This is a genomic window from Pseudomonas sp. NKUCC02_KPG, assembly GCF_019345465.1.
Classification (GTDB): Bacteria; Pseudomonadota; Gammaproteobacteria; order Pseudomonadales; family Pseudomonadaceae; genus Aquipseudomonas.
On sequence record NZ_JAHKRC010000007.1, the window covers coordinates 170987 to 281983 of the forward strand.

A 110997-nucleotide genomic window follows, 5' to 3' on the forward strand; every position below is an offset into this window, starting at 1 on the left:
AGGCCGTGTTCGACCCGAAGGGCATCATGAACCCAGGCAAGATTTTTGCGGTTTAAACCCTAGCGACTACACAATCAGCATCCATCAGCGGAGTCGGTCAATGAGCTATCAGCACCAGTATGTCGACGGTACCCGGATTCACTTTCCTATCGGTAAAGTGGTGTGCATCGGCCGCAACTATGCCGAACACGCCAAGGAACTGGACAACCCGATCCCGTCTGAACCCCTGCTTTTCATCAAGCCGGGCAGTTGTGTCGTACCGCTGGACGGTGGTTTCGCGATTCCAGCCGAACGCGGTTCAGTGCACTACGAAGCAGAAATTTCGGTGTTGATCGGCAAGCCTCTGTCGAATAACCCAAGTGCTGAAGAAGTGCTGGACGCCATCTCCGGTTTTGCCCCGGGCCTGGACTTGACCCTGCGCGACAAGCAGACCGAGCTCAAGGGCAAGGGTTTGCCCTGGGAAATCGCCAAGTCGTTCGACGGCGCCTGTGTACTGGCCCCGTTCGTACAGAGCAGCACCTTTCCTGATCTGGCCGATATCGGCATTCGCCTGACCATCAATGGTGAAGTGCGCCAGGATGGCAACAGCGCCCTGATGCTCAACCCGATTGTGCCGATGATCCAGCACATGGCTGCGTGCTTCTCGCTGCAAGCCGGTGACGTCATCATGACCGGCACTCCAGTAGGCGTTGGTCCGCTGAATGTGGGCGACGAGCTGGTACTGGAACTGACCGGCGCCAGCCGCTTCGAAAGCAGCGTGCGTTAAGCGTGCGTTGTAGGAGCGGGCTTGCTCGCGATGGTCTCACCACGGTTTGCCTGACAGACCGCAGCGACTCAATCGCGAGCAAGCCCGTTCCCACAGTGTCATGAAGTCCCGGACGCGGAGCGCCTAAAACGCTATTCTGTCGAGGATATTTCCTATACAGAATGTGAACTGCCGAATGCCTAACTGGAACCTCCTCATACAGCGCGTCCTTGAGTTGATGAAGCGCTATCCGGGGCTCATTGCGGCGTTCGGTTTTTGCTCGGGCGTGGGCAGTTTTATCCTGGTGGACCGTCAACAGGGCATGGCCCGCTGGATCGCCGTGATCCTGCTGGTGAGCTGGGTCTGGTTGATGCTGGAAAACAGTTTTACCCAGCTGTTCAGCCGGGTATTCAAACGCGAGATACCCCCGCCGCTGCTACGTTATGCGACCCAGATGATCCATCAGGAAAGTCTGTTTTTCGTGTTGCCGTTTTTCTTTATCACCACCACCTGGAACAGCGGGCAGCTTGTCTTTACCGGGCTTTTGGGTGTGTGTGCCCTGATCACCATCACGGACCCGCTGTATTACAAATGGCTGGCCCCCCGGCGCTGGCTGTTTTTGGCGATGCACACCCTCGCCCTGTTCGCGGCGATGCTGACGGCGCTGCCGATCATCCTCAACCTCACCACCTCCGAGAGCTACAAGCTGGCGCTGGGCACTGCTGTGCTGCTTTCAATCCCCAGCCTGGCCGTGAGCCTGCCGCTCAAGACCTGGCGCGGCTGGCTGGTGCTGCCGCTGATTGTCCTGGCCCTGGGCGGCACCGGCTGGCTGCTGCGCTCCTGGGTGCCGCCTGCCACGCTGTGGATGACCGAAGTGGCGGTCACCACACAACTGCAAGACCGCACGCCGGGCGAGAGCATTAAAGAAATCAGCGTCAGCGAGTTGCGTGGCCGTGGCCTGTACGCTTACACCTCGGTCAACGCGCCGCGGGGTTTGAACGAGCGGATTTACCATGTATGGCAACTCAACGGCCAGGAGGTCGACCGTATCGCGCTCAATATTCAGGGCGGGCGCAAAGAGGGCTACCGCGCCTGGACCCACAAGCAGAATTTCCCGCCCAACCCGGTGGGTCGCTGGCAAGTTCGGGTATTGACTGAAGATGGGCAATTGATCGGTGTTTTGCGCTTTCGGGTTAACCCAGATCAATCCGCGCCTGTGCCTGTTCAGGCAAACTGAAACACTTTTGCAGGATTGTGCTATTACATAAGGTCTGTGTTCAAACGTACTTAGCTGGGAGCTTAAGACTATTACGGCCATGGCGGGCAATGCCCAACTAGACACTTCCAGTAACCCGGCGCGGCTGTTGATCAGCGGCGACTGGACGCTTGCCCATTACCCCCGCCTCAAGCAACAGACCGAGCAACTGATGGGCAAGTACGACGCCCGGACCGCTATCAACCTGGATGACGTGACCAGTATCGATACGGCAGGTGCGTCACTACTGGTGGAGTTGCTGGGTGCCGAGCGGGTCGGCCAGTTGACCGACACGGCACAAAAACTCCCCGCCGCAGACCGCGCCTTGTTGCAGACGGTCTATTCCTCGATGCGCGACTTTTGTGTGCCGGTCAAAGCCGCCCCGCAGAACGTCGCCATCCTGTTGCTCAGCCGCATCGGCAGCGCGGTCTACAAGCTGTGGCAAGACACCCTGCAATTGCTCGGCTTTATCGGCCTGATCCTGCAAACCCTGGCGCGCAACCTGTTCAGGCCCAAGCAATGGCGCATCACGCCGGTAGTGGCACACATCGAGCAGATCGGCCTCAACGCTGCCCCGATTGTGATGCTGCTGACCTTTATGGTGGGCGCCGTGGTGGCATTTCTGGGGGCCACGGTGCTGGCCAGCTTTGGTGCGGGGATCTTCACCGTCGACCTGGTGGCGTTTTCCTTCCTGCGTGAGTTCGGCGTGCTGCTGACCGCCATCCTGCTGGCGGGCCGTACCGCCAGTGCCTTTACGGCGCAAATCGGCTCAATGAAAGCCAACGAAGAAATCGACGCAATCCGCACCCTGGGCCTCGATCCGATGGACTTGCTGGTGCTGCCACGGGTGCTGGCCCTGTTGATCGCCCTGCCGCTGCTGACCTTCCTGGCCATGATGTCGGGCATCCTCGGCGGCGCGGTGGTGTGCGTGGTGTCGCTGGGTATTTCCCCCGACATGTTTATTTCGCTGTTGCACTCCGATATCGGCGTTCAGAACTTTTTGGTGGGCATGGTCAAGGCACCGTTCTTTGCCTTTCTGATCGCTGCGGTGGGCTGCCTTGAAGGCTTTAAAGTCAGCGGCAGCGCCGAATCGGTCGGTGCCCACACCACGTCCAGCGTGGTGCAATCGATCTTTATCGTGATCGTCCTCGACGCCGTGGCCGCGTTGTTCTTCATGGAGATGGGCTGGTGAGTACTTCCCTGCGCAAGCCCGGCGAGGCGGTGATCGAGGTGCGTGATCTGTGCAACCGCTTTGGCAGCCAGAGCGTGCACGAACACCTCGACCTTGATGTGTACAAAGGCGAAATCCTGGGAGTGGTTGGCGGCTCCGGTACCGGTAAATCGGTACTGCTGCGCAGCATTGTCGGCTTGCGTCGACCCACTGAAGGCCAGGTGCGGGTGTTTGGTCAGGACTTGATGAGCCTGCAAGAGGCCGAGCGCTCGTTGATCGAGCGGCGCTTTGGTGTGTTGTTCCAGCGCGGCGCGTTGTTTTCGTCGCTGACCGTGACGGAAAACATTGCCCTGCCCCTGATTGAACACGCGGGCCTGAGCCGCCCTGACGCCGAGCACCTGGCGTGCGTCAAGCTGGCGCTGGCCGGGTTGCCGTTGTCGGCGGCCGATAAATACCCCTCTTCGTTGTCGGGGGGGATGGTCAAGCGCGCCGCGCTGGCACGGGCACTGGCACTGGACCCGGACATCCTGTTTCTTGATGAGCCCACCGCCGGGCTTGACCCGATAGGCGCGGCGGCGTTTGACCAACTGATTCTGACCCTGCGCGATGCGCTGGGCCTGAGCGTGTTTCTGGTCACCCATGACCTGGACACGCTGTACACCATCACGGACCGGGTGGCTGTGCTGTCGCAAAAACGGGTGCTGGTGGCGGCACCCATCCGCGAGGTCGAAGACTTCGACGACCCGTGGATTCACGAATATTTCCATGGCCCCCGTGGCCGCGCCGCATACGAAGCGGCAACCCAGCTTAAGGAGCAATGACATGGAAACCCGTGCCCATCATGTATTGATCGGCTTGTTCAGCGTCCTGGTCGTCGTCGGGGGCATGCTGTTCGGTCTGTGGCTGGCCAAGGCGAGCATGGACAGCACGTTCAAGGACTACGAAGTGGTGTTCAACGAAGCCGTCAGCGGCCTGTCCAAAGGCAGTTCGGTGCAATACAACGGCATCAAGGTGGGTGACGTCATTGAGTTGCGACTGGACGACAAGGATCCGCGCCGCGTGCTGGCACGCATCCGCCTGGCCGCCAGCACCCCGGTCAAGGTCGACACCAAGGCCAAGCTGGCCCTGACCGGCGTGACGGGCACCTCGATCATCCAGCTCAGTGGCGGCGACCCGAACAGCCCGGACCTCAAGGGCAAGAACGGCAAGCTGCCGGAAATCGTGGCCTCTCCGTCTCCGATTGCCCGCCTGCTCACCGACGGCTCCGACCTGATGGCCAACGTCAACATGCTGCTGCATAACGCCAACAGCCTGTTCTCGGAAGAGAACGTCAGCCGCGTCAGCAAGACCCTGGACAACCTTGAGCAAACCACCACGGCCATTGCCGGTCAGCGTGGCGACATCAGCCAGACGCTGAAACAGCTGGCCCAGGTTGGCAAGCAGGCCAGCGCCACGCTTGAGCAGACCACCGCGCTGATGCGCAATGCCAACGGCCTGCTGAGCACCGATGGCAAGCAGATGTTCAGCAGCGCAGAGCGCGCCATGAAGTCGCTGGAACAGAGCAGTGCGACCATCAACACGCTGATCGACAACAATGAGGACTCGCTCAATAGCGGCCTGCAGGGTCTGAATCAACTGGGCCCTGCGGTCAACGAGCTGCGCGAAACCCTCGGCACACTGCGCTCGATCTCGCGGCGCCTGGAAGCCAATCCAAGCGGTTACTTGCTGGGCCGCGAACAGAACAAGGAATTCACTCCATGAAGCGTACCTATCGCCTGGCAGGCTCCATCGTGCTTGCGACAAGCCTGAGTGTGCTCAGCGCCTGTTCGATACTGCCCAAGCCCGAGATGGTCGACGTGTACCGGCTGCCGGCTGCGCAAGCGCCCATGGCTGCGAGTCACAGCGCGCCGGTGAACTGGTCGTTGCGCCTCGACAAGCCGATGGCCAGTGGCGCCCTGAACAACCAGAACATCGCCGTGGTGCCCGAGGGCAACCTGATCAGCAACTACAAGGGCGCACGCTGGACTGACACCGCACCCGTGTTGATGCGCAATCGTCTGCTTGATGCCTTCTTGCAGGATGGCCGAATCCAGGGCCTGAGCACCGACGACAGTAACTTGCAGGCCGATTACGAGTTGGGTGGAGAGTTGCTGGCGTTCCAGACGCACTACAACGGCAAAAGCCCTGAAGTGCTGATCCAGTACAACGCCCGTCTGGTTCGCAGCAGCGATCAGCGTGTGATTGCCTCCAAACGGTTCGAAGCACGTCAGCCCCTGAGCAATCCATTGGTGCCGGGCGTTGTTGCAGGGTTTGGCCAGGCCAGTGATGTGCTGATGCCGCAAGTGGTGCAGTGGGTCATGCAGCAAGGGCAAGCGCAGCGCTGATTGCCCTTGCTTCAGATCATGTGGGAGCGGGCTTGCTCGCGACAGGAATGACGCGGTTTACCGGGTAAACCGCGCCGTCTCAATCGCGGGCAAGCCCGCTCCCACAGGGGTCATCAAACATGGGCTGGCGGCGGCTCTTTGTTCTCCTTGATCTTGTACGAGGCCACATACAGCGCTGGCAGGAACAGCAGCGTGAGTAAGGTGGCCGACAGGATGCCGCCAATCATGGCGTAAGCCATTGGTCCCCAGAACACGTCGCGGGCAATCGGGATCATCCCCAGGCTGGCCGCCGCCGCAGTCAGCAGGATCGGTCGGCGACGGTGCTGCGTGGCTTGCATCACGGCATGCCACGGGTCATAGCCGTCGCGCTCGTACTGGTCGATCTGGGTCACCAGAATCACCGAGTTGCGCACGATGATGCCCACCAGCGCCAAAATCCCCAGAATCGCCACAAAGCCCATCGGCGTCCCGGTGGGCACCAGCGCCAGCACCACCCCGATCAACCCCAGCGGCGCCACACTCACCACCAGGAACATCTTCTTCACGCTTTGCAGCTGGATCATCAGGAAAGTGGCCATCAGGAACAGCATCAACGGCACCACCTTGGCGATCGGGCCCTGGGCCTTGGCGCTTTGTTCTACCGTACCGCCGGTTTGCAAGGTGTAGCCCTGGGGCAGGCTTTCGGCAAACTTGTCGATCTCAGGCTTGAGTTGCGCCACCAGGTCGGTCGGTTGCATCGAGCCACGCACCGAGGCCTTGAGGGTCAGGGTGGGGATCCGGTCCCGGCTCCATATCAACGGTTGCTCCAGCTCGTAACTTACCGTGGCAAAGGCCAGGAGCGGAATCGAAGTGCCGCTGGGGGTGGTGATCTGCAGGTTGAGCAGGGTTTCAGGGGTGCCGCGCTCACTGCTGTTGGCCCGCCCGACGATGTTGACCAGGTAGATGTTGTCCTTGACCTGGCTGATGGCGGCACCGCTGACGATGCTGTTCATCACATGGGCCACGTCCTCGGACGACAGTCCGAACTGGCGGGCCTTGTCCTGAGCAATGTCGATGCGCAAGACCTTGCCGGGTTCGTTCCAGTTGAAAATGGTTTCGCCGACGTTGGGGTTGGCGTCGAGCACGGTGGCCAGGTCGATCGAATACTTGCGCACCAGGTCGATGTTTTTGCCGCTGACCCGGTACTGCAGCGGTTGCCCCACCGGAGGCCCCAGTTCCAGGGTATGGACGAAGCTGCCGACCCCCACGAACTCTTCGCGCAGACGCTTGTTGAGACGCTCCATCAAGGCGTCGCGGCTATCAAGTCCGGTACTGACGATGACCAGTTGGGCGTAGAAGGGGTTTTGCAGTTGCTGGTCCAGCGGCAGGTAGAAACGGATTGCACCTTCGCCGATGTACGAGCTCCAGCGCACGATATCCGGATCGCCCTTGAGTGACTCTTCAAACCGCTGGGTAACTTTGAGGGTTTCCTGAATCGAAGCGTTTTGCGGCAAGTTCAGGTCGACCAGGATTTCGGGGCGATCGGATGCCGGGAAAAACTGGTTCTGCACCAGCCCCATGCCGAACACCGACAGCACAAACATCAGCACCGTGGCGCCGATGGTCCACCAGCGATTACGCATGCACCACAGCAGGGCAGTGTTGAAAGCCCGGGCCAGGCGCCCGGGTTCTTCGGACTTGGGTTTAACCTTGGCACTCAGGATATGCACACCCAGCACTGGCGCGAACAGTACGGCCACCACCCACGACACCAGCATCGCCACGGCAATCACCGCGAACAGGGTGAAGGTGTATTCCCCCGCCGAGCTGTTGTTCAGACCGATGGGAACGAAACCTGCAACCGTCACCAGGGTGCCGGTCAACATCGGGAAGGCTGTGGAGTGATAGGCAAAGGTGGCGGCCTGCTCCTTGGTTTCCCCCAGTTCGAGGCGCGTGATCATCATCTCCACCGTGATCATCGCGTCATCCACCAGCAGGCCCAAGGCGATGATCAGTGCACCCAGCGACACCCGCTGCATGGCAATGCCGGTGAATTCCATAAACACGAACACCAGCGCCAGTACCAGCGGGATCGAGATCGCCACCACCAGGCCGGCTCGCAGGCCCAGGCTGATGAAACTCACCGCCAGCACGATGACCACGGCTTCAAACAGCGCACTGGTGAAGCCGCTCACGGCTTCTTCAACCACCTGCGCCTGATCGGACACCATGTGTACGCCCACCCCCACCGGCAACTCTGCGGTCAGTTCATCGATGCGCTCCTGCAGTTGCTTGCCGAACTCCTGAATGTTGCCGCCATCAATCATGGCGATTGCCAGACCAATGGCGGGCTTGCCGTTGTAATGAAACATGGGGGCCGCCGGGTCAACGTAGCCCCGGGTGATGTCGGCGATGTCGGCCAGGCGGTAAAAACGGTCGTTGACCCGCAGGTTCACCGCGGCCAGGTCTTCAACACTGTGGAACTGCCCCGAGGTACGCACCGACATGCGTTCGGGACCCGCTTCGATGACCCCCGCAGGGGTAACGGCGTTCTGGGCTTGCAGGCTTTCCAGTATTTGCTGTTGATCAAGGCCCAGCGCTGCCAGCTTGCGGGTCGAAAAATCCAGGTAGAAGGTTTCTTCCTGCTCGCCAATGGTCATCACCTTGCCGCGATTGGGTACATCGCGAATGCCGGTGCGAACCTGCTCCACGTAATCGCGCAGCTGGCGCATGGTGAAGCCGTCGCCGGTGAAGGCGAAGATGGTGCCGTAGACATCACCGAACTCATCGTCGAACCCCGGGCCTTGAATGCCCTGGGGGAAGTCGCCGCGAATGTCGCCGATTTTCTTGCGCACCTCGTACCAGATATTCGGGATGGCATCGGCCTTGGTAGTGTCCTTGAGGAACACAAACACCGTGGACTCGCCAGGGCGGGTATAGCTTTGCACGTAGTCGAGGGAGTCCAGCTCCTCGAGCTTTTTCTCGATGCGGTCGGTGATTTGCAACCGGGTTTCATCGACCGTGGCGCCGGGCCAGCGGGTCTGGATTACCATGGTTTTGATGGCAAAGGACGGGTCTTCGGCCCGGCCCAGATTGATGTACGAGAAAATCCCGGCGACCACCGCCACAAACATCAGATACCAGACAAATGACTGATGTTTCAGGGCCCACTCGGACAGGTTGAACTTCCCATTCATTGCGAGCTTTCCTTATCGAGTCTGACTTTCTGCCCAGGGGTAAGGCTATGCACGCCTGCACTGACCACCATGTCGCCGGTTTTGATGCCGCCAGATAACAACACGCTTTTTGCATCGCGCCGCAGAACCGTAACGTCACGGGGGCTGACGGTCTGGGTTGCGGCGTCGATGATCCACACGCGGGTGCGGCTGTCGGTTTCCTGCATGGCGGTCAGTGGCAGTTGAAAGTGCTCGGCGGTCGGGCTGCTGACGGTCACGCTGACCGAGCTGCCAAGTCGAAACGCCGCCGGGGTCGAGTCCAGTGTCAGGCGGGTGCGTCGTGTGCGGGTTGCACTGTCGGCCTGTGGAGCGATTTCGCGGATATGGGCGCTGGTGTTGATGTTCGGGTCGAGCTGGCCGGCAACGCGGAACTCGATGCCTTTGGGCAGCGCCTCGGCCAGCGGTCCCGGCAGGTCGATCACCGCCTCTTTGATTTCAGGTCGCGCCAGGGTGACGACTTCCTGGCCGATGCTTACCACTTGCCCGGCCTCGGCCTGCCATTGCGTGATCACGGCGTCATGGTCGGCGCGCAGGTTGCAGTAACCGAGCTGATCCTGGGCCTGATTCACCGCCGCCTGTGCCTGTTGCACCGAGGCCTGGGTGGTCTTGAGGTCGGCTTGTGCCGTGTCCAGTTGGGCCTGGGCGCCCACACCACGGTCGAACAGCTCTTGCTGGCGGCGGGCGTTGGCTTTGGCGTTGATCAATTGCGCTTGTACCTTGGCCAGGTCGCCCTGTGCCGAACGCAACTGATTTTGCTGATCGGTGGGGTCGAGGTTGGCCAGAATGTCGCCCTGTTTGACCACCGTTCCCACGTCGTAATAACGGCGCACGATGCGCCCCGGCACACGAAAGCCCAGGGTACTTTCGTAGCGGGCTTCGATATTGCCGGCAAAGCGTCCCAGATCTTGCGCCAGCTTTGGCTGTGCCACCACATACAGTGCGGGCCGAATGGGTTCGGGGGGCTGTTTTTCAGAGCATCCCGCCAGCAGTGCGGCAGCCAAGGGCATCATCCACAAACGCCTCATAGTTGAACTCCCTGGGCTGGAGTGGGGACGATTTCAACCTTCATGCCGGGGTGTAGCAATTGCCCGCCTGCGACCACGACTTTTTCTCCATCCTTGAGCCCTTCGCTGACGATGACGCTGCCGGTCAGGTAGCGCCCGACCTTGACCCGCTGCAGGCGCACGTTGTTTTGTTCGTCGGCGATCCATACGGCGGGCTCGCTGATGTCCTTGGTCAGGGCTGACCACGGCAACTCAATGCTGGGGCTGGAGGGCGGGGTCAGGTTGACGCTGACAATCGAACCCAGGTCCATGCCTTTGGGCAGTGCATCCAGTTGCACCTTTATTTGCAGCGTGCCGCTTTGTGCCGCCACGGTGGGGGTGATTTCGCGGATCTGGCCGTTGACCTTGATCGCCGGATTACTCAAGAGCGTGACCTGAACCGTGGGGTCCTTGGGCGGCTCGATAAACAGCGATTCGTACACGTTGAACACCGCATCCCTTGCACCATCGCGAGCCAGGGTGAATATCGGCATGGTGGCCTGCACCACTTGGCCTACCTCGGCCTGGCGCGCCGTAATAATGCCGGGCGCCTCGGCTTCAAGATTGCTGTAGCTCAATTGTTCACGGGCGTTGGCCAACTGCGCCTGGGCAGCAGTCAAGGCACTTTTGGCGCTGAGCTGGGCGGCGTTGGCAGCGTCGTATTCGCTTTGGCTGGTGTAGCCTTTTGGCAGCAGCTTTTGCTGGCGAATAAATGCAGCACGGGTTTGCACCACTTGTGCCTGTTGCGCATTGACGCTGGCCTGGGCGGTTTCGACCTGGATCTTCAGGTCCTTGGGGTCGAGGCGGGCGAGCACCTGATGAGCCTGGATGTGGTCCCCCACGTCCACCTTGCGCTCGATGATCTTGCCGCCCACGCGAAATGACAGCTGGGTTTCGATCCGGGCCTGAATATCACCGCTGAGTTGAATGGGCGCAGCGAACGCTCGAGTGCTCACCTGCTGCACATACACCCTTGGGGACAAAGGCTCCTTAGGGCCCTCTTTGCCGCACGCGGTGAGAAACGCCAACAGGCTCAAGCCCAAAATGCCCGTGTTCAGTGGACCTGCCATGCAAGCTCCTTTGCGTGATGCCGATTAACATGCGGATACGGGTGATAGCGTAGAACAGGGTTTTCAGTCTGTGGGACTCAATGTTCCGACAAATAAAAACGCCGACGCTATATAAGCCGTCGGCGTTTTCAGTGGAACGTGTGCTTGATCAGAACGCTGGCAGCACCGCGCCTTTGTATTTTTCAGCGATAAAGGCTTTTACTTCCGGGCTGGTCAGGGCTTTGGCCAGCTTCTGGATGGCCGGGCTGTCCTTGTTGTCCGGACGGGCTACCAGGAAGTTCACGTACGGTGAGTCAGCACCTTCGATGATCAGTGCGTCGGTGGCCGGGTTCAGGCCAGCTTCCAGCGCGTAGTTGGTGTTGATCATGTCCAGGTCGACCTGGTCCAGTACCCGTGGCAGCAGTGCCGACTCAAGCTCTTTGAACTTGAAGTTGTGCGGGTTCTTGGCGATGTCTTTTGGGGTGGACACAGCGTTGGTCGGGTCTTTGAGTTCGATCAGGCCGGCCTTTTGCAGCAGGATCAACGCACGACCGCTGTTGCTGCCTTCGTTAGGGATGGCGATGGTTGCGCCGTCTTTAAGCTCGGACAGGTGTTTGATTTTTTTCGAGTAGCCGCCAAACGGTTCAACGTGAACGCCGATCACGGTTTGCAGATTGGTGCCTTTGCCTTTATTAAAGCTTTCGAGGTAAGGCAGGGTCTGGAAGTAGTTGGCATCCAGGTGTTTCTCGGCAACCTGGACGTTAGGTTGCACGTAGTCGGTGAACACTTTGATTTCCAGATCCACGCCTTCTTTGGCGAGGGTCGGTTTGATCAGCTCAAGGATTTCGGCGTGGGGAACAGGGGTGGCAGCCACCACCAGTTTTTCGCCAGCCTGTGCCAGGCCTGCCGTCAGAGCAGCCGCCAATGCGGTAAACAACAGAACCTTTTTCATGCAATACCCTTAAGTGTGTGACCGTTCGCAGGACGGTTTTATTGGAAGACGAAACAGACAATACCGAGATTCTTTATTCCAGAACAATAACTTTTATTCAGCTTGTTATGCCTTTTTGTTCACTTGAGTTTTATTCAGCTCAAGGCCTGTGGGAGCAATTGCTTGATTGCCGCCAACTCCTGTCCTGTCGCCCCCTTGATAAACAGCTCAATCTGGCTCAGTGCGTCGGGCAGGTTCAGGTGCTCGGGCTGGATCTCGTCGCCGGTGCTGACCAACAGCGCAAAATGAATCACGTTTTCCAGCTCCCGGGTGTTGCCCGGCCAGCTATAGCGCTCAAGCACCCGCTGCGCGCCGTCGCTGATAAACGGTACGGGCAGGTTCAGGCGCTGGCTGTAGATGCCTAAAAAGTATTCGGCCAGCGACAGGATGTCACCGGGCCGTTCGCGCAAGGCGGGTAACTCCAGCCTTCCTTCGCTGAGGTAGTGATACAGCCGCTCGTGGAATTTGCCGGCACTGACCGCCTGCGCCAGATCGATGCTGGTGGCCGCCACCAGGCGCACGTCCACAGGGCTGGGTTGATGAGCGCCTACGCGAGTGACTTCGTGGGTTTCCAGAGCCGCCAGCAGCTTGATCTGAATCGCCAGGGGCAAGTCGCCAATTTCGTCCAGATACAGGGTGCCGCCATTGGCCGAGCCAAACCAGCCGGCGCGGCTGCTGGCCGAACTGTTGTGTGCTCCGGCGGCATAGCCGAACAGTTCGGCGTCTGCGTAGGTGGGGCTGATCGCGCCGCAGTTGACCGACACGAACAAGCCGGTGCGATCGCTGGCGCGGTGGATATGCCGGGCCAGCAGTTCCTTGCCGCTGCCGGTTTCGCCACGAATCAACACCGGTAGCGCACGGGGCGCCAACAGTTCCAGATCGTTGCGCAGTGTGCGTGAGCGAGGGTCGACAAACACCAGCGCCTTGGCGCGAATGCTCAGCGGGCTTTTTTCCGCGTCGGGAAAGGTCAGCAATGGCTGGCCAAAAGTTTCATGCAGGCTCATGACAGGCTCCCACCCGCAGCCGTTGGGTGGGCGCGGGCGTTTCAGAAATTCATGCTCGGCGCAGGGCACCGTGCTCGATGCGGGTTTGCAGGCGGTACAAAAAGGCGAAGCCTTGCTCCCAGCGCTGGTGTCCGGATTTGACGTTGATATGCCCCGCGCCGCTGATCACGCCAATTTCGGCGCCCCACTGGCGGGCGAACTCCATCGCCCGTGGCGCACTGACCGCCCCATCGTTATCCGAGGTGACAATCTGGCTGGGGAACGGCAAAGGCTGGCTCGGGATAGGGGCAAAGTTGCGCAAGGCGGGCGCACAGGCGGGACGTTCGACATCTGCCGGGGCCACCAGCAACGCGCCGCGCACTTGGCCAAGCAGGCTTTCTGGCGCACGCTCGGCCCAATGGGCTACCGTGATGCAACCCAGGCTGTGGGCAATCAGAATCACGGGGGTGCTGTCGGCGGCAATGGCTTCGGCCAAGGCAGCGATCCAGTCTTCGCGTCGAGGCGTGAGCCAGTCGGCCTGCTCCACCCGGGCACTGTTCGGTAAGCTGTTTTGCCAGTGGGTTTGCCAATGATCGTCGGACGAACCTTGCCAGCCCGGCACTATCAAATAGCGAATCGAATCGTTGCCCATGGGTCTGCGCCTCCAGCGGTATGTGTGTTACCGAGTCAGTATAGGGACGGTTTTTAGATTCGCTAAGGAATAAGAAGCTATTTGTTTATAACCAAAAATAAGATAGTGAGGGTTCTGCACCATGAAAAGCCTGGTCGACCATCTGAGCCAATATGCGGCCTATCACCGTGATCCGCACAATATCGCCACCCATTTCGTGGGTATTCCGCTGATTGTGATTGCCGTGGCGACGCTGCTATCGCGTCCGCAATGGGCAGGTATTTCCCCGGCGGTGCTGGTGATGCTGGCCAGCGCGGTGTTTTATCTGCGCCTTGAGCTGCGTCTGGGGGTGTTGATGACGGTGCTGCTGGGGTTGAGCGTCTGGCTGGGGCACACGCTGGCGGCGTTGAGCACCGCCGCCTGGCTGGGCTGGGGCGTGGGTTTATTTGTCGTGGGCTGGGTGTTCCAGTTTGTGGGGCATTACTACGAGGGGCGTAAACCGGCGTTTATCGATGACGTGACCGGGCTGATCGTGGGGCCGCTGTTTGTGGTGGTGGAGCTGGGTTTTCTGCTGGGCTGGCGCGAAGATTTGCGCCGCGCGATCGAACTGCGCAGAGCATAGGTAGTCGCTGCCAAAGGCTGCGAAGAGGGGCGCAGTCCGCCGTTTCCCTGAGATCCATGCAGATCCCCTCGCAGCCTTCGTACCTCGTCAGCGACTACCCGTCCGGGGTTACTTGAACGCCTGATGCAGCTGCGCCAGCGTTTCAAAGTGGTATTTGGGCGCAAACGAGTTCAGTTCTTCGAAACTCCCAAAGCCATAACCCACAGCCGCTGCGTCCATGCCGTTGTCGCGGGCACCGATCAAATCGTGCTTGCGGTCGCCGATCATCAGGGTCTGGGCGGGGTCCAGTCCTTGCTCGCTGATCAAGTGAGCAATCAGCTCGACCTTGTTGGTGCGGGTGCCATCCAGTTCACTGCCGTAAATCACGTTGAAGTACTTGGCGAAGTCAAAGTGACGGGCGATTTCACGGGCATACACATGGGGTTTTGACGTGGCGATAAACAGTTGGCGACCCTGTGCCACCAGCTCTTCAAGCAAGGGTGTGACGCCCTCGAATACGTGGTTTTCATACAACCCGGTCACGGCAAAACGCTCGCGGTAGAACCCCATCGCTTCCCACGCCTTTGCCTCGTCAAAGCCATAGGTGGCCATGAACTGCTGCAGCAGCGGCGGCCCGATAAAGTGCTCAAGCCGGGTGAGGTCAGGCTCGTCAATGCCCAGCTTGCCCAGGCCGAACTGGATCGAACGGGTGATGCCTTCCCGTGGGTCGGTCAGGGTGCCGTCAAGGTCGAACAATACGTTTTGGTAATGCATGCAGAGCTCCAGAATAGGTGACTTAAACGGGCTGGTCGTAGCCTTCGGCCAAATGCTGGTCCTTGAGCTTTACGTAATTGCCCGCGCTGTAGGTGAAGAAGGCTTTTTCTTTTTCTGTCAGTTCGCGCACCTGTTTGACCGGGCTGCCCACATACAGAAAACCGCTGGCCAGTCGCTTGCCCGGTGGCACCAGGCTGCCTGCACCAACGATCACGTCGTCTTCAATAATGGCGCCGTCCATCACGATGCTGCCCATGCCGATCAGGATCCGGTTTCCCACGTGACAGCCGTGCAGCATGACTTTGTGGGCGATGGTCACGTCATCGCCGATCAGCAGCGGGAAACCCTCGGGGTTGAACGGGCCTGCGTGGGTGATGTGGAGCACGCAGCCGTCTTGAACGCTGGTGCGTGCACCGATGCGGATGCGGTGCATGTCGCCGCGAATCACGGTCAGCGGCCAGATAGAACTGTCGTCGCCGATCTCGACGTCGCCGATCACCACTGCCGAGCGGTCAACAAAGGCGCGCTCGCCCAGGGTCGGTGTGTGCTGCTGGAACGGACGAATGGACACGAATAGCTTCCTTCTTTAGCAGTGATAGCGGGGCTGATTGCTGCGCAGTGCGTCGATTGTAATTAAGATGGCCCAATGTTTCTTCAAGCCAAGGTGCCAAACGTGAGCGAGAACAACCCTCTTTTGCAGCCCTACGACCTGCCGCCGTTCTCGGCGATCCGTCCTGAGCACGTACAACCGGCCATCGAACAGATCCTCGCCGACAACCGTGTCGGCATTCAAAACATCCTCAAAGATCAGGGCCAGAACCCGACATGGGCGGGTCTGGTGTTGGCGATGGATGAGCTGAATGACCGACTGGGCGCGGCCTGGAGCCCGGTCAGCCACCTTAACGCGGTGTGCAACAGCAGCGAACTGCGTGAAGCCTATGAGGCTTGCTTGCCTGCCTTGAGCGCCTATTCCACCGAGATGGGCCAGAACCGCGAACTGTTCCAGGCTTTCGAAGCGTTGGCCCACAGCCCGCAAGTGGCTGGTTTCGACCAGGCGCAAAAAACCATTCTTGAGCACTCGCTGCGTGACTTCCGCCTGTCGGGTATTGACCTGCCGGAGGCTGAGCAAAAGCGTTATGCCGAAGTCCAGAGCAAACTGTCGGAGCTGGGCAGCAAGTTCTCCAACCAGTTGCTGGACGCGACCCAGGCCTGGACCAAGCACATCACCGATGAAGCCGCACTGGCGGGCCTGACCGATTCGGCCAAGGCGCAAATGGCCGCTGCTGCACAGGCCAAAGGCCTGGATGGCTGGCTGATCAGTCTGGAGTTCCCGAGCTACTTCCCGGTCATGACCTACGCACAGGACCGCGCCCTGCGCGAAGAAGTCTATGCCGCGTATTGCACCCGGGCGTCAGATCAAGGCCCGAATGCCGGCAAGTTCGACAACGGCCCGGTCATGGAAGAAATCCTCGACCTGCGTCAGGAACTGGCAAAACTTTTGGGTTTTGGCAGCTTTGCAGAGCTGAGCCTGGCCACCAAAATGGCCGAGACACCGGATCAGGTGCTGACCTTCCTGCGCGATCTGGCCAAGCGCAGCAAGCCATTTGCCGCTCGCGACCTTGAGCAGCTGCAAGCCTACGCCGCCGAGCAAGGCACCCCGGAGCTTAAAAGCTGGGACACAGGCTTCTTCGGCGAAAAACTGCGCGAGCAGCGCTACAGCGTGTCGCAAGAGGCACTGCGTGCCTACTTCCCGATCGACAAGGTACTGGGCGGCCTGTTTGCCATTGTGCAGAAGTTGTACGGGATCGAGATTGCCGAGATCAAAGGCTTCGACACCTGGCACCCGGATGTTCGCCTGTTCGAAATCAAGGAAAACGGCCAGCACATCGGGCGCTTCTTCTTTGACCTCTATGCCCGTGCCAACAAGCGCGGCGGTGCCTGGATGGACGGCGCCCGCGACCGTCGTCGCACGGCAGCCGGCACGCTGCAAAGCCCGGTGGCGAACCTTGTGTGCAACTTCACCCCGGCGGTTGCGGGCAAGCCTGCGCTGTTGACCCACGATGAAGTGACCACCCTGTTCCACGAGTTCGGCCACGGCTTGCACCACATGCTGACCGAAATCGAACACGCGGGCGTATCGGGCATCAACGGCGTGGCCTGGGATGCGGTCGAGTTGCCGAGCCAGTTCATGGAAAACTGGTGCTGGGAGCCTGAAGGCCTGGCGCTGATTTCCAGCCATTACGAAACCGGCGAAGCATTGCCCAAAGACCTGCTGGACAAGATGCTCGCCGCCAAGAACTTCCAGTCCGGGCTGATGATGGTTCGCCAGCTGGAGTTCTCCCTGTTCGACTTCGAGCTGCACGCCACCCACGGTGACGGTCGCAGTGTGGCGCAGGTGCTGGACGGCATCCGCGACGAGGTTTCGGTCATGCGCCCACCGGCGTACAACCGCTTCCCCAACAGCTTTGCGCATATTTTTGCCGGTGGTTACGCAGCGGGTTACTACAGCTACAAGTGGGCTGAAGTGCTGTCGGCCGATGCGTTCTCGCGCTTTGAAGAAGAAGGCGTATTCAACCCGCACACGGGCAAGGCGTTCCGTCAGGCGATTCTGGCCCGTGGCGGTTCGAAGGCTCCAATGGAGCTGTTCAAGGACTTCCGTGGTCGTGAGCCGTCGATTGACGCGCTGTTGCGCCACAGCGGCCTGACTGAGGATTCGGCGGCATGAGTGATGCACCTGTGAATGTGACCAAAAAACGCTTTATCGCCGGGGCTGTCTGCCCGGCGTGCAGCGAGCCCGACAAGTTGATGATGTGGAACGAAGACGACGTGCCGCACCGCGAATGTGTGGCCTGCGGTTATTCGGATACGTTGAATGAGCAAGGTTTGTCGGTGCCCAAGGAATTGGGTACGCGGGTCAATGTTTCGGCGTTGAAAAAAGCACCGGACCCTAAAGTGCAGGCGGTGCAGTTTTTTCCGAATCCGAAGCTGAAAAAGCCTTAGATCCACTCTGAAACTGTGGGAGCGGGCTTGCTCGCGATGCAACCGACGCGGCTTATCTTGAAACCACGTTGCTGCCATCGCGAGCAAGCCCGCTCCCACAAGGGCAGTGGGCTTACGCCTTTTGCCATACCTTCGGCTTGAAGAACAGCGTCTCGCCGCGCGCCAGATTGGTCAGGCTGTCGTGGTCCTTGACCACTTCAACTTCGATCAACTCGCTTTGCCCTTCAACTTTCAGTGTCACCCGGGTGGTCGCGCCCAATGGGCGGATGTCGCGTACCTGCGCGGCATGGTGGTCTTCGATCTCGTGACGGGACAACGACACTTCGTGCGGACGGAACAGCAGGTGCTGATCTTCACCGATGTGCAGGCGGTTGGAGTCGCCCAGGAAGTGGTAAACAAAATCGCTGGCCGGGTTTTCGTAGACTTCGCCCGGTGAGCCGATCTGCTCGATCACGCCCTTGTTCATCACCACGATACGGTCGGCCACTTCCATGGCTTCTTCCTGGTCGTGGGTCACGAATACCGAGGTCAGGTTGATGTCTTCGTGCAGGCGCGCCAACCAGCGGCGCAGCTCTTTACGGACCTTGGCGTCCAGCGCGCCGAACGGTTCGTCCAGCAGCAGTACCTTGGGTTCTACGGCCAGTGCGCGGGCCAGGGCGATACGCTGGCGCTGACCGCCTGAGAGCTGCTCAGGGTAGCGATCCGACAACCAGTCCAGTTGCACCATGTTCAGCAGTTCGTGGACTTTTTCGGCGATGCGGGTTTCGCTCGGGCGTTCCTTTTTCGGCTTCATGCGCAGGCCGAAAGCGACGTTGTCGAACACCGTCATGTGGCGGAACAACGCGTAATGCTGGAACACAAAACCGACGTTACGATCACGCACGTCGTGCCCCGAGACGTCTTCACCGTGGAACACGATGTTGCCTTCGTCCGGGGTTTCCAGGCCGGCGATGATGCGCAGCAAGGTGGTTTTGCCGCAGCCCGACGGGCCGAGCAGGGCGACCAGTTCGCCGCTGTGGATATCCAGGTTGATGCTGTTCAGCGCCTTGAAGGCGTTGAAGTTCTTGCTGACGTTACGGACTTCGATCGACATGGTTTATTCCTCCGCGGCGCTGGCGCGCAGGCGGTTAATACGGGATTCGCTCCACTGCTTAAGCAGCAGGATGAAGAGCGCCATAATCAGCAACAGGGTCGCCACAGCGAAGGCGGCAACGTGGTTGTATTCGTTGTAGAGGATCTCGACGTGCAACGGCAGCGTGTTGGTCACCCCGCGAATGTGCCCGGAAACCACCGACACCGCACCGAACTCACCCATCGCCCGTGCAGTACACAGCACCACGCCGTAGATCAGGCCCCATTTGATATTGGGTACGGTCACGTGCCAGAACATTTGCCAGCCGTTGGCGCCCAGCAGGCGTGCGGCTTCTTCTTCCTGGGTGCCCTGCTCCTGCATCAGCGGGATCAGTTCACGGGCCACGAACGGTACGGTGACGAAGATGGTTGCCAGCACGATGCCCGGCAAGGCGAAGACGATCTGGATGTCGTGCTCTTGCAGCCACTTGCCGAAGAAGCCCTGGGCGCCAAACATCAGCACGTAGACCAGACCGGCGATCACCGGCGAGACCGAGAACGGAAGGTCGATCAGCGTGACCAGGATGCTCTTGCCGCGAAAGCTGTATTTGCTCACGCACCAGGCCGCGCTGACACCGAATACCACGTTCAGCGGAACGGAAATCACCACCGCAATGATGGTGAGCTTCAGGGCTGACAAGGCATCGGGTTCGATGATGGCGTCGACGAACGTGCCGATCCCCATTTTCAAGCCCTGGGACACCACGATCAGCAGCGGCAGCAGCAGGAACAGGATGAAAAACAACCAGCCGAAACCGATCAGCAGGCGCCGCGACGTCGGGCTCCCCCGACGGGCGGCGTTGGCTACGGATGAGGCACTTGGTGTTGAACTGGACATGGTCAGGCCTCCTTCACGGTTTTTCGATGCGGCGCTGAATCAAGTTGATGATCAGCAGCAAAATGAAGGAAACCACCAGCATCATCACGCCAATGGCCGTGGCACCGGTGTAGTCGTATTGGTCCAGCTTGACCATGATCAGCAACGGCAGGATTTCGGTTTTGAACGGCATGTTACCGGCGATGAAAATCACCGAGCCGTACTCACCGACACCCCGGGCAAACGCCAGGGCAAAGCCGGTCAGCCAGGCGGGCAGCAGGGCTGGCACCAGAATGTAGCGGAACACCTGCAGCGGCTTGGCGCCCAGGCAGGCAGCCGCTTCTTCGATTTCTCGCGGAATATCGGCCAGTACCGGCTGCACCGTACGCACCACAAACGGCAGGGTGACGAAGGTCAGTGCCAGGGTGATACCCATCGGGGTGTAGGCGATCTTGAAGCCCAGGTCGGTGGCGAACTGGCCAATCCAGCCGTTGGGAGCGTACAGGGCGGTCAGGGCGATACCGGCGACGGCGGTCGGCAGGGCAAACGGCAGGTCGATCATGGCGTCGATGACCTTGCGTCCCGGGAAGGTATAACGCACCAGCACCCAGGCCAGCACGGTGCCGATGATGCCGTTGATGATGGCCGCGACAAAGGCGGTACCAAAGCTCAGTTGCAGCGCAGCCAGCACCCGTGGAGCGGTGATGATGGCCCAGAACTGGTCCCAGGTCAGTTGAGCGGCATGCACGAACATCGCCGCCAGTGGAATGAGCACAATCAGGCTGAGGTACACCAAGGTGTAGCCCAGCGTCAGCCCGAAGCCGGGTATGACGGGGGAGATACGACGCGACATAAAAGTCCTTGGGTTAACGCACGAGGCCCGCAACCAATTGCGGGCCTGATGTTCTAGCTTTAAGCGTGGCCCGAAGGCCCGCCCCGCAGGTTATTGCGCCTGGTAAATCTGGTCGAACACGCCGCCGTCATTAAAGAATTTCGGCTGCGCAGTTTTCCAGCCACCGAAGTCTTTGTCGATAGTCACCAGTTCCAGTTTCGGAAATTGTTTGGCGTATTTGGCAGCAACGGCCGCGTCACGTGGACGGTAGAAGTTCTTCGCCGCGATTTCCTGGCCAGCCGGGCTGTAGAGGTGTTCCAGGTAGGCTTTGGCGATTTCGGAGTTGCCTTTTTTCTCGGCGTTTTTGTCGACTACAGCCACCGGTGGCTCAGCCAGAATCGACAGCGAAGGCACGACGATATCGAACTTGTCACCGCCACCGTCTTCCTTGAGTGCCAGGAACGCTTCGTTTTCCCAGGCCAGCAACACGTCACCCTGACCGTTGTTGACGAAGGTAATGGTCGAACCGCGTGCGCCGGTATCCAGCACGGGTACGTGTTTGAACAGCTCTTTTACGTATTCCTTGGCTTTTTCCTCGTTACCACCGTTGGCTTTAAGGCCGTAGGCGTATGCCGCAAGGAAGTTCCAGCGAGCGCCGCCGCTGGTTTTAGGGTTCGGGGTAATGACCGATACGCCTTCTTTGGTCAGGTCGCCCCAGTCCTTGATGCCTTTAGGGTTGCCCTTGCGTACCAGGAACACGATGGTCGAGGTGTACGGGGTGCTGGCGTCCGGCAGGCGGGTTTGCCAGTTTTCCGGCAGCGAGCCTTTGTTGATTTTGGCAATTTCGTCAATGTCACCGGCCAGGGCCAGGGTCACGACGTCGGCACGCAGGCCGTCGATCACGCCGCGAGCCTGTTTGCCCGAGCCGCCGTGGGATTGCTGGATTTTGACGTTGTCGCCGGGGTGGCTGGCTTTCCAGAAGTGGGTGAATTCGGTGTTGTAATCCTGGTACAGCTCGCGAGTCGGATCGTAGGAAACGTTGAGCAACTCATAATCTTTGGCTGCAGCGGAGCCAGCAAAAATGGCACTGGCCAGCGCGGCCAAAGCGTAACGGCGTAGGGACATAGGTGAGGCTCCAAAGCTTTTTCTAGTTTTTTTATGAGGCGCACTCGCGTGAATGCGCTTTCTATTGATCAGGCGTTTTTTTGACTCGGGTTTTGCAGACGGAATTTTTCTTTACGTTCGATCTGAACCACTTGAGCGTTGTGCACAGTGATTTCAACAGCACCAAAGCGCAGGTCTCGCAGCGCGCTCTGGATTTCCCGAAGGATGGTTGCTTCGTCCTGGCCGTCAACGCTACGCAGAGATGCGCTCATGGTGCTGCTCCTGAAAATATGGGTGCCGACAGGGATGCTGGCGTAGGGCAATAGTAGTGAGGCAGGGATATTCTTAAAAATACTATTTAAGAATGTTTATATAACTGAAAGCTCAAAACGGTCCCGTCGTAGTAGTCGCTGCCGAGGAACGAAGGCTGCGAGCTATTGATTTTTAAGCGCTCGCAGCCTTCGTGCCTCGGCAGCGACTACACTCCAACTGCCTTATAACGACAGGCTGTTTTATAAAGGTGGGAACTGTCACTGGACAGTCAGCGCGAGTGCGATCACCTTAGAGCGGCTGTCGTCTTTTCCTGCATAGTCTGGAGTCTTTATGTCGTTTACCCCTGAGTTGGTTGCCGAACTGGAAGTCCTTGCACTGTTTGACTTGGAAAGTACCCTTGAGGGCCTGAAGATCCATCAACACGCGGCACCCGAAAAAGTGGCTGCTGCACGTCGTTTGTATGACAAGAAGCTCATTGACCAACCCGATGGCGGTTACCTGACTAGCCTGGGCCGTGATGCTGCTCAGAGTGTTCAAGTACTGCTGACAATTCTTGTAGAGTCCAAAGAAATCGCCTGACGCCACGCCGCGCCCTCGGGATCTGAACGACCAATGATTCCGCGGGCACACTTCTTCGCGCAGTAAAATTCTGACCTCAAACACCCATTCCTCCTGAGTCTTTGATACGGCGGGCTGTAGACTCCCACTCCCTTTTGTCTTGTGGCGAGCCGGTCTGAGCGTGAAATGACGTGCCCTCCTGAAACACTCCCCATGCCGAGCGATGGAGTCGAGCGACAGACTCTCCTGCAACTTCGTGGGCGGTTTCTCACCGTCAATCAGGGTCGCATGGCCCGTGCAATGGAAGGCCTTGCACCCCATCAGCAATCGCTGCTGAGGCTGTTGGCGCTGTGTTTTCACGTGAATCACCCGCTGTTGCCCGGCTATGTTTCGGACTGCACCCCGGCCGGGGTGTCGGGCTATGAACCTGACGCCTCCACCCTTGGCGCAGCGCAGCAACTGATCCGGGACTTTTCCTGCAGCACGGGCCGCGCCTGCGCTTCAAAACCGATTCATGGGCTTTTTTTGATGGGCAGTCTAGGGACTTTGGCCCAGACCGATCAAAGCGATATGGACGTGTGGATTTGTCTGGGGCCGGACTTGAGCGACATGGCGGTGGCGGCGTTGCGCAAAAAATGTCGACGGCTGGAAGTCTGGGCGGCAAGCCTGGGGGTTGAAGCGCATTTTTTTCTGATTGATGCGCAGCGTTTCGCCCAGGGCGAATGTGACTCCCAACCGAGCAACGACGGGAGTGCAGAGCCTCGCAACAGGTTGTTGCTGGATGAGTTTTATCGCACCGCTATCTGGCTCGCGGGGCGTACGCCGATGTGGTGGTGGGTGCCGGCATATCAGGAGGCTCGCTACGCCGAATGTGCCCAAGGGCTATTGGCCAATGACGTTGTGGGTCACGATGAAACCATTGATCTCGGGCACCTGGCGCAGATTGCCCCCGCAGAACTGCTGGGCGCCGGGCTGTGGCAATTGTTCAAGGGCATTGAGTCGCCGTACAAGTCAGTGCTCAAGCTGTTGCTGGTCGAGGTGTATGCCAGCGAGCACCCACGGGTGAACTGTCTGAGTATGGGGTTCAAGAAGAGGGTGTACGCCGATCGGCTCGACCTTGATGAGCTGGACCCCTACGTGGTGGTGTACCGGCGAATCGAGCAGTACCTGCAGGGGCGCGGCGAGTTGCAGCGTCTGGAACTGGTTCGCCGCAGCCTGTACCTGAAGGTCGGCCACACGCTGAGCAGTGGCGCGACGGGTATGCAGTGGCAGCGGTTGCTGCTGCAGCGCCTGACCCGCGAGTGGGGCTGGGATGAGCAGCAATTGGCAATGCTCGACAATCGCTCGCAGTGGGGGGCGCAGCAGGTCAGTCATGAGCTGCGGGCTTTGGCCCGTGAGCTGAGTGTCAGCTACCGGTCCTTGTGCACGTTTGCCCGCGACGAGAGGCCATCAACCAAACTTAAGCGTTGAAGTCACTTGCGGCTTTTGGCTGGTATTCAACTTCAAGCAGTTCCAGTTTCAGGGTTTTGCCGCCTGGAGCTGGCCAGTTGATGTGTTGACCGACCTGCAAACCCAGCAGTGCGCTGCCGACAGGGGCCAGAATCGAAACCTTGCCTTCGTCGGCGTTGGCGTCTTTCGGGTACACCAATGTCAGGCGGTAGTCCTTGCCACTGCTTTCTTCGCGGCAGTGCACACGCGAATTCATGGTCACAACACCAGCAGGCACCTCTTCGTGGCCGACGATGGTTTCGGCGCGATCGAGTTCGGCTTGCAATGCCTCAATGCCAGGAGTCGTTTCTGGCAAGCTGTCGATGAGTTGCTCCAGACGCTGTACGTCCAGGCGAGTGAGGATGAGTGGGGTTGGGGTGCTCATGACCTGGCAGACTCCTTTTTTCTGCACGAAAAAGCAAAACCCCGCCGGAAAATGGCGGGGTTTTGACGAACCTCGTTAGTGCGAGGCGTACCCGGACACTACCACAGCAAAATAAATACACAAGCCATGCCAAATCCCGTAGTCGCTGCCGCAGGCGGGGAAGGGTTGCGCAGCAACCCGTTTACCCAAGCGCCCTGCAAATCCCTTCGCAGCCTTCGGCGGCGGCTACACGTTGCCGGGCCTGTTCACAAATGACCCGGCGCCGCTGGTCGTCTGCCGAACGCCATTCGCGAATATCTTCGACGTGCCGAAAACAGCCCAGGCAGACTTTGTGTTCATCCAGCCGGCAGGTGCTGATGCAGGGGGACGGCACTGCCGGACTGACGTTGCTGTAGAGCGGTTTTGCAGGTTTAACAGGAGCGGTCACTATCAGATCTCTTCAAATTCCAGCTCGGCGCCAGCGTGTTCCAGTGTCAGGCGTTGAACCATTTCGCTGAGCAGTTCGTCGGTTTTGTCGCACTTCCACGAGCTGCGCTTTTCATCGTAGTCGAAGTGGAAACCGCCGTTGGGAGCAGCCAGCCAGAGCTGTAGCACGGGTGCCTGACGGCTGAAGATCAGGGCTTTGCCATTCTCGAATTTGATCGTCAGGATTCCCGCGGAATTCTCCACATCTACATCCAGATCACAGTCGTCGAAGATGTCTTCCAGATTTTCCTGGGTGGCATCGACCAGATCGTGAAAACGGGCTTCAGTCAAACTCATGGTGGAACCTCGTAATATCTAGTCATGCTCGGAGCTCGCAAGATACGGGCGCTCCAGGCCGATTGCAAACCCCATGACAGCCTTGTGCCAACCACCACTGATCATCCAGACAGGGCGTTACGCTCGGCCGCTCTGCTGCATAGGCAAGCTGGTGGGTGCTCGGTATACTCGGGCGCAATTAATGCTTTTCAAAGGATTTCGCCATGAAGCGCCTGATCTCTTCTCTTGCTGCGCTCGTCGCGGTCGCCTGCCTTGTTTCTGCCTGTGGTCAAAAAGGACCGCTGTATCTGCCCGATGACAGCAAATCCCCTGAAGACCAAGCGAAGTCGTCGCAATCGCAATCGCACAAGCACCAATAAGGGAACACCATGGACGCTTTTAATTACCGGGACGGCGAGCTGTTCGCCGAAGGTGTTGCGCTGACGGCCATTGCCGAGCGTTTTGGCACGCCGACTTATGTTTACTCCCGGGCGCACATCGAAGCGCAATACAACGCTTACGCCGATGCTCTGGACGGCACGCCGCACCTGGTGTGTTTCGCCGTCAAGGCCAACTCCAACCTGGGTGTACTCAATGTCCTGGCGCGTTTGGGTGCCGGTTTTGACATCGTTTCCCGTGGCGAGCTGGAACGTGTGCTGGCTGCAGGTGGTTCGGCCGACAAGATCGTGTTTTCGGGTGTAGGCAAGACCCGTGACGACATGCGTCGCGCCCTGGAAGTGGGCGTGCACTGCTTCAACGTCGAGTCCACCGACGAGCTTGAGCGCCTGCAGGTCGTGGCCGCCGAAATGGGTGTTCGTGCGCCGATTTCCCTGCGCGTGAACCCGGACGTTGATGCGGGCACGCACCCGTACATCTCCACCGGCCTCAAGGAAAACAAGTTCGGTATCGCCATCGCTGACGCCGAGGATGTCTACATCCGCGCCGCGCAGTTGCCTAACCTGGAAGTGGTCGGCGTCGATTGCCATATCGGCTCGCAACTGACCACCCTCGAACCCTTTATCGATGCCCTGGACCGTTTGTTGGCCCTGATCGATCGCTTGGGCGATTGCGGCATTTACCTGCGTCACATCGACTTGGGTGGCGGCCTGGGCGTGCGCTATCGCGATGAAGAGCCACCTCTGGCTGGCGATTACATCAAGGCCGTGCGCGAACGCATCGATGGGCGCGATCTGGCGCTGGTGTTCGAACCGGGCCGCTTTATCGTGGCCAACGCGGGCGTGCTGTTGACTCAGGTCGAGTACCTCAAGCACACCGAGCACAAAGACTTTGCCATCGTCGATGCGGCGATGAACGACCTGATTCGTCCGGCGTTGTACCAGGCCTGGATGGACGTGACCGCGGTTCGCCCGCGTGACACCGAGGCTCGCAACTACGACATCGTCGGCCCGATCTGCGAAACCGGCGACTTCCTGGCCAAGGACCGCCAACTGGCACTGGCTGAAGGCGATTTGCTGGCGGTGCATTCGGCCGGTGCTTATGGCTTTGTCATGAGTTCGAACTACAACACCCGTGGCCGCGCCGCCGAAGTTCTGGTGGATGGCGATCAGGCGTTTGAAGTACGTCGTCGCGAGACCGTAGCCGAGTTGTTTGCTGGCGAAAGCCTGCTGGCGGAGTAAACCCATGTTGCTGCGTTTTACCAAAATGCACGGCCTGGGCAATGATTTCATGGTTCTCGACCTGGTCAGCCAGCACGCGCATATCCTGCCCAAGCACGCCAAGCAATGGGGTGATCGGCACACGGGCGTCGGTTTTGATCAACTGCTGCTGGTTGAGGCGCCGAGCAACCCGGAAGTTGATTTCCGTTACCGGATCTTCAACTCCGACGGTTCGGAAGTTGAGCAATGCGGCAACGGGGCGCGCTGTTTCGCGCGTTTCGTGCTCGACAAGCGCTTGACCACCAAGCGTCAGTTCAAGGTCGAAACCAAAGGCGGCATCATCGAACTGAACGTGCGCAGTGATGGGCAAATCAGTGTCGATATGGGCCCTCCGCGCCTGATTCCGGCCGAGATCCCGTTTGTTGCCGACGCTCAGGCGCTGAGCTACGAACTGGATGTCGACGGCCAGACCGTTGAGCTGGCGGCCGTGTCGATGGGCAATCCCCATGCGGTGCTGCGTGTCGACGATATCAACGCTGCGCCGGTGCATGAGCTGGGGCCAAAAATTGAACATCACCCGCGCTTTCCGGCACGGGTCAATGTCGGCTTTCTTCACGTGATTGATCGCCAGCGCGGACAGCTACGGGTCTGGGAACGCGGCGCCGGGGAAACCCAGGCGTGCGGTACCGGGGCGTGTGCCGCTGCTGTGGCTGCGATCAGCCAGGGCTGGATGGACTCACCGCTGATCCTCGATTTGCCGGGTGGCCGTTTGTCTCTCGAATGGGCTGGTCCCGGCCATTCAGTGATCATGACCGGCCCGGCGATGCGAGTTTACGAAGGACAAGTCCGTTTATGAGCGAGCGCAACTGATGACCGACAAAACGCAGCCTGCAGCACTCGAAGTACCTGTGGATAACTCGCAAGCAGCAACGGTTGCGGCGTACCTGCAGGAGCATCCGGATTTTTTCGGCCAGCGTGAAGAGCTGCTGCTGTCGCTGCGTATTCCTCACCAGCGTGGCGATACGATTTCGCTGGTGGAGCGTCAACTGGAGTTGTTGCGTGGTCGTAACATCGAGATGCGTCATCGCTTGTCGCAGTTGATGGACGTGGCCCGCGACAACGACCGCCTCTTTGAAAAAACCCGTCGTCTTAACCTCGCCCTGATGGACGCCACCAGTCTCGATGAGCTGGTGATTGCCGTCGAAGACAGCTTGCGTCAGGACTTCCAGGTGCCTTTTGTCAGCCTGGTACTGTTCGGTGACAACCCGATGCCGGTCGGACGCTGGGTCAGCAGCGCCGATGCGCAACGTGCACTGGGTGGCTTGTTGACGGAAGGCAAGACGGTCAGCGGCAGCCTGCGTGAGCATGAGCTGGACTTCCTGTTTGGCGAAGATCAGCGCAAGCAGATCGGTTCGACGGCCGTAGTCGCGCTCAATCATCTGGGGTTGCACGGTGTACTGGCGATTGCCAGTCGCGATCCGCAGCACTACAAGAGCTCGGTGGGCACGCTGTTCCTCGGTTATATCGCCGAGGTGCTGGGCAGGGTTCTGCCGCGCTTTACCAACGCTTTGCGCTCGGTACGTTAGATGGAACGGCAACTGGACGCTTACTGCATTCACCTGCGCAGTGAGCGCCAGGTGTCGCCCCATACGCTTGAGGCCTACCGCCGCGACCTGAACAAGGTGCTGGCGTTTTGCGCCAAGGAGTCAATCGTCAGCTGGACGGCACTGGATATCCAGCGCATGCGCCAACTGGTTTCGCGTCTGCATCAGCAAGGTCAATCCTCGCGCAGCATTGCCCGTCTGTTGTCGGCGGTGCGCGGGCTTTATCACTATCTCAACCGAGAAGGCTTGTGCGACCACGACCCGGCAAACGGTCTGGCTCCACCCAAAGGCGAGCGCCGCCTGCCCAAGACCCTGGATACCGATCGTGCCCTGCAATTGCTGGAGGGGGGTGTCGAGGACGACTTTCTGGCGCTGCGGGACCAGGCCATTCTGGAGTTGTTCTATTCGTCGGGGCTGCGATTGTCGGAGTTGACCGGGCTTGACCTGGATCAGCTGGATTTGGCCGATGGGCTGGTCGAGGTGCTCGGCAAGGGCAGCAAGACCCGAGTTTTGCCCGTCGGTCAAAAGGCCCGAGAGGCGCTACAGGCCTGGTTGCCCTTGCGGGCACTGGCCAACCCCGGGGATGGCGCCGTGTTCGTCAGCCAGCGCGGTACACGCCTTGGGCCGCGGGCCATTCAAGTGCGGGTCAAGGCAGCCGGTGAGCGCGAGCTGGGGCAGAATCTGCACCCCCATATGCTGCGCCATTCATTTGCCAGCCACTTGCTGGAGTCCTCCCAGGATTTGCGTGCCGTGCAAGAGTTGCTCGGGCATGCGGACATCAAAACCACGCAAATCTATACTCATCTGGATTTCCAGCATCTGGCATCGGTCTACGACAGCGCCCATCCACGGGCCAAACGCAGTAAGGACAGTGAATGACGATTGAGCTGATTACCTTCGACCTCGACGACACCCTGTGGGATACCGCCCCGGTGATTGTCAGCGCCGAAGCCGTTTTGCGTCAGTGGCTTGGCAATAACGCACCAAAACTGGGCGTCGTCGAGGTCGGGCATTTCCAGGCGATTCGCGAACGGGTGTTAAGTGAGGAGCCCCAGCTCAAGCACCGGATCAGCGCGCTGCGTCGGCGGATCCTGTTTCATGCGTTGAACGAAGCAGGTTACGTGAACGCAGCAGCCTTGGCTGATGACGCCTTTGAAGTCTTTATTGAGGCGCGTCACGCATTGGACGTGTTCCCGCAGGCTGAGCCGACCCTGATTGCACTGGCCCGTGATTACAGCTTGGGTGTGGTCACCAATGGCAACGCCGATGTGCGGCGAATCGGTTTGGGGCACCACTTCAAATTTGTGTTGTGTGCTGAAGATATCGGCATCGCCAAGCCGGATGTGCGACTGTTCCACGAAGCGTTGTTGCGCGGTGGTGTGGTAGCGGGTGCAGCGGTACACGTGGGCGACCATCCGGGGGACGACATCGCCGGTGCCCAACGGGCAGGCCTGCGAGCGGTGTGGTTCAACCCTGGCGGCAAGCACTGGGACGGCGAGAAGGCCCCGGATGCGGAAATTGGCTGCTTGAGTGAGTTGCCGGCGGTGTTGAAGCACTTGTAATAGTGGGAGCGGGCTTGCCTGCATCGCGAGCAAGCCCGCTCCCACAGGGTCATGTCAGTCTTCTTTCCGTCACCCACAAAAAAACCCGCAGCGACGGCGGGTTTTTTCTTCAAGCAAACAGCTGTCCCTTAGATAGGACGGCTGCCGTACTTGTTGTCAGGCTTCTTGGGTGGGTCAGCCACCACGTTAGCCTCAACTTCCTGCACTTTGCCGCCTTTGGACAGAAACTCTTCCATGGCGCGAGCCAGAGCATCACGCTCTTTGTTCTTGGCTTCTACACTGGGCAGGTCGTCAACTGACACGGCAGCCTTGGATTTGCCTTTGGCCGCAGGGGCCGGCACATCGTCGCCACCATCGTCGTCTGCAACGTCCTCGGCGGCCGTTTCCAGGCCCTCTTCGGTATCGTCGTCTTCGCCTACTTCGAGGTCATCATTTTCCAGATCGTCGTCGCTCATGTTCTACCCCATGACATACGTAAAGCAGATTAGTTATAGACCAGTTGTGGCAACTGTCGACCACCGCTGGTGAAAAAGTAGCCTTGGGCAAACCGCGGCTTACACCTCTTCATCGTTGTAAGGTGAAGAGGGTTTGACGCACACCGCTATCATCACGGCGCGTGCCTGAATAAACACCTTGCCAGGCGCCCAGTGCCAGATACTCCGGCAGCACGGATCACGGGCCTTGAAAGCGTCGGGAGATCATCCTCGCCTTCGTCGTACTCGAGCATTGTTTCCTGCCCTTGGGCGCGCATTCTAGCGTGCTGAATAAAAAAGCAAAGCAGCTAATAGTCGAGTTGTGTCGCAAGTACGGGTGGCATTCACAAGCGTAGAACTTGGTGAACCCTTTAACCTGTAGGGCAAATCATTCCATTGCCGAGAATATCGTCTTTTTATGAGCAAAAAAAAACCCGGCACGCCGGGTTTTTTATAGGGATATTTACAGGTTGTAGCCACGCTCGTTGTGCTGAGCCAGATCGAGGCCCACAGCCTCTTCCTCTTCAGTCACTCGCAGACCCATCACGGCATCCAGCACTTTGAGAATGATGAACGTCACAATCGCGGTGTAGACCACGGTGAAGGCGACGCCTTTGAACTGGATCCAGACTTGGGCCGGGATGTCGGTCACGGTGCCGAAGCCACCCAGTACAGGGGCGGCAAACACGCCAGTCAGGATGGCGCCGACGATGCCGCCGATGCCGTGTACGCCGAACGCATCCAGTGAGTCGTCGTAGCCCAGTTTGCGCTTGAGGCTGGTGGCGCAGAAGAAGCAGATCACGCCAGATGCCAGACCGATCACGACCGAGCCCATTGGGCCTACGGTGCCAGCGGCCGGGGTGATTGCCACCAGGCCTGCGACTACGCCCGAAGCAATACCCAGTGCGCTTGGCTTGCCGTGGGTAATCCACTCGGCAAACATCCAGCCCAGTGCCGCGGCAGCGGTAGCGATCTGAGTGACCAGCATCGCCATGCCGGCAGTGCCGTTGGCGGCCGCTGCGGAGCCGGCGTTAAAGCCGAACCAGCCGATCCACAGCATGGCAGCGCCCATCAGGGTGTAACCCAGGTTGTGCGGAGCCATTGGGGTGGACGGATAGCCTTTACGCTTGCCAAGCACGATGCACGCGACAAGACCTGCGATACCGGCGTTGATATGCACCACTGTGCCGCCTGCGAAATCGAGGACGCCCCAGTCCCACATCAGGCCGCCGTTGCCGCTCCATACCATGTGCGCGATCGGCGCATAGACCAGGGTGAACCACACGCCCATGAAAATCAGCATGGCCGAGAACTTCATGCGCTCGGCAAAGGCACCGACGATCAGCGCCGGGGTGATGATGGCGAAGGTCATCTGGAAGGTAATGAACACGGCTTCCGGGAACAGTGCGGTAGGTGAGGTCAGGCTTTCAGGTGTTACACCCGCCAGGAAGGCTTTGCCGAACCCGCCGATGAACGAATTGAAATTGGTGACGCCCTGCTCCATGCCCGTGGTGTCGAACGTGATGCTGTAGCCATAAATGACCCACAGAATGCTGATCAGACCGGTAATGGCGAAGCACTGCATCATTACGGAAAGAATGTTTTTGGAGCGCACCATGCCGCCGTAGAACAGCGCCAGGCCGGGAATGGTCATGAACAGCACTAAAGCGGTAGCAGTCAGCATCCAGGCGGTATCGCCCGAGTTGAGGACTGGAGCAGCCACTTCGTCTGCCGCCATGGCCAGGCCAGGCATTACGACAGACAGCAGGGCTCCGAGCCCTGCGATTTTACGCAGAGTCATAGTGTTTTCTCCTGGGGCGTTGGGGTTTGGCGGCTTAGATTGCGTCGGTATCGGTTTCGCCGGTACGGATGCGAATAGCCTGTTCCAGATTGACCACGAAAATCTTGCCGTCACCAATCTTGCCGGTGTTGGCAGCCTTGGTTATCGCCTCGATAACCCGATCAAGATCCTTGTCGTCAATGGCGACATCAATCTTCACTTTTGGCAGAAAATCGACCACGTATTCCGCGCCGCGATACAGCTCGGTGTGACCCTTCTGCCGGCCGAAGCCTTTGACCTCAGTAACAGTAATGCCTTGTACGCCGATCTCAGACAGCGATTCGCGCACGTCATCCAACTTGAACGGCTTGATAATGGCGGTGACTAGCTTCATGAAACTTCTCCCGAATTGGTGGACTTGCCCCAGGAAAACAAACCCGGCTCAAGTCTAAGCGCAGTGTCTGGCTTTGTAACGCATCGTCAGCCTTCTTCAGGCTGTACAACGTGTGTAAATCGCTGGTGACGAAAACACTCCCTGAACCACCTGCCGCACTGCCTTCGTCACAGCTACTGCATCAGTGCATGAGTCATATACGCCTAAGCAGAAACCTTGCCATGTCTGGAAAAATCAACAATTACAGCGGTTTAGAAGAAGTTGATGGCTTTTGGCCTGATTTGTCGGGATGTTTGTGCTCGATGATGGTGCGCAGCCTGCAGGGAAGGTGCGCGAAAAACGTGCAGAAAGCCGTCGGCAGTGAGCGCCAACCCCCCGTGATACACTCGCCGCCATCAGTTTTAAGGACTTTATCCATGCTCGCGCCCAAAGATTTTCTCGACGCCCTTGGTGGCCACGCCTCCCGTTTGTTCAGTGGCGAAACCGCGCTGCCGCGCAACGAAATCGAAAGCCAGTTCAAAGCCTTGCTGCAAAGTGGTTTCAGCAAGCTGGATCTGGTGAGCCGCGAAGAGTTCGACAGCCAAATGGTGGTTCTGGCCCGTACCCGTGCTCGTCTTGAATGCCTGGAGGCCAAAGTGGCCGAACTGGAAGCCAGGCTACTGCCGCCGACGCAATAACGCTCGAAGGCGGTGCGTCGATCATTGAAACAAGGATGTTTTAGTATGTTGGTGATGAACCCGCTGGTACCCGAGATGATCGTCTCGGACCTCTCGCGCAGCCTGGGCTTTTACTGTGAAGTGCTCGGATTCAAGATCGAGTACCAGCGCCCGGAGCATTTTTTTGCGTTTTTGTCGTTTCATGGCAGCCAGTTGATGCTGGAACAGGATGACCTTGAAGAGTCTTCCTGGCGTGTCGGGCCGCTGGAGCAGCCGTTTGGTCGCGGCATGAACCTGTCGATCAAATGCCCGGATGCCCAGGGGCTGATCCAGCGCCTTGAAGCCGCGGGTCACAGTTTGCGAAAACCCCTGGAAGAACGCTGGTACCGCAGTAACGACGTGTTGTTCGGCGAGCACAATTTTTTGGTGCTCGACCCCGATGGCTACCTGTTGCGCTTTGCTGAAGATCTGGGCACCAAGGCGCTGGGGGCGTGAATCAGGCGCAGTGATGAATGGGTTCAACCTGCTCGCGAATCGCTGCACCACGTTCAATTTGTGCTTTGCGCAGATCGTAAGTGGTTTGCAGGTTCAGCCAGAACTCAGGCGTCGTCTCAAGGCAAATCGCCAGCCGCAAGGCCATATCGGCACTGACACCACGGCGCTGCAGCACGATATCGTTCACCGTCGGTGTGGACATCTTGAGCGCTCTGGCCAGCGCAGCGGCTGAGAGACTCAGTGGCTCCAGGTATTCCTCTTTGAGGATTTCACCCGGATGAACCGGGCGCATGCCGTTCTTGATCATGATGACCTCAGTGATAATCAACGATTTCTACCGCTTCAGGGCCATTCGCGCCCCAAATGAAGCAGATTCGCCATTGTGCGTTGATGCGAATGCTGTGCTGGCCTTTGCGGTTGCCGCCCAACGCTTCGAGCCGATTGCCAGGAGGCGACAGTAAATCGGCCAGCACGGATGCAGCATCTAGCATCGTTAATTTGCGTTCTACCACATTGATAATGTCTGACCATGCACGGGTCTTGCCACTTCGGAACAGACGTTCAGTTCGGCAGCACTTGAAGTTTATTATCATAGTTAATGGATAACGTTATTCGTTAATTTTAGAGGGTTGTGCGTTTTATGCAACCGAACTTTGGCAGCTCGCCGGTCGTGTTTGCATGCACATTCACATCCCGTATCCATTACACCCCTGCCCTCGGCTCCTGATTCGCGCAGGATGAGTTTTTTGCGAACTCAAGGAATGAGTCATGGCTCTGGCTATCGTTTACAGCCGCGCCCAGGTGGGTGTCGAGGCGCCTGCCGTCATGGTCGAGGCGCATCTGGCCAATGGATTGCCCGCGTTAACACTGGTCGGCTTGCCTGAAGCGGCCGTCAAGGAAAGCAAAGACCGGGTGCGCAGCGCGATCCTCAATTGCGGGCTGGATTTCCCGGCCCGGCGAATCACTCTTAATCTGGCGCCCGCCGATCTGCCCAAGGACGGCGGGCGTTTTGATGTGGCCATTGCCCTGGGAATCCTGGCGGCCAGCGGGCAAATACCGGCCGCAGCGTTGGAGCAGGTGGAGTGCCTGGGCGAATTGGCGTTGTCGGGTGCAATCAGGTCTGTCCAGGGCGTTTTGCCAGCGGCGTTGGCGGCCCGTGCTGCGGGACGGGCCCTGGTGGTGCCGCTGGCCAATGCCGAAGAGGCCTGCCTTGCATCCGGGCTTGAAGTGATCGCGGTCGAGCACTTGTTGCAGCTGGTGGCACATTTCGCAGCGCGTGAGGTGATTGAGCCTTATGTCGCCAGCGGCTTATTGCAGTTGAGCAAACCTTATCCTGATCTGATCGATGTCCAGGGGCAGCTTTCGGCAAAGCGGGCGTTATTGATTGCCGCCGCAGGCAGCCACAATCTGCTGTTTTGCGGCCCGCCCGGTACCGGCAAGACCTTGTTGGCCAGCCGCCTGCCCGGGTTGTTGCCGCCGCTCAACGAACAAGAGGCGCTTGAGGTTGCGGCCATTCAGTCGGTGGTCAGCCATGTGCCGCTGAACTGCTGGCCACAGCGCCCGTTTCGTCAGCCTCACCACTCGGCCTCCGGCCCTGCGCTGGTGGGTGGCGGCTCAAAGCCACAACCCGGCGAGATCACGCTGGCGCATCACGGCGTGTTGTTTCTTGATGAGCTTCCCGAGTTTGATCGCAAGGTGCTGGAAGTCCTCAGGGAGCCAATGGAGTCCGGCTTTATCGTGATTGCCCGCGCCCGGGATCGAATGCGCTTTCCGGCGCGCTTCCAACTGGTCGCGGCCATGAACCCCTGCCCCTGTGGATATCTTGGTGAGCCCACAGGCCGCTGCCGTTGTACCCCGGAGCAGATCCAGCGGTATCGCAACAAACTTTCCGGACCGTTGCTCGACCGCATTGATTTGCATCTGACCGTGGCGCGCGAGACCACGTCGCTCAACCCGCCCCTTGCCTCTGGCGATACCACGGCCATCTCGGCGGCATTGGTGGCAGCAGCACGTGAGCGTCAGTTACAGCGTCAGGGGTGTGCCAATGCCTTTCTCGATCTGCCGGGGGTGCGTACACAGTGCCGGCTGAGTGAGGTGGACAACGCCTGGCTGGAGACCGCCTGCGAGCGGATGACGTTGTCGCTGCGGGCGGCACACCGGATATTGAAGGTGGCAAGGACCTTGGCCGATCTGGAGCAGCTGCAAGGCATTGAGCGCAGGCACCTGGCGCAGGCGTTGCAGTATCGGCCGGTAACAGGGTGATAGGCCCGGCTACTTCATTCGCTCCACCTCTGGCAGCTCCATCGCGGCGACTTCATGTTGCAGAAAGTCGCTCAGACGGCGCAGGCGCTCACCACCAGGACGGGTTTTTGGCCAGACCAGATAGTAATTTTCGCCGCTGGCCACGGCGGCCGGGAATGGCAGGCTAAGGCGACCCTGAGCAACGTCTTCGGCAACCATCAGCAAGTCGCCCATGGAGATGCCATACCCCCGGGCGGCAGCGATCATGCCCAGCTCCAGGGTGTCAAAAACCTGCCCGCCCTTGAGTGAAACCTGCCCGCTCAGGCCCATGCAGTCGAGCCAGCGGCGCCAGTCACGGCGATCGGGAGTGGGGTGCAGCAGTTCGGTGGCAGCCAGGCGCGTGACGTCCCAAGGCGTGTCGTCCTGTACGGCGGGCGCGCCGACCGGGATCAGCATCTCGGGAAACAACAGCGTGGCCTCCCAGTCAGGCGGAAAGTGTCCATTGCTTAGCAGTACGGCGCAGTCGAATGGCTCCTGATTGAAGTCCACATTGTCGATGTCCATCCAGGCGCTGGTCAGTTGCACCTCGTTACCGGCCTGCAGGTGGCGAAATCGGCTCAGACGGGCCAGTAGCCAACGCATGGTCAGGGTCGAGGGGGCCTTCATGCGCAAGGTGTCATCTTCGGCGCGTAAAGTGGTGCAGGCACGTTCCAGGGCGGCAAAGCCTTCGCGCACACCCGGCAGCAGCAAGCGGGCGGCTTCGGTGAGTTGCAGGCTGCGGCCATTGCGCTGGAACAACCGGCAGGCGAAATGCGCTTCCAGGGTCTTGATATGTCGGCTGACGGCGCTTTGGGTGATCGACAGCTCTTCTCCCGCTCGGGTAAACGAGCTATGGCGAGCTGCCGCTTCAAAGGCGCGCAAGGCATAAAGAGGAGGAAGGCTACGAGACATTGAGATTGTTCCTATCGTGTCACAGTCGGTGGTGAGAACTATAAGCTTACGCATGAGTTTTAGTCATGCTACGGATCGTTTTTATCCCTTTGCTTAAAACACTCAACGCGCCGAGAATCAGGCCTTTCAACGCACCTATAGAAATCTGACTGATGACCAAACAGCATCCTGCACGTATCGAACTCTGGGCAATCATGCGGCTGGCAGGGCCGCTGATCGCCTCTCAGTTGGCTCACATGCTGATGGTGCTGACCGATACGCTGATGATGGCGCGCCTGAGCCCAGAGGCTCTGGCTGGCGGGAGTCTGGGTGCGGCCAGCTACTCGTTCGTGTCGATTTTTTGCATTGGTGTCATTGCTGCCGTGGGTACGCTGGTGTCGATTCGCCAGGGCGCGGGTGACATTGAAGGCGCGACCCGTCTTACACAGGCGGGTCTGTGGCTGGCCTGGGGGCTGGCGCTGGGGGGCGCGGTGATGCTGTGGAATATCAAGCCGCTGTTGCTGTTGTTCGGCCAGACGCCCACCAACGTTGAGGCCGCTGGCCAGTTCCTGATGCTGTTGCCGTTCGCTTTGCCCGGCTACATGACGTTTATGGCCCTGCGCGGTTTTACCAGTGCCATGGGCCGGGCCACGCCAGTGATGGTAATCAGCCTGATCGGCACCGTGGCCAACTTCCTGCTCAATTACGCACTGATTACCGGTATGTTCGGCCTGCCTAAGCTGGGCTTGATGGGCATCGGCCTGGTCACGGCGATTGTGGCGACCTTCATGGCGCTGGGCCTGGCCTGGCATATCCACCGTCATCCGGCCTACGACGCGTATCCGATCAGCAAAGGCCTGTCGCGGATCAATCTGACTTATTTGCGTGAGCTGTGGCGCCTCGGCCTGCCGATTGGCGGTACGTACGCGGTGGAGGTCGGGCTGTTTGCGTTCGCGGCGCTGTGCATGGGCACCATGGGCAGCACGCAACTGGCTGCGCACCAGATTGCGCTGCAAATCGTATCGGTGGCGTTTATGGTGCCGGCGGGCATGTCGTACGCAATCACCATGCGTATTGGTCAGCACTATGGCGGCGGAGACTTGCTGCGGGCGCGCCTGGCGGGCCGGGTCGGGATCGGCTGCGGTGCGGTGATCATGCTGGGCTTCTCTGTGGTGTTCTGGTTCTTGCCGACCCAACTCATCGGTTTGTTCCTGGATTACAACGATCCGGCGTTCCGCCCGGTATTCGAGTTGGCGGTGAGCTTGTTGGCGGTGGCTGCCTGGTTTGAGCTGTTTGATGGAGCACAGACCATCGCGATGGGTGCCATTCGCGGGCTTAAGGATGCCAAGACAACGTTTCTGGTGGGGCTGTTTTGCTATTGGGTGATTGGTGCGCCGATGGCCTGGATGCTGGCGTTTACTTTCGAGTGGGGCCCGACCGGCGTGTGGTGGGGCCTGGCACTGGGCCTGGCCTGTGCCTCGATCAGCCTGACGCTGGCGTTCGAATGGAAGATGCGGCGCATGATCAAGCAGGAGCGCAAGGTGGCGAAAGTGGCGGGCTTGAGTGCGGCATAACCGCTTGGGAGAGGGTCAGGCTTTTGTGGGCGCGGGCTTGCTCGCGATGCAGGACCCGCGGTCTGTCAGGTAAGCCTGGGTGAGGCCATCGTGAGCAAGCCCGCTCCCACAGATAGATCCCACCGTTTCACAGGTTATGTTGTGGGCTAGATCGCCTGCGGCACCTGCTGCTGAGCCCCAAACGTCAAGTATTCCACCAGATCCGCCAGCGGCAGCGGTTTGCTGATGAAGTAACCCTGTACCTGATCGCAGCCAAAGTCGCGCAAAAGGGCAAGTTGTTCAGGGGTTTCGACGCCTTCGGCGACTACTTCCAGCTTCAGGTTATGGGCCAGGTTGATCATGGCGTGGACCAGCTTGCGGTTCTCTTCGCGGCCTTCCATGCCGCCAACAAAGCTTTTGTCGATCTTGAGCAGCGCAATCGGCAAGCTGTTGAGGTGCACAAACGATGAGAACCCCGTACCAAAATCATCCAGCGAAAAACGCACGCCGAGTCGGCCCAGTGCATCCATCGTCTGCTTGACCAGGTCACTGCGCCGCATCACGGCTGTTTCTGTCAGTTCGAATTCCAGCCATTGCGCTTCAACACCGCGCTCGATGATCAAGCGGCTGAGGGTCGAGAGCAGCTGGCTGTCCTGAAACTGGCGAAACGACAGGTTGACCGCCATGTGCAACGGTTCCAGCCCGCGTTCACGCAGCGACTGCATATCGCGAAGAGCCCGGGAGATGACCCAGTAACCCAGCGGTACAATCAGCCCGCTCTGCTCTGCAAGAGGCACAAACTCACTGGGCGCCAGCAGGCCTCGCTCGGCGTGGCGCCAGCGTACCAGCGCCTCCAGCCCGACGATCTGCCCCGTGCCCAGATCCAGGCGCGGCTGGTAATGCAGTTCCAGTTCATCGCGGCGCAGGGCGCGGCGAAGCTCGCTTTCGAGGTCGGCCAGGCTGCGGGCATTGCGATTGATGCGTTCGTTGAAGACGTGGAAGGTGCAGCCCTGGGTGCTTTTGGCCTGCTGCATGGCGATGTGCGCGTGCCACATCAGCGGGTCGGCCCCGGCGTTGGCCCGCGCATGGGCGATGCCCAGGCTGCAGCCAATCAGCAGGCTTTCGCCGTCGACCCAGTAGGGCTCAGCCATCACCTCGGTGATCCGCTCGGCCATCCACTCGGCACGCTCGGGCGCACGATGGGTATTGATCAAGAGCGCGAACTCGTCGCTTCCCAGCCTCGCCAACTGGTCGCCGGCTTCGAGCTGGCTTTTGAGGCGCGCCACCACCTGCAGGATCAGGCGATCGCCAGCCTGATGGCCCAGTGCATCGTTGGCGTGGCGAAAGTTGTCCAGGTCCAGATGGCCGAGGGCGATGCCGCGACCGTCACTTTCGGCCAGGCGCACTGCCAGCAGGGTCTGAAAGCCCTGACGGTTGGCGATGCCGGTCAGCGGGTCTTCTTCGGCCAGACGTTGCAGCGTGTGCTCGAGCACGCCGCGTTCGCGTACATGGCGCAGGCAACGGCGCAGGACATCGGGAGTCAGGCTGGTGCTGACCAGCCAGTCGCTGACACCCCGGGGTGACGTTGCAGGTTCGGTGTCGAGCAGCAAAACCGTGGGCAAGCGGCAGCGGCCCGCTGAAGGCTGCAGGTCCGCCGTGGTCAGGAGCAGCGCATTGCGATCGTTCTCGAACAGATGGCTGACAGATTCCCAGCTCGGCGCGGTTATCATGACGGCCGCACTTCCCATGGGCGCCAGACATTCACGTAATAACGTTGCCCATGATGGCTCTTCGGCCAATAGCAGTAAACGCAAGGGTTCGACAGGCGTAGACAAGCTAGCTCCCTAGACTCTGCAAAAATTCGGGCGGTGGGCATTATGACGTGCCAGCAACCAATGGCAATGACACTGGTTATCAAATACGTATTTGCTGTATTAATCCTACGGTAGCTGCAAATACTCATGGCATCCTGCGCGAAAGTAACAAAAGCGGCAAATTAAGATGATGTGGCATGTCACACCGTCGCACAGAGGCAGCAATATTTGCTCAGCCTGTTAAAATGCCCGCCCTTTTTACACACGACCCCTGATCTCGTCATGTCCCGACTCAATCCCCGGCAGCAAGAAGCCGTGAGCTATGTCGGCGGCCCTCTATTGGTGCTCGCCGGCGCGGGCTCCGGCAAAACCAGCGTGATTACCCGCAAAATCGCGCACCTGATCCAGAACTGTGGCATCCGTGCCCAGTACATCGTCGCCATGACGTTTACCAATAAAGCCGCCCGCGAGATGAAAGAGCGTGTCGGCACCCTGCTTAAAAAGGGTGAAGGTCGTGGCTTGACGGTGTGCACGTTCCACAACCTGGGGCTGAACATTATCCGCAAGGAGCATGCGCGGCTGGGTTACAAGCCGGGTTTCTCGATCTTTGACGAAGCTGACGTCAAAGCGCTGATGACCGACATCATGCAGAAGGAATACTCGGGCGACGACGGGGTCGACGAAATCAAGAACATGATCGGCTCGTGGAAAAACGACCTGATCCTGCCGCCCCAGGCGCTGGAAAATGCGCGCAACCCCAAGGAGCAGACGGCAGCCATCGTCTACACCCACTACCAGCGCACGCTCAAGGCCTACAACGCAGTGGACTTTGACGACCTGATCCTGCTGCCGGTGAAGTTGTTCGAAGAGCACGCCGACATTCTTGAGAAGTGGCAGAACAAAGTTCGTTACCTGTTGGTGGATGAATATCAGGACACCAACGCCAGCCAGTACCTGCTGGTCAAATACCTGATCGGCAAGCGCAATCAGTTCACCGTGGTCGGTGACGACGACCAGTCGATCTACGCCTGGCGCGGCGCCCGTCCTGAAAACCTGATGTTGCTCAAGGACGATTACCCGTCCTTGAAAGTGGTGATGCTGGAGCAAAACTATCGCTCCACCAGCCGTATCCTGCGCTGCGCCAACATCCTGATTGCCAACAATCCGCACGAGTTCGAGAAGCAATTGTGGAGCGAGATGGGCCACGGCGACGAAGTGCGGGTGATTCGCTGTCGCAACGAAGACGCCGAAGCCGAGCGCGTAGCCGTCGAGATTCTGACCCTGCACCTGCGCACCGACCGGCCGTACAGCGACTTTGCGATTCTGTACCGCGGTAACTATCAGGCCAAATTGATCGAGTTGAAGCTGCAACACCATCAGATTCCCTATCGTCTGTCGGGTGGTAACAGCTTCTTCGGGCGTCAGGAAGTAAAAGACCTGATGGCGTATTTCCGTCTGATTGTGAACCCGGATGACGACAACGCCTTCCTGCGCGTGATCAACGTCCCGCGTCGCGAGATCGGTTCGACCACGCTGGAAAAGCTGGGTAACTACGCGACCGAACGCAAAATCTCGATGTATGCCGCCACCGATGAAATCGGCCTGGGTGAGCATCTGGATGCCCGCTTTACTGATCGCCTGGGACGCTTCAAGCGTTTTATGGACCGTGTGCGTCAACAATGCTCAGGCGAAGACCCGATCTCTGCACTGCGCAGCATGATCATGGACATCGACTACGAGAACTGGCTGCGCACCAACAGCTCCAGTGAAAAGGCGGCGGACTACCGCATGTCCAACGTCTGGTTCCTGGTCGAGGCGTTGAAAAACACCCTCGAGAAAGACGAAGACGGTGCCATGACTATCGAGGAAGCCATTGGCAAGCTGGTGTTGCGCGACATGCTTGAGCGCCAGCAGGAAGAGGAAGACGGTGCCGAAGGCGTGCAGATGATGACGTTGCACGCGTCGAAGGGCCTGGAGTTTCCTTACGTATTCATCATGGGCATGGAAGAAGAAATCCTGCCGCACCGCTCCAGCATTGAAGCGGACACCATTGAAGAAGAACGGCGTCTGGCCTACGTGGGTATTACCCGTGCCCGTGAGACGCTGGCGTTTACCTTCGCCGCCAAGCGCAAGCAATACGGCGAGATCATCGATTGTGCGCCGAGTCGCTTCCTCGATGAGTTGCCCCCGGACGATCTGGCCTGGGAAGGCAACGACGATACCCCCACCGAAGTGAAGGCGGTTCGCGGAAATACGGCATTGGCCGATATACGCGCGATGCTAAAACGCTAGAATTGACTATTTTTTACTCTACCTTCAGCGCATAAGCGCTATTTGAGGACGTTACGTTGGAAGCACTGCACAAGAAAATTCGCGAAGAAGGCATCGTGCTTTCCGATCAGGTTTTGAAGGTCGACGCCTTCTTGAATCATCAGATCGACCCTCAGTTGATGAAAGAGATCGGCGACGAATTCGCGCGTTTGTTCAAGGATTCGGGTATTACCAAGATCGTCACCATTGAAGCGTCGGGTATTGCTCCTGCCGTGATGACTGGCTTGAACTTGGGTGTACCTGTGATTTTTGCGCGTAAGCATCAGTCCCTGACCCTGACTGAAAACCTGTTGTCGGCCACGGTGTACTCGTTCACCAAGCAGACAGAAAGCACTGTTGCGATCTCCCCGCGTCACCTGCAAAGCAGCGACCGCGTGTTGGTCATCGACGACTTCCTGGCCAACGGCAAAGCCTCGCAGGCACTGATTTCGATCATCAAGCAAGCGGGCGCTACCGTTGCCGGTCTTGGCATCGTGATCGAGAAGTCGTTTCAGGGCGGCCGTGCCGAACTGGACGCACAGGGCTATCGCGTCGAGTCCCTGGCCCGGGTTCAATCCCTGGCTGGCGGTAAAGTGACCTTTATCGAGTAATACCTCGACCACCCTGCCCGGGCTTGCTCAGCCCCGTAGTCGCTGCCGAAGGCTGCGAGCTTTTTATCGGGGCTGACCAACATCAAAAGCTCGCAGCCTTCGGCAGCGACTACGGGCCGTGTCGGGTTTAGCGCCTCGTTGCCTGCAGCCCTGCCAGCAGCAAGCGCTGATAAAGCTCCTCGCGCAGTCCGTCCGGTTCGGCCAGGTGCATACGCTCCAGGTGTTCGGGATATGCCTGCGGCGAGGGCGCGTCCAGTGTGGCTTTGCCCAGCTGGTAAATTTGCGTGAGCTTGAATTTGCTCTTGAGCCAGTTCAGCGCTCGCAGCAGGTCTTGCTCCTGCGCGCTGAAATCACTGCCCAACGGGTACTCGGGGAACAAGTGCGAGTGCCTGGCGGCAATGGCCTGCAAGCGTTCCGGGCTGTTATCGGCAAACCGTGGGTCCAGGCAAAAGTCCTTGGGCAGTTTGCCGATTTGCTGCGCCTGCGCTATCAGCTCGGTCTGGAAGCGCGAGTCGGTGATGTTGAGCAGGGCTTCGATGACGTTGCGATCGGTTTTGCCGCGTAAATCGGCGATCCCGTATTCGGTGACCACGATGTCGCGCAAGTGTCGCGGGATGGTGCAGTGGCCGTACTCCCAGACGATATTGGAACTCACCTCGCCTCCCGATTCGCGCCAGCTGCGCAGCATGATGACCGAGCGTGCGTCATGCAGCGCATGGCCCTGGGCGACGAAGTTGTATTGCCCGCCTACCCCGCTGAGCACCCGCCCGTCTTCCAGTTGATCGGCCACGGCGGCACCGAGCAAGGTGGCGGTAAAGGCACTGTTTACGAACCTCGCATCGCGCCGTTGCAGGCGCTTCAAATCTTCCTGGCCATACAGCTCGTTGATGTAGCTGATGGCAGTCATGTTGAATTCGCTGAGCTTGCTGTGGGGCAGGTCTCGCAGTCGCTGGTAAAGCTCCTGCGGGCCAAGGATGAAGCCCCCGTGGATGCTCACGCCGTCGCTTTGCAGGCTTTCGTCCAGGGTCCCTGCGTTGGCCTGTGCTTGCCGTTCGGCATCGGGATAGACCTTGCGCCGCACAATCCCGGCATCGGCCAGCACCATCAGTCCGTGGACAAACATTTCGCTGCAACCATACAAGCCCCGGGCGAACGGCTCGATACCGCCCTGCTGTTCAATCAGCGTGTGCCAGGGCGTGATGTCGATCTCGTTGAGCAGGGCGCGATAGTCGTCATTGTTGCCCTCGCGCGCCAGCAAGGCGGCACTCAGGGCGTCGCCCATCGAGCCAATGCCAATCTGCAGGGTGCCGCCATCCCGTATCAGGGTACTGGCATGTAAACCGATAAGGTGATCTTGCAGGCTTACCGGCATGTTGGGGGTAGAAAACAGCGTAGTGCGCTCATCTTCGTCGATCAGGAGGTCAAAATCCTCAACGTCAAGTTCCGAGTCGCCGGGCATGTAGGGCAGGTCGCTGTGGACCTGGCCGAGCATCAAAATGGTTTCGCCCTCGGCTCGCCGCTTGGCAATCATGGGCAATAAATCGAGGGTGATGTCGGGGTTGCAGCTCAAGCTCAGGCGCCGTGCATCCTGAGGGTTGCGGGCAACCATCTGCGCCACCAGGTTCAGGCCGCCAGCATTGATATCTCGTGCCGCGTGGCTGTAGTTGCTGCTGACATAATCCTGCTGGGCTGGGGGGCTGTTGAGCAAACTCCCCGGCTGCATGAAGAATTGCTCGACGACTATATTGCCGGGCAGGCTGTTGCGATGCAGGTCGGCCAGGTAGTCCAGCTCGATGTAGTCGCCAAATACCCGCTCGACAAAAGGCTCCAGAAACAGCCGCTGCAAACCATCCCCAAGCGGCGGGCGACCAAGGCTCAGGGCGGTGTAGATCGTGAGCCGGCGCTCGGGTAACAGTTTGATCCGCTGATACAGCGCGTTGACGAACCGGTTGGCCTTGCCCAGCCCCAGCGGCAGGCCCAGGTGAATATGCATGGGTAGTCGCGCCAGGACATCATCGACTGCGCGCTCGATCGAACAGGACTGCACCATCTGACCCCTCCTTATCAATCCTTGAATATAGACGTGATAGACATCAGGGGGGGCGGACTGACTCAAATCCCGGGCACAAAAAAGCCGCCCATCAGCGGCTTTTTCAGAGAGGTGCGGTTTACTTCAAACCGGACATCTTCTCGATAGCGCCTTTAAGGTCTTCATCGGAGCACGTCATGCAGGTGCCTTTAGGCGGCATGGCGTTGATACCGGTGATGGCCTTGGCCAGGATGCCATCAAGACCGCCCTGGTGATCAGCGCGCTCTTTCCAGGCTGCGGTGTCACCGATTTTCGGTGCGCCCAACAGGCCGGTGCCGTGGCATGCGCTGCAATGCTTGGCAATGATGTCGTCGGGGGTCATGCCGCCGCCACCGCCCACAGAGGCAGTCACTTCCATGCCTTTGCATTCTTGCCCTTGAACACAGACTTTACCGACTGGCTCAAGACGTTTTGCGATGTCATCGTTCGTTGTTGCCTGAGCGCTGACTGCCCAAAGGGCCATTACTGTTGCTGGTACGGCCAGCATTTTCATAATTAGGTTCACGCGTACACCCTCAATGGTGGCTAGTCACGCCCACAACCACGGTTTCGCGGGCGGGCGAAAGTATAACGGTTAGCCCGCCACTCTGAAACAACCCTAAAGACAAAGGGGGAATAGAGCTGGCGAAATGCATCTTCGGGTGCCTCTGCAAGCAGGCAGGGCGCCTCTGTTCTTAGAAGTTCGCCGGGGTGGCTGCGCTGATTAGTCGCGCCGCAACGTCGAACGGATTACGGAAACGGTGTGGCTTTGAGCTTTCGAAATAGTAGCTGTCACCGGCTTCGAGCACGAAGGTTTCAAGCCCCACGATTAACTCTAGGCGACCTTCCACTAAAATCCCGGTTTCTTCGCCTTCATGGGTCAGCATTTCGTCCCCGGTATCGGCACCCGGTGGATAAATCTCGTTGAGAAAGGCGATGGCCCGGCTTGGATGTGCCTTGCCGACCAGTTTCATGGTCACGGCGCCATCGGAAATGTCGATCAGCTCGTTGGCTTTGTACACAATCTGAGTCGGGTTTTCTTGAAGGATCTCTTCGGAAAAAAACTCGACCATGGACATGGGGATGCCACTCAGCACTTTTCTCAGGGAGCTTATGGACGGGCTCACGCTGTTCTTTTCGATCATCGAAATGGTGCTGTTGGTGACGCCCGCGCGCTTGGCGAGTTCACGTTGTGACAGGCCTTTCAGTTTGCGGATGGATTGCAGTCGTTCACCGACGTCCAATGCGGGAGCCTCCTAGGGGTCAGATTCAGGTCGAGAAGTCGCCATCATGGCGATAGCGTTCAGTATTTACAACACTTCGACTTCAAACCTGGGTGCCCATCAGCCCCCGCACTTTGGATACAACCGATCAGCTCCCGGAATAGAGGCGTGGCGCTCGTTTCAGGTTGCAGAAAATCTGGTAAGGAATGGTGTCTGCCTTGGCTGCCACTTCACTGGCGAGGATGTTTTTGCCCCACAGCTCCACTGTCGAACCCAGGCCTGCCTGCGGCACATCGGTGAGATCGATGCACAGCATGTCCATCGACACACGGCCCAGCAATTGGCTGCGTACACCGGCCACGAACACGGGCGTACCGGTGGGGGCCTGACGCGGATAGCCGTCGGCATACCCCATGGCGACCACGCCAATGCGCATCGGCTTCGGGGTAATGAATTTGGCGCCGTAGCCCACGGGCTCACCGGCGGGCAGTTCGCGGACGTTAATCACCTTGGATTCCAGTGTCATCACCGGCTGCAGGCGTGATGCAGTGGCCTGGGGTTCGTCAAATGGCGAGGTGCCATACAGCATCAGGCCCGGGCGCACCCAGTCGCTTGGCACGCGTGGCCAGCCGAGTACAGCCGGCGAGTTACGCAAGCTGATTTCTGCGGTCAAGTCGGCGCGAGCGCCCAGGAACACAGCGACTTGCTCCACGCTTCGGGTGCAATCGAGCTCATCGGCGCGGGCAAAGTGGCTCATCAGCACGATTTTCGCCACATTGGCACTGGCCTGCAGACGCTGGTATGCAGGCTTGTAATCATTGGGGTGCAAACCGACGCGGTGCATGCCGCTGTCCAGTTTCAGCCACACGTGGATCGGTTTGGCGAGTCTGGCCTGCTCGATGGCATCGAGCTGCCACAGCGAATGCACCACGCACCAAAAGTCGTGTTCGACGATCAGTGGCAGTTCATCGGCTTCAAAAAAACCTTCGAGCAGCAGGATGGGCGCGCCAATACCGGCGGCGCGCAGTTCCAGTGCTTCTTCAATACAGGCGACGGCAAAACCGTCGGCTTCAGCCTCAAGGGCCTGGGCGCAGCGCACGGCTCCGTGGCCGTAGGCATCGGCCTTGATCACAGCGAGGGCTTTGGCCCCCGTGACTTCACGGGCCAGTTGGTAATTGTGACGCAGGGCTTGGAGGTCGATCAGGGCACGGGCTGGGCGCATGGCGGCGGGCTTCTAACGGCTGTTGAATAAAAAAACCGGCGCTGACCCGCGGCGTTAACCGCGTGCCGCGCCGGAAGAGGGACTGTTACTTGATCGAAAAACCTAGGGCAGTGCTGCCACAACAGACAATTCGACCAGGATTTCAGGTTCGCACAACTTGGCTTCGACGGTAGCGCGGGCCGGTGCAACGCCTTTAGGCAGCCACTGATCCCAGACGCTGTTCATGCCGGTAAAGTCGGCATCAATGTCTTTGAGGTAGATGGTTACCGACAGGATGTTGCTTTTGTCGGTACCCGCCAGGTCCAGCAAGTGCTCGATGTTGGCCAGTGTTTCACGGGTTTGCTGCTCAATCCCGGCGTTCATGTCGTCACCGACTTGACCAGACAGGTAAACAGTACCGTTATGGGCAACGATCTGGCTCATGCGTTCATTGGTGAGCTGGCGCTGGATTGCCATGTTTTGCAGTCTCCTGGTGGTTGCCGTAGCGGGAAATATCAAGGCCTTCGGCGCTGATTTGTGGTGTCTTCCTGGCCATCACATCCGCAAGGAAGCGACCGGAGCCGCAGGCCATGGTCCAACCGAGCGTGCCATGACCGGTGTTCAGGAACAGGTTTTTGAACGGGGTCGCACCCACAATCGGCGTGCCGTCCGGCGTAGTAGGACGCAAGCCGGTCCAGAAGCTGGCCTGGCTCAAGTCACCGCCCTGAGGATAAAGGTCGTTGACGATCATCTCCAGGGTTTCGCGTCGGCGCGGGTTCAGCGACAGATCGAAGCCAGCGATTTCAGCCATGCCGCCAACACGGATACGGTTGTCGAAACGGGTGATCGCGACCTTGTAGGTCTCGTCGAGAATAGTCGACGTCGGGGCCATGTCCGGATTGGTGATCGGGATGGTCAGCGAGTAACCCTTGAGCGGGTAAACCGGGGCCTTGATGCCCAGCGGCTTGAGCATCTGCGGCGAGTAGCTGCCCAGTGCCAGCACGTAGCGATCAGCGGTTTCGAGCTTGCCGTCGATCATTACGCCATTGATGCGGTCGCCTGCGTAGTCCAGACGCTGGATGTCTTGACCGAAGCGGAATTCAACACCTAGGTTCTTGGCCATTTCGGCCAGGCGGGTGGTAAACATCTGACAGTCGCCGGTCTGGTCATTGGGCAGACGCAGGGCGCCGGCCAGAATGTCGGTCACGTTGGCCAGTGCGGGTTCAACCCGGGCGATACCTGCACGGTCGAGCAGTTCGAACGGAACGCCGGATTCCTTGAGAACCGCGATGTCCTTGGCCGCGCCATCCAGTTGGGCCTGGGTGCGGAACAATTGAGTGGTGCCCAGGTTGCGAGCCTCGTAGGCGATACCGGTTTCGGCGCGCAGTTCGTCGAGGCAATCACGGCTGTACTCGGACAGGCGAACCATGCGCTCCTTGTTCACGGCATAGCGGCTGGCGGTGCAGTTGCGCAGCATTTGCGCCATCCACAGGTATTGGTCGATGTTGGCAGTGGCCTTGATTGCCAGGGGCGCGTGGCGCTCCAGCAGCCATTTGATTGCCTTCAGCGGCACGCCCGGCGCTGCCCACGGGGAAGCGTAGCCTGGCGACACCTGGCCGGCGTTGGCAAAGCTGGTTTCCATTGCAACGGCTGGCTGACGGTCAACGACGACCACATCGAAACCGGCTCGGGCCAGATAATAGGCGCTGGCAGTACCAATAACGCCGCCACCCAATACCATAACTCGCATATTCATATCCCTCATCGCGGCCAGCCGCAGACGTTTATTGTTCAGAGCGAAGATGAGCGCAGTATATGAAGCATTGAGTAGTGGAATTCACTGTATAAGCAGCTATATTTGGCGACAATTCTCGGGCACAACCCTTTTCACGGAGGAGAATCTCCTATGCGTACAAATCACCAAACAAAACGTGAATTGGACAAGATTGACCGCAATATTTTGCGCATCCTTCAGGTCGATGGCCGCATCTCGTTTACCGAGCTGGGAGAGAAGGTCGGGCTGTCCACTACGCCCTGTACAGAACGGGTAAGAAGGCTGGAGCGTGAAGGCATCATCATGGGCTATAACGCCCGGCTCAACCCGCAGCACTTGCAGGGCAGCCTGCTGGTTTTTGTTGAGATCAGCCTGGACTACAAGTCTGGTGACACCTTTGATGAATTTCGCCGCGCGGTGCTGAAGTTACCTCACGTGCTGGAGTGTCATCTGGTGTCGGGAGATTTCGACTATCTGGTCAAGGCGCGGATCAGCGAGATGGCTTCATACCGCAAGTTGCTGGGCGACATCCTGCTCAAATTGCCCCACGTGCGTGAGTCCAAGAGCTATATCGTGATGGAAGAAGTGAAAGAGAGCCTGAACCTGCCGATTGCCGATTGAACCCTGCGGGCTTAAACCAGCACCTGGCGCGTACTGGCGATGTATTCATGCACCAGCTTCTCAGCGCTGGGATGAATCATCTCCACCGGGCGTCGGCCGTTGGGGCAGGGCAGTGTGGGCGTGGTGCCGAACAGGCGACAGATCAATGGTCGCTCTTCATACACCGTGCAGCCATTGGGCCCCAGGTGCACACAGTCAAGCTCGTCCATCGCGGCTTCCTGCTCGGCAGCAGTCTTGCGCGGCAAGCGGGCCATTTCTTCGGAGGAGGTGGTCACCGGTCCGCAGCAGTCATGGCAACCCGGCACGCAGTCAAACGAGGGGATTTGCTGCCTGAGAAAGCGGATCTTGTGACTGTTGCAGCTCATCCAGAACGTACCGATTTTGAAAAGGCCGCAAAGTCTGCCTGAAAACCCCGGCTCTAGACAGGGCCGTCCAGCTGTTCTTGCCCCGTGGGAATGGCCCGGCTTATGCTCCGTCAAATTTTCCAAACATCAATAATCAGGATTCGCCCATGAGCGCCCCGGTTCAGCGCAGCCAGCACACCGCCTCTTATTACGCCGCCAGCAGCCTGCCGCAGCCCGATCATCCGGTGCTGCAGGGTGATGTGGTGGCGGATGTGTGCGTGGTGGGTGGCGGCTTTTCCGGGCTCAACACCGCGTTGGAGCTTGCCGAGCGCGGCATGAGCGTCGTTTTGCTCGAGGCTCACAAGATCGGCTGGGGCGCCAGCGGGCGCAATGGCGGTCAATTGATTCGCGGTGTCGGCCATGGCCTTGAGCAGTTTGAAGGGGTTATCGGCAAAGACGGCGTACGGCAGATGAAGTTGATGGGGCTGGAGGCGGTGGAAATCGTTCGCCGTCGCGTAGAGCGCTTCAATATCGCCTGCGACCTGACATGGGGCTACTGCGATCTGGCCAACAAGCCGCGTGACCTTGAAGGTTTTGCCGAAGAAGCCCAGGAACTGCGGGGTTTGGGCTATCGCCACGAAATCCGTCTGTTGCAAGCCAGCGAGGTGCATAGCGTGGTGGGCTCGGATCGTTATGTCGGCGGCCTGATCGATATGGGCTCGGGGCATTTGCATCCACTCAACCTGGCGCTGGGCGAAGCGGCGGCAGCTGCTCAGCTGGGCGTGAAGCTATTTGAAAACTCCACCGTGACCCGTATCGATTATGGCCCTGAAGTAAGGGTACACACGGCGCAGGGCTCGGTACGGGCCAAAAGCCTGGTGCTGGGCTGCAACGCCTATTTAAAAGACCTGAATCCGCAACTCAGTGGCAAGGTACTGCCTGCGGGCAGCTATATCATCGCCACCGAGCCGCTGAGCGAAGCCCTGGCCCACGCCTTGCTGCCGCAGAACATGGCGGTGTGTGATCAGCGGGTGGCGCTGGATTACTACAGGTTATCGGCGGATCGACGTTTGCTGTTTGGGGGGGCTTGTCACTATTCGGGTCGCGATCCTCAAGACATTGCAGCGTATATGCGGCCGAAAATGCTTGAGGTGTTCCCGCACCTCAACGACGTGAAAATCGATTACCAGTGGGGCGGCATGATCGGCATTGGCGCCAACCGCTTGCCGCAAATCGGCCGCCTGCAAGAGCAGCCCAATGTGTATTACGCCCAGGCGTATTCAGGGCATGGGGTCAACGCGACTCACCTGGCGGGCAGGTTGCTGGCCGAAGCCATCAGTGGTCAGCACAGCGACGGTTTTGACCTGTTCGCCAAAGTCCCGCACATCACCTTCCCTGGCGGCAAATACCTGCGCTCGCCGTTGCTGGCGCTGGGGATGCTGTGGCATCGGCTCAAAGAGCTGCGTTAAAAAACGGTGGGAGCGGGCTTGCTCGCGATTCAGGCGCCGCAGTGCGCCTGATACAACGCGGCGCTTGAATCGCGAGCAAGCTCCCTTGCATACAGCGCAGTATTCACGAACGCCAAAAAGGTTTGCAGCCTTCGCGTCGGGCCATTTCGCGGCTCAGGCCCACGTCACGCAGTTGATTCTCGTCCAGGTTGAGCAGTACGCGGCGGCTGCGTGCGCGGTGCCAGAACAGGCTCCAGCGCCCCAGCGCTGCAGGGGCGTTAATGATTTGCCTGGCTTCGTGTTCGGCCAGTAATTGTTGGCTGTGCAGCGTCAGGCGGACATCGCTCAAACCATTCATCAGACAGCTCCTTTTGACTCGATTACCATGAGTCAGCATGATGGCCTTACGCTCAAAACCATGACAGATTCAGCAAAGTCATTTTATATCCATACAGATACGGCCTTTTAGACGCTGAATCCTCGGTTTTCAGCTCATCTGTACTGGTCAGCACTCCTGGAGTCCGGCAATGTCCCTTTACGTCAATCTCGCTGACCTGCTCGGTACGCGCATCGAACAGGGCTTTTATCGTCCTGGCGACCGCTTGCCATCAGTGCGGGCGCTAAGCGCCGAGCATGGCGTGAGCCTGAGCACGGTGCAGCAGGCGTATCGGTTGCTGGAAGACAATGGGCTGGCTTCGCCACGCCCCAAGTCCGGGTACTTCGTGCCAATGGAACGTGAGCTGCCTGCCTTGCCGGGCATGGGTAAACCGGCTCAGCGGCCGGTGGAAATTTCCCAGTGGGAACAAGTGCTGGAACTGGTGCGTTCCGTGCCGCAGAAGGACGTGATCCAGTTGGGACGGGGCATGCCTGACGTCACTACGCCAACTATCAAGCCGCTGTTGCGCAGCCTGGCGCAAATCAGTCGTCGCCTGGATTTGCCCGGTCTGTATTACGACAACGTGTACGGGGTGCTGGGCCTGCGTGAGCAGTTGGCGCGTCTGTTGCTCGATTCGGGCTGCCAGCTGGGTGCTGAAGACCTGGTGATCACTACCGGCTGCCATGAGGCGCTGTCGTGCAGTATTCGCGCGGTGTGTGAGCCGGGTGACATCGTGGCGGTCGATTCGCCGAGTTTTCATGGCGCCATGCAAACCCTCAAGGGGTTGGGCATGAAGGCGCTCGAGATCCCTACCGATCCGCTGACCGGCATCAGTCTCGAGGCGCTGGAGCTGGCGCTGGAGCAGTGGCCGATCAAGGCGATCCAGATTACGCCCAGCTGTAACAACCCGCTGGGCTACATCATGCCCGAGGCTCGCAAGCGGGCGCTGGTGATACTGGCTCAGCGTTTTGATGTGGCGATTATCGAAGACGATGTGTACGGCGAACTGGCTTATACCTATCCGCGTCCGCGCACGATCAAATCCTTCGACGATGATGGGCGGGTCTTGCTGTGCAGCTCATTTTCCAAAACCCTGGCGCCCGGCTTGCGCGTTGGCTGGGTCGCGCCGGGTCGTTATCTGGAGCGGGTGCTGCACATGAAATACATCAGCACCGGTTCCACAGCGCCACAGCCGCAACTGGCCATTGCCGACTTTTTAAAGAACGGCCATTTCGAACCGCACCTGCGCAAAATGCGCAGCCAATATCAGCGCAATCGAGACCTGATGCTGGGCTGGATCAGTCGCTACTTTCCACCCGGCACTCGCGCCAGTCGGCCCCAAGGCAGTTTTATGCTCTGGCTGGAGCTGCCGGAAGGGTTTGACAGCTTGCGCCTCAACCGCGCGCTGCTGGATCAGGGGGTGCAGATTGCGGTGGGCAGTATTTTCTCTGCCTCGGGCAAATACCGTAACTGCTTGCGCATGAACTACGCTGCAAAGCCTACGCCTCAGGTTGAGGAGGCGGTGCGCAAGGTCGGGATGGCGGCCAGTAAACTGTTGGCAGAAGCTGTTTAATCACCCTGTGACGTCTGGCCCGAGGCTCTACACGTTGAAATCACTCTGTGCATTGTTTTTGGCTGTATTGCTGGGAGGTTGTGCCACTTTGGACGTGCCCCGTGAGCCAACCCAGGCGTTGCCAGCCGCAGACTCGGCCTTTGGCCGCTCCATCCAGGCCCAGGCCGCGCCCTATCAGGGTCGCTCCGGATTTCGCCTGCTGCCCAACAGCGGCGAAGCGTTCAGGGCCCGTGCAGAGCTGATCCGCAATGCGCAAAGCAGCCTCGACTTGCAGTACTACATCGTCCACGACGGGTTGAGTACGCGCATGCTGATTGATGAACTGCTCAAGGCGGCAGATCGCGGCGTGCGCGTGCGGATCCTGCTCGATGACACCGCCAGTGATGGCCTGGACGATATCCTGGCGACACTTGCGGCCCATCCCAATATCCAGATCCGGCTGTTCAATCCTCTGCAGTTGGGGCGCAGCACGGGCGTGACCCGAGCCATGGGGCGGCTGTTCAACCTCTCGCGCCAGCACCGGCGCATGCACAACAAACTCTGGCTGGCCGATAACAGCGTGGCGATTGTGGGTGGGCGCAATCTGGGTGATGAGTATTTCGATGCCAAGCCCGAGCTGAACTTCACCGATATCGACCTGCTCAGCGTTGGCCCGGTGGCAGAACAATTGGGGCACGGTTTCGATCAATACTGGAACAGCGCCCTCAGCCAGCCGATTGGTGATTTTGTCTCGTCGAAACTGTCTGTGCATGAATTGGGCAAGGCGCGTAAAAAACTCGAGGCCTCGCTCAAGCGGGCGCAGCAACGCAACCCGGCGCTTTATCAAGAGTTGGCATCCTATGAGACCAACCCGCAGCTGGATGTTTGGCGCAAAGAGCTGATCTGGGCCTGGAATCAGGCGCTGTGGGATGCGCCGAGCAAGGTACTGGCCAGGGGGGAGCCAGACTCCCACTTGTTGCTGACCACGCAGTTGGCGCCGGAGCTGGCGGGAGTGAACCAGGAACTGATCCTGATCTCGGCCTATTTTGTGCCGGGTGAAACCGGGTTGGTGTACCTGACGGGTCGAGCGGATGCGGGGGTCGATGTACGTTTATTGACCAACTCACTGGAAGCGACGGACGTACCCGCTGTTCACGGCGGCTACGCCCCTTATCGCAAAGCGTTGCTGGAACACGGGGTCAAACTGTTTGAACTGCGTCGCCAGCCGGGTAGCAACGGAGGCAGTGGACTGCACCTGTTCAAGCACGGGATGAGTTCGGATTCGAGCCTGCACAGCAAGGCGATGATTTTTGACCAGCAGAAATCATTTATTGGCTCTTTCAATTTCGACCCGCGTTCGGGGTTGTGGAACACCGAGGTCGGTGTGTTGGTGGACAGCCCGGAACTGGCCGCCGAAACCCGCAAGCTGGCCCTGCAAGGCATGGCTCCGGCCTTGAGCTATGAGCCAAGGCTTGAGCAGGGCAAGCTTGTCTGGGTGACTGAAGACAACGGCCAGTTGCACACCTTGCATCGGGAGCCGGGCAACTGGTGGCGGCGGCTCAATGCCTGGTTCAGCAAGCGTGTGGGGCTGGAAAAGATGCTATGAAGCCGTTGCTTGCTCCGCGCCGAATGCTCCCTGGCGCAACACCAGAATCACCAGTACCAGCGCGCCTGCGGCCATGAACAGCGGCAAGGCGTGCCCGCTGATCCACTGGCTGCCCGCACCGGCGGCCAATGGCCCGATCAGGCAGCCGATACCCCACAGTTGCGCGACGTGGGCGTTGGCGCGCACCAGGGCATCGTCACGGTAGCGCTCGCCGATCAGGATCAGTGACAAGGTGAACAAGCCGCCGGCACTGGCACCGAAGATCACCCACAGCGGCCAGATCAGCAGGGTATTGAGCAAGAACGGCACCGCCAGGCTCGACAGCATCAGCAGTACTGCGCAGCCGGTAAACAGCGAACGGCGGGACAGACGGTCGGCCAGCGCCCCTATCGGCAATTGCAGCAGGGCATCGCCCACCACAACGGTGCTGACCATCGCCAGTGCAATATCAGCGGTAAAGCCCTGGCGCAGGCAGTAGATGGGCAGAAGCGTAAGAATCATTGCCTCAAAAGCAGCAAACAGCGCTACGGCCCACGCAATAGCCGGTAAGCCTCGACAGAATCCCAGTAAATCCTTGAAGGTCACGCTGCAGGATTCGGTGGTGGGTGCGCCGTCGCGACCCATGAGCAGTAAAGGCGCAAGGGTCAGCAATGCAACGCCGATCCAGAAACCGTAGTCATCTTCAGAGCCGACCAGGCCCAGCAGCAGTGGCCCGGACAATTGGCTCAAGGCATAGGCCGAGCCATACAGCGCGACCAGGCGGCCGCGCCATTGCTCGACCACCAGCTGGTTGATCCAGCTTTCGCCGAGAATAAAAATAATCGTGAGTACCACGCCGATCAGCAGGCGCAGTACCAGCCACACCGGATAGCTGGGCAGTAACGCCAGCAGCCCGATGGACAGCGCCCCACACCACAGACACAGGCGCATCAGGCCGGGTGTGCCAAAGCGTGCAGCCAGCTTGCTTGCCAGGCTGGCGCCGACCAGCACACCTATCGCCGGCATGGCGGCCATGACGCCAATTGCGAACCCGCCATAACCCCAGCTTTCAAGCCGAAACGATACCAGCGGCATGCTCACGCCCAGTGCCAGGCCGACACTGAGAACCGAGGCCAGAACGGCGAAATACGTCGCCCAACGCATGTCTGTGCTCCAAATGTGTGGTGTAAAAACCAGTGTGGGAGCGGGCTTGCCCGCGATGAAGGCACCGGGGTCTGTCAGTCAGACCTCAATGCTGCCATCGCGGGCAAGCCCGCTCCCACAGGGTGTTGCGTTAAGGCTGTTACAGCTTGATCCAGGTGGATTTCAGCTCGGTGTATTTGTCGAACGCGTGCAACGACTTGTCACGCCCGTTGCCCGACTGTTTGAAGCCGCCAAACGGTGCGGTCATGTCGCCGCCATCGTACTGGTTGACCCACACACTGCCGGCGCGCAGGGCTTTGGCGGTCAGGTGAGCCTTGGAGATGTCAGCTGTCCACACTGCTGCGGCCAGGCCGTAGGGCGTGTCGTTGGCGATCTGAATGGCTTCTTCGGCACTGTCGAAGGTGATCACCGACAGCACGGGACCGAAGATTTCTTCCTGGGCGATTTTCATCGCATTGCTCACGCCATCGAAAATCGTCGGTTCAACGTAGGTGCCGCCGGTTTCCTGCAGGATTTGTTTGCCGCCTGCTACCAGTTTTGCGCCTTCGCTGTGGCCGGACTCGATGTACGACAGCACGGTGTTCATTTGCTGGGTATCAACCAGAGCGCCCACGGTGGTTTCCGGGTCCAGCGGGTTGCCGGGCTTCCAGCTTTTGAGGGCCTGGATCACCAGCGGCAGGAATTTGTCCTTGATCGAGCGCTCCACCAGCAGGCGCGAACCGGCTGTGCACACTTCACCCTGGTTGAAGGCAATGGCGCTGGCAGCGGATTCGGCCGCAGCCTGCAGGTCCGGTGCGTCGGCGAAGACGATGTTCGGGCTCTTGCCACCCGCTTCAAGCCAGACGCGCTTCATGTTGGATTCGCCGGAATAGATCATCAGTTGCTTGGCGATCTTGGTCGAGCCGGTGAATACCAGGGTGTCGACATCCATGTGCAGGGCCAGGGCCTTGCCGACGGTATGGCCATAGCCTGGCAGCACGTTGAGTACGCCCGCAGGAATACCGGCTTCAACGGCCAGAGCTGCGATACGGATGGCAGTCAGTGGAGATTTTTCAGACGGCTTGAGGATCACCGAGTTACCGGTCGACAGAGCCGGACCGAGTTTCCAGCAGGCCATCATCAACGGGAAGTTCCACGGCACGATCGCGGCGACAACGCCAACGGCTTCGCGGGTCACCAGGCCCAGTTGGTTGTGGGGGGTGGCAGCGACTTCGTCGTAGATCTTGTCGATGGCTTCACCGCTCCAGCTCAGCGCGCCGGCGGCACCTGGCACGTCGATGCCCAGGGAGTCACTGATCGGCTTGCCCATATCCAGGGTTTCAAGCAGGGCCAGTTCTTCGGCGTTTTGTTTCAGCAGGCCGGCAAAGCGGATCATCGTGGCCTTGCGCTTGGCCGGGGCCAGGCGGGACCAGACACCGGACTCAAACGTCTGGCGTGCGTTGTCTACGGCTCTCTGGGCGTCAGCGCTATCGCAGCTGGCAATTTTGCCCAGCAAACGGCCATCGACCGGGCTCAGACACTCGAACGTTTCATTGGAGACCGCATCGGTGTACTCACCATTGATGTAGGCACGACCTTCGATTTTCAGCTCTTGGGCCCGTTGTTCCCAATCAGCACGCGTCAGGGTGGTCATTCGAGTGTCCTCCTCTTATTGAAATGGAAGCGTCACCCTAAACCAGTGGCCCAGGAACTTTCAATATATTTGACACATGAGTCGCAAACGGCATGGCTTGTTCGTTTTAATAAACATAGACTTTGGTTTTTCTGGCCACATACACCGCAATTTCGGGGGGACAAGAACCATGAGCATCGCAACCATCGTCGATTTCAGCACTGCCAACACCCAGGCTGACCGCTTCAGCCCGGCACCGGAAAAGGTACTCAAGGGCGCTCCCGAACAAGTTATCCACAACCATTACAACAGCCCGTGCGGACAAATGAGTGCGGGCGTGTGGGAAGGTGCTGTGGGTCAATGGACGGTCAATTACACCGAGCATGAATACTGCGAGATTGTGCAGGGCGTTTCTGTCTTGCGTGACCATGACGGTAACGCCAAGACCCTCCGGGCCGGTGATCGTTTTGTCATCCCGGCAGGGTTTCGCGGGACGTGGGAAGTGCTTGAACCATGTCGGAAGATTTACGTGGTGTTTGAACAGAAGGTTTGAAACCGCTGATCCAGAGCGCTTTAAGAGCCCTGCCTGATATTGAAGGCGGGGCTTTTTTATGGGCATTTGCCGCACCTTGAAAGACAAACCAGGAAACACGTCGCCGCGGATATGGGCGTCAAAGTGAGCCAGTCTTTGGAGGGCAAGGCGTTGCGGTGCCAAGTACTCATGGACGAGCAGGCACTGTCAGCCCCCGCACTCACAATGGATTTTTTAACAAGGATGAATCATGTCGAAGACTACTGTTTCCAAAAGTGCCGCGCTGGCGGCAAGCATGATGCTCGCAGCGTTTTCACTGCCTGCGATGGCTGCTGAAGAGGGCCTGTGCGATAAGAATCTGGCGCTCAACTATGTGGTTGCACCAGAAGTGACGCCGCAGTTGGTGGAGTTGTGGCGCAACACTTACGGCGCTCGGGAGGTCCGCGTGGAGGTCCCTGGCAAGGGCTATACCAAGGAGTTCAACAGCTATCGCCTTAGGGTGTTGGTCAATGAAGGCAACAAGCTCAGCTCGCTGAGCTGTGGTTGAACAGGGTGCGGTAACGGTGCGTAAGTGCAGCTAAACCGCAGGCAACAAAAAAGGCCCGTATCGTGAGATATGGGCCTTTTTTGTAAGAAGAAAAACCAATTACTTGATTTTGGCTTCTTTGTAGATCACGTGCTTGCGAACCCGCGGATCGAATTTTTTGATTTCGATTTTGTCCGGAGTGGTGCGCTTGTTCTTATCAGTGGTGTAGAAATGGCCTGTACCAGCGCTCGACACCAAACGGATCAATTCACGCATGATTAGCTCCCTTAGATCTTGCCAGCACGGCGGATTTCGGCCAGCACGACAGTAATGCCACGCTTGTCGATGATACGCATGCCTTTAGCAGATACGCGCAGACGAACAAAACGTTTCTCTTCTTCAACCCAGAAGCGGTGATGCTGCAGGTTCGGCAGGAAACGACGACGGGTTTTGTTATTTGCGTGGGAAATGTTATTCCCAGTCACCGGACCCTTACCGGTAACTTGACAGACTCTCGACATGCCTCAGCCCTCTAAAACCACATGCCCAACCCGGCATGGGTTGGCCGCTTAATCTCTCAGTCATGGCGCCAGGCGCCGCGTTTCTTTAAGGGTCTTACCGGCTACACCTACAAACGCAGGAACCGGGCCCCTAGAAAAGAGCGCTGCTTTATACCAGAAAGACTAAAGAGCAACAACAGGCAGTGTGATTTGCTGTAATTAATGAAGCCGCCATTTTAACGCCAATCCACGCGGCGTCTATGCCTTAAAGCGTTTTACCGCTCGTCGCGGGGAGAAGATTTTCAGGCGAAGTGTGTACCTGTAATCGCTGCCGAAGGCTGCGGAAAGGTCCGTACAGACCCGGGAAAACGGGTTGCTTCGCAACCCTTCGCAGCCTTCGGCAGCGACTACGGGGCTTCAAACGCTATTAAAAAGTAGTCATTTGAGTAGCGGAACACTAGGGTAGGACTTTTCCAGACTGCACTTGCAGATGGGCCTCATCGACTTGTAAAGGAAACAGATCATGCGCCTCGCTGCCGTCCCCTTTTTGCTCACCTTTTGCCTGACCCCCTTGGTACAGGCGGCCACTTTGAGCGTTTGCACCGAGGCCAGCCCCGAAGGGTTCGATGTGGTGCAGTACAACTCGCTCAGTACCACCAATGCCTCGGCAGACGTGCTGATGAACCGCCTGGTGGACTTTGACGCCCAAGCCGCCAAGCTGGTGCCGGGTTTGGCGCAAAGCTGGTCAGTGTCCCCTGATGGCCTTGTGTACGACTTTAAGCTGCGTCCTGGCGTCAAGTTTCACAGCACGCCCTATTTCACCCCGAGCCGAGCGTTGAATGCCGATGACGTCCGTTTCAGCTTCGAGCGCATGCTCGACCCTGCGAATCCGTGGCACAAGGTGGCTCAAAGCGGTTTCCCCCATGCCCAGTCCTTGCAGTTGCCTGAGCTGATAAAAAAGATCGAGACGCCGGACCCGCTGACAGTTCGCTTCACTCTCAGCCGTCCTGACTCCACCTTTCTGCCAGCACTGAGCATGGGTTTTGCGTCGATCTACTCGGCCGAATACGCCGACAAACTGATGAAAGCCGGCACCCCGGAGCTGATGAACAGTCAGCCGATCGGCACCGGGCCTTTTATATTCAGCCGTTTCCAGAAAGATGCGGTAGTGCGTTACAAGGCCAATCCTGACTACTTCGCAGGCAAACCCGCTGTGGATGGGCTGATTTTTGCCATCACGCCGGACGCCAACGTGCGGCTACAAAAATTGCGCCGCAATGAGTGCCAGATTGCGCTATCGCCCAAACCACTGGACGTGGCGGCAGCGATCAAGGACCCCGCGTTGTCGGTCACGCAAACCCCTGCCTTCATGACCGCGTTTGTGGCCATCAACAGCCAGCATCCGCCTCTGGACAAGCCTGAGGTGCGCCAGGCCATCAATCTGGCTTTCGACAAGGACACTTATCTCAAGGCCGTGTTTGAAAACAGCGCCCAGGCTGCCAACGGTATTTACCCGGCCACAACCTGGAGCTTCGCCAAGGATTTGCCGGGGTATGCCCACGACCCTCAAAAAGCCCGCGAACTCCTGGCCAAGGCTGGCTTCAAGGACGGTTTTAAAACCACCATCTGGACGCGTCCGACGGGCAGCGTGCTCAATCCGAACCCAAGTCTGGGGGCGCAGTTGTTGCAGGCCGATCTGGCCAAGATCGGTATCCAGGCCGACATTCGAGTGATCGAGTGGGGTGAGCTGATTCGCCGCGCCAAGGCGGGTGAGCACGACCTGCTGTTTATGGGCTGGGCCGGTGATAACGGCGATCCTGACAATTTCCTGACGCCACAGTTTTCATGTGCGGCGGTGAAGTCCGGGACCAACTTTGCCCGTTATTGCGACAAGGCTCTGGACAGTTTGATCAGCGAAGGCAAAACCCTGACCGATCAGGACAAACGCAGTGCCTTGTATCAGAAGGCCCAGGCGCAGATCCAGCAGCAGGCGCTGTGGCTGCCGCTGGCGCATCCGACAGCCTACGCACTCACCCGTAAAGACGTTCAGGGCTATCAGGTGAGTCCTTTTGGGCGTCAGGACTTTTCGACGGTCAGCGTTAAGCCTTGAACGCTACATCCAGCCGTGTTCAACCATTGAAAGGGGTTGGCCGTCGCCGATAATGAAATGATCCAGCACCCGCACTTCGATCAGATCCAGCGCCTGGATCAAGCGTTTGGTCAACGTGCGGTCGGCCTGGCTGGGCTCGCTGATGCCTGAAGGGTGGTTGTGGCAAAAAATTACCGCTGCCGCGTTGTGTGTGAGGGCCCGCTTGACCACTTGGCGCGGGTAAACACTGGCACTGTCGATCGAGCCTCTGAAGAGCACTTCGAAGGCGAGCATGCGGTGTTTGGAGTCCAGAAACAGGCAGCCAAAGACCTCATGAGGCTCATGGCGCAGCAGCGATTTCAGATAATCCCGTACCGCTTGCGGGCTTTCCAGAGCGCTGTCCCGGCGCAGGCGTTCTGCCAGGTGGCGACGGCTCATTTCGAGTACCGCCTGCAACTGGCTGAACTTGGCGGGCCCCAGTCCGAGATGGCGGCAGAATCCGCGAAGGTCGGCTTCCAGCAAGGCCCGCAAACTGCCGAATTCAGTGAGTAAATGACGGGCCAGATCGACTGCGCTTTTGCCTGAAACCCCCGTGCGCAAGAAAATGGCCAGCAACTCGGCGTCGGAAAGACTGGATGAGCCGTGCTCCAAAAGCTTCTCTCGCGGGCGCTCCGCCGCAGGCCAATTACGAATGCTCATAACACCTCCTTGTGAGTGGGCGCCGCTGTTCCCTGGCAGGCGCTGTGTTATCTTAGCCCATCATTTTTGCGTGGCATTTGGCCATTTTTCACGCAGTCATCATCGAACTAAAAGGCAGGCCTATGCAGCGGCTGTATCGAAAACGCATTGTTTTGGGCGTCGGCGGCGGCATCGCGGCTTACAAGAGTGCAGAGCTGGTTCGTCGTCTGCTGGACCAAGGCGCAGAAGTACGGGTTGTCATGACCCGCGGCGGCAGCGAATTCATTACGCCTCTGACCATGCAGGCGTTATCCGGGCACCCCGTTCATCTGGATTTGCTCGACCCTGCGGCTGAAGCAGCCATGGGCCACATCGAACTGGCCAAGTGGGCCGATCTGGTGCTGATTGCACCTGCGACCGCTGACCTGATCGCCCGCCTTGCCCAAGGCCTGGCAAATGACCTGTTGACCACGCTGGTGCTCGCCACTGATGCAACGGTGGCCATTGCGCCAGCGATGAACCAGGCCATGTGGCGTGATCCGGCCACCCAGGCCAATACACGGCTGCTTGAAAGCCGTGGTCTGCGTGTGTTTGGCCCGGCCTCCGGGAGCCAGGCCTGTGGCGATGTGGGCTTTGGCCGCATGCTCGAAGCCGATGATCTGGTGCACTGCGCCGCCGAGTGTTTCCAGCGTCAGCTGCTGACCGGCAGGCACGTACTGATTACCGCAGGCCCGACCCAGGAAAACATCGACCCGGTGCGTTACATCACCAACCACAGCTCCGGGAAAATGGGCTTTGCCCTGGCCGAAGCGGCGGTTGAAGCGGGTGCCCGCGTGACCCTGATTACCGGCCCGGTTCATTTGCCGACCCCTGATCGGGTCAGCCGCATCGACGTGGTCAGTGCCCGTGACATGCTCGCTGCCTGTGAGGCGGCGATTCCTTGTGACGTGTTTATCGCTTCTGCTGCTGTTGCGGACTACCGCCCGGAAGTAGTCGCCCCGCAAAAACTCAAGAAAGACCCTACCAAGGGCGACGGCTTGTTGCTGCAGATGGTGCGCAATCCAGACATTCTGGCCACCATCGCTTCGCGTCCTGATCGCCCTTTTAGTGTCGGCTTCGCCGCAGAAACCGAGCATCTGCTCGATTACGCTGCCCGCAAGCTCAAAGACAAAAACCTCGACCTGATTGTTGCCAACGATGTGGCTAACCCCAGCATTGGCTTCAACAGTGAGGAGAACGCGTGCAGCGTGATTGACCGCGAACTGCACGCCACTGTGTTTGCCCAGACCAGCAAGGGCAAGATTGCCCGCCAGCTGATCACTTTTATCGCCGAACGTCTGAACCAGGTTTAACTCGTATGCACGCTTTGCAAGCCAAGATCCTCGATCCACGCATTGGTAACGAATTCCCGCTGCCGCAGTACGCCACTCCAGGCTCCGCAGGCCTGGACCTGCGTGCCATGCTTAAACAAGACACCGTTCTGGAGCCAGGCCAGACCCTGCTGATCCCGACGGGCCTGTCGGTCTATATCGGCGATCCCGGCCTTGCCGCACTGATCCTGCCGCGCTCGGGCCTGGGCCACAAGCATGGCATCGTGCTGGGCAACCTGGTCGGCCTGATCGACTCCGATTACCAGGGCGAACTGATGGTGTCGTGCTGGAACCGTGGCCAGACCGCCTTCAACATCACCATCGGCGAGCGCATTGCTCAATTGGTACTGGTGCCGGTGGTGCAGGCGCACTTTGAGCTGGTCGAAGAGTTCGATGAAAGCCAGCGCGGTGCTGGCGGCTTTGGTCACTCAGGCAAGCTCTGACCGTGCAATATCAGGTCAGGCGCTCTGCCTGACCTTCAGCGCCCTCCTGAATCCTCTGAGCGTGGAGTCCCCTTGCAATGAGTAGCCCAGCTTCAGTCCCGCCGAGTTTCCCTGACAGCATTTTTCGCGCTTACGATATTCGTGGCGTGGTCCCTCACTCCCTGACTGCTGAAACCGCGTACTGGATTGGCCGCGCCATTGGAGCCGAGAGTCTGGCCAAGGGCGAGCCCCAGGTGTCGGTGGGTCGGGACGGACGCTTGTCCGGCCCTCAGTTGGTCGAGGGTTTGATCCAGGGTGTGGCTGACAGTGGTTGTACGGTCAGTGATGTGGGCCTGGTGCCGACGCCTGCGCTGTATTACGCCACTCACGAATTGGCGGGCCAGTCGGGCGTGATGCTCACGGGGAGCCACAATCCGCCCGATTACAACGGTTTCAAAATCGTGATTGCGGGCGATACGCTGGCCGACGAGCAGATCAAGGCACTGCATACGCGCCTCAAGACCAACGATCTGACGTGGGGCGAAGGCAGCATCGAGCGCGTTGATATTTTGCCGCGCTACGCCGATGTGATCACCCGTGACATCCAGCTCGCCAGGCGCATGAAGGTGGTGGTGGATTGCGGCAACGGGGTTGCCGGCGTGATCGCGCCTCAGTTGATCGAGGCCTTGGGCTGTGAAGTGATCCCGATGTTCTGCGAGGTGGACGGTAACTTCCCCAACCATCACCCGGACCCCAGCAAGCCGGAAAACTTGCGGGATCTGATCGCCAGGGTCAAGGAAACCAATGCCGATATCGGGCTGGCCTTTGATGGCGATGCCGACCGGGTAGGCGTGGTGACCAATACGGGCACGATGGTGTTTGCGGATCGCCTGCTGATGCTGTTTGCCCAGGATGTGCTTGAGCGCAACCCGGCGGCCGAGATCATCTTCGATGTGAAGTGCACGCGTCGTCTGACTCCGTTGATCAGGAAAAATGGTGGCCGGCCACTGATGTGGAAAACCGGCCACTCGTTGATCAAAAAGAAGATGAAGGAAACCGGTGCCCTGCTGGCAGGCGAGATGAGCGGGCATATCTTTTTCAAGGAGCGCTGGTTCGGTTTCGACGACGGTATTTACAGCGCTGCGCGCCTGCTGGAGATCCTCAGCAAGCGCCAGGAGACGGCTGAAGAGCTGTTTGAGGCCTTCCCGAACGATATTTCTACGCCAGAGATCAATATCGATGTGACGGATGAGAGCAAATTCAGCATCATTGACGCTCTGCACGACGCCCAATGGGGTGACGCCGCCGAGCTGACATCCATTGATGGTGTGCGGGTTGATTACCCTCATGGCTGGGGCCTGGTTCGCGCATCCAACACCACTCCGGTGCTGGTGCTGCGATTCGAGGCCCAAACCGAGGCCGAACTGCAACGCATCAAGGACGTCTTTCACGCTCAACTGAAGCGTGTGGCCCCTGATCTTCCACTACCGTTTTGATCGACTTGTTCTACCGGAGCCCTGAATGACCCTCGAACGTGATGCCGCCTCCAACGTCGCCAAGGTTTTGTCCGAAGCGCTGCCCTACATTCGCCGTTACGTCGGCAAGACGCTGGTGATCAAGTACGGCGGCAACGCTATGGAAAACGATGAACTGAAAACCGGTTTTGCCCGTGACATCGTGTTGATGAAGGCCGTGGGTATCAACCCGGTCGTGGTACACGGTGGCGGGCCGCAAATCGGTGATTTGCTCAAGCGTTTGTCCATCGAAAGTCATTTCATCGACGGGATGCGCGTGACTGACTCGCAAACCATGGATGTGGTGGAGATGGTGCTTGGCGGTCATGTGAACAAGGAAATCGTTAACCTGATCAACCGTCATGGCGGCAGCGCCATCGGTCTGACCGGCAAGGACGCGACCCTGATTCGCGCCAAGAAAATGGTCGTGACACGTCAAACGCCAGAAATGACCAAGCCTGAAATCATCGACTTCGGTCATGTGGGTGAGGTCATCGACATCAATACCGACCTGTTGCACATGCTGACCAAGGGCGATTTCATCCCGGTCATCGCACCAATCGGTGTGGGCGCCAATGGCGAGTCCTACAACATCAACGCTGATCTGGTGGCGGGCAAGGTTGCCGAAGCCCTCAAGGCCGAGAAGCTGATGTTGCTGACCAACATTGCAGGCTTGATGGACAAGGAAGGCAAGGTGCTGACCGGTCTGACAACTGCTCAGGTGGATGACCTGATTGCCGACGGCACCATTTACGGCGGCATGCTGCCAAAAATCCGCTGCGCGCTGGAAGCCGTGCAAGGTGGCGTGACGACTGCGCATATTGTCGACGGTCGTGTACCGAATGCCGTGTTGCTGGAAATCTTCACCGACACCGGTGTGGGCACGCTGATCACCAACAGCAAACCGCTGTAGGCAGAACTGAAAAAGCCCCGCCCGCAATCGCCGGGCGGGGCTTTTTTATGGGCGGGGGTTAAATCCCGTACTGCGCCCGGTACGCTTCAACAGCTGGCAGGTACTGCTTGAGCGTTTCGTCTTCGGCCAGGAACTGCAGAACCTGGTTCAACGAAACGATGCTGATCACCGGAATGCCGAAGTCGCGCTCGACTTCCTGGATGGCCGACAGCTCGCCATTGCCGCGCTCCTGGCGGTTCAAGGCAATCATCACGCCTGCTGCCTTGGCGCCTTGGGCCTGAATGATCTGCATGACTTCACGGATGGCGGTGCCGGCCGTGATCACGTCGTCGATGATCAGGATATCGCCTTCGAGCGGCGAGCCAACCAGGCTGCCACCTTCGCCGTGGGCTTTGGCTTCCTTGCGGTTGAAGCACCACGGCATGTCGCGGTCGTGGTGCTCGGCCAGTGCTACGGCCGTGGTCGCAGCCAAGGGAATACCCTTGTAGGCCGGGCCAAAGAGCACATCGAAGGGAATGCCGCTGTCAACGATGGCAGCCGCATAGAAGCGCCCCAGTTGAGCCAGCGCAGAACCTGTATTGAACAGGCCGGCATTGAAGAAGTAAGGACTGGTACGCCCCGACTTCAGGGTGAACTCACCGAAGCGCAGGACGCCGCGATCGATGGCAAAACGGATGAAGTCGCGCTGATACGCTTGCATGAAAAAAGCCCCAGATACCACGGATTTAGCTAATTAGTAAGACCGCGTGTATCATACACGCACGTGATTTTTGGGGCCATTTATGCGGATCATCAGTGTGAACGTCAATGGTATTCAGACGGCAGTCGAGCGCGGTTTGCTCAGTTGGCTGCAAGCTCAGAATGCCGACGTTATCTGCCTGCAGGACACCCGCGCCTCCGCCTTTGAACTGGACGATCCAGCTTACCAGCTCGATGGCTACTTTCTTTATGCCTGCGAAGCTGAAGTCCCTGCCCAAGGCGGTGTGGCTTTGTATTCGCGGTTGCAACCGAAAGCAGTCATCACTGGGCTTGGCTTCGAGACGGCCGATCGCTACGGGCGCTACCTGCAAGCCGATTTCGATAAGGTCAGCATCGCGACCTTGTTGCTCCCTTCGGGGCAGAATGGCGATGAAGACTTGAACCAGAAGTTCAAGCTAATGGACGACTTTGCGCGCTACCTTGATAAGCAGCGTCGCAAGCGTCGTGAGTACATCTACTGCGGCTCGTTGTATGTGGCGCAGCAGAAGCTCGACATTAAAAACTGGCGTGACAGCCAGCAATCGCCTGGTTTCCTGGCGCCTGAACGGGCCTGGATGGATGAGATTGTCGGCAACATGGGCTATGTCGATGCCCTGCGCGAAGTCAGTCGTGAGGGCGATCAGTACAGCTGGTGGCCGGACAACGAACAAGCCGAGATGCTTAATCTGGGCTGGCGTTTCGACTACCAGTTGCTGACACCAGGCTTGCGTCGCTTTGTACGAAGCGCTCGCTTGCCGCGTCAGCCACGGTTTTCGCAACATGCGCCATTGATCGTGGACTACGACTGGACACTGACTATCTAAGTGTTTGTCGCCGTCATTAAAAATGCCCGTATCGAAAGATACGGGCATTTTTTTGTGCGCAACCCACAAGGTCAATGTGTTACTTCAATGGGCGCCAGGTGAAGGGGTAGCGGTACACCACCCCGTCATTGGCCTTCACGCCTGCGATCACCACCAGTACCACGGCACCGATCAGCACCAGGCCGAGCAAGGCGAAGCCGACCAGTATGAACATCAGCACGTAGCAAATGGCAGACGCAATCGCCACGGTGATCTGAAAGTTCAGTGCTTCCTTGCCCTGGTCGTCGATAAAGGGATCGCTTTCACGCTTGAGCTGCCACAGGATCAGTGGGCCGATCAGGCTGCCAAACGGAAACCACATCCCGAGAAACGCCGAAAAGTGACAAAACATGGCCCATTTACGAGCGTCGCGGCTCGGTTGGGGTTTTGAAAGGTCCAGCTCACTCATAGCGTTCTCCGGTGGGTCGTTTGAAGGCTTTGACAATCAATCCGGCTGTTTAGTCCGCCAATGCCGCTTGCTGCAGGGCGAAAATTTCATTCATGCCTTTTTGAGCCAGTGCGAGCATGGCGTTCAGCTCTTCAGGCTGGAACGGCGCGCCTTCTGCAGTGCCCTGAACTTCGATGAAGCCACCGCTGCTGGTCATCACAACGTTGAGATCGGTTTCGGCTGCCGAGTCTTCAGGGTAGTCCAGGTCAAGGACCGGTACGCCCTGGTACATGCCGACCGATACCGCTGCGATCATTTGCTTGATAGGGTCGCCGCCTTTGAGGCCGCCACGCTTTTTGATGATTTTCAGTGCGTCTACCAGTGCAACCATGGCGCCAGTGATGGACGCGGTGCGGGTGCCGCCATCTGCCTGGATCACGTCGCAGTCGACGTACAGCGTGATATCGCCCAGCTTGGACATATCCAGCGCTGCGCGCAGGGAACGACCGATCAGGCGCTGGATTTCCAGGGTGCGCCCGCCTTGCTTGCCGCGGCTGGCTTCGCGTTGGTTACGGTCGCCAGTGGCGCGTGGCAGCATGCCGTATTCGGCAGTCAACCAGCCCTGGCCCTGGCCTTTAAGGAAGCGCGGTACGCCGTTCTCGACGCTGACGGTGCAGATGACTTTGGTGTCACCGAACTCGACCAGTACAGAACCCTCTGCGTGTTTGGTGTAGTTGCGGGTGATGCGGATCGGACGGAGCTGATCGGCAACGCGACCACTTGGACGTTTCATGTGGGATACCTGTACGGGACGGAAAACTGCCGAACATTATAAAGGAAAGGCTATGGCGGTGCAGGACGCGTCGGCTTGTCATCAGGTTGAACGTATTTACGACCGACGTCATTTGGGGCCACCGGCTGCACTGCGTTACAATCGGCGGTCTTAATTGCCGTCAGGCTTAATTCATTGAATCGCGAGGTACCGTCCATGGTGCATAGCATGACCGCCTTTGCCCGCGTCGAAAGCGCCGGCACTCAGGGCACCCTGAGTTGGGAGCTGCGCTCGGTCAACAGCCGCTACCTGGAGCCGCACCTGCGACTGCCTGAATCTTTCCGTGACCTCGAAGGTGCGGTGCGTGAAGCGCTGCGTCAGGGGATTTCCCGGGGAAAGCTGGAATGCACATTGCGTTTCACCGAAGAAACCACTGGCAAGCCGCTGCAGGTCGACCGTGAACGTGCCGCGCAACTGGTGGCCGCAGCCGAGACCATTGCCAGCCTGATCAAGCAGCCAGCACCGCTCAATCCACTGGAAGTGCTGGCCTGGCCCGGCGTTCTGGTGGCGGATGCAAGCGACCCGCAAGCTTTGAATACCCAGGCCCTTGCATTGTTCAAGCAAGGCCTTCAAGAACTCAAGAACGGCCGCGAGCGCGAAGGCGCGGAGCTGGCGCGCTTGATCAGCGAGCGTTTGACGGCGATTGAAGGCGACGTCGAAACCTTGCGTGAGCTGGTGCCACAGATGCTCGCCACCCAGCGCCAAAAGGTGCTCGATCGTTTTGCCGATATGAAGGCTGAGCTTGATCCGCAGCGTCTTGAGCAAGAAATGGTCATGCTGGCGCAAAAAAGCGACGTGGCCGAAGAGCTGGACCGCCTGAGCACTCACATTCTTGAAGTGCGGCGTGTGCTCAAGTCGGGTGGTGCTGCGGGTCGCCGTCTGGACTTCCTGATGCAAGAACTGAATCGCGAGGCCAATACCCTGGGCTCCAAGGCATTCGATCCACGCAGCACTCAAGCGGCGGTCAACCTCAAGGTGTTGATCGAGCAGATGCGTGAACAAGTACAGAATATTGAGTAAGGCATCCCCTGACATGAACCACAGCACTGGCACCCTTTATATCGTTTCTGCCCCTTCTGGCGCAGGCAAGACCAGCCTGGTCAAAGCGTTGATCGACGTTGAGCCGCAGATCCGGGTTTCGGTCTCGCACACGACCCGCGCCATGCGCCCAGGTGAAGTGAATGGCGTGAACTATCATTTCGTCGAGCGCGAAGAGTTCGTGAAAATGATCGAGCACGGTGACTTCCTGGAGCGCGCCGAGGTCTTCGGCAACCTTTACGGCACCTCGCAAAGCCATTTGCAGCAGACGCTGGATGAAGGTCACGACCTGATTCTGGAAATCGACTGGCAGGGTGCGGAGCAGGTCCGCAAGTTGATGCCGCAGGCGCGTTCGATCTTTATCCTGCCGCCAAGCCAGGAAGCCCTGCGTCAGCGTCTGGACAACCGCGGCCAGGACAGCGACGAAATCATTGATGGCCGGATGCGCGAAGCCGTGAGTGAAATGAGCCACTATGTCGACTATGACTATCTGATCATTAATGACGATTTTGCTCTGGCACTCGAGGATCTGAAGGCCATTTTCCGCGCCAATCGGCTCCAGCAAAAACGTCAACAGCAGCGTTTTGGCAAATTACTGGCCGAACTGCTCGGTTAAACAGCACTTCCCAAAACCCCTGTAAGGGCTTTACATTGGCGCTTACAGAGGTTTTTGGGACAGTGGCCGAAAAATCAGCGCTTCCCTAATGGCTGGTGATTTTTTAAACTGTTCAGTCCGCTCGCCCATCCGGGCAGCGCGCATATTGCATTTGCTACGAGGAAGACCATGGCCCGCGTAACCGTTGAAGACTGTCTAGAACACGTGGATAACCGCTTTGAGCTGGTCATGCTCTCTACCAAGCGTGCCCGTCAACTGGCCACCGGCGGTAAAGAGCCACTGGTGCAGTGGGAAAACGACAAGCCTACCGTTGTTGCCCTGCGTGAAATCGCAGAAGGCCTGATGAGCTACGAGTTTATCGCCAACGCTGAAATCGTCGAAGACGAACCGCTGTTCGCAGCGTTCGAGGACGAGTCCAACGAGGCGAACTAAGCCTATGCCCGGTCGACGTAGCACGGCGAAGGGTAAAAAGTTTTGGCAGGAGGTTTCCTCATGCCGAGCATAGACGCCCTCGCCGATCGCTTGTCGGCGTACCTCGGCCCGGACCAGGTCAATCTGGTCCGCCGGGCGTACTTCTACGCAGAACAAGCCCACGACGGCCAACGCCGACGTAGCGGCGAGCCTTATGTCACGCACCCGCTGGCAGTGGCAAACATCCTTGCCGACATGCATATGGACCATCAAAGCCTGATGGCGGCCATGCTGCATGACGTAATTGAAGACACCGGTATTGCCAAGGAAGCGCTTGTCGCGCAGTTCGGCGAAACCGTGGCCGATCTGGTCGATGGAGTCAGCAAGCTGACTCAGATGAACTTCGAAACCAAGGCCGAAGCCCAGGCTGAAAACTTCCAGAAGATGGCCATGGCCATGGCGCGCGATATCCGCGTGATCCTGGTTAAGCTGGCCGATCGTCTGCACAACATGCGTACCCTCGAAGTGCTGTCCGGCGAAAAACGCCGACGGATTGCCAAGGAAACCCTGGAAATCTACGCGCCCATTGCCAATCGGCTGGGTATGCACAGCATTCGTATCGAATTCGAAGACCTCGGTTTCAAGGCGATGTACCCGATGCGCTCCGCGCGCATTTATCAGGCGGTAAAGCGCGCCCGGGGCAATCGCAAGGAAATCGTCAACAAAATTGAAGAGTCGCTCAGCCACTGCCTGGCCATCGATGGCATTCAGGGCGAAGTCAGCGGCCGTCAAAAACACATCTACGGCATCTACAAGAAGATGCGCGGCAAGCGCCGGGCCTTCAACGAGATCATGGATGTTTACGCGTTCCGGATCATCGTAGACAAGGTCGATACCTGCTACCGCGTGCTGGGTGCTGTACATAATTTGTACAAACCCCTGCCGGGGCGTTTCAAGGACTACATCGCCATTCCCAAGGCCAACGGCTATCAGTCGTTGCATACCACGCTGTTTGGCATGCATGGCGTACCGATCGAAATTCAGATCCGTACCCGTGAAATGGAAGAAATGGCCAACAACGGTATCGCTGCCCACTGGTTGTACAAATCCAGTGGCGACGAGCAGCACACGGGCACTCACGCCCGGGCGCGGCAGTGGGTCAAGGGCGTGCTGGAAATGCAGCAGCGCGCAGGCAACTCCCTCGAATTTATCGAAAGCGTGAAGATCGACCTGTTCCCGGACGAGGTCTACGTGTTCACGCCCAAAGGCCGGATCATGGAGCTGCCCAAAGGCTCCACAGCGGTCGATTTTGCTTACGCGGTTCACACCGATGTCGGCAACAGCTGCATTGCGTGCCGGATCAACCGTCGTCTCGCGCCGCTGTCCGAGCCGCTGCAAAGTGGCTCCACGGTCGAAATCGTCAGTGCTCCCGGTGCCCGTCCCAACCCGGCCTGGCTCAATTTTGTGGTGACTGGCAAGGCGCGTACGCACATTCGTCATGCTCTCAAACTGCAACGCCGCTCCGAGTCGGTCAATCTGGGCGAGCGCTTGCTGAACAAGGTGCTTAACGGCTTCAACAGCTCGCTGGACAAGATTGCGGCCGAGCGCGTTCAGGCGATGCTCCAGGAATACCGCCTGGAGCAAATCGAAGACCTGCTCGAAGACATCGGGCTGGGCAATCGCATGGCCTACGTGGTGGCCCGGCGTCTGCTGGGCGAAGGCGAGGCGCTGCCGAGCCCTGAAGGTCCGCTGGCGATTCGCGGTACAGAAGGTTTGGTGCTCAGCTACGCCAAATGCTGTACGCCGATCCCGGGGGATCCGATTGTTGGCCATCTGTCGGCAGGCAAAGGCATGGTTGTGCACCTGGACAACTGCCGCAATATCAGTGAAATCCGCCACAACCCCGAAAAGTGCATCCAGCTGTCGTGGGCCAAGGACGTTACCGGCGAATTCAACGTCGAATTGCGCGTCGAGCTGGAACACCAGCGCGGCCTGATTGCGCTGCTGGCCAGTAGCGTCAACGCCGCCGACGGCAACATCGAAAAGATCAGCATGGACGAACGCGATGGTCGCATCAGCGTGGTCCAACTGGTGGTCAGCGTGCACGACCGTGTGCACCTGGCTCGCGTGATCAAAAAACTGCGCGCCCTTACCGGGGTTATCCGCATCACTCGTATGCGTGCGTAGCCATCTAATTACAAGGAGTCACCCATGTCCAAGACTGTTATCACCAGCGACAAGGCACCTGCTGCAATCGGTACTTACTCTCAGGCGATCAAAGCTGGCAATACTGTCTACATGTCCGGTCAAATTCCGCTGGACCCAAAAACCATGGAACTGGTTGAAGGTTTTGAAGCCCAGACCATTCAGGTATTCGAAAACCTGAAGTCGGTAGCTGAAGCCGCTGGTGGTTCGTTCAATGACATCGTCAAGCTGAACATCTTCCTGACTGACCTGAGCCACTTCGCCAAGGTCAACGAGATCATGGGCACATACTTCGAACAGCCTTACCCGGCCCGCGCCGCCATAGGTGTTGCCGCCCTGCCAAAGGGTTCGCAGGTAGAGATGGACGCTATTCTGGTAATCGAGTAACACCCTCGGCGCAGCGTTTTCATGCTGCGCCACCCCCCGCTCTTCCTTGATTCAAAAGGACCCCGCCATGCGCAAAGCGCTCGTGTTGTCACTGCTCACTTTTGTTTTGGGTGGTTGTGCCAGCGTACCCGCCCACCGCGACATCAGTGGTGTCTGGATCAATCAGGCCGCGATCGACGCAGCTGCCAATGGTGGCAACTTGCGCGAAGCCCTGCTGGCCTATGGGCCGAACCTGGAATGGGACATCGACGTCAAAAACGCCACCGCTCACTACACCAACGGCTTTGAGTCAGTGGAAGGCAAACTGCTGCCTGCCGATGATGGCATGTGGCAAGTCAGCTTGTATGGCAGTGAATCCACCGGCTTGAGCCTGGAAGGAGAAACGCTGATCCAGGCCGAGACGGAAGCAGAGCCGCGCCAGCCTTTTGTGCGCTCACAGGTCAACGTTGCAAGCGACGCGCCACTGGGTACGAGTTTTGAGGCGGCGCTCAACTCCGCTTATATGGGCGGGCAGTGGCGTGTCGTCAGTGGTGTGGGCCAGGGCAACCTTGTGACGTTTTCAGCGAACGGTCAGGTCAAGGGCCTGCCCAATGTCCAGCGTTACGTGTTGTGCCTGGCGGGCGATTGCGCCTCGATGAGCGGCGAGTACGACAGCCTCTGGTTGCAGCAGGGTGAGTTGGGTGCGGCGCACATTTTTGTCCGCGATGGCCGCAAACTGGAAATCTTCCAGGCGCTGGATGCTTCTGCTCCGGATGACATGCCCCAGTTTTACCCGGGCAAGCGCGAGTGGTTGTTAGAGAAGCTGTTGCCCAATTAAATGCTGTGTGGGAGCGGGCTTGCTCGCGATCCAGTCGGCGCGGTCTGCCAAGCAAATGGCGGCGATATCATCGCGAGCAAGCCCGCTCCCACAAAGAACCCAGCCAACATCAAGCCTCAGCCCTTCTCCCCCAGAATCTCGGCATACCCCTCGCGAAAGCTTGAGTAGCGCGGCTCCCAGCCCAGCGCCTTGGCGCGTGCGTTGCTGCAACGCTTGCTGCCTGCCCGGCGGACGCTTGTCTCGGCAGCCCATTCAGTCACGCCCAGGCGCTCGCGCAGCCAGCTCACTACCTCGGCCAATGGCACCGGCGCGTTGTCGACACCGATGTAGCAGTCATCCAGGGCTTTACCCTGGCGGTCTGCCTCAAGCAAAAAGGCCAGAAGCCCGCCTGCGTCATCGGCATGGATACGGTTGCCATACATCGGCGGGTCGGTGGGTACGCGATAACCTTTGCGCACCTGTCCCAGCATCCATTCACGGCCAGGCCCGTAGATCCCGGTCAGGCGCACGACGCTGGCCGCGATACCGCTGCTGATCGCCACCTGCTCAGCCTCGAGCATGATCCGCCCCGAGTAGGCTGTTGCCTGGGCTGGGGACGTTTCGTCCACCCACTCCCCATCCTTTTGGGCAAAAACGCTGCTGCTGGACACAAACAACAGGCGCTTTGGCCGCTGGCCGTTCTGTTCAAGCCAGCCCAGGGTGTTTTTCAATCCGTCGACATAGGCCGCCTGATAACCCGCCTCGTCATGATCGGTCGCAGCCGCGCTGTACACCAGATAGTCGATCTGGCCGGTTGGCCAGTGCGCCGGGCATTGCTCGCTGAACAAGTCGCCCGCCACCCCGATGACACCTGCAGGCAAACGGTCGATGGAGCGTCGCAGGCCATACACCTGCCAGTCATCACCGAGCAACTGAGTGGCCAGGCGGCTGCCGATATCACCGCATCCGGCGATCAATACAGAAGCTTTTGGCATCGCAAAATTCCTAATGAAAAGTTACAAAACGACGTGATTTGACACGACCAAAGTCGTGACTTTCGAAAAAAACAGATGCTATTGCTTTTGTTAACAAGAATTACTTGCAATAATAACGCATCATTTTGCCCTTGGTCTTACACCGCGTTGTAGGGCATTACCTCATTACTTTCCTCAGGTCCGGCTAGCATGACACGCAATCATCCCACCGCTTCGCCAACCCAGCCTTTGAGCCCAACACGCGTCTGGCGTGGGGTTGCGGCGCTGATGTTCAGCTTGATGTTGGCACCTGTCGCGGCCTTTGCCGACGAGCCTGCTGCCCCTGCCGTTCAGGCTGCTACTGCAGCTGCTGCCCCTGCACCTGTCGCTACCCCGGGTGCGGCTGATCCTACACTGGTTGAGGGCGCTGTTGCCCCGGCCGATGACGCGCCGCAAATTGTTGCCGAAGAAGAAAACAGCCTGGGCATGGCCCATGACCTGTCGCCTTGGGGCATGTACAAGAACGCGGACATCGTCGTCAAAATCGTGATGATCGGTCTGGCTATCGCTTCGATCATCACCTGGACCATCTGGATTGCCAAAGGCTTTGAAGTGCTGGGCGCCAAGCGTCGTCTGCGCGTTGAAATCGCCAACCTGAAAAAAGCCCGTACCCTTAAAGAAGCCAGCGACACTGCGGCCAAAGAAGGCACGCTGGCCCACCTGCTGGTCCAGGACGCTCTTGAAGAAATGCGCCTGTCGGCCAATAGCCGCGAAAAAGAAGGCATCAAGGAGCGTGTGAGCTTCCGTCTTGAGCGTCTGGTAGCCGCGTGCGGTCGTAACATGAGCAGCGGCACGGGCGTACTCGCCACCATTGGTTCCACTGCACCGTTCGTAGGTCTGTTCGGTACGGTATGGGGCATCATGAACAGCTTCATCGGTATCGCCAAAACCCAGACCACCAACCTGGCCGTTGTTGCGCCGGGTATTGCCGAAGCCCTGCTGGCCACGGCACTGGGTCTGGTTGCCGCGATCCCTGCCGTAGTGATTTACAACGTTTTCGCCCGCTCCATCACCGGCTACAAAGCCCAGGTGGCTGATGCGTCTGCTGAAGTGTTGCTGTTGGTTAGCCGTGACCTCGATCACCTGCCGCCTGAGCGTAGCTCGCAACCGCACATGGTGAAAGTGGGGTAATCGGCCATGGGCCTGCATTTAAAAGAAGGCGATGACGATCTCGCCGAGAACCATGAAATTAACGTCACCCCTTTTATCGACGTGATGCTGGTACTGCTGATCATCTTCATGGTGGCAGCACCGCTGGCCACTGTGGATATCAAGGTTGACCTGCCCGCTTCGACCGCCAAACCGGCGCCTCGCCCCGAGAAACCCGTGTTCCTCAGCGTCAAGGCTGACCAGCGGCTGTATCTGGGCGAAGAACCGGTCACGGTTGAAGCGTTGGGCCCGACCCTGGATGCCAGGACCCACAACAACAAAGACACGACGATCTTCTTCCAGGCCGACAAGGGCGTGGACTACGGTGACTTGATGAGCGTGATGGATGCTTTACGCGCAGCCGGTTACTTGAAGGTGGGTCTGGTCGGACTTGAGACGGCAGCCAAGAAATGACCATAGCGCGCCAAAAGATGACGCGTTACGCAACCAGCCTGGCCGTGGTATTGGGTGTCCATGCAGTGGCCGTGATTCTTGCCCTGCAATGGTCCAGCCCGCGCGCGATCGAACTTCCGCCGCAAGCGATGATGGTTGATCTGGCACCACTGCCGGCACCGCCTCCTCCTGCGCCGCCAAAAGTGGTGACACCGCCACAACCGCCGGCGCCAGTGGAAGAGTTGCCGATACCCAAGCTGGCCGAAGCGCCCAAGCCGAAGATTTCTGTACCCAAGCCGGTCAAGCCCAAGCAAAAGCCTCAGCCGCCCAAGCCTGTGGAAAAACCGGATCCGGTCAAAGAGAAACCTTCAGAAGAGAAACCCAGCGACGCGACGCCGACCAAGAACACCAGCGAGAAATCCGCTGCACCGGCCCCGGGGCCGTCTGCGCAACAACTGGCGGCCAAAGCCAGTTGGGAAGGCACCTTGCTCAGTCACTTGGGCAAGTACAAGAAGTACCCGCCTGCTGCGCAATCCCGTGGCAAGGAAGGCCTGAACCGTCTGCGCTTCGTGGTGGATGCTGAAGGCAAGGTACTGTCCTACGAGTTGGTAGGGCGTTCCGGCAATGCTGATCTGGACAGGGCGACCCTGGAAATGATTCGCCGGGCACAGCCATTGCCCAAGCCGCCGCCCGAGATGCTGACCAATGGCAGCATCGAGATCGTGGCGCCCTTCGTTTATTCCATCGATAAACGTCGGCGATAACACCGCAAAGGGCACCTCAGGGTGCCCTTTGTGCATCTGCGAGCAAGATAAATCAGCCCTGCCTTTGATTAGCGACTGTAGCTCTTGGGGCAATGTCTGATAACGTGCGTCTATCGATTGCAGCCGCTATGCTTGGCCCGCAACCACAGGGACGCACGCTATGACGCTTACAGAATTACGCTACATCGTTACCCTCGCCCAAGAGCAACATTTCGGCCACGCTGCCGAACGTTGCCACGTCAGCCAGCCGACCCTGTCGGTGGGTGTGAAAAAACTGGAAGACGAACTCGGTGTGCTGATTTTTGAGCGCAGCAAAAGTGCGGTACGCGTAACCCCGGTGGGTGAAAGTATCGTGGCTCAGGCACAAAAAGTGCTGGAGCAGGCGCAAGGTATTCGCGAGTTGGCACAGGCGGGCAAAAACCAGCTGACGGCCCCGCTCAAGGTCGGCGCGATCTACACCGTGGGCCCGTACCTGTTCCCGCACCTGATTCCACAACTGCACCGGGTTGCCCCGCAGATGCCGTTGTATATCGAAGAAAACTTCACCCACGTCCTGCGCGACAAGCTGCGTAACGGTGAGCTGGACGCGATCATCATCGCGCTGCCGTTTCAGGAAGCCGACGTGCTGACCTTGCCGCTGTACGACGAGCCGTTTTACGTGCTGATGCCCAGTGAGCACCCGTGGACCAAAAAAGAGACCATCGACGCCAGCCTGCTGAACGACAAAAGCCTGCTGTTGCTGGGCGAAGGTCACTGTTTCCGCGATCAGGTCCTGGAAGCGTGCCCGACCGTGGCCAAAGGCAATGATGGCGCCATGCACACGACGGTTGAGTCCAGCTCGCTGGAAACCATCCGCCACATGGTCGCGTCCGGCCTGGGTATCTCGATTCTTCCGTTGTCGGCCGTCGACAGTCATCACTACGCACCCGGTATCCTGGCCGTGCGCCCGTTGACCCCGCCGGTGCCGTTCCGAACCGTCGCCATTGCCTGGCGTGCCAGCTTCCCGCGGCCCAAGGCAATTGAAATCCTCGCCGACTCGATCCGCCTGTGCTCGGTGGCCAAGCCGCCTGCTGAGAAGTAATTACGCCGATGACCGAGTTGTCGAAAGTGTCGGTCACTGCGCTCAAGGGCGTGGGCGAGGCCATGGCCGAGAAACTGGCCAAGGTCGGACTGGAAAACGTCCAGGACGTGCTGTTCCATTTGCCGCTGCGCTATCAGGACCGGACCCGCGTGGTGCCGATTGGCGCCTTGCGCCCCGGTCAGGATGCGGTGGTTGAAGGACGGGTTATCGGTGCCGATGTGGTCATGGGCAAGCGCCGCAGCTTGCTGGTGCGCATCAACGATGGCACTGGCGGCCTGAGCCTGCGCTTCTATCACTTCAGCAATGCGCAAAAGGAAAGCCTCAAGCGCGGCACCGAAGTGCGCTGCTACGGCGAGGCCCGGCCAGGAGCCTCGGGGCTGGAAATCTACCACCCCGAATACCGCGCCATTACCGGTGACGAACCGCCGCCCGTCGATACCACCCTGACGCCGATTTATCCCACCACCGAAGGCCTGACCCAGCAGCGCCTGCGCCAGTTAAGCCAGCAAAGCCTGGCCATGCTTGGCCCGAGCAGCCTGCCCGACTGGTTGCCGCCGGAATTGGCCAAGGACTATCAACTGGCCCCACTCGACCAGGCCATTCGTTATCTGCATCAGCCGCCCGCCGATGCCGATGTTGAAGAACTTGCCCTGGGCCATCACTGGGCGCAGCACCGCCTGGCCTTTGAAGAGCTGTTGACTCATCAACTGTCCCAGCAGCGCTTGCGCGAGAGCCTGCGCTCCCAGCAGGCGCCCGCACTGCCCAAGGCCACAAAACTGCCGGTGCAGTTTCTTGCCAATCTGGGCTTCCCGCCGACGGGAGCCCAGGCTCGGGTCGGCAACGAAATTGCCTATGACCTCAGTCAGCCCGAACCCATGCTGCGCCTGATTCAGGGCGACGTAGGCTCCGGCAAGACGGTGGTTGCGGCGATGGCGGCATTGCAGGCGCTTGAGGCGGGATATCAGGTGGCATTGATGGCACCGACTGAAATCCTTGCCGAGCAGCACTTCATCAACTTCAAACGCTGGCTGGAGCCTCTGGGGCTGGAGGTTGCCTGGCTGGCCGGCAAGCTCAAAGGCAAGGCTCGCGTGACGGCGATGGAGCAAATCGCCAGTGGCGTGCCGATGGTCGTGGGTACCCATGCGTTGTTTCAGGACCATGTGCAGTTCCACAATCTGGCGCTGGTCATCATCGACGAACAGCACCGCTTTGGCGTGCAGCAACGTCTGGCCCTGCGCAACAAGGGCGTGGGTGGTGTGATGTGTCCGCACCAGTTGATCATGACCGCTACCCCTATTCCGCGCACTCTGGCCATGAGCGCTTACGCCGACCTCGACACCTCTATTCTCGACGAACTGCCCCCTGGTCGAACCCCGGTCAACACCGTACTGGTGGTCGACACGCGACGCATCGAAGTGATTGAGCGAGTGCGTGCCGCCTGCGCTCAGGGGCGACAGGCCTATTGGGTCTGCACCTTGATCGAAGAATCCGAAGAGATGACCTGTCAGGCCGCCGAAACCACCTTTGAAGACCTTTCCAGTGCCTTGGGAGAGTTGCGCGTGGGGCTGATCCACGGGCGCATGAAAGCGGCTGAAAAAGCGGCTGTCATGGCCCAGTTCAAGGCCGGTGAACTGCAGTTGCTGGTGGCGACCACGGTCATTGAAGTGGGCGTCGACGTGCCCAATGCCAGCCTGATGATCATCGAAAACCCTGAGCGGCTGGGTCTGTCACAACTTCACCAACTGCGTGGGCGTGTAGGTCGTGGCAGCGCCGCGAGCCATTGCGTGCTGCTGTATCACCCGCCGCTGTCGCAAATTGGCCGCCAGCGTCTGGGCATCATGCGCGAGACCAACGACGGCTTTGTGATCGCCGAAAAAGACCTGGAACTGCGCGGCCCTGGAGAAATGCTGGGCACCCGCCAGACTGGCCTTTTGCAATTCAAGGTTGCCGACCTGATGCGCGATGCCGACCTGCTGCCCGCCGTACGGGAGGCCGCTCAGGCATTGATTGAGCGCTGGCCTGGGCATGTCAGCCCCTTGCTGGATCGGTGGCTGCGTCACGGCCAGCAATACGGACAGGTTTAAAACACTATTCAGTAAATGGTCCGGCTGCCGATCTAGTAACGGCTTATCAAATTTGAGTTGTACAGAACGGAAGCAGACCATGACTGAAGTTGCCAGCGCCCCTGCCGTTGCGAGTACGCCGTCTGTTATCGGGCGCTTGCTCGGTGACTTGGCTATCGCCTATCGCGAAGTCCCTGACCACCCGGCGCTCGATCCCGCGCGCAAGGTCCAGGCTGTACTGCTCGATGACGCGGTCGGCATCCTCATGGTGCTGTTCACGCAGAGCCATTTGCTGGATCTGAACCGTCTGGCTGACTTGATCGGGCGCCGCATGACCGCCGTTGCCCCCGATCACCTGCAGGCCATGCTCGACAAACATGGCCTGAGCCTATTGCCAGGGCTGCCAGCGCTGATCAACTCGCCCTGCCTGTACGAAGAGCAATTGCTGCAACAACCCACACTGCTGATTAGCGCTGGTGAGCCGGGGCGGTTGCTGGAAATCACTCGGGAAGATTTCAAATACCTGCTCAAAAATGCCAGCGTCGGGCGCTTTGGCGAGCCCCTGAGTGCGATCAAACTTGATTACACAGAGGACGATGGCGAGGCCATCACCCGAGCCGTTCAGGCATTCACGGCGCGCCGGATTCAGCAGCGGCTCGAAGCGACCATCGAGTTGCCACCGTTGGCTGAGAGCGTGCGCAGAATGATGCGGCTGCGTTCCGATCCCGATGTCACCATCGATGAGATCACCAGTGTTGTTGAAACCGACCCGGCACTCGCGGCACAAGTCATGAGCTGGGCGTCGTCGTCGTACTACGCATCACAAAGCAAGATTCGCTCGGTCGAAGACGCCATTGTGCGAGTGCTGGGGGTCGACCTGGTGATCAACCTGGCGCTCAGCCTGTCGTTGGGCAAAAGTCTGAGCCTGCCCAAGGACAATCCGCAATCGAGCACACCCTACTGGCAACAATCGATCTATACCGCAGCGGTGATTGAAGGGCTGACCCGCGCCATGCCTCGGGAACTGCGTCCTGAAGTCGGCATGACTTACCTCGGCGGGCTGTTGCACAACTTTGGTTACTTGCTGTTGGCCTATGTGTTTCCGCCGCATTTTTCGCTGATTTGCCGTCATCTCGAGGTTAACCCGCATGTCAGCCATAGCCTGATTGAACAGCATTTGCTGGGCATCAGCCGTGAGCAAATGGGGGCCTGGTTGATGCGGTTTTGGGGCATGCCTGAGGAGCTGGCGATTGCGGTGCGCTTTCAACATGATCCGGCCTACATCGGTACCGATGCCCACTATCCGAATCTGGTGTGCGTAGCGCTGGGGTTACTGCAAAACCGCGGAATTGGGCATGGTGCGTGTGCGCCGCTGCCAGATGCGTTGTTTGAGCGTTTGGGGGTATCGCGGGACAAGGCCGAAGCGGTCGTCAGCAAAGTACTGGAGGCTGAAGTGTTGCTGCGTGAAATGGCAGCGCAGTTCGGTCAGGCCTGAAGCCCGGTCTGCACCATTTCAGTAGCCGCTGAGGAGCGAAGCGAGGCTGCGATCGGCTGCGAAGCAGTCGTAAAGCCAACCTTCACTATTTGTCAGGAAAATCGCGTACTCAGGTTTTGCGATCGCTGCGCAATCGATCGCAGCCTCGCGGAGCTCGTCAGCGGCTACAAATATCCGAGACCTACGCCTTCGTCTTCTTACGCGGCTTGAGGTATTTGGTCAGGCCCTGGAACCAGATCACCAGCGCCGGGTTGCCCTTGATCTGAATCGACTTGTCCTGAATCCCGGTCATGAACGCCAGTTGCTTGTTCTTCGCTTGCAGCGTGGCGAAGCCGTAGGCGGCATCCTTAAAGGCGATGGCAAACGCAGGCTCGGGGTACAGGCCGCCGTGGCTGGTGATGCGCTGGTTTTTGACCTTGAAGTGACGGGCCACTTTGCCATCGAGGGTTTGCAGCTGGAACACCAGATCCTTGTCAGCCAGCTGTTGCTGGAAAGCAGGATTCTTACGGCTGGCTCTGCCCATTAGAAAGCCAAGCATCCAGAGCAGAAAACGAAATTTCATGTACGCGGCCTCGAGGGAATAAAAAATGGCCGGCGCAGTGTAACGATTTGAGCGAAGAACGCCACATGTCTGCATGGATGGGCGTAGATGGGGTAGGTTTTGCCACTTATGGCCGCATAATCGACCCGGTTGCAGTCAAGAATGGGCCGCCAGGATCGCCAGCTTGCCCATTCTTCATGTCGCCAAGGGCTTAAGGATTAACGCTGTCCTTGAGGAACTTGCCCGGCTTGAACGCTACCGTGTTGCTGGCCTTAATGGTGACCGGCTGACCGGTTTGCGGGTTTTGTCCGGTACGGGCACCGCGATGACGCTGAATAAAGGTACCAAAGCCGACCAGCGTGACGCTGTCTTTGCGATGCAGGGCCTGGGTGATTTCTTCCAGCACTGCATTGAGTACGCGGTTGGCTTGTTCTTTGGTGAGGTCGGCCTTTTCAGCAATAGCGGCGGCGAGATCTGGTTTACGCATGATGAAGCCTCATTGACGGTTTTTTGTTGTTATGTCCGTGCTGCTCTCTATGGAGCAGCGCCCAAGGCGCCGCAGGCTCTAAACTGCGGCAGACCGGTGTGAGAATGGCATGCGGTCAAGGCCGGCGCCAGCCTCTGCACAGGCTTTGTTGAGTCAAGGCAGTGCCATATCCGACAGAGTGCGCCGTGTTTACGCCAAAAGTGCAGGCAGCTCTTTGTTCAGTGCGAGTTTTTCGCGAACGGCTTCGCCGGTCAGGGCATAGCCGAGCAATTTGCCATCGGCATCGCGGCACAGCGCCTTGATATCGGCGCCCTGACCTTCCACGGTCCACACGCCGTCACGGCCGCGCGGCACAGGTGATACCACCAGCGGGCAAACCGGGGTCTTAACGGTAATGGGCATAGCGCCATAACTGACCGTCGTCGGGTTGCCTGCCAGCGTTTGCGCCAGTGCACGGGCGCAGCTCATGAGCGGCATCACGTACAACAGATTCAAGCCATCGACCTCGGCACAGTCACCCAGTGCGTAGATGTTGGGGTGGGATGTTTGAAGCTGGCGATCGACTTCGACCCCGCGATTGACGTTGATCCCGGCTGCGGCCGCCATATCAATGCGTGGGCGCAAACCGATGGCTGACACAACGACATCACACTGGACTACGCTGCCATCCGACAAATGCGCGTCGAGCCCGGCATCGGTGCGTTGCAGTCGAGTCAACACCGGCCCCAGATGAAAGCGTGTACCCAGGCTCTCTAGGCCTGACTGGACCGCTGCCGCGGCAGCGGGATGCAGCAGGGTTGGCATCACTTGCTCACAGGGCGCGACCAGATCGACCTCATAGCCCCCTGCGATCAGGTCATTGGCAAACTCACAGCCGATCAAGCCAGCCCCCAGGATCAGTACCCGGCGCTTGCCTGCCGCCGCGGCCCTAAAGCGCGCGTAATCTTCAAGATCATTGATCGGGAAAATGGCGTCCTGGGCATCGCCCTCTACCGGCACCTGCACCGTTTGTGCGCCCCACGCCAGGATCAGGTCGCGATAGGGCACGGCTTCTTCGCCAATCCACAATTGCTTGTGGCCCGGGTCGATACCGCTGATGCGAGTGTGGGTGCGCACCTGGGCCTTGAGTTGTTCGGCCATCGCCTGGGGCGTTGCCATGCTCAGGCCATCGGCTTCCTTGTTCTTGCCAAAGCCGGTAGACAGCATGGGCTTGGAGTAGGAGCGCCCGTCATCGGCCGTGATCAGCAGCAGCGGGGTTTCGCTGTCCAGCTTGCGAAACTCGCGGGCCAGGTTATAGCCAGCCAGCCCGGTGCCAATGATCACGACAGGTGCGTTCATTCCAATCTCCAAAGGTGAATCAGGTTTTAAAAGGGTCGATCAGTTGATTTCAATCATCTCGAAATCCATTTTGCCGACGCCGCAGTCCGGGCACAGCCAGTCTTCAGGTACGTCTTGCCACAGGGTGCCCGGGGCGATGCCATCGTCCGGCCAGCCGTCGGCTTCGTTATAAATCAGTCCACATACAATGCATTGCCACTTTTTCATCGGGGTACTTCCTAGAGGTTCAGGCTTGGACGAGACCACAGACTTATCAACAACCGCCGAGTTGCTCGTCAAATTCAGGGCGTTTTGTACTGATGACCACAGGCAGATGCAAGCACCAATACTGCCAAAAGGCCCAAGGCCGCTCAATCAGGGACCGGCGTGATAAGCTCGCCGACCTCAATGGCTGCCAATTATGACCCACTGTGCCGCACATAACTTCTGCGCTTGTCTCCCCCGTCTGGCTTGAGCAAGGCCAACTTCCTGCCCTGCCTGACGCACAAACGTTCGACTGGCTGTTTGATGAGGGTTCTCTGACCCGGCGTCTCACTGCGATTTCAGACGATTCCTTCAGCGTGCTTCCACTTTTTGAGGGCTGGCAGATGTTGCGCCCGGACGAATGTGCTGCACTTGAACTGCCCCAGGGCATTCAGGGCTGGGTGCGTGAAGTGTATTTGCGCGGGCACGGCCAGCCGTGGGTGTTTGCTCGCAGCGTGGCGGCCAAAAGCTCGCTGCAAGAGGGCGGCCTGAATATGGACGAGCTGGGCACCCGCTCATTGGGCGAGTTGCTGTTTAGCGATCAGGCCTTTGAGCGTGGGGCGCTGCAGGTGTGTCACTACCCGCGCCACTGGTTGCCACGGGTCGACCAGGTCGATCACCTGTGGGCCCGCCGCTCGCGCTTTGTTCGCGGGGCACTGAGTGTGCTGGTGGCCGAAGTGTTTTTACCCAAACTGTGGACCGCCCTCAGTGCCCGGTCGGAGAACAACTGATGTACATGCGCCTGCTCAAATCACTCAACCGGTTGAACCCTCGCGCCTGGGACTTCATCCAGCTGACCCGCATGGACAAGCCCATCGGCATCTACCTGTTGCTGTGGCCGACCCTGTGGGCACTGTGGGTTGCCGCCAAAGGTGTGCCCTCGCTAAGTAATCTGCTGATCTTTGTATTCGGCGTGATCCTGACGCGAGCGGGCGGCTGCGTGATCAACGACTTCGCCGATCGCAAGGTGGATGGTCACGTAAAAAGAACGGAACAACGGCCGATGGCCAGCGGAAAAATCAGCAGCAAAGAGGCGTTGGTGTTTTTTGCCCTGCTGATGGGGCTCAGCTTCCTGCTGGTGCTGTGCACCAATGCACCGACCATCTGGTTGTCATTCGGCGCGCTGGCACTGGCCGCGACCTACCCGTTCATGAAGCGCTATACCTACTACCCGCAAGTGGTACTGGGTGCTGCGTTCTCGTGGGGCATCCCGATGGCCTTCACCGCCGAAACCGGCAGTTTGCCTGCTGCGGCATGGTTGCTGTACATCGCCAACCTGCTGTGGACGGTGGGCTACGACACTTACTACGCCATGACCGACCGCGAAGACGACCTGAAAATCGGTGTCAAATCCACGGCGATCCTGTTTGGCGATGCTGATCGCGTGATTATCCTGAGCCTGCAGGGTCTGGCCCTGGGCTGTCTGCTGCTGGCAGGTTCGCACTTTGAACTGGGCGGCTGGTTCCACCTTGGGCTGTTGGGCGCGGCGGCGTGTTTTGTGTGGGAGTTCTGGTACACCCGCGACCGTGATCCGCAGCGCTGCTTTAAAGCTTTCCTGCATAACCACTGGGCAGGCTTGTCGATTTTTGTGGGGATCGTGCTGGATTACGCACTGCGCTAGCCAAAAGTGATGTGTAGCCGCTGAGGAGCGCAGCGACCGTAAATCCTCCATCCGGGTTTCCCTGAGACGGTGCAGTGTCCGGTTTTACGACGGCTACGCCGCCGAACGCAGCCTCGCTGCGCTCCTCAGCGGCTACAGAAAACTTCAACTCTCACCGCACCGGCATCAGCCGCAAGGTGCTGCGGGTGTTGAGCTGGATTTCGGCTTCGTCCATATGAGGCTTGTCGTAGTCGCCTTCGATGTAGGACTCGGCCTGATCACGGTAGTGTTTGTCGAAGGGCACGCCGCTTTGACCCACCGGGTTGATGGTCAGCCCGTGGGCCGGGTCGGCAAAGTCGATCAAGCGCCGCGTTGATGGGCCGTAGGTCACCGGCCACGGTGCGTTGCCGAGTTTGGCGCTGAGGTTGTTCGGCACTTCGTGACTGCCGGGAGCGGCGAAGGGACCGACGTTGAACAGCCAGTCCAGAGGCTTTTGTCGACCCAGCGGGTGCTCGTGGGTCAGGGTGTGGGCCCGGCCCCAGCGCCATTGTCCGGGGTCGTCGCCCAGGACGGCCTTCAAGTGGGCAATGCTGGCCTGCCAGGCCACTTTGACCGTGTCAGCGCGGCTCTCTTTTTGCGGTGTCGTGCGGTTGTCCCACCACGGCGAGTCCGGGCTTGCGGCCAGGCGTGGCAAGGCTGCATCAACCACTCGCGTCGTCAGCAGGGTGTCAAAAAAGGCGTCGCCCAATTTGTCGCGCATGGTGGCTTCAGTGAGGCTGTACAAGAACTGGTTGAACACGGTGGCGGCAATCGAATCGAGCGGGTAATCACCTGTCCATTGCGCCAGTTGTTCTACCAGTTTGCGCTCGGCTGGAACCGTGACGACTTCGCGCAGTACGGGCAACAGGGGTTTGAGCACACGCTGGCCGTAGTCTGTGGCGGTTCCCAGTTGCAGGGCCTGGCTGTTTTTGAGGTTCCACTTCACGCTGTTATCGCTGAGCTGGCGATTTAGCTGCTGGCCACGGTCCGCCAGGTTGTAGTAACCGGGAATCTCGATGCCAGCAGGGGATAACGGCTGGAAGTTGGCTGACACGATATAGCCTCGTGCCGGGTTTTCTTCCTGGGGGTTGGCGCTGAACGGGTAGAAACCGTCCTTGTCAGCCTGGTTGGTGCTGCCGTCCAGAATGAACGCCGGGTTGACCCCGGCCGGGCGCTTGGGTAATTGCGCCGCTGCCCACCAGCCGATATCGCCCTTGGCGTTGGCCCATAGCAGATTGAGTCCCGGCGCCTGAATAAAGGTTGCGGCCGTGCGCGCCTTGCTCAGGTTGTCGGCACGGTTGAGCTGATAGAAGCCTTCCAGGATCGGATTTTTCGTTTCCAGAAAACCCCACCACATCGCGATCGGCGTGTTGCCCGCCGTTGCGCCCAGCACGTCATTGATGATCGGCCCGTGGGGTGATTGGCGCAGTGTAAGCGTGACCGGTGCCTCGCCCTTGACGGCAATCTGCTGCTCGGTGCGGGTCATGTCGACCCACTGGCCGTGGTACCAGACCTGATTGGGATTGTCGGGGTTGGTCTTCTCGGCGATCAGGTCCAGATCGTCGTTCTGGAACATGGTCAGGCTCCAGCCGAAATCCCGGTTGTTGCCCAAAAAGGCGAACGGAACCAGGGCTTGATGGTAGCCGTACAGCTCAAAATCCGGTGCCGAAAGCTGTGCTTCGTACCACACAGAGGGTGTCGAAAAGCGGATGTGCGGGTCGCCAGCCAGCAGCGGTTTGCCACTTTGGGTGCGTTTGCCCGCCACCACCCATGCATTGCTGCCCTCGAACTGTGGCAAGCCTGTCTGGCTCAGGGCCTGATCGCTCAGTCGGGCCAGCGCTCCCAGGGTTTTCCAGTCGTTGGCCGCCAGTGCCGGGGCCAATACGCCCTGGGGTTGCCAGTCGAGGTCGAAGATTTTCAGGTAGTCGCTGCCCAGTTGATCGCGCACGTACGTCAGCAGCGGTTCGGTACGAAAGGCGGCGGCAAAACTGTAGGCCATGTAACCGGCAACGCTGATGGTGTCTTCGGCGGTAAAGGGCCGTGGCGTGATGCCCAGCAGGTCGAACTCCACGGGGTTTGGATTGTTGGCCTGGAACTGATTGATCCCGTCCAGATACGCCTGCAAGGCCAGAAAAGCCGGGGATTGAGGATCCAGCTCCGTCAGGTAACTGGCAGCCCGCTCGCGGATGCGCAGGCTGCGAAACAGTTTGTCAGTATCGACCAGCTTGGGCCCCAGCACCTCGGCCAGCTCACCCCGCGCCAGGCGACGCATGATTTCCATCTGAAACAGCCGGTCCTGGGCCTGCACATAGCCCAGGGCGCGATACAGGTCAGCCTGGTTGCCAGCCCGAATATGCGGCACCCCGCGCTCGTCATAACGCACCGTGACCGGCCCCTGCAGTGCAGCAAGCCCGACCTGGCCCTGGCGTGTCGGCAGTTTGCTTTGCACGTACCAGAACCCGCCCCCTGCGATGGACGCGACGACAAGAGCGATGAGGGTCAGGCTGCGTTTCATGGAACTACTCCTTGTTCTGCTCAAGTGCACCGGTACGCTATCAACGTGCGGCGTTATCAGCCTGCCACGGGCAATAGCAGCCCACGGCCATGGTGTGGGTGGCCTTGACTGGACGGCCTTCGCTCAGGGCTTGCAGGATGGGTTCGATAAAGCTGTTGCTGGCGTTGCAGGTGGCACCTTCGCTGTAGGGACCGAAGTAGGCGAGTTGGCCGCTGCGGTCCCAGATGGCCACGGCCGGGCTGGCGCCCAGGCGTTCGGCGCCGGGCAGGCTGGCCAAGGGCTTGATGGCGCCCAGGGTGGAGGGCAACTGACCTTGAGTGCCGGGCTTTTTCACTGAGTAGAACTCGACACCTTGCGGGACGTAATGGGCCAGCAGTTCACCGAGATGCTGCTGGTTGCCAACGTTACACGGGCAGGCCGGGTCCCAGAAATGCACCACGCGAATCGCACCCGGGCCGGACAGTTCGCCAGGCAGGCTCAGTACGTCGCCTGCAAATAGCGCGGTTTGATCGCTGAAAGCGCGAATGTAGCGGCCCTGGAACCAGTCGTAAGCGAGCCACAACCCCACTGCGCAGATCAGCGTCAGCAGGCAGGCCAACAGAGTTTTCAGCGTGGGCACCGGCATGCAAAAGCTCCTTGAAGGTCGCGTAGCTTGCCATGCCTGACCTGACAGATGAATATCGATGGTCTATAAAGCCTGTTTTGCGCCTGTGCGCCCTGTCTGGAAGCCCTTATGCCTGCCCCGTTTGCCCCCGATTCCTTGCGCGCCAGCTTGCAGCCGTTGGCCGCGGCTCAACCGTTATCGAGAGAGGGTCTGGCGTATCAGCACTTTTATGGGCTGGATTTTCCTCTGCGTCCGGCTGCGGTCAAACGCCAGTTGGGTCGCTTTAGCGCTGGCGGCTTCGAACTGGTCAGTCAGGTGTGGTGGCCCGACACCCCGCCTGTGGCGACCCTGTTTGTGATTCACGGTTTTTATGACCACATGGGGCTGTATCGGCATGTGATCGAGTGGGGATTGAACCGGGGGTTTGCCGTGATTGCCTGTGACCTGCCGGGGCATGGGCTGTCGAGTGGAGAGCGGGCCAGCATCGATGATTTCACGCAGTACCAGGCAGTCCTGCAAGGGTTGTTTATCGAGGCGCAATCGTTGCAATTACCCCAGCCTTGGCACCTGTGCGGGCAAAGCACGGGCGGGGCGATTGTCCTCGATCACTTGCTGAACCACGAGGAGCACAGCCCGGCTCAAGGGCAGGCCATTTTGCTCTCGCCACTGGTTCGCCCCAAAGGCTGGGGCTGGTCAAAGTTCAGTTATTACTTGCTGCGCCCTTTCGTCAAAGGGATTGCCCGGCGCTTTAGCGAGAACTCCAACGACCCGAATTTCCTGGCATTTCTGCAAGCCGATCCGCTGCAGCCGGTACGTTTGCCAACGGCGTGGGTGGGGGCACTGGCGCGCTGGATTCCGCGTATTGAAGGCGCATCACCGAGTGTGCGCCAGCCGTTGGTGATTCAGGGCGAAGCCGACAAGACGGTGGACTGGCAACATAACCTTGAGGTACTGAACGCGAGGTTCAAGCAGCCGCAGATACTGCTATTACCTGAAGCGCGCCACCATCTGGCGAATGAAACGGCAGAAATCCGCGCGAGGTATTTTGCGTTTCTGGATAAGTTCTTTTGAACTTGATAGTGAGCCTGTAGGGCTTAAGCCTACTGGCTCAGGTTTGAGGTACTTTGCCCGACTGCCAACCCGGCGCGGATCGCGGCCAGAGCTGCCTGGTAATAGGTCTTGCCTTCAGGTGACTCAGCAAAGGTGACGAATTCTTCCAGCTCCGGGTCAGACAGGTCGCGATACACGTAGAGCAACGTGTTATCCAGCTCACCGGCGATCTGGTCCATCAACCGCTGGCGCTGGCCATTCAACATGCTTTGCGCCTGCCCGCCACCCAGCAGCCCCGGGATCATCGAGCTCAAGCTGTCGGCGGCAACGCCAGCAATGGCCAGGCTGACTTCAGCTCCGGCTTCACGGGCAGGCAGTGCGCGGGATAAATGATTGATCAGCAACTGACGAGTGGCGCTGGCTTCCATGCGCGGCAAGCCTTGTGCGTGCTTGGCCAGTTGATCGCGGCGTGTGGCCAGCAGTTCGGCGGCCACGATCTTGCGACCCAGCGGCGACTGAAAAAAGGCCAGGGCAGGATCAGGATCTGGCAGGTGTTTGCGCATCTGGTCCCTGGCCCGTTGGTCCATTGCATCAGGCGCAAAACGCTGGTTGCTGTTGTTGACCAGTGCCTGATAGACCGCAGGCGGCAAGTTGTTGCTGTAGCGCTGCTGAGCGGCGCTCAGGGCATCATTGAAATGCGCGCGTTGCTGCGGCCAGCCGGCGACCGTAAACAGATCATCAAGGTTATCTGCCCATGCGGGTAACGTACAAAACATCATTAACAGTAAAAACAAGCGGCGCATGAGGGGCTCCTGTCTGCAGGGCGCTATTGTCCGGGTGTGGCGTAGGACTTGTCGAGAATTCGTCTCGCTCTAATGGGCTTTAAATGCACAGGTGAAATTTTTCGACGTTGCCGGCCAGACGGAGCTGTCAGATTTTGAGGCGGCTCGATACTATGCGCGCCATGCCAATACCCTCTGATCACCCGCTGTTTCTACGCATCGTCGACGACCTGTACGCGCAGGGATGGTCACAGCAAACTATTTTCCTGCCCGAGGCTTTGACCCTCGAGCTGGCGGCTGAGTGCCATAAACGTTCTGCTGAAGGTGAACTCACTCCCGCAGCGGTTGGACGCGGCCTGACCCAGGAGGTTCGCGAGGGTATACGGGGTGACCATATCCAATGGTTGGAGCCGGGAGAGGCTTTGGCCTGTGACAGTTATCTGGAGTTAATGGAAAGCCTGCGAATCGCCATGAATCGCAGGCTTTTTTTGGGCCTGGAGGACTTTGAAAGTCACTTTGCGCTGTACCCGCCCGGTGCGTTCTACCTCAAGCATCTGGACCGCTTTCGCGACGATGACAGGCGCATGGTGTCGGCCGTGGTGTACCTCAATCAGAGCTGGCTGCCCGAGCACGGTGGGCATTTGCGCATGTACCTCGAAGGAAATGTCGACTATGACGTGTTGCCGACCGGTGGTTGTCTGGTGGTGTTCCTCTCGGGTGAGATCCCCCACGAAGTGATGCCAGCGACCCGTGACCGTTTGTCGTTGACCGGTTGGTTTCGTCGTCGTGCCACCGAGATAGTTCTATGAGCCACAAACTGTTGATCAGCCGCTGCCTGCTGGGCCATCCCGTGCGCTACGACGGCGGCGCCAGCGGCCCGTATGCGCAATTGGCCCGGTGGCAGGCTGAAGGTCGGGTCATTGCCTTGTGCCCGGAAGTGGCGGGTGGTTTGCCGACACCCCGTGCGCCGGCGGAAATCCCCGGCGGCCAAGGAGTTGAAGTGCTTGCGGGCAGAGCGCCGGTGATGACTGTCGAAGGCGAGGATGTGACCGCAGCCTTTTTATCCGGGGCCCGGCAGGCGCTGGCGCTGGTGACGCAGCACGGCATCCGCATCGCCATCCTCAAGGCCAACAGCCCGTCTTGCGGCAATGTGCAGACGTATGACGGCAGTTTTGGCGGCGTGAAGGTCGAAGGTCAGGGCGTGACGGCGGCGTTATTGATCGGTGCCGGGGTTCAGGTGTTCAGTGAACTGGAGCTGGAAGACGCGGCAAAAGCGCTGGCAGCCCTGGATTTGTAGTCCGTTGCTGAAAGTTGCTACGGGTTGTGTATTTTCAGCAGGATTTGAGTTCAGGTAACATTCGTCTCCACTTTGCCCAGGGATATACCGATGACTGACAAGCCTAAACCACAGCCCTCGGCCGCGGCTGAAAGTGCTGATACAGCACTGCACCATATCGTTGATGGCTTTCTGCACTTTCATCACGAAATCTTCCCTGAACAAGAAGCCTTTTTCAAAAAACTCGCCACGGCACAAAGCCCGCGTGCGATGTTTATCGCCTGTGCCGATTCGCGAATCGTGCCGGAGCTGATTACCCAGAGCGCGCCGGGTGATTTGTTCGTGACCCGTAACGTTGGCAACGTCGTACCGCCATACGGTCAGATGAACGGCGGTGTTTCGACGGCCATCGAGTACGCGGTGCTGGCACTGGGCGTGCAGCACATCATCATTTGCGGGCATTCCGATTGCGGCGCGATGCGTGCAGTGCTCAACCCCGCCAGCCTGAAAAAAATGCCGACGGTAAAAGCCTGGTTGCACCACGTTGAAGTGGCCAAGACCATGGTTCAGGACAATTGCAATTGCGCCAACGAAGCCGAAAGCATGCACGTACTGACCGAAGAGAACGTGATTGCCCAGTTGCAGCACTTGCGCACGCATCCGTCGGTGGCGTCACGAATGGCCAACGGGCATCTGTTTATTCATGGCTGGGTTTACGATATCGAAACCAGTCAGATCAAGGCCTACGACGCCGACAAGGGCGCCTTCCTGCCGCTGGATGGCACCACTGCGATCCCGAGCGCGACGCCTAAAGCACGGTTTTAAACGGCGCGACACTTGTAGCCGCTGACGAGGCACGAAGGCTGCGATCGGCGGCGTAGCCGTCGTAAAGACGAATTGCACAGTGTGTCAGGCAGAACTTGCACTCAGGATCTGCGGCGGCTGCGCCGCCGAACGCAGCCTCGCTACGCTCCTCAGCGGCTACAAGCTTGTGGTTACAACGCCAACCCGACACCCAATTGCTTGGACAGGCAAGGCCAGCGCTTCCAGGCCGCGCCGGTCTCGGGGCTGGTCAGGCGCTCGCGGTAGGCTTCGACCGATTCCAGAGCGAAGCTTTCGTCATTGAGCATCAGGTCAACAGCGTGATGCACGGCGGCGTCCAGCTGGTTGGCAAAGTCTTCGCCAATCAATTGGTGGGCAATCAGGTTGGCCACCGTCATGTCCAGCGGGATCAGTGGCTGCTGGAAGTGCTTGATGTAGAGGTCGTTGACCTCTTCGACCAGACGGTGCGCCAGGTAAGCCTCATCCAGCAAACCCTCAAGGCCTTCGTGACCCGCGAGCAGTGGCAGTGGCTGGGCAAAAAACTGTTCGGCGATTTTAAGTATCGGCTTGATTTGCGATTCGATACCGGCCTCGCGAGCAACCTCATTGGCCGCATCGAGCAAGTCGGGCACCTGGTCGATGTAGGCGCTGACGAAACGTGTCATCACCAGATTGCGGTCGACTTCAGGCAGTTGAATGGCGGTGTGAAGGTGTGGCAATTGAGCGGCCAGATGCTTGGCGAGCAGGCCCGTTTCGGCCTCATGTTCTTGGGCACGCGAGATCTGCACGCGGATGGCGGCGGTGTTCATTGGAACTCCAGGGGGGGGGCTAGGCAGGGAAGTACTTTAAAAGTAGCCCTCCTCAAGTCAAGGAGAGGCTTTTTTTCAGGGGGAGTATTGTTATTCATTTTATGACCGGGCAGTGAGTGCCATTTGTCGATGGGGGGTTATTTCATTGTTTTTGCCCCTCCCATTGCGGGGTTGGACTCGGTGTCTATACTCGTTTTTGTAACCGTTTTTTGATGACGCCCGACTGCTTGAGCAGACGAGGCTCGGCGGTAAGAGTTCGCAGGTTTTGAAACCGCCCCCTTGTAGCGCTGCCCGTAACACAGATGCAGACCGGCGCAATAACAAGAAAAATAAAGGGGAGCACCGCGATGCGACATCCACATCTATGGATGGGTTTGCTGTTGTGGTCAGTGTTCGGCCAGGCTCACGCGGCCTGGACAGTGAACATGTCGCCTGGGGCGACCGAAGTCAGTCATGCGGTCTTCGACCTGCACATGATCATCTTCTGGATCTGCGTGGTGATCGGCATCATCGTCTTCGGTGCCATGTTCTGGTCAATGATCGTTCACCGTCGCTCCACCGGCCAGGTGGCGGCCAAGTTCCATGAGAGCACCACGGTCGAAATTCTCTGGACCGTAATCCCTCTGGTCATCCTGATCGCGATGGCCGTGCCTGCGACCAGGACCCTGATCAATATCTATGACAGCAGTGATTCGGATGTGGATATCCAGGTCACCGGCTATCAGTGGAAGTGGCATTACAAATACCTGGGCCAGGACGTCGAATTCTTCAGCAACCTGGCCACACCCGCCGATCAAATCCATAACCAGGCCCCCAAGGGCGAGCACTACTTGCTCGAAGTCGATGAGCCACTGGTGTTGCCCATTGGCGCCAAAGTGCGGTTTTTGGTGACCTCGGCCGACGTTATTCACTCCTGGTGGGTGCCTGCCTTTGCGGTCAAGCGTGATGCCATTCCGGGCTTTATCAACGAAGCCTGGACCCGCGTCGAGAAGCCCGGCATCTATCGAGGCCAATGCGCCGAGCTGTGCGGCAAGGATCACGGGTTTATGCCGATTGTGGTCGATGTCAAAACCCGTGCGGACTACGACGCCTGGCTGGCCGAGCGCAAGGCCCAGGCCGCGCAGCTCAAGGAGCTGACCAGCAAGGACTGGACCCTCGACGAGCTGGTGGCTCGTGGCGACAAGGTCTATCACACCGCCTGCGTAGCCTGTCACCAGGCCGAAGGTCAGGGTCTGCCGCCCATGTTCCCGGCGCTCAAGGGTTCACCGATTGCCACCGGCCCGGCCGCCGATCACCTGCACCGCGTGTTCTTCGGCAAGCCGGGCACGGCCATGGCCGCTTTCGGCAAGCAGTTGTCCGAAGTGGATATCGCCGCCGTCGTGACCTATGAACGCAACGCCTGGGGCAACAACAAGGGCGACATGGTGACGCCAAAAGACGTGCTGGCGCTCAAACAGGCGCAAGGCAAGTGAGCCGCTCAGTGACGTGCGCACGCAACGGTCGGGGGCAATGTGCCGCTGGCTTCTTGGTCCAGCTGTTTGCAGGAGTCAGGACATGAGTGCTGTTATCGATGACCACGGACATGCAGACGGCCAGGCCCATGGTCCGGCCAAAGGCCTGATGCGCTGGGTGTTGACCACCAACCACAAAGACATCGGTACCTTGTACCTGTGGTTCAGCTTCTGCATGTTCCTGCTCGGCGGCTCGTTTGCGATGGTCATTCGCGCCGAGCTGTTCCAGCCCGGCCTGCAGATTGTGGCTCCGGCCTTTTTCAACCAGATGACCACCATGCATGGGCTGATCATGGTGTTCGGCGCGGTGATGCCCGCGTTTGTCGGCCTGGCCAACTGGATGATTCCGTTGATGATCGGCGCACCCGACATGGCCTTGCCGAGGATGAACAACTTCAGCTTCTGGCTGCTCCCCGCAGCGTTCCTGCTGCTGGTATCGACCTTGTTTACCGCCGGTGGCGGGCCTAATTTCGGCTGGACGTTCTATGCGCCACTGTCCACAACGTACGCACCCGAAAGCGTGACTTACTTTATTTTTGCCATCCATTTGATGGGTATCAGTTCAATCATGGGCGCGATTAACGTGATCGCCACCATCCTGAATTTGCGTGCCCCCGGCATGACCTTGATGAAAATGCCGCTGTTTGTCTGGACCTGGCTGATCACGGCCTTCTTGCTGATCGCGGTCATGCCGGTGCTGGCGGGCGTGGTGACCATGATGTTGATGGACATCCACTTTGGCACCAGCTTTTTCAGCGCGGCCGGTGGCGGAGACCCGGTGTTGTTCCAGCACGTGTTCTGGTTCTTCGGGCACCCCGAGGTGTACATCATGATCCTGCCGGCCTTCGGTGCCGTCAGCTCGATCATCCCGACCTTCTCGCGCAAGCCGCTGTTCGGCTATACCTCGATGGTCTACGCCACGGCCAGCATCGCATTCCTGTCGTTTATCGTGTGGGCGCACCACATGTTTGTGGTCGGCATTCCGTTGGTGGGCGAGCTGTTCTTCATGTACGCCACGTTGCTGATCGCGGTGCCGACCGGGGTCAAGGTGTTCAACTGGGCCAGCACCATGTGGCAAGGCTCGCTGACCTTTGAAACACCGATGCTGTTCGCCGTGGCCTTTGTGATCCTGTTCACCATTGGCGGGTTTTCCGGGTTGATGCTGGCCATTGCGCCAGCGGACTTCCAGTACCACGACACCTATTTCGTGGTGGCGCATTTCCACTATGTGCTGGTACCGGGAGCAATCTTCGGGATCTTCGCGTCGACCTACTACTGGTTGCCGAAATGGACCGGTCACATGTACGACGAAACCTTGGGCAAGCTGCATTTCTGGCTGTCGTTTGTGGGCATGAACCTGACCTTCTTCCCGATGCACTTTGTGGGGCTGGCGGGCATGCCGCGGCGGATTCCGGACTACAACCTGCAATTTGCCGACTTCAACATGGTGTCGTCGATTGGCGGATTCATGTTTGGCGTTACGCAGTTTCTGTTCCTGTTTATCGTCATCAAATGCATTCGCGGCGGCCCGAAAGCACCGGCCAAACCGTGGGACGGTGCCGAGGGTCTGGAGTGGAGCGTGCCTTCACCTGCGCCTTACCACACCTTTACGACGCCTCCGGAGATCAAGTGAACATCCCTGCAGGAGACGGTCATGACTGAGTCCTCTTCCATCAAGCGCCTGGTCCTGCGCCTGTCACTGATGGTGGTGGTGATGTTCGCCTTCGGCTTTGCGCTGGTACCTATTTACGACGTGATGTGCAGGGCCTTCGGTATCAACGGCAAGACTGCCGGGCAGTACGAAGGTGAGCAGGTGGTGGACCCGAGTCGTCAGGTACGGGTGCAGTTTCTGTCCACCAATGCCATCGACATGGTGTGGGACTTTTATCCCAAGGGCGATCAGTTGGTGGTCAACCCCGGCTCGGTCAACGAGATGGTCTTTGTGGCCTACAACCCCACCGACCACCCCATGTCGGCGCAGGCGGTGCCGAGTATTTCTCCCGCCGAAGCGGCTCAGTACTTTCACAAAACCGAGTGTTTTTGCTTTACCCAGCAGGTGCTGCAACCGGGTGAACGGATCGAGATGCCGATGCGCTTTATCGTCGATCGGGCCATGCCCAAGGATGTGAAACACCTGACGCTGGCCTACACGCTGTTCGATATCACCGCTCGCCATCCGCCCGTCGCCGCTATCGCTGGCAAGGACGCTGACCAGCCTTCCCGATAAGGAGAAAGCCCCATGGCAACTCATGATCAGTACTACGTCCCGGCGCAAAGCAAGTGGCCGATCATTGCCACGATCGGCTTGCTGGTCACGGTGTATGGCCTGGGGACCTGGTTCAACGATCTGAAGGCGGCGCGGCCTGAATCCCATGGCCCGCTGATCTTCTTTGTCGGCGCCCTGATAGTGGCCTACATGATGTTTGGCTGGTTCGGCGCGGTTATCAAGGAGAGCCGCGCCGGGCTCTACAGCTCGCAACTGGACCGTTCGTTCCGTTGGGGCATGACCTGGTTTATTTTTTCCGAGGTGATGTTCTTTCTCGCGTTTTTTGGCGCGCTGTTTTATGTACGCCACTTTGCGGGCCCCTGGCTGGGTGGCGAAGGCAGCAAGGGAGTGGCGCACATGTTGTGGCCTGACTTTCAATTTGCCTGGCCGCTGCTGCACACCCCCGACCCGGCCCTCTACCCGCCGCCCAAAGGCACCATCAGCCCTTGGGGCTTGCCACTGCTCAACACAGTGCTGCTGGTCAGTTCCAGCATCACGCTCACCATTGCCCACTACGCACTGAACAAAGGTCATCGCGGGGCACTCAAGTTCTGGTTGGCCGTCACGGTGCTGCTGGGCGCCGGTTTTCTGGGGTTCCAGGCCGAAGAGTATGTCCACGCGTACAAAGAGCTGGGGCTAACCCTGGGCTCCGGGATCTACGGTGCGACTTTCTTCATGCTCACCGGTTTTCACGGCGCCCACGTGACCATTGGTGCACTGATTCTGCTGATCATGCTGATTCGTATCGTTCGAGGGCATTTCACTGCCGAGCACCAGTTCGGCTTCCAGGCCGCAACGTGGTACTGGCACTTTGTGGACGTGGTCTGGCTCGGCCTGTTCTTGTTTGTCTACGTGCTATGACGCGCTTTCGTCCCGGTGTTGCACCCACCCTGGTGGTGCTGGCACTGCTGCCTGTGCTGGTGTTTCTGGGGTTCTGGCAGCTTGGCCGCGGTGAGCAGAAACGCGTGTTGCTCGACAGCTACGCCGAGCGCCAGGTGGCCGCGCCGGTAACGGTCGGGCAACTGCTGACCCTGGACGGCCCGGCCTTTCGCCGCGTGCAGTTGCGCGGGCATCTGGATGGGCAACACAGCCTGTTGCTGGACAACCGCGTGCGGGACGGCAAGGTCGGCGTCGAGCTGCTGCAACCTTTTCAGGATCAGGCTAGCGGCCAGTGGCTGCTGCTCAATCGTGGCTGGTTGCCGTGGCCGAGCCGCCAGACACCGCCCGTGTTCACCACCCCCGATCAGATACTGGACGTTCAGGCCTGGGTCTATGAGTCTCCGGGCACGCCCTTTCAGTTACACGCCGATCCGTCGGACGCGCCCTGGCCACGACTGGTAACGGCCGTGATGCCTGACAAATTGTGGGCCGAGCTGGGCCGCGAAGGTTTTGCCGATGAGGTGCGTATCGCCCCCGGCCCCGCAGCGTATCAGGCCGACTGGCCGCTGATCTCCACGGGCATGGGCCCGGAGAAACACACCGCTTATGCCGTGCAGTGGTTCGCGATGGCGCTGGCCTTGCTCGGTCTTTATCTGTACCTCGGTTGGCACACTGCTCAGGAGAAACGCCATGGGAACGGCCATCAATCAGCCTGATACCGCACGCGTCCCGTCCCCGGCTACACGTCGGCGCGGACGGTTGCAGCTGGTCTTTATTTTGCTGCTTACCGTTGGCCCCATGGTGTTGGCCACGGGCATGTACAAACTCAAATTCTGGGTGCCCGACAGCCGCAGCTATCACGGTGAGCTGATTGGCGACGGGCAAAGCCGGGCCGCCCTTGGTGTGGCGGCCGATGAGCAACGCTGGCAATTGCTGGTGACCGCGCCACAAGCCTGCGAGGCGGATTGCCAGCAACTGGTGTATCTGGCCCGCCAACTGCAAATCGGCCTGGGCCGCGATGCGTCCCGTGCAACCCACGGGCTGGCGGTCGCACAGCCCGTGGACGCGGCCTACGCCGCCAAGCTGCAACTCGAGTATCCGCAGTTACAGCGCTACACCCTGGACGTGCCGACTTATACACAGGGCGCCGAGGGCAACGGTGCCGCGCAACTGTGGATCATCGACCCCCACGGCAATCTGGTGCTGCGCTACGGCCCCGGGGTTATCGGCAAGGACGTGCTCAACGACCTGCGCCTGCTGCTCAAGCTGTCCAATATCGGATAGGGGCTCTGTCATGGCCAAAGCTGGATTTCGCCTCGCGTTGTTTGCCACCTTGCTGGCGCTGGTGGTGGTGCTGCTCGGCGCCTACACCCGCCTGACCCACGCCGGGCTCGGCTGCCCGGACTGGCCCGGCTGCTATGGCTTTATCAGCGTGCCCAAGACCGAGGCGCAACTGGCCCATGCCGAACTGCACTTTCCCGATACTCCGGTGGAGGCTGACAAGGGCTGGAGCGAGATGACCCATCGTTATTTCGCCGGCACCCTGGGCTTATTGATCGTGCTGTTGGCGGCACGGGCCTGGCGGCAACGGCATGTGCCGGATCAACCGCTCAAGCTGCCGCTGTTCATTTTGCTGGTGGTGATTGCCCAAGCGGCTTTTGGCATGTGGACGGTGACGCTCAAATTGTGGCCGCAGGTGGTCACGGGCCATTTGCTGGGCGGTTTTGCGACCTTGAGCCTGCTGTTTTTGCTGACCCTGCGCCTGTCCGGCGTCTTGCCCGCGCTGGCTGTGCCCCGTCGCTTGCAGCGCTGGGCCACGGCCGGGTTGGTGCTGGCGATCATGCAAATCGCGCTGGGGGGGTGGGTCAGTTCCAACTATGCCGCCGTGGCCTGTGTCGACGTGCCGACCTGTCACGGCCAGTGGTGGCCCGAAGCTGACTTTGCCAATGGCTTTCACCTGACTCAGCACATCGGTCCCAACTACCTTGGCGGGCAACTGGACAGTGAGGCCCGTACGGCGATCCACCTCACCCATCGTCTGGGCGCGCTGTTGCTGACCCTGGTGTTGCTGGGCCTGGCCTGGCAGTTGCGCAGGGTCGGCATGACCCGCCTGGCGGGGTTGCTGCTGGTGGCGCTGGCGGTGCAAATCAGTCTGGGGCTCAGCAATGTACTGTTTGGCTTGCCGCTGGCGGTGGCGGTGGCACACAACGCCGGTGGCGCGGCGTTACTGATGACGCTGGTACTGGTCAACTACCACGCGCGTACGGCCCTGGTCAGGGTCCGGGCCCCGCGCTTTGCCCGCTGGACCTACAGCCTGAAAGGAGAACAGCCGTGGCGACCTTGATTGGCGAACGGGCGCAGCAAGCGTTGTGGCGCGATTATCTGGAACTGACCAAACCCAAAGTGCTGGTACTGATGTTGATTACCTCGCTGGTGGGCATGTTCTTGGCGACCCGTGCCGGAGTGCCCTGGACAGTACTGATCTTCGGAAATCTGGGGATTGGACTGTGTGCAGGCGGGGCTGCGGCGGTCAATCATGTGGTGGACCGGCGCATTGACGCCGTCATGGCCCGCACCCATAAACGCCCGCTGGCGCAGGGGCGTGTGTCACCGCTTGGCGCGCTGTCATTCGCCCTGTTGCTGGCCTTGGCGGGCATGGGGCTGCTGCTGACGTTTACCAATCCCCTCACCGCCTGGCTGACGCTGGCGTCTTTGCTGGGTTATGCGGTGATTTACACCGGTTTTTTGAAGCGGGCCACGCCGCAGAATATTGTGATCGGCGGGCTGGCCGGTGCGGCGCCGCCATTGTTGGGGTGGGTGGCAGTCACGGGGCACGTCACCGCCGAGCCGCTGCTGCTGGTGCTGATTATCTTCGCCTGGACCCCGCCGCATTTTTGGGCGCTGGCCATTCATCGCAAGGAGGAATACGCCAAGGCTGATATCCCGATGTTGCCGGTGACCCATGGCGAGCACTACACCAAGGTGCATATCGTGCTGTACACCTTCGTGCTGCTGGCAGTCAGCCTGCTGCCGTTTGTGATTCACATGAGCGGCTTGCTCTATCTGGCGTGTGCGCTAGGGTTGGGCGCACGCTTTCTGCATTGGGCGTGGGTGTTGTACCGTGGCACCCAGCCGCACGCGGCGATCAACACGTTCAAGTACTCTATCTATTACCTGTTCTTGCTGTTTATCGCGCTGCTTGTCGATCACTACCTAGTGTTGAACCTATGACTAAAACTCAAAAAACCGTCTATATCCTCGTTGCGCTGGTGGCGTTGGTCATGGGCCTGACGTTTAACAAAATGATGTCGGGTAAAAGTCAGGGCGACAACACGTCTCTGATTGATGCGGGGATCATTTTGCTGCCGCAAAGCCGTCAGTTGCCGCAGGTGACAATGACCAACCAGGACGGCCAGCCGGTGGTGATGAACGAGCTGAAAGGCAAGTGGAGCCTGCTGTTTTTTGGCTACACCTTCTGCCCGGACATTTGCCCGACCACCCTCGCCCAGTTGCGTCAGATCAAAAGCGAGCTGCCTAAAGAGGTGCAGGACAAACTGCAAATCGTGCTGGTCAGCGTCGACCCCAATCGCGATACGCCGCAACAGCTCAAGCAGTACCTGGGCTACTTTGACCCGCAGTTTGTGGGCCTGACGCCGGGCTCCATCGATGAGCTGCAAACACTGGCCAACGCGGTGAGCATTCCGTTTATTCCGGCGGATACCAGCAAGCCGAACTACACGGTGGATCACAGTGGAAATCTGGCGCTGATCGGGCCGGACGGCACTCAGCGAGGTTTTATCCGCGCACCGTTCAACAACCAGAAGATGGTTGCCCAGTTGCCGGGGTTGGTTGAGCGCAAGTAAAGGAAAGAAGCCTGTAGTCGCTGCCGCAGGCTGCGAAGGGGGGCGAAGCCCCCCGTTTTCTCGAAGGCTTGGAAACTCCCTTCGCAGCCTGCGGCAGCGACTACTGGTAATGCTTAGAACGCCGGAACGATGGCGCCTTTGTATTTTTCCAGAATGAAGGCTTTCACTTCCGGGGTATGCAGGGCTGCAACCAGCTTTTGCATGTCAGCCGAATCTTTATCGTCCGGGCGAGCTACCAGAATGTTCACGTAAGGCGAGTCGCTGCCTTCGATGACCAGTGCGTCTTTTTCCGGGTTCAGCTTGGCTTCCAGCGCGTAGTTGGTGTTGATCAGCGCCAGATCAACCTGGGTCAGCACGCGCGGAATGGTGGCGGCTTCCAGTTCGCGGAACTTCAGGTTTTTAGGGTTCGCGGTGATGTCCTTGACCGTGGACAGGATGTTGGTCGAGTCCTTGAGCTTGATCAGGCCAGCCTTGTCCAGCAGCAGCAGCGCACGGCCGCCATTGGTGGCGTCGTTGGGGATGACAACGGTACTGCCATCCTTGAGTTCATCAAGTTTTTTGTACTTGCTCGAGTAAGCACCCAGCGGTTCAAGGTGAACGGCTGCAACGCTGACCAGGTGGGTGCCCTTGGCCTTGTTGAACTCATCCAGGTACGGCTGGTGCTGGAAGAAGTTGGCGTCCAGGCGTTTTTCGGCCACTTGTACGTTTGGCTGGATGTAGTCGGTGAAGACCTTGACCTTGAGGTTGACGCCCTCTTTGGCCAATGCAGGTTTCACGAACTCCAGGATCTCGGCGTGCGGCACCGGGGAAGCGGCTACCGACAGGTCGCCCGCGTGGGCCGAAAACGCCGCAACAGCGGCCACAGCAGCAAATAACTTCTTCATTCAGCAACTCCTTGTGAATACCTGGGTTCAGGTATCTGCCAGCCGTGGGCTGGCGGTTACGTTTATTGACGCGGGTCGCGTTTACTTGCGTGAAAAGTGAACCACCAGCCTGTCGCCAACGGTTTGCAGAATTTGCACCAGAATCAGCAACAGCACCACTGTGACGATCATCACGTCAGGCTGGAAGCGCTGATAACCGAACCGGATGGCCAAATCCCCCAGACCGCCAGCGCCAACCACGCCCGCCATTGCGGTGTAGCCCACCAGCGTAATTGCCGTCACCGTGATCGCGGCAAAAATGCCGGGGCGCGCTTCGGGCAACAAGGCATTGGTAATAATCTGACGCGTATTGGCGCCCATCGCCTGAGTGGCTTCGATGATGCCGCGATCCACTTCCCGAAAGGCTGTTTCTATCAAGCGGGCAAAGAACGGTGTGGCGCCCACCACCAATGGTGGAATGGCGCCGGCAACACCCAGTGAGGTTCCTGTGATCACCACGGTGAGCGGGATCATGACGACCAGCAAAATGATGAACGGCAGCGAGCGCAGGATGTTCACCACAAAAGACAGCGCGCCATACAGGGTTTTCTGTTCAAGAAGCTGGCGCGGGCTGCACAGGAACAGCAGGATGCCCAGTGGCAGGCCGAGCAATACCGTGAACAGCAGCGAACCGCCGAGCATGATCATGGTGTCGCCGGTGGCTAGCCATATTTCGTACCAATCAATGTTGGAGAAGAAGCCCAGGAAGGATTCCATTAGCGCAGCACCTCCATATGAACGTCAGCAGCAACGAAGCTGGCGAACGCCGCTTCCATGTCGCCACCGGTGATGGCGAGGGTCAGTTGCCCATAAGGGGTGTCTTTGATGCGGTCAATGCGGCCGGCCAGGATGCTGTAATCCACACCCGTTTCGCGGGCGATGGTGCCCAGCAGAGGCGCGTAGGTAGATTCGCCCTGGAAGGTCAGGCGGACGATGCGGCCAGGGACATGAGCGAAATCGTCGCGCTGCTCACTCTCGTCGATCTGCTCGTCTTCTTGCACAAAACGCTTGGTGGTCGGGTGCTTGGGGTGCAGGAACACCTCGGCCACCGGACCTTGCTCAACGATAACGCCAGCATCCATCACCGCCACTTCGTCACACACACGACGGATGACATCCATCTCATGGGTGATCAGCACGATAGTCAGCTTCAGCTCGCGGTTGATCTCGGCCAGCAGTTGCAACACAGAGGCGGTGGTTTGCGGGTCGAGGGCACTGGTGGCCTCGTCGCACAGCAATACTTTGGGTTTGGTGGCCAGGGCACGGGCAATGCCCACACGCTGTTTCTGGCCGCCCGACAGTTGCGCCGGGTACTTTTTGGCGTGATCAGACAGACCTACGCGTTCGAGCAATTCAGCGACGCGCTGATCAATAGCACTGCGGGACAATTCACCGGCAAGTGTCAGAGGCATTGCAACGTTGTCGGCCACAGTCTTGGAGGCCAGCAGGTTGAAGTGCTGGAAGATCATGCCCACTTGCTGACGGAAGCGGCGCAGGCCGTTGGCGTCCATTGCGGTCACGTCTTCGTTGTCGACGATGATCTTGCCGCCGCTCGGGGTTTCAAGGCGGTTGATCAGGCGCAGCAATGTACTTTTACCCGCACCGGAGTGGCCAATCAGGCCGAACACCTTGCCGCTCTCAACACGCAAACTGGTGGAGTGCAGCGCGGGAATGTCCTTACCGGCAACCCGGTAAGTTTTATGAACGTTATGAAACTCAATCACGTAGCGAACCTTGTGGGCGCGTAAATAGAAGTTCAGCGGTAAGCCGGGCACGCATCTTATCGTGCTCGCATATGCTTGACTTAGCATTTATTAATGGGCATTCCTTTGATTTTGGAATAAGAAATCAAAGGTCATAAAATGCCAATCGCCGCGTGTGCCAGTGTTGCGCTAGGGCGCAATACTCTGGGTTGGCACAGGCGGCGACTTTTTGTATCAAGGCTTGCGCGGTGTCAGTACCAATTGCGCAGGCACATGGCGAATGATCTGACGCTCAAGGCTCAGGTCAAACCCGGGGTCGAGCTTTTTAACGCGCTTGCTGATCAGTGTGGCCAGCCACGGGTAGTCCGCCGTACGCGGAACCTGCAGGCTGACGGCACACTGGTAATTAACGATATCTTGCGCGATCAAATCCAGTTGATGGCGAAGTTTCGCACTATCGGTGATGTTCAGCGCTACGGTGGTGCTCAGGGCCGCCGGGTCGATCACCTTGGCCGGTGGACGGGCTTCAGCTGCCTTGAGGGCTGCCTCGGCTTTATCCAGCTCGGCCTTGCGTGCCTGGGCAATAGCGCTGTTGACGCCGCCCGTCAGCGCAGGTGCTTTGGGCATCAGGGCGCGGGCACGGCTCAGGGCTGTGGCTGCGGCGTTGACGTCACCTTTTTGAAGAACGATCTGGCTGCGCTGCAGGTAGGCTTCGGCCAGTTGGCGCTGGTACTGCACCCATTGCGGATCATCCGGCGTCTGGGCCTGCAAGGTGCTCAGTTGGTCTTCAGCGGTCGCGAGTTCGCTGCTGGCCAGGTTTTGCTCCAGCTGTGCGATGGCCGCAGCGCGAGCGTCAACGGCAGTAGTATCGGCCGACGGCGTGCTTTGGCAGGCGCCCAGCAGCAAGGAAAATGCGGCCAGGAGCAAGTAACGGAAGTTGAACAGCTTCATTCCTGCGGCTCTCTAAGTGCGCAAAAAACAAGCAAGTCTACACCCCTCGACGGGGCAGAACAAAACTCAGCAAAAACAGTGCAGCGGCACACACCACAATCGATGGTCCCGCTGGCGTGTCCTTGAACCATGACAAGGCCAGGCCACCACACACGGCCAGTATTCCCAGGGCACTTGCGCCCAGTGCCATTTGCTCCGGAGAGCGCGCATGGCGTTGGGCCGCTGCTGCCGGAATGATCAGCAGGGAGGTGATCAACAGCACGCCGACGATCTTCATCGCCACAGCGATCACCACGGCGATCAAGAGCATCAGGGTCAAGCGTAACGCGGCCACTGGCAAACCTTCCACCGTGGCCAGTTCTTCGTGAACAGTAATCGCCAGCAACGGCCGCCACAGCGCAACCAGAAGCGCCAGTACCGCAGCGCTGCCGCCCAGAATCCACATCAGGTCGGTAGGGCTGATGGCCAGTAGGTCGCCAAACAAATACGCCATCAGATCAATCCGAACTTCATGCATGAAGCTTAGTACGACCAGCCCGAGGGACAAGGTACTCGGGGCGAGAATTCCGAGCAACGTGTCGGATGCCAACGATTGGCGTTGCTGAAGCGTGACCAGCAGCACGGCCAGCAGCAGGCAGCCCACGGTCACGGCAATGGTGGGGCTGATGTCCAGCAAGAAACCCATCGCTACACCCAGCAGGGCCGCATGGGACAACGTGTCGCCGAAGTAGGCCATGCGCCGCCACACCACGAACGAACCCAGAGGTCCTGCAACTATTGCCAAAGCCAGACCTGCCAGCAGGGCGTAAAGCAGAAAATCAGCCATGCTTGCAGCCTTCTCCGTGAACGTGGGCGGATGCCGCCGTGGTGTTTTCGTTGACCACCGAACCATGCAAGTCATGGGCGTGGTCGTGATGGTGGTGATAAATCGCTAGGCTTTGTGCGTTTTTGCCAAACAGCTCGACAAAGGCCGGGTCGCCGCTCACCTGCTCAGGATGGCCTGAACAGCAGACGTGGCGATTAAGGCACACCACCTGATCGGTTGTGCTCATCACCAGATGCAAATCGTGGGAAACCATCAGCACGCCGCAACCGTGGCGGTCGCGCAGGCGGGTGATCAGGGCATACAGCTCCGATTGGCCAGCCACGTCCACGCCTTGAACCGGTTCGTCGAGCACCAGCAATTCGGGTTTGCGCAGCAGGGCACGGGCCAGCAGCACACGTTGCATTTCACCGCCTGAAACGCTTTGCACCGGGCTGTCGATCACCTTCTCGGCGCCGACTTCCTTCAGTGCCTCAAGGGCCTGGGCGCGATCTACGCCGGGCACCAGGCGCAAAAAGCGCAGCACCGACAGTGGCAGTGTCGGGTCAACGTGCAGCTTCTGGGGCATGTAGCCAACACGCAGTTTAGGCTTGCGCCAGACACTGCCGCTGGTGGGCTTGAGCAGGCCGAGTACGGCCTTGACCAACGTGGTTTTACCCGCGCCGTTGGGGCCGATCAGGGTCACGATCTGGCCCGGCTCAACGCTCAGCTCAATATTGTCGAGTACGTTTTGCCCGGAATACGTCACGGTGACGTGTTGCAGGCGAATCAGTGCAGTGCTCATCAGGCCTCCCGGCAACCCGAACACAAACCGACCACTTCGACGGTCTGGCCTTCGACAGTAAAGCCGACATCCCGTGCGCTGTTGATAATCGCGTCACTGATGGATTTTTGTTCAAGTTCGATCGCGGCGTGGCACGTGCGGCAAATCAGGAACTGGCCCTGATGCGGATGCTCGGGATGGCTACAGCCGACAAAGGCATTGAGCGACGAGATGCGGTGCACCAGGCCATTGTCGAGCAGGAAGTCCAGGGCGCGATAAACGGTCGGCGGCGCGGCGCGGCGACCGTCCTGCTCGCTGAGCACGGCCAGAATGTCGTAGGCACCCAGCGGCTTGTGGCTCTGCCACACCAGTTCCAGCACCCGACGTCGCAAAGCGGTCAGGCGCAGGCCTTTTTGCGCACACAGAACATCGGCCTCAGTAAGCGCACTGTGGACACAATGAGAATGGTCATGGGGACGACTGGCAAGCGGTGTTATAGGCATGGGCGGCGACGATTTTTGAGAGAGACGTTATTATGTTACCTGTTTCAGCCACCATGAGTGCTCATCGTGCCCCGTCTTTTTTCCCTTTTTCTAGCTCTAAGTGCCAGTTTGCTTGTGATTAACCCGGCTCAGGCCGAGGTGAGCGTGCTGACCAGCATCAAGCCCTTGCAACTGATTGCCGCTGCCGTACAGGACGGCGTAGGGCACCCGGAGGTACTTTTGCCTCCCAATGCTTCGCCGCATAACTATGCGTTGCGACCATCCGACGTACGGCGTGTGCAGTCGGCGGATCTCTTGTACTGGATCGGTCCGGACATGGAGGGTTTTTTGCCGCGGGTGATCAAGACTCGCACCTTGCCATCAGTGACGGTGCAAACCCTGCCGGGTTTGAAGCTGCGTCATTTCGCCGAAGATAGTCATTCCCACGAAGAAGATGCCGCCGAACATGATCACGATCATCGTCCTGGCACACTGGATGCGCATTTGTGGCTGGCGCCGGACAATGCACGGGTGATTGCTGCAAAAATGGCCGCTGACTTGAGCGAAAAAGACCCCGCCAATGCGGCCAGATACCAGGGCAACCTCAAGGCTTTCAATGAGCGTCTGGACGAATTGAATGCGCGCTTGAAAGCCCGCATGGCCGGAATTGCCGACAAGCCGTTCTTCGTCTTCCATGAAGGCTACGATTATTTCGAAAGCGCTTACGGTCTTAAGCACACGGGTACGTTCAGCGTGGCTTCGGAAGTGCAGCCGGGCGCTCAACACGTAGCGGCCATGCGCAAGCGTTTGCAGGAAGTGGGCAAGACGTGCGTGTTCAGCGACCCTCCTCTGCGTCCGCGTCTGGCTGACACCCTGACGGCCGGCTTGCCGGTCAAGTTGGCGGAGCTGGATGCATTGGGCGGCTATACCCCCGCGACGGCGCAGGGTTACGAGCAGTTGCTGGAAAAGCTGGGCAATGACCTGGCGGGGTGTCTGGAAAGCTTGTAAGTCGACTCCCACAGATTGTGTGGCGTTCACAAAAGTTGCAGCTTGCCAGAACGTCTGTGGGAGCGGGCTTGCTCGCGATTGGATCGACGCGTCTGTTCAGATACACCGCGCCGTTTGAATCGCGAGCAAGCCCGCTCCCACAATTGATTTCAGTGTTTGTTACAACGCGAACGGCAGTTGTACGGTCACCTTCTGACGCAATGCCAGGCGCTTTTCAAATTCGCCCGGATCGTGAATCAGCACGTCCTGACCGGCAAAGGTCTGAGCGGCGATGAGGCGCGACAGCCAGAATCTCACGCACGCAACGCGCAACATGGTTGGCCACAACTCGGCTTCAGCAGCCGTGAACGGGCGCAGTGCCGCATAGGCGCCGAGCAGGGCGCGCGCGCGCGGGGCGTCGATCTGACCTTCTTCGTCAGCACACCAGTCATTCAGGGCGATCGCCACGTCGTACAGCATTGGGCCTGAGCAGGCGTTGTAAAAGTCGATCAGCCCCGTCAGATGGGTGCCTTCAAACATCGCGTTGTCGCGAAACAGGTCGCCGTGCAGGTTGGCCCGGGGCAGTGCCAGGATCTGTGCCTTGCGCTCAGTGATTTCCTGTAGCGCCTTTTGCAGCAAATCTGCCGAGTCAGGCGACAAATCAGCCATCAGGGCGGGTCCTTCAGCCAGCATCCAGTCCAGGCCGCGGTCTGTCTTGCGCTCCAGTACCTTGTTGCGCGTGGCTGTGTGCAAGTGACCGAGCAA

At 59.1% G+C, this 110997-nt stretch carries 118 protein-coding genes and 2 pseudogenes (2 of these 120 only partly in view); 64 read left to right on the forward strand and 56 right to left on the reverse strand.

The features are described 5' to 3' along the window. The 7 genes from KO536_RS11830 to KO536_RS11860 all read left to right on the forward strand — a co-directional run. Positions 1–56, forward strand: partial view of an FAD-binding oxidoreductase gene (locus tag KO536_RS11830; RefSeq protein WP_019828298.1) — the final stretch only. The gene continues 1339 nt to the left of window position 1, outside the view; the window shows 56 of its 1395 coding nt (coding positions 1340–1395); the start codon falls outside the window, past its left edge; it ends in the stop codon at positions 54–56. 44 nt (positions 57–100) lie between these two features. Further along, positions 101–766 carry a fumarylacetoacetate hydrolase family protein gene (locus tag KO536_RS11835; RefSeq protein ID WP_133075006.1) on the forward strand — a complete coding sequence of 222 codons (666 nt, stop codon included), beginning with the start codon at positions 101–103 and terminating at the stop codon, positions 764–766. Between the two features lie 175 nt (positions 767–941). Further along, complete coding sequence (locus KO536_RS11840; RefSeq protein WP_219261996.1) at positions 942–1982, forward strand: DUF5924 family protein; 1041 nt, start codon at positions 942–944, stop codon at positions 1980–1982. Positions 1983–2061: 79 nt separating this feature from the next. Then, a complete protein-coding gene (locus KO536_RS11845; RefSeq protein WP_219261997.1) occupies positions 2062–3192 on the forward strand; it encodes an ABC transporter permease in 1131 nt (376 codons plus the stop codon). A gap of 8 nt (positions 3193–3200) precedes the next feature. Next, the gene (locus KO536_RS11850; RefSeq protein WP_219262038.1) at positions 3201–3992 is read left to right on the forward strand and encodes an ABC transporter ATP-binding protein; all 792 of its coding nucleotides are present in this window, start codon (positions 3201–3203) and stop codon (positions 3990–3992) included. A gap of 1 nt (position 3993) precedes the next feature. Beyond that, a complete protein-coding gene (locus tag KO536_RS11855; RefSeq protein WP_219261998.1) occupies positions 3994–4932 on the forward strand; it encodes an MlaD family protein in 939 nt (312 codons plus the stop codon). Continuing rightward, positions 4929–5555, forward strand: coding sequence for an ABC-type transport auxiliary lipoprotein family protein (locus tag KO536_RS11860; protein WP_219261999.1), 627 nt, complete (start codon positions 4929–4931; stop codon positions 5553–5555). Before KO536_RS11855 ends, KO536_RS11860 begins: the two co-directional genes overlap by 4 nt. Before the next feature lie 113 nt (positions 5556–5668). Here KO536_RS11860 and KO536_RS11865 read toward each other — a convergent pair whose 3' ends face one another. The 6 genes from KO536_RS11865 to KO536_RS11890 form a co-directional block, all read right to left on the reverse strand. Then, the gene (locus KO536_RS11865) at positions 5669–8731 is read right to left on the reverse strand and encodes an efflux RND transporter permease subunit (RefSeq protein WP_219262000.1); all 3063 of its coding nucleotides are present in this window, start codon (positions 8729–8731) and stop codon (positions 5669–5671) included. Beyond that, on the reverse strand, positions 8728–9795 hold the full coding sequence (locus KO536_RS11870) for an efflux RND transporter periplasmic adaptor subunit (RefSeq protein ID WP_219262001.1): 1068 nt from the start codon (positions 9793–9795) through the stop codon (positions 8728–8730). Before KO536_RS11870 ends, KO536_RS11865 begins: the two co-directional genes overlap by 4 nt. After that, the gene (locus tag KO536_RS11875) at positions 9792–10883 is read right to left on the reverse strand and encodes an efflux RND transporter periplasmic adaptor subunit (RefSeq protein ID WP_133075014.1); all 1092 of its coding nucleotides are present in this window, start codon (positions 10881–10883) and stop codon (positions 9792–9794) included. Before KO536_RS11875 ends, KO536_RS11870 begins: the two co-directional genes overlap by 4 nt. A 148-nt stretch (positions 10884–11031) precedes the next feature. Beyond that, positions 11032–11814, reverse strand: a complete 783-nt coding sequence (locus KO536_RS11880; RefSeq protein WP_133075015.1) for a MetQ/NlpA family ABC transporter substrate-binding protein — start codon at positions 11812–11814, stop codon at positions 11032–11034. 134 nt (positions 11815–11948) lie between these two features. Beyond that, positions 11949–12857: a sigma 54-interacting transcriptional regulator gene (locus KO536_RS11885; RefSeq protein ID WP_133075016.1), complete on the reverse strand. Its 909-nt coding sequence runs from the start codon at positions 12855–12857 to the stop codon at positions 11949–11951. A 49-nt stretch (positions 12858–12906) separates the two neighbouring features. Further along, entirely contained in the window at positions 12907–13488 is a 582-nt protein-coding gene (locus KO536_RS11890) for an alpha/beta hydrolase (RefSeq protein ID WP_133075017.1), read from the reverse strand. Between the two features lie 121 nt (positions 13489–13609). Here KO536_RS11890 and KO536_RS11895 point away from each other — a divergent pair, with 121 nt between their 5' ends. After that, a complete protein-coding gene (locus KO536_RS11895; RefSeq protein ID WP_133075018.1) occupies positions 13610–14089 on the forward strand; it encodes a DUF962 domain-containing protein in 480 nt (159 codons plus the stop codon). Between the two features lie 108 nt (positions 14090–14197). Here the strand turns inward: KO536_RS11895 and KO536_RS11900 are convergent, their stop codons facing one another. Both KO536_RS11900 and KO536_RS11905 read right to left on the reverse strand, forming a co-directional pair. Further along, entirely contained in the window at positions 14198–14842 is a 645-nt protein-coding gene (locus KO536_RS11900; protein WP_133075019.1) for an HAD family hydrolase, read from the reverse strand. A gap of 22 nt (positions 14843–14864) precedes the next feature. Continuing rightward, the gene (locus tag KO536_RS11905) at positions 14865–15413 is read right to left on the reverse strand and encodes a gamma carbonic anhydrase family protein (RefSeq protein ID WP_133075020.1); all 549 of its coding nucleotides are present in this window, start codon (positions 15411–15413) and stop codon (positions 14865–14867) included. A gap of 75 nt (positions 15414–15488) precedes the next feature. On the opposite strand from KO536_RS11905, the gene prlC reads away from it, so the two are divergent. Continuing rightward, positions 15489–17567 carry an oligopeptidase A gene (prlC, locus tag KO536_RS11910; protein ID WP_219262002.1) on the forward strand — a complete coding sequence of 693 codons (2079 nt, stop codon included), beginning with the start codon at positions 15489–15491 and terminating at the stop codon, positions 17565–17567. Beyond that, entirely contained in the window at positions 17564–17842 is a 279-nt protein-coding gene (locus tag KO536_RS11915) for a YheV family putative zinc ribbon protein (protein ID WP_219262003.1), read from the forward strand. Before prlC ends, KO536_RS11915 begins: the two co-directional genes overlap by 4 nt. A gap of 112 nt (positions 17843–17954) precedes the next feature. On the opposite strand, the gene KO536_RS11920 is transcribed toward KO536_RS11915, so the two are convergent. The 5 genes from KO536_RS11920 to oscA form a co-directional block, all read right to left on the reverse strand. Continuing rightward, a complete protein-coding gene (locus tag KO536_RS11920) occupies positions 17955–18935 on the reverse strand; it encodes a sulfate/molybdate ABC transporter ATP-binding protein (RefSeq protein ID WP_133075022.1) in 981 nt (326 codons plus the stop codon). Between the two features lie 3 nt (positions 18936–18938). After that, positions 18939–19811: a sulfate ABC transporter permease subunit CysW gene (gene cysW / locus KO536_RS11925; RefSeq protein ID WP_133075023.1), complete on the reverse strand. Its 873-nt coding sequence runs from the start codon at positions 19809–19811 to the stop codon at positions 18939–18941. A 13-nt stretch (positions 19812–19824) separates the two neighbouring features. Next, positions 19825–20643, reverse strand: a complete 819-nt coding sequence (gene cysT, locus KO536_RS11930; protein WP_133075024.1) for a sulfate ABC transporter permease subunit CysT — start codon at positions 20641–20643, stop codon at positions 19825–19827. 90 nt (positions 20644–20733) lie between these two features. Further along, entirely contained in the window at positions 20734–21747 is a 1014-nt protein-coding gene (locus KO536_RS11935) for a sulfate ABC transporter substrate-binding protein (RefSeq protein ID WP_219262004.1), read from the reverse strand. A gap of 68 nt (positions 21748–21815) precedes the next feature. After that, positions 21816–21998, reverse strand: a complete 183-nt coding sequence (gene oscA, locus KO536_RS11940) for a sulfur starvation response protein OscA (RefSeq protein ID WP_016782652.1) — start codon at positions 21996–21998, stop codon at positions 21816–21818. Positions 21999–22329: 331 nt separating this feature from the next. Here oscA and KO536_RS11945 point away from each other — a divergent pair, with 331 nt between their 5' ends. Further along, positions 22330–22578, forward strand: coding sequence for a TIGR02647 family protein (locus KO536_RS11945; RefSeq protein WP_019828271.1), 249 nt, complete (start codon positions 22330–22332; stop codon positions 22576–22578). 165 nt (positions 22579–22743) lie between these two features. Beyond that, positions 22744–24003 (forward strand): annotated as a pseudogene (locus tag KO536_RS11950) (class I adenylate cyclase); the annotation flags it as partial. Positions 24004–24016: 13 nt separating this feature from the next. On the opposite strand, the gene rnk reads toward KO536_RS11950, so the two are convergent. From rnk to cyaY, 3 genes are all read right to left on the reverse strand, one after another. Next, positions 24017–24430 carry a nucleoside diphosphate kinase regulator gene (rnk, locus tag KO536_RS11955; RefSeq protein WP_133075027.1) on the reverse strand — a complete coding sequence of 138 codons (414 nt, stop codon included), beginning with the start codon at positions 24428–24430 and terminating at the stop codon, positions 24017–24019. A gap of 181 nt (positions 24431–24611) precedes the next feature. Further along, positions 24612–24863, reverse strand: a complete 252-nt coding sequence (locus tag KO536_RS11960) for a DUF1289 domain-containing protein (protein WP_219262039.1) — start codon at positions 24861–24863, stop codon at positions 24612–24614. Next, positions 24860–25192, reverse strand: coding sequence for an iron donor protein CyaY (cyaY, locus tag KO536_RS11965; RefSeq protein ID WP_133075029.1), 333 nt, complete (start codon positions 25190–25192; stop codon positions 24860–24862). Before cyaY ends, KO536_RS11960 begins: the two co-directional genes overlap by 4 nt. Positions 25193–25395: 203 nt before the next feature. On the opposite strand from cyaY, the gene KO536_RS11970 reads away from it, so the two are divergent. The 6 genes from KO536_RS11970 to KO536_RS11995 are packed head-to-tail and all read left to right on the forward strand — an operon-like array spanning position 25396 to position 29953. Further along, on the forward strand, positions 25396–25551 hold the full coding sequence (locus KO536_RS11970) for a lipoprotein (protein WP_133075030.1): 156 nt from the start codon (positions 25396–25398) through the stop codon (positions 25549–25551). Between the two features lie 9 nt (positions 25552–25560). Continuing rightward, positions 25561–26808, forward strand: coding sequence for a diaminopimelate decarboxylase (gene lysA / locus KO536_RS11975; RefSeq protein WP_133075031.1), 1248 nt, complete (start codon positions 25561–25563; stop codon positions 26806–26808). Between the two features lie 4 nt (positions 26809–26812). Beyond that, a complete protein-coding gene (dapF, locus tag KO536_RS11980; protein WP_133075032.1) occupies positions 26813–27643 on the forward strand; it encodes a diaminopimelate epimerase in 831 nt (276 codons plus the stop codon). A gap of 13 nt (positions 27644–27656) precedes the next feature. Further along, positions 27657–28373 (forward strand): DUF484 family protein, encoded by a 717-nt coding sequence (locus KO536_RS11985; RefSeq protein WP_219262005.1) that lies wholly within the window; start codon positions 27657–27659, stop codon positions 28371–28373. Beyond that, positions 28374–29270, forward strand: coding sequence for a tyrosine recombinase XerC (xerC, locus tag KO536_RS11990; protein ID WP_133075034.1), 897 nt, complete (start codon positions 28374–28376; stop codon positions 29268–29270). Further along, complete coding sequence (locus tag KO536_RS11995) at positions 29267–29953, forward strand: HAD family hydrolase (RefSeq protein WP_219262006.1); 687 nt, start codon at positions 29267–29269, stop codon at positions 29951–29953. The genes xerC and KO536_RS11995 overlap by 4 nt, the downstream gene beginning before the upstream one ends. Before the next feature lie 128 nt (positions 29954–30081). On the opposite strand, the gene sutA is transcribed toward KO536_RS11995, so the two are convergent. The 3 genes from sutA to glnK all read right to left on the reverse strand — a co-directional run bounded on the left by sutA (position 30082) and on the right by glnK (position 32600). After that, positions 30082–30408, reverse strand: coding sequence for a transcriptional regulator SutA (gene sutA, locus KO536_RS12000; RefSeq protein WP_095027614.1), 327 nt, complete (start codon positions 30406–30408; stop codon positions 30082–30084). Positions 30409–30889: 481 nt separating this feature from the next. After that, positions 30890–32227 (reverse strand): ammonium transporter, encoded by a 1338-nt coding sequence (locus KO536_RS12005; protein ID WP_133075036.1) that lies wholly within the window; start codon positions 32225–32227, stop codon positions 30890–30892. A 34-nt stretch (positions 32228–32261) separates the two neighbouring features. Next, positions 32262–32600 carry a P-II family nitrogen regulator gene (gene glnK, locus KO536_RS12010; RefSeq protein WP_002555808.1) on the reverse strand — a complete coding sequence of 113 codons (339 nt, stop codon included), beginning with the start codon at positions 32598–32600 and terminating at the stop codon, positions 32262–32264. A 416-nt stretch (positions 32601–33016) separates the two neighbouring features. Here glnK and KO536_RS12015 point away from each other — a divergent pair, with 416 nt between their 5' ends. Together KO536_RS12015 and KO536_RS12020 are read left to right on the forward strand one after the other, a co-directional pair. Beyond that, complete coding sequence (locus KO536_RS12015) at positions 33017–33277, forward strand: accessory factor UbiK family protein (protein WP_133075037.1); 261 nt, start codon at positions 33017–33019, stop codon at positions 33275–33277. Positions 33278–33322: 45 nt separating this feature from the next. Next, a complete protein-coding gene (locus KO536_RS12020; RefSeq protein ID WP_133075038.1) occupies positions 33323–33751 on the forward strand; it encodes a VOC family protein in 429 nt (142 codons plus the stop codon). A gap of 1 nt (position 33752) precedes the next feature. Here the strand turns inward: KO536_RS12020 and KO536_RS12025 are convergent, their stop codons facing one another. Both KO536_RS12025 and KO536_RS12030 read right to left on the reverse strand, forming a co-directional pair. Next, positions 33753–34058: a HigA family addiction module antitoxin gene (locus tag KO536_RS12025; protein WP_219262007.1), complete on the reverse strand. Its 306-nt coding sequence runs from the start codon at positions 34056–34058 to the stop codon at positions 33753–33755. 7 nt (positions 34059–34065) lie between these two features. Continuing rightward, complete coding sequence (locus KO536_RS12030) at positions 34066–34344, reverse strand: type II toxin-antitoxin system RelE/ParE family toxin (protein ID WP_219262008.1); 279 nt, start codon at positions 34342–34344, stop codon at positions 34066–34068. Between the two features lie 175 nt (positions 34345–34519). Here KO536_RS12030 and KO536_RS12035 point away from each other — a divergent pair, with 175 nt between their 5' ends. Further along, positions 34520–36013, forward strand: coding sequence for a YifB family Mg chelatase-like AAA ATPase (locus KO536_RS12035; RefSeq protein ID WP_133075040.1), 1494 nt, complete (start codon positions 34520–34522; stop codon positions 36011–36013). Positions 36014–36022: 9 nt separating this feature from the next. On the opposite strand, the gene KO536_RS12040 is transcribed toward KO536_RS12035, so the two are convergent. Next, the gene (locus KO536_RS12040) at positions 36023–36943 is read right to left on the reverse strand and encodes a LysR substrate-binding domain-containing protein (protein WP_219262009.1); all 921 of its coding nucleotides are present in this window, start codon (positions 36941–36943) and stop codon (positions 36023–36025) included. Between the two features lie 152 nt (positions 36944–37095). On the opposite strand from KO536_RS12040, the gene KO536_RS12045 reads away from it, so the two are divergent. Then, positions 37096–38496, forward strand: coding sequence for a NorM family multidrug efflux MATE transporter (locus KO536_RS12045; RefSeq protein WP_219262010.1), 1401 nt, complete (start codon positions 37096–37098; stop codon positions 38494–38496). Positions 38497–38642: 146 nt separating this feature from the next. Here KO536_RS12045 and KO536_RS12050 read toward each other — a convergent pair whose 3' ends face one another. After that, positions 38643–40310: a bifunctional diguanylate cyclase/phosphodiesterase gene (locus KO536_RS12050; protein ID WP_219262011.1), complete on the reverse strand. Its 1668-nt coding sequence runs from the start codon at positions 40308–40310 to the stop codon at positions 38643–38645. A 261-nt stretch (positions 40311–40571) separates the two neighbouring features. On the opposite strand from KO536_RS12050, the gene rep reads away from it, so the two are divergent. Both rep and KO536_RS12060 read left to right on the forward strand, forming a co-directional pair. Next, entirely contained in the window at positions 40572–42581 is a 2010-nt protein-coding gene (gene rep, locus KO536_RS12055) for a DNA helicase Rep (RefSeq protein ID WP_133075044.1), read from the forward strand. Between the two features lie 56 nt (positions 42582–42637). Next, positions 42638–43210: a xanthine phosphoribosyltransferase gene (locus KO536_RS12060; RefSeq protein ID WP_133075045.1), complete on the forward strand. Its 573-nt coding sequence runs from the start codon at positions 42638–42640 to the stop codon at positions 43208–43210. 127 nt (positions 43211–43337) lie between these two features. On the opposite strand, the gene KO536_RS12065 is transcribed toward KO536_RS12060, so the two are convergent. From KO536_RS12065 to dadA, 6 genes are all read right to left on the reverse strand, one after another. Beyond that, positions 43338–45260, reverse strand: coding sequence for an acetyl-CoA hydrolase/transferase C-terminal domain-containing protein (locus tag KO536_RS12065; RefSeq protein WP_219262012.1), 1923 nt, complete (start codon positions 45258–45260; stop codon positions 43338–43340). Between the two features lie 118 nt (positions 45261–45378). Continuing rightward, positions 45379–45792 (reverse strand): cytochrome c5 family protein, encoded by a 414-nt coding sequence (locus KO536_RS12070; RefSeq protein ID WP_133075340.1) that lies wholly within the window; start codon positions 45790–45792, stop codon positions 45379–45381. Positions 45793–45973: 181 nt separating this feature from the next. Continuing rightward, positions 45974–46522, reverse strand: a complete 549-nt coding sequence (locus tag KO536_RS12075) for a cupin domain-containing protein (RefSeq protein ID WP_019828220.1) — start codon at positions 46520–46522, stop codon at positions 45974–45976. A gap of 127 nt (positions 46523–46649) precedes the next feature. Next, the gene (gene alr, locus KO536_RS12080) at positions 46650–47723 is read right to left on the reverse strand and encodes an alanine racemase (RefSeq protein WP_219262013.1); all 1074 of its coding nucleotides are present in this window, start codon (positions 47721–47723) and stop codon (positions 46650–46652) included. A gap of 102 nt (positions 47724–47825) precedes the next feature. Continuing rightward, complete coding sequence (locus KO536_RS12085; RefSeq protein WP_133075048.1) at positions 47826–48179, reverse strand: RidA family protein; 354 nt, start codon at positions 48177–48179, stop codon at positions 47826–47828. Next, positions 48151–49452, reverse strand: a complete 1302-nt coding sequence (dadA, locus tag KO536_RS12090) for a D-amino acid dehydrogenase (RefSeq protein WP_133075049.1) — start codon at positions 49450–49452, stop codon at positions 48151–48153. Before dadA ends, KO536_RS12085 begins: the two co-directional genes overlap by 29 nt. A 156-nt stretch (positions 49453–49608) precedes the next feature. Between dadA and KO536_RS12095 the strand changes: the two genes are divergently transcribed. Beyond that, positions 49609–50097 (forward strand): Lrp/AsnC ligand binding domain-containing protein, encoded by a 489-nt coding sequence (locus KO536_RS12095; RefSeq protein WP_016782681.1) that lies wholly within the window; start codon positions 49609–49611, stop codon positions 50095–50097. Between the two features lie 11 nt (positions 50098–50108). Here KO536_RS12095 and KO536_RS12100 read toward each other — a convergent pair whose 3' ends face one another. Next, positions 50109–50462, reverse strand: coding sequence for a YkgJ family cysteine cluster protein (locus tag KO536_RS12100; protein ID WP_133075050.1), 354 nt, complete (start codon positions 50460–50462; stop codon positions 50109–50111). 146 nt (positions 50463–50608) lie between these two features. Here KO536_RS12100 and KO536_RS12105 point away from each other — a divergent pair, with 146 nt between their 5' ends. Then, the gene (locus KO536_RS12105; protein WP_219262014.1) at positions 50609–51910 is read left to right on the forward strand and encodes an FAD-binding oxidoreductase; all 1302 of its coding nucleotides are present in this window, start codon (positions 50609–50611) and stop codon (positions 51908–51910) included. A 103-nt stretch (positions 51911–52013) separates the two neighbouring features. Here KO536_RS12105 and KO536_RS12110 read toward each other — a convergent pair whose 3' ends face one another. Next, positions 52014–52247 carry a DUF1127 domain-containing protein gene (locus tag KO536_RS12110; protein WP_219262015.1) on the reverse strand — a complete coding sequence of 78 codons (234 nt, stop codon included), beginning with the start codon at positions 52245–52247 and terminating at the stop codon, positions 52014–52016. 169 nt (positions 52248–52416) lie between these two features. On the opposite strand from KO536_RS12110, the gene KO536_RS12115 reads away from it, so the two are divergent. After that, complete coding sequence (locus KO536_RS12115; RefSeq protein WP_133075053.1) at positions 52417–53838, forward strand: PLP-dependent aminotransferase family protein; 1422 nt, start codon at positions 52417–52419, stop codon at positions 53836–53838. Positions 53839–53872: 34 nt separating this feature from the next. Beyond that, complete coding sequence (locus KO536_RS12120; RefSeq protein WP_133075054.1) at positions 53873–55423, forward strand: phospholipase D family protein; 1551 nt, start codon at positions 53873–53875, stop codon at positions 55421–55423. Here the strand turns inward: KO536_RS12120 and KO536_RS12125 are convergent. Then, on the reverse strand, positions 55418–56566 hold the full coding sequence (locus tag KO536_RS12125; RefSeq protein WP_133075055.1) for an MFS transporter: 1149 nt from the start codon (positions 56564–56566) through the stop codon (positions 55418–55420). The genes KO536_RS12120 and KO536_RS12125 overlap by 6 nt on opposite strands. A gap of 139 nt (positions 56567–56705) precedes the next feature. After that, complete coding sequence (locus KO536_RS12130) at positions 56706–58199, reverse strand: aldehyde dehydrogenase (RefSeq protein ID WP_219262016.1); 1494 nt, start codon at positions 58197–58199, stop codon at positions 56706–56708. Between the two features lie 169 nt (positions 58200–58368). On the opposite strand from KO536_RS12130, the gene KO536_RS12135 reads away from it, so the two are divergent. Next, positions 58369–58731, forward strand: coding sequence for a cupin domain-containing protein (locus tag KO536_RS12135; protein ID WP_133075057.1), 363 nt, complete (start codon positions 58369–58371; stop codon positions 58729–58731). Positions 58732–58960: 229 nt separating this feature from the next. Then, the gene (locus KO536_RS12140) at positions 58961–59257 is read left to right on the forward strand and encodes an I78 family peptidase inhibitor (RefSeq protein ID WP_133075058.1); all 297 of its coding nucleotides are present in this window, start codon (positions 58961–58963) and stop codon (positions 59255–59257) included. Between the two features lie 99 nt (positions 59258–59356). Here KO536_RS12140 and rpmG read toward each other — a convergent pair whose 3' ends face one another. Then, the gene (rpmG, locus tag KO536_RS12145) at positions 59357–59512 is read right to left on the reverse strand and encodes a 50S ribosomal protein L33 (RefSeq protein ID WP_003437824.1); all 156 of its coding nucleotides are present in this window, start codon (positions 59510–59512) and stop codon (positions 59357–59359) included. 11 nt (positions 59513–59523) lie between these two features. Beyond that, on the reverse strand, positions 59524–59757 hold the full coding sequence (gene rpmB / locus KO536_RS12150; protein WP_019410280.1) for a 50S ribosomal protein L28: 234 nt from the start codon (positions 59755–59757) through the stop codon (positions 59524–59526). Between the two features lie 502 nt (positions 59758–60259). Here rpmB and KO536_RS12155 point away from each other — a divergent pair. Continuing rightward, the gene (locus KO536_RS12155; RefSeq protein WP_133075059.1) at positions 60260–61846 is read left to right on the forward strand and encodes an ABC transporter substrate-binding protein; all 1587 of its coding nucleotides are present in this window, start codon (positions 60260–60262) and stop codon (positions 61844–61846) included. A 3-nt stretch (positions 61847–61849) separates the two neighbouring features. Here KO536_RS12155 and radC read toward each other — a convergent pair whose 3' ends face one another. Continuing rightward, a complete protein-coding gene (gene radC / locus KO536_RS12160) occupies positions 61850–62524 on the reverse strand; it encodes a DNA repair protein RadC (RefSeq protein ID WP_219262017.1) in 675 nt (224 codons plus the stop codon). A gap of 122 nt (positions 62525–62646) precedes the next feature. Between radC and coaBC the strand changes: the two genes are divergently transcribed. The 4 genes and pseudogenes from coaBC to argB all read left to right on the forward strand — a co-directional run bounded on the left by coaBC (position 62647) and on the right by argB (position 66722). Further along, entirely contained in the window at positions 62647–63855 is a 1209-nt protein-coding gene (gene coaBC, locus KO536_RS12165; protein ID WP_133075061.1) for a bifunctional phosphopantothenoylcysteine decarboxylase/phosphopantothenate--cysteine ligase CoaBC, read from the forward strand. A 5-nt stretch (positions 63856–63860) separates the two neighbouring features. Further along, entirely contained in the window at positions 63861–64316 is a 456-nt protein-coding gene (gene dut, locus KO536_RS12170) for a dUTP diphosphatase (protein ID WP_019828201.1), read from the forward strand. Positions 64317–64417: 101 nt separating this feature from the next. Next, a pseudogene (locus tag KO536_RS12175) lies at positions 64418–65791 on the forward strand (phosphomannomutase/phosphoglucomutase); the annotation flags it as partial. Between the two features lie 25 nt (positions 65792–65816). Beyond that, positions 65817–66722, forward strand: coding sequence for an acetylglutamate kinase (argB, locus tag KO536_RS12180; RefSeq protein WP_019828199.1), 906 nt, complete (start codon positions 65817–65819; stop codon positions 66720–66722). A 58-nt stretch (positions 66723–66780) separates the two neighbouring features. Here argB and pyrE read toward each other — a convergent pair whose 3' ends face one another. Then, positions 66781–67422, reverse strand: a complete 642-nt coding sequence (gene pyrE / locus KO536_RS12185) for an orotate phosphoribosyltransferase (protein ID WP_219262019.1) — start codon at positions 67420–67422, stop codon at positions 66781–66783. A gap of 82 nt (positions 67423–67504) precedes the next feature. Between pyrE and KO536_RS12190 the strand changes: the two genes are divergently transcribed. Next, complete coding sequence (locus tag KO536_RS12190) at positions 67505–68284, forward strand: exodeoxyribonuclease III (RefSeq protein WP_003437806.1); 780 nt, start codon at positions 67505–67507, stop codon at positions 68282–68284. Between the two features lie 79 nt (positions 68285–68363). On the opposite strand, the gene KO536_RS12195 is transcribed toward KO536_RS12190, so the two are convergent. Both KO536_RS12195 and rph read right to left on the reverse strand, forming a co-directional pair. After that, on the reverse strand, positions 68364–68732 hold the full coding sequence (locus KO536_RS12195) for a DUF4870 domain-containing protein (protein ID WP_019828196.1): 369 nt from the start codon (positions 68730–68732) through the stop codon (positions 68364–68366). 49 nt (positions 68733–68781) lie between these two features. Continuing rightward, positions 68782–69504 (reverse strand): ribonuclease PH, encoded by a 723-nt coding sequence (gene rph / locus KO536_RS12200; RefSeq protein ID WP_016782701.1) that lies wholly within the window; start codon positions 69502–69504, stop codon positions 68782–68784. Positions 69505–69699: 195 nt separating this feature from the next. Here rph and KO536_RS12205 point away from each other — a divergent pair, with 195 nt between their 5' ends. From KO536_RS12205 to KO536_RS12230, 6 genes are all read left to right on the forward strand, one after another. Next, positions 69700–70563, forward strand: coding sequence for a YicC/YloC family endoribonuclease (locus KO536_RS12205; protein ID WP_133075064.1), 864 nt, complete (start codon positions 69700–69702; stop codon positions 70561–70563). A gap of 13 nt (positions 70564–70576) precedes the next feature. Beyond that, positions 70577–71197: a guanylate kinase gene (gene gmk, locus KO536_RS12210; protein WP_019828193.1), complete on the forward strand. Its 621-nt coding sequence runs from the start codon at positions 70577–70579 to the stop codon at positions 71195–71197. Between the two features lie 168 nt (positions 71198–71365). Beyond that, complete coding sequence (rpoZ, locus tag KO536_RS12215; RefSeq protein ID WP_016782707.1) at positions 71366–71629, forward strand: DNA-directed RNA polymerase subunit omega; 264 nt, start codon at positions 71366–71368, stop codon at positions 71627–71629. 60 nt (positions 71630–71689) lie between these two features. Further along, the gene (gene spoT, locus KO536_RS12220; RefSeq protein WP_133075066.1) at positions 71690–73795 is read left to right on the forward strand and encodes a bifunctional GTP diphosphokinase/guanosine-3',5'-bis pyrophosphate 3'-pyrophosphohydrolase; all 2106 of its coding nucleotides are present in this window, start codon (positions 71690–71692) and stop codon (positions 73793–73795) included. Between the two features lie 24 nt (positions 73796–73819). Beyond that, positions 73820–74200: a RidA family protein gene (locus tag KO536_RS12225; RefSeq protein WP_219262020.1), complete on the forward strand. Its 381-nt coding sequence runs from the start codon at positions 73820–73822 to the stop codon at positions 74198–74200. Positions 74201–74267: 67 nt separating this feature from the next. Beyond that, positions 74268–75017 carry a hypothetical protein gene (locus KO536_RS12230; RefSeq protein WP_219262021.1) on the forward strand — a complete coding sequence of 250 codons (750 nt, stop codon included), beginning with the start codon at positions 74268–74270 and terminating at the stop codon, positions 75015–75017. A 116-nt stretch (positions 75018–75133) separates the two neighbouring features. Here KO536_RS12230 and KO536_RS12235 read toward each other — a convergent pair whose 3' ends face one another. Then, positions 75134–75991 (reverse strand): SDR family oxidoreductase, encoded by an 858-nt coding sequence (locus tag KO536_RS12235; RefSeq protein ID WP_219262022.1) that lies wholly within the window; start codon positions 75989–75991, stop codon positions 75134–75136. A 189-nt stretch (positions 75992–76180) separates the two neighbouring features. On the opposite strand from KO536_RS12235, the gene exbB reads away from it, so the two are divergent. The 6 genes from exbB (at position 76181) to KO536_RS12265 (ending at position 82975) form a co-directional block, all read left to right on the forward strand. Then, positions 76181–77161, forward strand: a complete 981-nt coding sequence (gene exbB, locus KO536_RS12240; protein WP_219262023.1) for a tonB-system energizer ExbB — start codon at positions 76181–76183, stop codon at positions 77159–77161. A 6-nt stretch (positions 77162–77167) separates the two neighbouring features. Then, positions 77168–77593, forward strand: coding sequence for a TonB system transport protein ExbD (exbD, locus tag KO536_RS12245; RefSeq protein ID WP_019828186.1), 426 nt, complete (start codon positions 77168–77170; stop codon positions 77591–77593). Further along, positions 77590–78336, forward strand: a complete 747-nt coding sequence (locus KO536_RS12250) for an energy transducer TonB (RefSeq protein ID WP_048361365.1) — start codon at positions 77590–77592, stop codon at positions 78334–78336. The genes exbD and KO536_RS12250 overlap by 4 nt, the downstream gene beginning before the upstream one ends. A gap of 160 nt (positions 78337–78496) precedes the next feature. Then, positions 78497–79417, forward strand: coding sequence for a hydrogen peroxide-inducible genes activator (locus KO536_RS12255; RefSeq protein ID WP_133075070.1), 921 nt, complete (start codon positions 78497–78499; stop codon positions 79415–79417). An 8-nt stretch (positions 79418–79425) separates the two neighbouring features. Then, the gene (recG, locus tag KO536_RS12260; protein WP_133075071.1) at positions 79426–81501 is read left to right on the forward strand and encodes an ATP-dependent DNA helicase RecG; all 2076 of its coding nucleotides are present in this window, start codon (positions 79426–79428) and stop codon (positions 81499–81501) included. A gap of 79 nt (positions 81502–81580) precedes the next feature. Beyond that, positions 81581–82975, forward strand: a complete 1395-nt coding sequence (locus KO536_RS12265) for an aminoacyl-tRNA deacylase and HDOD domain-containing protein (RefSeq protein WP_219262024.1) — start codon at positions 81581–81583, stop codon at positions 82973–82975. A 181-nt stretch (positions 82976–83156) separates the two neighbouring features. Here the strand turns inward: KO536_RS12265 and KO536_RS12270 are convergent, their stop codons facing one another. From KO536_RS12270 to KO536_RS12285, 4 genes are all read right to left on the reverse strand, one after another. Continuing rightward, positions 83157–83537, reverse strand: a complete 381-nt coding sequence (locus KO536_RS12270) for a helicase (protein WP_133075073.1) — start codon at positions 83535–83537, stop codon at positions 83157–83159. 190 nt (positions 83538–83727) lie between these two features. Continuing rightward, positions 83728–84003, reverse strand: a complete 276-nt coding sequence (locus tag KO536_RS12275; RefSeq protein WP_016782719.1) for an HU family DNA-binding protein — start codon at positions 84001–84003, stop codon at positions 83728–83730. Between the two features lie 189 nt (positions 84004–84192). Further along, entirely contained in the window at positions 84193–85341 is a 1149-nt protein-coding gene (locus tag KO536_RS12280) for an NAD(P)/FAD-dependent oxidoreductase (RefSeq protein WP_219262025.1), read from the reverse strand. Positions 85342–85380: 39 nt separating this feature from the next. After that, entirely contained in the window at positions 85381–85548 is a 168-nt protein-coding gene (locus KO536_RS12285) for a rubredoxin (protein WP_003437744.1), read from the reverse strand. A 203-nt stretch (positions 85549–85751) separates the two neighbouring features. Here KO536_RS12285 and KO536_RS12290 point away from each other — a divergent pair, with 203 nt between their 5' ends. Both KO536_RS12290 and ubiA read left to right on the forward strand, forming a co-directional pair. After that, positions 85752–86315, forward strand: a complete 564-nt coding sequence (locus tag KO536_RS12290) for a chorismate lyase (RefSeq protein WP_219262026.1) — start codon at positions 85752–85754, stop codon at positions 86313–86315. Further along, complete coding sequence (gene ubiA / locus KO536_RS12295; RefSeq protein ID WP_133075076.1) at positions 86315–87205, forward strand: 4-hydroxybenzoate octaprenyltransferase; 891 nt, start codon at positions 86315–86317, stop codon at positions 87203–87205. Before KO536_RS12290 ends, ubiA begins: the two co-directional genes overlap by 1 nt. 151 nt (positions 87206–87356) lie before the next feature. On the opposite strand, the gene KO536_RS12300 is transcribed toward ubiA, so the two are convergent. Further along, positions 87357–89738, reverse strand: coding sequence for a penicillin acylase family protein (locus KO536_RS12300; RefSeq protein WP_219262027.1), 2382 nt, complete (start codon positions 89736–89738; stop codon positions 87357–87359). 40 nt (positions 89739–89778) lie between these two features. After that, positions 89779–90363 (reverse strand): DUF6436 domain-containing protein, encoded by a 585-nt coding sequence (locus tag KO536_RS12305; RefSeq protein WP_133075078.1) that lies wholly within the window; start codon positions 90361–90363, stop codon positions 89779–89781. Positions 90364–90471: 108 nt separating this feature from the next. On the opposite strand from KO536_RS12305, the gene KO536_RS12310 reads away from it, so the two are divergent. Continuing rightward, a complete protein-coding gene (locus KO536_RS12310) occupies positions 90472–91413 on the forward strand; it encodes an alpha/beta hydrolase (RefSeq protein WP_133075079.1) in 942 nt (313 codons plus the stop codon). 29 nt (positions 91414–91442) lie between these two features. Here KO536_RS12310 and KO536_RS12315 read toward each other — a convergent pair whose 3' ends face one another. Then, entirely contained in the window at positions 91443–92195 is a 753-nt protein-coding gene (locus KO536_RS12315) for a DUF2059 domain-containing protein (RefSeq protein ID WP_133075080.1), read from the reverse strand. Between the two features lie 152 nt (positions 92196–92347). On the opposite strand from KO536_RS12315, the gene KO536_RS12320 reads away from it, so the two are divergent. From KO536_RS12320 to KO536_RS12330, 3 genes are all read left to right on the forward strand, one after another. Then, a complete protein-coding gene (locus tag KO536_RS12320; RefSeq protein WP_133075081.1) occupies positions 92348–92983 on the forward strand; it encodes a 2OG-Fe(II) oxygenase in 636 nt (211 codons plus the stop codon). Continuing rightward, entirely contained in the window at positions 92980–93471 is a 492-nt protein-coding gene (locus KO536_RS12325) for a DUF523 domain-containing protein (protein WP_133075082.1), read from the forward strand. The genes KO536_RS12320 and KO536_RS12325 overlap by 4 nt, the downstream gene beginning before the upstream one ends. A gap of 90 nt (positions 93472–93561) precedes the next feature. Further along, a complete protein-coding gene (locus KO536_RS12330; protein WP_133075083.1) occupies positions 93562–94275 on the forward strand; it encodes a carbonic anhydrase in 714 nt (237 codons plus the stop codon). 170 nt (positions 94276–94445) lie between these two features. Here the strand turns inward: KO536_RS12330 and KO536_RS12335 are convergent, their stop codons facing one another. Next, positions 94446–95081, reverse strand: a complete 636-nt coding sequence (locus KO536_RS12335) for a hypothetical protein (protein ID WP_133075084.1) — start codon at positions 95079–95081, stop codon at positions 94446–94448. Between the two features lie 347 nt (positions 95082–95428). On the opposite strand from KO536_RS12335, the gene coxB reads away from it, so the two are divergent. The 9 genes from coxB to KO536_RS12380 all read left to right on the forward strand — a co-directional run bounded on the left by coxB (position 95429) and on the right by KO536_RS12380 (position 103600). Beyond that, on the forward strand, positions 95429–96553 hold the full coding sequence (coxB, locus tag KO536_RS12340) for a cytochrome c oxidase subunit II (protein WP_133075085.1): 1125 nt from the start codon (positions 95429–95431) through the stop codon (positions 96551–96553). Between the two features lie 82 nt (positions 96554–96635). Further along, positions 96636–98225 carry a cytochrome c oxidase subunit I gene (gene ctaD, locus KO536_RS12345; RefSeq protein ID WP_133075086.1) on the forward strand — a complete coding sequence of 530 codons (1590 nt, stop codon included), beginning with the start codon at positions 96636–96638 and terminating at the stop codon, positions 98223–98225. A 21-nt stretch (positions 98226–98246) separates the two neighbouring features. After that, positions 98247–98819: a cytochrome c oxidase assembly protein gene (locus tag KO536_RS12350; RefSeq protein ID WP_133075087.1), complete on the forward strand. Its 573-nt coding sequence runs from the start codon at positions 98247–98249 to the stop codon at positions 98817–98819. A gap of 12 nt (positions 98820–98831) precedes the next feature. Then, complete coding sequence (locus KO536_RS12355) at positions 98832–99719, forward strand: cytochrome c oxidase subunit 3 (RefSeq protein WP_133075088.1); 888 nt, start codon at positions 98832–98834, stop codon at positions 99717–99719. Beyond that, positions 99716–100453 carry an SURF1 family protein gene (locus KO536_RS12360; protein WP_219262028.1) on the forward strand — a complete coding sequence of 246 codons (738 nt, stop codon included), beginning with the start codon at positions 99716–99718 and terminating at the stop codon, positions 100451–100453. The genes KO536_RS12355 and KO536_RS12360 overlap by 4 nt, the downstream gene beginning before the upstream one ends. Next, positions 100428–101021 (forward strand): hypothetical protein, encoded by a 594-nt coding sequence (locus tag KO536_RS12365; RefSeq protein ID WP_219262029.1) that lies wholly within the window; start codon positions 100428–100430, stop codon positions 101019–101021. The genes KO536_RS12360 and KO536_RS12365 overlap by 26 nt, the downstream gene beginning before the upstream one ends. Positions 101022–101031: 10 nt before the next feature. Then, complete coding sequence (locus KO536_RS12370) at positions 101032–102081, forward strand: heme A synthase (RefSeq protein WP_133075091.1); 1050 nt, start codon at positions 101032–101034, stop codon at positions 102079–102081. Continuing rightward, a complete protein-coding gene (cyoE, locus tag KO536_RS12375) occupies positions 102069–102968 on the forward strand; it encodes a heme o synthase (RefSeq protein WP_133075092.1) in 900 nt (299 codons plus the stop codon). Before KO536_RS12370 ends, cyoE begins: the two co-directional genes overlap by 13 nt. After that, positions 102965–103600 (forward strand): SCO family protein, encoded by a 636-nt coding sequence (locus KO536_RS12380; RefSeq protein WP_133075093.1) that lies wholly within the window; start codon positions 102965–102967, stop codon positions 103598–103600. Before cyoE ends, KO536_RS12380 begins: the two co-directional genes overlap by 4 nt. 113 nt (positions 103601–103713) lie before the next feature. On the opposite strand, the gene KO536_RS12385 is transcribed toward KO536_RS12380, so the two are convergent. The 7 genes from KO536_RS12385 to KO536_RS12415 form a co-directional block, all read right to left on the reverse strand. Further along, the gene (locus tag KO536_RS12385) at positions 103714–104484 is read right to left on the reverse strand and encodes a MetQ/NlpA family ABC transporter substrate-binding protein (protein WP_046809345.1); all 771 of its coding nucleotides are present in this window, start codon (positions 104482–104484) and stop codon (positions 103714–103716) included. Positions 104485–104565: 81 nt separating this feature from the next. Further along, the gene (locus KO536_RS12390) at positions 104566–105240 is read right to left on the reverse strand and encodes a methionine ABC transporter permease (RefSeq protein WP_219262030.1); all 675 of its coding nucleotides are present in this window, start codon (positions 105238–105240) and stop codon (positions 104566–104568) included. Then, positions 105240–106247: a methionine ABC transporter ATP-binding protein gene (locus KO536_RS12395; RefSeq protein WP_133075341.1), complete on the reverse strand. Its 1008-nt coding sequence runs from the start codon at positions 106245–106247 to the stop codon at positions 105240–105242. Before KO536_RS12395 ends, KO536_RS12390 begins: the two co-directional genes overlap by 1 nt. Before the next feature lie 213 nt (positions 106248–106460). Next, on the reverse strand, positions 106461–107177 hold the full coding sequence (locus KO536_RS12400) for a PA5502 family lipoprotein (RefSeq protein ID WP_133075095.1): 717 nt from the start codon (positions 107175–107177) through the stop codon (positions 106461–106463). Positions 107178–107214: 37 nt separating this feature from the next. Beyond that, positions 107215–108003 (reverse strand): zinc ABC transporter permease subunit ZnuB, encoded by a 789-nt coding sequence (znuB, locus tag KO536_RS12405; protein WP_133075096.1) that lies wholly within the window; start codon positions 108001–108003, stop codon positions 107215–107217. Continuing rightward, positions 107996–108784 (reverse strand): zinc ABC transporter ATP-binding protein ZnuC, encoded by a 789-nt coding sequence (gene znuC / locus KO536_RS12410; RefSeq protein ID WP_133075097.1) that lies wholly within the window; start codon positions 108782–108784, stop codon positions 107996–107998. The genes znuB and znuC overlap by 8 nt, the downstream gene beginning before the upstream one ends. Then, positions 108784–109266 carry a Fur family transcriptional regulator gene (locus tag KO536_RS12415; protein ID WP_133075098.1) on the reverse strand — a complete coding sequence of 161 codons (483 nt, stop codon included), beginning with the start codon at positions 109264–109266 and terminating at the stop codon, positions 108784–108786. The genes znuC and KO536_RS12415 overlap by 1 nt, the downstream gene beginning before the upstream one ends. 66 nt (positions 109267–109332) lie before the next feature. On the opposite strand from KO536_RS12415, the gene KO536_RS12420 reads away from it, so the two are divergent. Then, positions 109333–110253 carry a zinc ABC transporter substrate-binding protein gene (locus KO536_RS12420; protein WP_133075099.1) on the forward strand — a complete coding sequence of 307 codons (921 nt, stop codon included), beginning with the start codon at positions 109333–109335 and terminating at the stop codon, positions 110251–110253. 159 nt (positions 110254–110412) lie between these two features. Here KO536_RS12420 and KO536_RS12425 read toward each other — a convergent pair whose 3' ends face one another. After that, positions 110413–110997, reverse strand: the 3' portion of a protein-coding gene (locus tag KO536_RS12425) for a homoserine kinase (RefSeq protein WP_219262031.1). 366 nt of this gene lie beyond the right edge of the window; 585 of the gene's 951 nt are visible here — the last part of the coding sequence; its start codon lies beyond the right edge, outside the window — the gene reads right to left on this strand; its stop codon occupies positions 110413–110415.

Bases quoted from the DNA above. Each gene is read 5' to 3' on its own strand.
- KO536_RS12310 (WP_133075079.1), top strand. From the start codon at position 90,472: ATGCCTGCCCCGTTTGCCCCCGATTCCTTGCGCGCCAGCTTGCAGCCG.
- znuC (WP_133075097.1), bottom strand. From the start codon at position 108,784: ATGAGCACTGCACTGATTCGCCTGCAACACGTCACCGTGACGTATTCC.
- KO536_RS11885 (WP_133075016.1), bottom strand. From the start codon at position 12,857: ATGAGCCTGCATGAAACTTTTGGCCAGCCATTGCTGACCTTTCCCGAC.
- KO536_RS12330 (WP_133075083.1), top strand. From the start codon at position 93,562: ATGACTGACAAGCCTAAACCACAGCCCTCGGCCGCGGCTGAAAGTGCT.
- rpmG (WP_003437824.1), bottom strand. From the start codon at position 59,512: ATGCGTGAATTGATCCGTTTGGTGTCGAGCGCTGGTACAGGCCATTTC.
- znuB (WP_133075096.1), bottom strand. From the start codon at position 108,003: ATGGCTGATTTTCTGCTTTACGCCCTGCTGGCAGGTCTGGCTTTGGCA.
- cysW (WP_133075023.1), bottom strand. From the start codon at position 19,811: ATGTCCAGTTCAACACCAAGTGCCTCATCCGTAGCCAACGCCGCCCGT.
- KO536_RS12205 (WP_133075064.1), top strand. From the start codon at position 69,700: ATGGTGCATAGCATGACCGCCTTTGCCCGCGTCGAAAGCGCCGGCACT.
- KO536_RS11945 (WP_019828271.1), top strand. From the start codon at position 22,330: ATGTCGTTTACCCCTGAGTTGGTTGCCGAACTGGAAGTCCTTGCACTG.
- dapF (WP_133075032.1), top strand. From the start codon at position 26,813: ATGTTGCTGCGTTTTACCAAAATGCACGGCCTGGGCAATGATTTCATG.
- KO536_RS12005 (WP_133075036.1), bottom strand. From the start codon at position 32,227: ATGACTCTGCGTAAAATCGCAGGGCTCGGAGCCCTGCTGTCTGTCGTA.
- KO536_RS12255 (WP_133075070.1), top strand. From the start codon at position 78,497: ATGACGCTTACAGAATTACGCTACATCGTTACCCTCGCCCAAGAGCAA.
- KO536_RS12125 (WP_133075055.1), bottom strand. From the start codon at position 56,566: ATGCGTTGGGCGACGTATTTCGCCGTTCTGGCCTCGGTTCTCAGTGTC.
- KO536_RS12135 (WP_133075057.1), top strand. From the start codon at position 58,369: ATGAGCATCGCAACCATCGTCGATTTCAGCACTGCCAACACCCAGGCT.
- KO536_RS12030 (WP_219262008.1), bottom strand. From the start codon at position 34,344: ATGATAATAAACTTCAAGTGCTGCCGAACTGAACGTCTGTTCCGAAGT.
- KO536_RS12040 (WP_219262009.1), bottom strand. From the start codon at position 36,943: ATGTCTCGTAGCCTTCCTCCTCTTTATGCCTTGCGCGCCTTTGAAGCG.
- KO536_RS12235 (WP_219262022.1), bottom strand. From the start codon at position 75,991: ATGCCAAAAGCTTCTGTATTGATCGCCGGATGCGGTGATATCGGCAGC.
- cyaY (WP_133075029.1), bottom strand. From the start codon at position 25,192: ATGAGTTTGACTGAAGCCCGTTTTCACGATCTGGTCGATGCCACCCAG.
- dut (WP_019828201.1), top strand. From the start codon at position 63,861: ATGCACGCTTTGCAAGCCAAGATCCTCGATCCACGCATTGGTAACGAA.
- KO536_RS12275 (WP_016782719.1), bottom strand. From the start codon at position 84,003: ATGCGTAAACCAGATCTCGCCGCCGCTATTGCTGAAAAGGCCGACCTC.
- KO536_RS11895 (WP_133075018.1), top strand. From the start codon at position 13,610: ATGAAAAGCCTGGTCGACCATCTGAGCCAATATGCGGCCTATCACCGT.
- KO536_RS12085 (WP_133075048.1), bottom strand. From the start codon at position 48,179: ATGGCAATCCAGCGCCAGCTCACCAATGAACGCATGAGCCAGATCGTT.
- KO536_RS11920 (WP_133075022.1), bottom strand. From the start codon at position 18,935: ATGTCGATCGAAGTCCGTAACGTCAGCAAGAACTTCAACGCCTTCAAG.
- rpoZ (WP_016782707.1), top strand. From the start codon at position 71,366: ATGGCCCGCGTAACCGTTGAAGACTGTCTAGAACACGTGGATAACCGC.
- KO536_RS11865 (WP_219262000.1), bottom strand. From the start codon at position 8,731: ATGAATGGGAAGTTCAACCTGTCCGAGTGGGCCCTGAAACATCAGTCA.
- KO536_RS12325 (WP_133075082.1), top strand. From the start codon at position 92,980: ATGAGCCACAAACTGTTGATCAGCCGCTGCCTGCTGGGCCATCCCGTG.
- KO536_RS11835 (WP_133075006.1), top strand. From the start codon at position 101: ATGAGCTATCAGCACCAGTATGTCGACGGTACCCGGATTCACTTTCCT.
- KO536_RS12350 (WP_133075087.1), top strand. From the start codon at position 98,247: ATGACTGAGTCCTCTTCCATCAAGCGCCTGGTCCTGCGCCTGTCACTG.
- KO536_RS12355 (WP_133075088.1), top strand. From the start codon at position 98,832: ATGGCAACTCATGATCAGTACTACGTCCCGGCGCAAAGCAAGTGGCCG.
- KO536_RS12285 (WP_003437744.1), bottom strand. From the start codon at position 85,548: ATGAAAAAGTGGCAATGCATTGTATGTGGACTGATTTATAACGAAGCC.
- spoT (WP_133075066.1), top strand. From the start codon at position 71,690: ATGCCGAGCATAGACGCCCTCGCCGATCGCTTGTCGGCGTACCTCGGC.
- dadA (WP_133075049.1), bottom strand. From the start codon at position 49,452: ATGCGAGTTATGGTATTGGGTGGCGGCGTTATTGGTACTGCCAGCGCC.
- KO536_RS12230 (WP_219262021.1), top strand. From the start codon at position 74,268: ATGCGCAAAGCGCTCGTGTTGTCACTGCTCACTTTTGTTTTGGGTGGT.
- exbD (WP_019828186.1), top strand. From the start codon at position 77,168: ATGGGCCTGCATTTAAAAGAAGGCGATGACGATCTCGCCGAGAACCAT.
- rph (WP_016782701.1), bottom strand. From the start codon at position 69,504: ATGAAACGTCCAAGTGGTCGCGTTGCCGATCAGCTCCGTCCGATCCGC.
- prlC (WP_219262002.1), top strand. From the start codon at position 15,489: ATGTTTCTTCAAGCCAAGGTGCCAAACGTGAGCGAGAACAACCCTCTT.
- KO536_RS11870 (WP_219262001.1), bottom strand. From the start codon at position 9,795: ATGAGGCGTTTGTGGATGATGCCCTTGGCTGCCGCACTGCTGGCGGGA.
- KO536_RS12270 (WP_133075073.1), bottom strand. From the start codon at position 83,537: ATGAAATTTCGTTTTCTGCTCTGGATGCTTGGCTTTCTAATGGGCAGA.
- gmk (WP_019828193.1), top strand. From the start codon at position 70,577: ATGAACCACAGCACTGGCACCCTTTATATCGTTTCTGCCCCTTCTGGC.
- alr (WP_219262013.1), bottom strand. From the start codon at position 47,723: ATGCGCCCAGCCCGTGCCCTGATCGACCTCCAAGCCCTGCGTCACAAT.
- KO536_RS12115 (WP_133075053.1), top strand. From the start codon at position 52,417: ATGTCCCTTTACGTCAATCTCGCTGACCTGCTCGGTACGCGCATCGAA.
- KO536_RS11880 (WP_133075015.1), bottom strand. From the start codon at position 11,814: ATGAAAAAGGTTCTGTTGTTTACCGCATTGGCGGCTGCTCTGACGGCA.
- cysT (WP_133075024.1), bottom strand. From the start codon at position 20,643: ATGTCGCGTCGTATCTCCCCCGTCATACCCGGCTTCGGGCTGACGCTG.
- KO536_RS12025 (WP_219262007.1), bottom strand. From the start codon at position 34,058: ATGATCAAGAACGGCATGCGCCCGGTTCATCCGGGTGAAATCCTCAAA.
- KO536_RS11845 (WP_219261997.1), top strand. From the start codon at position 2,062: ATGGCGGGCAATGCCCAACTAGACACTTCCAGTAACCCGGCGCGGCTG.
- KO536_RS12045 (WP_219262010.1), top strand. From the start codon at position 37,096: ATGACCAAACAGCATCCTGCACGTATCGAACTCTGGGCAATCATGCGG.
- KO536_RS11995 (WP_219262006.1), top strand. From the start codon at position 29,267: ATGACGATTGAGCTGATTACCTTCGACCTCGACGACACCCTGTGGGAT.
- KO536_RS12065 (WP_219262012.1), bottom strand. From the start codon at position 45,260: ATGGTGCAGTCCTGTTCGATCGAGCGCGCAGTCGATGATGTCCTGGCG.
- KO536_RS11860 (WP_219261999.1), top strand. From the start codon at position 4,929: ATGAAGCGTACCTATCGCCTGGCAGGCTCCATCGTGCTTGCGACAAGC.
- exbB (WP_219262023.1), top strand. From the start codon at position 76,181: ATGACACGCAATCATCCCACCGCTTCGCCAACCCAGCCTTTGAGCCCA.
- glnK (WP_002555808.1), bottom strand. From the start codon at position 32,600: ATGAAGCTAGTCACCGCCATTATCAAGCCGTTCAAGTTGGATGACGTG.
- xerC (WP_133075034.1), top strand. From the start codon at position 28,374: ATGGAACGGCAACTGGACGCTTACTGCATTCACCTGCGCAGTGAGCGC.
- KO536_RS12070 (WP_133075340.1), bottom strand. From the start codon at position 45,792: ATGAAAATGCTGGCCGTACCAGCAACAGTAATGGCCCTTTGGGCAGTC.
- KO536_RS12360 (WP_219262028.1), top strand. From the start codon at position 99,716: ATGACGCGCTTTCGTCCCGGTGTTGCACCCACCCTGGTGGTGCTGGCA.
- KO536_RS12300 (WP_219262027.1), bottom strand. From the start codon at position 89,738: ATGAAACGCAGCCTGACCCTCATCGCTCTTGTCGTCGCGTCCATCGCA.
- KO536_RS12095 (WP_016782681.1), top strand. From the start codon at position 49,609: ATGCGTACAAATCACCAAACAAAACGTGAATTGGACAAGATTGACCGC.
- radC (WP_219262017.1), bottom strand. From the start codon at position 62,524: ATGAGCATTCGTAATTGGCCTGCGGCGGAGCGCCCGCGAGAGAAGCTT.
- KO536_RS12385 (WP_046809345.1), bottom strand. From the start codon at position 104,484: ATGAAGAAGTTATTTGCTGCTGTGGCCGCTGTTGCGGCGTTTTCGGCC.
- KO536_RS12130 (WP_219262016.1), bottom strand. From the start codon at position 58,199: ATGACCACCCTGACGCGTGCTGATTGGGAACAACGGGCCCAAGAGCTG.
- KO536_RS11890 (WP_133075017.1), bottom strand. From the start codon at position 13,488: ATGGGCAACGATTCGATTCGCTATTTGATAGTGCCGGGCTGGCAAGGT.
- KO536_RS11900 (WP_133075019.1), bottom strand. From the start codon at position 14,842: ATGCATTACCAAAACGTATTGTTCGACCTTGACGGCACCCTGACCGAC.
- KO536_RS12380 (WP_133075093.1), top strand. From the start codon at position 102,965: ATGACTAAAACTCAAAAAACCGTCTATATCCTCGTTGCGCTGGTGGCG.
- KO536_RS12370 (WP_133075091.1), top strand. From the start codon at position 101,032: ATGGCCAAAGCTGGATTTCGCCTCGCGTTGTTTGCCACCTTGCTGGCG.
- oscA (WP_016782652.1), bottom strand. From the start codon at position 21,998: ATGAGCGCATCTCTGCGTAGCGTTGACGGCCAGGACGAAGCAACCATC.
- KO536_RS11915 (WP_219262003.1), top strand. From the start codon at position 17,564: ATGAGTGATGCACCTGTGAATGTGACCAAAAAACGCTTTATCGCCGGG.
- lysA (WP_133075031.1), top strand. From the start codon at position 25,561: ATGGACGCTTTTAATTACCGGGACGGCGAGCTGTTCGCCGAAGGTGTT.
- KO536_RS12015 (WP_133075037.1), top strand. From the start codon at position 33,017: ATGCTCGCGCCCAAAGATTTTCTCGACGCCCTTGGTGGCCACGCCTCC.
- KO536_RS12265 (WP_219262024.1), top strand. From the start codon at position 81,581: ATGACTGAAGTTGCCAGCGCCCCTGCCGTTGCGAGTACGCCGTCTGTT.
- KO536_RS12250 (WP_048361365.1), top strand. From the start codon at position 77,590: ATGACCATAGCGCGCCAAAAGATGACGCGTTACGCAACCAGCCTGGCC.
- KO536_RS12315 (WP_133075080.1), bottom strand. From the start codon at position 92,195: ATGCGCCGCTTGTTTTTACTGTTAATGATGTTTTGTACGTTACCCGCA.
- KO536_RS12305 (WP_133075078.1), bottom strand. From the start codon at position 90,363: ATGCCGGTGCCCACGCTGAAAACTCTGTTGGCCTGCCTGCTGACGCTG.
- KO536_RS12020 (WP_133075038.1), top strand. From the start codon at position 33,323: ATGTTGGTGATGAACCCGCTGGTACCCGAGATGATCGTCTCGGACCTC.
- KO536_RS11875 (WP_133075014.1), bottom strand. From the start codon at position 10,883: ATGGCAGGTCCACTGAACACGGGCATTTTGGGCTTGAGCCTGTTGGCG.
- KO536_RS11840 (WP_219261996.1), top strand. From the start codon at position 942: ATGCCTAACTGGAACCTCCTCATACAGCGCGTCCTTGAGTTGATGAAG.
- KO536_RS12390 (WP_219262030.1), bottom strand. From the start codon at position 105,240: ATGGAATCCTTCCTGGGCTTCTTCTCCAACATTGATTGGTACGAAATA.
- KO536_RS12415 (WP_133075098.1), bottom strand. From the start codon at position 109,266: ATGCCTATAACACCGCTTGCCAGTCGTCCCCATGACCATTCTCATTGT.
- KO536_RS12280 (WP_219262025.1), bottom strand. From the start codon at position 85,341: ATGAACGCACCTGTCGTGATCATTGGCACCGGGCTGGCTGGCTATAAC.
- KO536_RS12035 (WP_133075040.1), top strand. From the start codon at position 34,520: ATGGCTCTGGCTATCGTTTACAGCCGCGCCCAGGTGGGTGTCGAGGCG.
- coaBC (WP_133075061.1), top strand. From the start codon at position 62,647: ATGCAGCGGCTGTATCGAAAACGCATTGTTTTGGGCGTCGGCGGCGGC.
- KO536_RS11970 (WP_133075030.1), top strand. From the start codon at position 25,396: ATGAAGCGCCTGATCTCTTCTCTTGCTGCGCTCGTCGCGGTCGCCTGC.
- KO536_RS12225 (WP_219262020.1), top strand. From the start codon at position 73,820: ATGTCCAAGACTGTTATCACCAGCGACAAGGCACCTGCTGCAATCGGT.
- rnk (WP_133075027.1), bottom strand. From the start codon at position 24,430: ATGAGCACCCCAACCCCACTCATCCTCACTCGCCTGGACGTACAGCGT.
- KO536_RS12365 (WP_219262029.1), top strand. From the start codon at position 100,428: ATGGGAACGGCCATCAATCAGCCTGATACCGCACGCGTCCCGTCCCCG.
- pyrE (WP_219262019.1), bottom strand. From the start codon at position 67,422: ATGCAAGCGTATCAGCGCGACTTCATCCGTTTTGCCATCGATCGCGGC.
- KO536_RS12195 (WP_019828196.1), bottom strand. From the start codon at position 68,732: ATGAGTGAGCTGGACCTTTCAAAACCCCAACCGAGCCGCGACGCTCGT.
- KO536_RS12335 (WP_133075084.1), bottom strand. From the start codon at position 95,081: ATGAACACCGCCGCCATCCGCGTGCAGATCTCGCGTGCCCAAGAACAT.
- KO536_RS12100 (WP_133075050.1), bottom strand. From the start codon at position 50,462: ATGAGCTGCAACAGTCACAAGATCCGCTTTCTCAGGCAGCAAATCCCC.
- rpmB (WP_019410280.1), bottom strand. From the start codon at position 59,757: ATGTCGAGAGTCTGTCAAGTTACCGGTAAGGGTCCGGTGACTGGGAAT.
- ctaD (WP_133075086.1), top strand. From the start codon at position 96,636: ATGAGTGCTGTTATCGATGACCACGGACATGCAGACGGCCAGGCCCAT.
- KO536_RS12140 (WP_133075058.1), top strand. From the start codon at position 58,961: ATGTCGAAGACTACTGTTTCCAAAAGTGCCGCGCTGGCGGCAAGCATG.
- KO536_RS12105 (WP_219262014.1), top strand. From the start codon at position 50,609: ATGAGCGCCCCGGTTCAGCGCAGCCAGCACACCGCCTCTTATTACGCC.
- coxB (WP_133075085.1), top strand. From the start codon at position 95,429: ATGCGACATCCACATCTATGGATGGGTTTGCTGTTGTGGTCAGTGTTC.
- ubiA (WP_133075076.1), top strand. From the start codon at position 86,315: ATGTACATGCGCCTGCTCAAATCACTCAACCGGTTGAACCCTCGCGCC.
- sutA (WP_095027614.1), bottom strand. From the start codon at position 30,408: ATGAGCGACGACGATCTGGAAAATGATGACCTCGAAGTAGGCGAAGAC.
- KO536_RS12190 (WP_003437806.1), top strand. From the start codon at position 67,505: ATGCGGATCATCAGTGTGAACGTCAATGGTATTCAGACGGCAGTCGAG.
- argB (WP_019828199.1), top strand. From the start codon at position 65,817: ATGACCCTCGAACGTGATGCCGCCTCCAACGTCGCCAAGGTTTTGTCC.
- KO536_RS12400 (WP_133075095.1), bottom strand. From the start codon at position 107,177: ATGAAGCTGTTCAACTTCCGTTACTTGCTCCTGGCCGCATTTTCCTTG.
- KO536_RS11855 (WP_219261998.1), top strand. From the start codon at position 3,994: ATGGAAACCCGTGCCCATCATGTATTGATCGGCTTGTTCAGCGTCCTG.
- KO536_RS11935 (WP_219262004.1), bottom strand. From the start codon at position 21,747: ATGTCCCTACGCCGTTACGCTTTGGCCGCGCTGGCCAGTGCCATTTTT.
- rep (WP_133075044.1), top strand. From the start codon at position 40,572: ATGTCCCGACTCAATCCCCGGCAGCAAGAAGCCGTGAGCTATGTCGGC.
- KO536_RS11985 (WP_219262005.1), top strand. From the start codon at position 27,657: ATGACCGACAAAACGCAGCCTGCAGCACTCGAAGTACCTGTGGATAAC.
- recG (WP_133075071.1), top strand. From the start codon at position 79,426: ATGACCGAGTTGTCGAAAGTGTCGGTCACTGCGCTCAAGGGCGTGGGC.
- KO536_RS12320 (WP_133075081.1), top strand. From the start codon at position 92,348: ATGCGCGCCATGCCAATACCCTCTGATCACCCGCTGTTTCTACGCATC.
- KO536_RS12110 (WP_219262015.1), bottom strand. From the start codon at position 52,247: ATGAATGGTTTGAGCGATGTCCGCCTGACGCTGCACAGCCAACAATTA.
- KO536_RS12155 (WP_133075059.1), top strand. From the start codon at position 60,260: ATGCGCCTCGCTGCCGTCCCCTTTTTGCTCACCTTTTGCCTGACCCCC.